The 83690-nt window shown below is 71.0% G+C and carries 71 protein-coding genes and 2 pseudogenes; 37 read left to right on the forward strand and 36 right to left on the reverse strand.

From position 1 onward, the window contains the following. A partial coding sequence (locus tag AB0I98_RS34155) for a cation-translocating P-type ATPase (protein WP_362948704.1) occupies nt 1-2642 on the forward strand: 2642 nt, incomplete at its 5' end. 341 nt (nt 2643-2983) lie between these two features. Further along, a pseudogene (locus AB0I98_RS34160) lies at nt 2984-3892 on the forward strand (PHB depolymerase family esterase); the annotation flags it as partial. Between the two features lie 89 nt (nt 3893-3981). Here AB0I98_RS34160 and AB0I98_RS34165 read toward each other — a convergent pair. After that, complete coding sequence (locus AB0I98_RS34165) at nt 3982-5061, reverse strand: NADH:flavin oxidoreductase/NADH oxidase (protein ID WP_362948706.1); 1080 nt, start codon at nt 5059-5061, stop codon at nt 3982-3984. A gap of 124 nt (nt 5062-5185) precedes the next feature. On the opposite strand from AB0I98_RS34165, the gene AB0I98_RS34170 reads away from it, so the two are divergent. Next, nucleotides 5186-5536, forward strand: a complete 351-nt coding sequence (locus AB0I98_RS34170) for a helix-turn-helix transcriptional regulator (protein WP_301977806.1) — start codon at nt 5186-5188, stop codon at nt 5534-5536. Here the strand turns inward: AB0I98_RS34170 and AB0I98_RS34175 are convergent. Then, on the reverse strand, nt 5459-6838 hold the full coding sequence (locus tag AB0I98_RS34175) for a nucleobase:cation symporter-2 family protein (protein ID WP_362948707.1): 1380 nt from the start codon (nt 6836-6838) through the stop codon (nt 5459-5461). The genes AB0I98_RS34170 and AB0I98_RS34175 overlap by 78 nt on opposite strands. A gap of 105 nt (nt 6839-6943) precedes the next feature. Beyond that, entirely contained in the window at nt 6944-8293 is a 1350-nt protein-coding gene (locus AB0I98_RS34180) for an FAD-dependent oxidoreductase (protein WP_362948708.1), read from the reverse strand. A gap of 201 nt (nt 8294-8494) precedes the next feature. On the opposite strand from AB0I98_RS34180, the gene AB0I98_RS34185 reads away from it, so the two are divergent. After that, nucleotides 8495-8965, forward strand: a complete 471-nt coding sequence (locus AB0I98_RS34185; protein ID WP_362948822.1) for a DUF6214 family protein — start codon at nt 8495-8497, stop codon at nt 8963-8965. A gap of 12 nt (nt 8966-8977) precedes the next feature. Here AB0I98_RS34185 and AB0I98_RS34190 read toward each other — a convergent pair whose 3' ends face one another. Next, the gene (locus tag AB0I98_RS34190) at nt 8978-9619 is read right to left on the reverse strand and encodes a DUF305 domain-containing protein (RefSeq protein WP_362948710.1); all 642 of its coding nucleotides are present in this window, start codon (nt 9617-9619) and stop codon (nt 8978-8980) included. A 95-nt stretch (nt 9620-9714) separates the two neighbouring features. On the opposite strand from AB0I98_RS34190, the gene AB0I98_RS34195 reads away from it, so the two are divergent. Further along, a complete protein-coding gene (locus AB0I98_RS34195) occupies nt 9715-11217 on the forward strand; it encodes a hypothetical protein (protein ID WP_362948711.1) in 1503 nt (500 codons plus the stop codon). Here AB0I98_RS34195 and AB0I98_RS34200 read toward each other — a convergent pair. From AB0I98_RS34200 to AB0I98_RS34225, 6 genes are all read right to left on the reverse strand, one after another. Then, complete coding sequence (locus AB0I98_RS34200; protein WP_362948713.1) at nt 11205-11918, reverse strand: helix-turn-helix domain-containing protein; 714 nt, start codon at nt 11916-11918, stop codon at nt 11205-11207. The two genes, AB0I98_RS34195 and AB0I98_RS34200, sit on opposite strands and share 13 nt — an antisense overlap. A gap of 145 nt (nt 11919-12063) precedes the next feature. Continuing rightward, nucleotides 12064-12753 (reverse strand): HAD-IA family hydrolase, encoded by a 690-nt coding sequence (locus tag AB0I98_RS34205; RefSeq protein ID WP_362948714.1) that lies wholly within the window; start codon nt 12751-12753, stop codon nt 12064-12066. Nucleotides 12754-12894: 141 nt separating this feature from the next. Further along, complete coding sequence (locus tag AB0I98_RS34210) at nt 12895-13566, reverse strand: phosphatase PAP2 family protein (protein WP_362948716.1); 672 nt, start codon at nt 13564-13566, stop codon at nt 12895-12897. Between the two features lie 118 nt (nt 13567-13684). Further along, nucleotides 13685-14620, reverse strand: a complete 936-nt coding sequence (locus AB0I98_RS34215; protein ID WP_362948718.1) for a M56 family metallopeptidase — start codon at nt 14618-14620, stop codon at nt 13685-13687. 86 nt (nt 14621-14706) lie between these two features. Continuing rightward, on the reverse strand, nt 14707-15237 hold the full coding sequence (locus AB0I98_RS34220) for a DUF5134 domain-containing protein (RefSeq protein WP_362948720.1): 531 nt from the start codon (nt 15235-15237) through the stop codon (nt 14707-14709). A gap of 166 nt (nt 15238-15403) precedes the next feature. Then, nucleotides 15404-16168: a VOC family protein gene (locus AB0I98_RS34225; RefSeq protein ID WP_362948722.1), complete on the reverse strand. Its 765-nt coding sequence runs from the start codon at nt 16166-16168 to the stop codon at nt 15404-15406. Between the two features lie 176 nt (nt 16169-16344). On the opposite strand from AB0I98_RS34225, the gene AB0I98_RS34230 reads away from it, so the two are divergent. Then, a complete protein-coding gene (locus AB0I98_RS34230; RefSeq protein ID WP_362948724.1) occupies nt 16345-17265 on the forward strand; it encodes an N-acetyltransferase in 921 nt (306 codons plus the stop codon). Between the two features lie 64 nt (nt 17266-17329). On the opposite strand, the gene AB0I98_RS34235 is transcribed toward AB0I98_RS34230, so the two are convergent. Further along, nucleotides 17330-17722: a VOC family protein gene (locus tag AB0I98_RS34235; RefSeq protein WP_362948726.1), complete on the reverse strand. Its 393-nt coding sequence runs from the start codon at nt 17720-17722 to the stop codon at nt 17330-17332. 71 nt (nt 17723-17793) lie between these two features. Here AB0I98_RS34235 and AB0I98_RS34240 point away from each other — a divergent pair, with 71 nt between their 5' ends. Continuing rightward, nucleotides 17794-18333 carry a GNAT family N-acetyltransferase gene (locus tag AB0I98_RS34240; RefSeq protein ID WP_362948727.1) on the forward strand — a complete coding sequence of 180 codons (540 nt, stop codon included), beginning with the start codon at nt 17794-17796 and terminating at the stop codon, nt 18331-18333. A gap of 3 nt (nt 18334-18336) precedes the next feature. On the opposite strand, the gene AB0I98_RS34245 is transcribed toward AB0I98_RS34240, so the two are convergent. After that, a complete protein-coding gene (locus AB0I98_RS34245; protein WP_362948728.1) occupies nt 18337-19020 on the reverse strand; it encodes a glycerophosphodiester phosphodiesterase family protein in 684 nt (227 codons plus the stop codon). Nucleotides 19021-19414: 394 nt separating this feature from the next. On the opposite strand from AB0I98_RS34245, the gene AB0I98_RS34250 reads away from it, so the two are divergent. The 3 genes from AB0I98_RS34250 to AB0I98_RS34260 are packed head-to-tail and all read left to right on the forward strand — an operon-like array spanning nt 19415 to nt 22664. Then, on the forward strand, nt 19415-20812 hold the full coding sequence (locus tag AB0I98_RS34250) for a DUF6421 family protein (protein WP_362948730.1): 1398 nt from the start codon (nt 19415-19417) through the stop codon (nt 20810-20812). A gap of 38 nt (nt 20813-20850) precedes the next feature. Then, nucleotides 20851-21597, forward strand: a complete 747-nt coding sequence (locus AB0I98_RS34255) for an SDR family oxidoreductase (RefSeq protein WP_362948824.1) — start codon at nt 20851-20853, stop codon at nt 21595-21597. After that, the gene (locus AB0I98_RS34260) at nt 21594-22664 is read left to right on the forward strand and encodes a low specificity L-threonine aldolase (RefSeq protein WP_362948732.1); all 1071 of its coding nucleotides are present in this window, start codon (nt 21594-21596) and stop codon (nt 22662-22664) included. The genes AB0I98_RS34255 and AB0I98_RS34260 overlap by 4 nt, the downstream gene beginning before the upstream one ends. Before the next feature lie 15 nt (nt 22665-22679). Here AB0I98_RS34260 and AB0I98_RS34265 read toward each other — a convergent pair whose 3' ends face one another. Continuing rightward, the gene (locus tag AB0I98_RS34265; RefSeq protein ID WP_362948734.1) at nt 22680-24065 is read right to left on the reverse strand and encodes a hypothetical protein; all 1386 of its coding nucleotides are present in this window, start codon (nt 24063-24065) and stop codon (nt 22680-22682) included. Nucleotides 24066-24252: 187 nt separating this feature from the next. On the opposite strand from AB0I98_RS34265, the gene AB0I98_RS34270 reads away from it, so the two are divergent. Both AB0I98_RS34270 and AB0I98_RS34275 read left to right on the forward strand, forming a co-directional pair. Further along, nucleotides 24253-24843, forward strand: coding sequence for a transglutaminase domain-containing protein (locus tag AB0I98_RS34270; protein ID WP_362948736.1), 591 nt, complete (start codon nt 24253-24255; stop codon nt 24841-24843). Between the two features lie 13 nt (nt 24844-24856). Next, a complete protein-coding gene (locus AB0I98_RS34275; protein WP_362948738.1) occupies nt 24857-25561 on the forward strand; it encodes a phenylalanine--tRNA ligase beta subunit-related protein in 705 nt (234 codons plus the stop codon). Between the two features lie 56 nt (nt 25562-25617). On the opposite strand, the gene AB0I98_RS34280 is transcribed toward AB0I98_RS34275, so the two are convergent. Next, on the reverse strand, nt 25618-26346 hold the full coding sequence (locus AB0I98_RS34280; protein WP_362948740.1) for a lysophospholipid acyltransferase family protein: 729 nt from the start codon (nt 26344-26346) through the stop codon (nt 25618-25620). Nucleotides 26347-26729: 383 nt separating this feature from the next. Between AB0I98_RS34280 and AB0I98_RS34285 the strand changes: the two genes are divergently transcribed. From AB0I98_RS34285 to AB0I98_RS34300, 4 genes are all read left to right on the forward strand, one after another. Further along, complete coding sequence (locus AB0I98_RS34285; RefSeq protein ID WP_362948742.1) at nt 26730-27062, forward strand: thioredoxin family protein; 333 nt, start codon at nt 26730-26732, stop codon at nt 27060-27062. 204 nt (nt 27063-27266) lie between these two features. Next, entirely contained in the window at nt 27267-27776 is a 510-nt protein-coding gene (locus AB0I98_RS34290) for a flavin reductase family protein (RefSeq protein ID WP_362948744.1), read from the forward strand. Between the two features lie 219 nt (nt 27777-27995). Continuing rightward, a complete protein-coding gene (locus tag AB0I98_RS34295; protein WP_362948746.1) occupies nt 27996-28781 on the forward strand; it encodes an electron transfer flavoprotein subunit beta/FixA family protein in 786 nt (261 codons plus the stop codon). Nucleotides 28782-28836: 55 nt separating this feature from the next. Beyond that, on the forward strand, nt 28837-29799 hold the full coding sequence (locus AB0I98_RS34300; RefSeq protein ID WP_362948748.1) for an electron transfer flavoprotein subunit alpha/FixB family protein: 963 nt from the start codon (nt 28837-28839) through the stop codon (nt 29797-29799). A 65-nt stretch (nt 29800-29864) separates the two neighbouring features. Here AB0I98_RS34300 and AB0I98_RS34305 read toward each other — a convergent pair whose 3' ends face one another. Next, nucleotides 29865-30776: an endonuclease/exonuclease/phosphatase family protein gene (locus AB0I98_RS34305; protein WP_362948750.1), complete on the reverse strand. Its 912-nt coding sequence runs from the start codon at nt 30774-30776 to the stop codon at nt 29865-29867. 194 nt (nt 30777-30970) lie between these two features. Between AB0I98_RS34305 and AB0I98_RS34310 the strand changes: the two genes are divergently transcribed. Both AB0I98_RS34310 and AB0I98_RS34315 read left to right on the forward strand, forming a co-directional pair. After that, nucleotides 30971-32275, forward strand: a complete 1305-nt coding sequence (locus AB0I98_RS34310) for an aldolase/citrate lyase family protein (RefSeq protein WP_362948752.1) — start codon at nt 30971-30973, stop codon at nt 32273-32275. Nucleotides 32276-32379: 104 nt separating this feature from the next. After that, nucleotides 32380-34266 (forward strand): serine/threonine-protein kinase, encoded by a 1887-nt coding sequence (locus tag AB0I98_RS34315; RefSeq protein ID WP_362948754.1) that lies wholly within the window; start codon nt 32380-32382, stop codon nt 34264-34266. Here AB0I98_RS34315 and AB0I98_RS34320 read toward each other — a convergent pair. Together AB0I98_RS34320 and AB0I98_RS34325 are read right to left on the reverse strand one after the other, a co-directional pair. Beyond that, nucleotides 34212-35006, reverse strand: a complete 795-nt coding sequence (locus AB0I98_RS34320; protein WP_362948756.1) for a hypothetical protein — start codon at nt 35004-35006, stop codon at nt 34212-34214. The genes AB0I98_RS34315 and AB0I98_RS34320 overlap by 55 nt on opposite strands. Nucleotides 35007-35013: 7 nt before the next feature. Further along, a complete protein-coding gene (locus tag AB0I98_RS34325) occupies nt 35014-36120 on the reverse strand; it encodes a LacI family DNA-binding transcriptional regulator (protein WP_362948758.1) in 1107 nt (368 codons plus the stop codon). A 168-nt stretch (nt 36121-36288) separates the two neighbouring features. On the opposite strand from AB0I98_RS34325, the gene AB0I98_RS34330 reads away from it, so the two are divergent. Then, nucleotides 36289-37242, forward strand: a complete 954-nt coding sequence (locus tag AB0I98_RS34330) for an ROK family protein (RefSeq protein ID WP_362948760.1) — start codon at nt 36289-36291, stop codon at nt 37240-37242. A gap of 108 nt (nt 37243-37350) precedes the next feature. Here the strand turns inward: AB0I98_RS34330 and AB0I98_RS34335 are convergent, their stop codons facing one another. Together AB0I98_RS34335 and AB0I98_RS34340 are read right to left on the reverse strand one after the other, a co-directional pair. Beyond that, nucleotides 37351-39372, reverse strand: a complete 2022-nt coding sequence (locus AB0I98_RS34335; RefSeq protein ID WP_362948762.1) for an NPCBM/NEW2 domain-containing protein — start codon at nt 39370-39372, stop codon at nt 37351-37353. Nucleotides 39373-39493: 121 nt separating this feature from the next. Next, complete coding sequence (locus AB0I98_RS34340) at nt 39494-39832, reverse strand: hypothetical protein (RefSeq protein WP_362948764.1); 339 nt, start codon at nt 39830-39832, stop codon at nt 39494-39496. Nucleotides 39833-40026: 194 nt separating this feature from the next. Between AB0I98_RS34340 and AB0I98_RS34345 the strand changes: the two genes are divergently transcribed. Together AB0I98_RS34345 and AB0I98_RS34350 are read left to right on the forward strand one after the other, a co-directional pair. Continuing rightward, nucleotides 40027-40305, forward strand: a complete 279-nt coding sequence (locus AB0I98_RS34345; protein ID WP_362948826.1) for a hypothetical protein — start codon at nt 40027-40029, stop codon at nt 40303-40305. A 144-nt stretch (nt 40306-40449) separates the two neighbouring features. Next, nucleotides 40450-41490, forward strand: a complete 1041-nt coding sequence (locus AB0I98_RS34350; protein ID WP_362948766.1) for an NUDIX domain-containing protein — start codon at nt 40450-40452, stop codon at nt 41488-41490. 12 nt (nt 41491-41502) lie between these two features. Here the strand turns inward: AB0I98_RS34350 and AB0I98_RS34355 are convergent, their stop codons facing one another. Next, nucleotides 41503-42540, reverse strand: coding sequence for a protein kinase family protein (locus AB0I98_RS34355; RefSeq protein WP_362948768.1), 1038 nt, complete (start codon nt 42538-42540; stop codon nt 41503-41505). A gap of 11 nt (nt 42541-42551) precedes the next feature. Further along, complete coding sequence (locus AB0I98_RS34360; RefSeq protein ID WP_362948770.1) at nt 42552-43907, reverse strand: dipeptidase; 1356 nt, start codon at nt 43905-43907, stop codon at nt 42552-42554. Between the two features lie 133 nt (nt 43908-44040). On the opposite strand from AB0I98_RS34360, the gene AB0I98_RS34365 reads away from it, so the two are divergent. After that, nucleotides 44041-45282 (forward strand): geranylgeranyl reductase family protein, encoded by a 1242-nt coding sequence (locus tag AB0I98_RS34365; RefSeq protein WP_362948772.1) that lies wholly within the window; start codon nt 44041-44043, stop codon nt 45280-45282. Here the strand turns inward: AB0I98_RS34365 and AB0I98_RS34370 are convergent. Beyond that, nucleotides 45272-45727 carry a nitroreductase family deazaflavin-dependent oxidoreductase gene (locus AB0I98_RS34370; RefSeq protein ID WP_362948774.1) on the reverse strand — a complete coding sequence of 152 codons (456 nt, stop codon included), beginning with the start codon at nt 45725-45727 and terminating at the stop codon, nt 45272-45274. The genes AB0I98_RS34365 and AB0I98_RS34370 overlap by 11 nt on opposite strands. A gap of 209 nt (nt 45728-45936) precedes the next feature. On the opposite strand from AB0I98_RS34370, the gene AB0I98_RS34375 reads away from it, so the two are divergent. Further along, complete coding sequence (locus AB0I98_RS34375; RefSeq protein WP_362948776.1) at nt 45937-46653, forward strand: TetR/AcrR family transcriptional regulator; 717 nt, start codon at nt 45937-45939, stop codon at nt 46651-46653. Nucleotides 46654-46761: 108 nt separating this feature from the next. Here the strand turns inward: AB0I98_RS34375 and AB0I98_RS34380 are convergent, their stop codons facing one another. Beyond that, on the reverse strand, nt 46762-47583 hold the full coding sequence (locus AB0I98_RS34380; RefSeq protein ID WP_362948778.1) for an AfsR/SARP family transcriptional regulator: 822 nt from the start codon (nt 47581-47583) through the stop codon (nt 46762-46764). Nucleotides 47584-47691: 108 nt separating this feature from the next. Between AB0I98_RS34380 and AB0I98_RS34385 the strand changes: the two genes are divergently transcribed. Genes AB0I98_RS34385 through AB0I98_RS34395 form a run of 3 tightly spaced genes read left to right on the forward strand, consistent with a single transcriptional unit; the run spans nt 47692 to nt 51790 of the window. Further along, nucleotides 47692-49845, forward strand: coding sequence for an MMPL family transporter (locus AB0I98_RS34385; RefSeq protein ID WP_362948780.1), 2154 nt, complete (start codon nt 47692-47694; stop codon nt 49843-49845). A gap of 53 nt (nt 49846-49898) precedes the next feature. Continuing rightward, nucleotides 49899-51128 (forward strand): sensor histidine kinase, encoded by a 1230-nt coding sequence (locus tag AB0I98_RS34390; protein WP_362948781.1) that lies wholly within the window; start codon nt 49899-49901, stop codon nt 51126-51128. After that, on the forward strand, nt 51125-51790 hold the full coding sequence (locus AB0I98_RS34395) for a response regulator transcription factor (RefSeq protein ID WP_362948783.1): 666 nt from the start codon (nt 51125-51127) through the stop codon (nt 51788-51790). Before AB0I98_RS34390 ends, AB0I98_RS34395 begins: the two co-directional genes overlap by 4 nt. On the opposite strand, the gene AB0I98_RS34400 is transcribed toward AB0I98_RS34395, so the two are convergent. Next, the gene (locus tag AB0I98_RS34400; RefSeq protein ID WP_362948784.1) at nt 51751-52035 is read right to left on the reverse strand and encodes a DUF6332 family protein; all 285 of its coding nucleotides are present in this window, start codon (nt 52033-52035) and stop codon (nt 51751-51753) included. The two genes, AB0I98_RS34395 and AB0I98_RS34400, sit on opposite strands and share 40 nt — an antisense overlap. Nucleotides 52036-52221: 186 nt before the next feature. After that, entirely contained in the window at nt 52222-53700 is a 1479-nt protein-coding gene (locus AB0I98_RS34405) for an MFS transporter (RefSeq protein WP_362948786.1), read from the reverse strand. Between the two features lie 87 nt (nt 53701-53787). Between AB0I98_RS34405 and AB0I98_RS34410 the strand changes: the two genes are divergently transcribed. Then, a complete protein-coding gene (locus AB0I98_RS34410; RefSeq protein ID WP_362948788.1) occupies nt 53788-54195 on the forward strand; it encodes a MarR family transcriptional regulator in 408 nt (135 codons plus the stop codon). A gap of 13 nt (nt 54196-54208) precedes the next feature. On the opposite strand, the gene AB0I98_RS34415 is transcribed toward AB0I98_RS34410, so the two are convergent. Next, nucleotides 54209-54952 (reverse strand): maleylpyruvate isomerase family mycothiol-dependent enzyme, encoded by a 744-nt coding sequence (locus AB0I98_RS34415; RefSeq protein ID WP_362948790.1) that lies wholly within the window; start codon nt 54950-54952, stop codon nt 54209-54211. Nucleotides 54953-55095: 143 nt separating this feature from the next. On the opposite strand from AB0I98_RS34415, the gene AB0I98_RS34420 reads away from it, so the two are divergent. Together AB0I98_RS34420 and AB0I98_RS34425 are read left to right on the forward strand one after the other, a co-directional pair. Continuing rightward, entirely contained in the window at nt 55096-55761 is a 666-nt protein-coding gene (locus AB0I98_RS34420; protein ID WP_362948792.1) for a class I SAM-dependent methyltransferase, read from the forward strand. An 83-nt stretch (nt 55762-55844) separates the two neighbouring features. Continuing rightward, a complete protein-coding gene (locus AB0I98_RS34425; RefSeq protein WP_362948827.1) occupies nt 55845-56321 on the forward strand; it encodes a GNAT family N-acetyltransferase in 477 nt (158 codons plus the stop codon). On the opposite strand, the gene AB0I98_RS34430 is transcribed toward AB0I98_RS34425, so the two are convergent. Together AB0I98_RS34430 and AB0I98_RS34435 are read right to left on the reverse strand one after the other, a co-directional pair. Beyond that, nucleotides 56227-57387, reverse strand: a complete 1161-nt coding sequence (locus tag AB0I98_RS34430; RefSeq protein WP_362948794.1) for an acyltransferase family protein — start codon at nt 57385-57387, stop codon at nt 56227-56229. The genes AB0I98_RS34425 and AB0I98_RS34430 overlap by 95 nt on opposite strands. Nucleotides 57388-57469: 82 nt before the next feature. Next, the gene (locus tag AB0I98_RS34435; protein ID WP_362948796.1) at nt 57470-58639 is read right to left on the reverse strand and encodes an MFS transporter; all 1170 of its coding nucleotides are present in this window, start codon (nt 58637-58639) and stop codon (nt 57470-57472) included. Between the two features lie 173 nt (nt 58640-58812). Here AB0I98_RS34435 and AB0I98_RS34440 point away from each other — a divergent pair. After that, nucleotides 58813-59142 (forward strand): annotated as a pseudogene (locus AB0I98_RS34440) (lytic polysaccharide monooxygenase auxiliary activity family 9 protein); the annotation flags it as partial. Between the two features lie 138 nt (nt 59143-59280). On the opposite strand, the gene AB0I98_RS34445 reads toward AB0I98_RS34440, so the two are convergent. The 5 genes from AB0I98_RS34445 to AB0I98_RS34465 all read right to left on the reverse strand — a co-directional run bounded on the left by AB0I98_RS34445 (nt 59281) and on the right by AB0I98_RS34465 (nt 67072). Continuing rightward, complete coding sequence (locus AB0I98_RS34445; protein ID WP_362948798.1) at nt 59281-61497, reverse strand: glycosyl hydrolase; 2217 nt, start codon at nt 61495-61497, stop codon at nt 59281-59283. Nucleotides 61498-61581: 84 nt separating this feature from the next. Further along, nucleotides 61582-62571 (reverse strand): oligopeptide/dipeptide ABC transporter ATP-binding protein, encoded by a 990-nt coding sequence (locus AB0I98_RS34450; RefSeq protein ID WP_362948800.1) that lies wholly within the window; start codon nt 62569-62571, stop codon nt 61582-61584. After that, a complete protein-coding gene (locus AB0I98_RS34455; RefSeq protein ID WP_362948802.1) occupies nt 62564-64579 on the reverse strand; it encodes a dipeptide/oligopeptide/nickel ABC transporter permease/ATP-binding protein in 2016 nt (671 codons plus the stop codon). The genes AB0I98_RS34450 and AB0I98_RS34455 overlap by 8 nt, the downstream gene beginning before the upstream one ends. Before the next feature lie 14 nt (nt 64580-64593). Continuing rightward, complete coding sequence (locus AB0I98_RS34460; protein WP_362948804.1) at nt 64594-65520, reverse strand: ABC transporter permease; 927 nt, start codon at nt 65518-65520, stop codon at nt 64594-64596. Between the two features lie 10 nt (nt 65521-65530). Continuing rightward, on the reverse strand, nt 65531-67072 hold the full coding sequence (locus AB0I98_RS34465; RefSeq protein WP_362948806.1) for an ABC transporter substrate-binding protein: 1542 nt from the start codon (nt 67070-67072) through the stop codon (nt 65531-65533). A gap of 176 nt (nt 67073-67248) precedes the next feature. On the opposite strand from AB0I98_RS34465, the gene AB0I98_RS34470 reads away from it, so the two are divergent. Beyond that, entirely contained in the window at nt 67249-70404 is a 3156-nt protein-coding gene (locus AB0I98_RS34470; protein WP_362948807.1) for an RICIN domain-containing protein, read from the forward strand. 143 nt (nt 70405-70547) lie between these two features. Continuing rightward, nucleotides 70548-71567 (forward strand): LacI family DNA-binding transcriptional regulator, encoded by a 1020-nt coding sequence (locus AB0I98_RS34475; protein WP_362948809.1) that lies wholly within the window; start codon nt 70548-70550, stop codon nt 71565-71567. On the opposite strand, the gene AB0I98_RS34480 is transcribed toward AB0I98_RS34475, so the two are convergent. Beyond that, nucleotides 71568-75491 carry a glycosyl hydrolase gene (locus AB0I98_RS34480; protein WP_362948810.1) on the reverse strand — a complete coding sequence of 1308 codons (3924 nt, stop codon included), beginning with the start codon at nt 75489-75491 and terminating at the stop codon, nt 71568-71570. A 206-nt stretch (nt 75492-75697) separates the two neighbouring features. Between AB0I98_RS34480 and AB0I98_RS34485 the strand changes: the two genes are divergently transcribed. The 4 genes from AB0I98_RS34485 to AB0I98_RS34500 all read left to right on the forward strand — a co-directional run bounded on the left by AB0I98_RS34485 (nt 75698) and on the right by AB0I98_RS34500 (nt 80710). Beyond that, a complete protein-coding gene (locus AB0I98_RS34485; protein WP_362948812.1) occupies nt 75698-76978 on the forward strand; it encodes an MFS transporter in 1281 nt (426 codons plus the stop codon). Nucleotides 76979-77019: 41 nt separating this feature from the next. Then, entirely contained in the window at nt 77020-78504 is a 1485-nt protein-coding gene (locus AB0I98_RS34490) for an L-fucose/L-arabinose isomerase family protein (protein ID WP_362948813.1), read from the forward strand. Nucleotides 78505-78650: 146 nt separating this feature from the next. After that, complete coding sequence (locus tag AB0I98_RS34495; protein ID WP_362948815.1) at nt 78651-79382, forward strand: ferritin-like domain-containing protein; 732 nt, start codon at nt 78651-78653, stop codon at nt 79380-79382. Between the two features lie 125 nt (nt 79383-79507). After that, nucleotides 79508-80710, forward strand: a complete 1203-nt coding sequence (locus tag AB0I98_RS34500) for a cysteine desulfurase-like protein (protein ID WP_362948817.1) — start codon at nt 79508-79510, stop codon at nt 80708-80710. Nucleotides 80711-80788: 78 nt separating this feature from the next. On the opposite strand, the gene AB0I98_RS34505 is transcribed toward AB0I98_RS34500, so the two are convergent. Beyond that, nucleotides 80789-81079 (reverse strand): hypothetical protein, encoded by a 291-nt coding sequence (locus tag AB0I98_RS34505; protein WP_210571407.1) that lies wholly within the window; start codon nt 81077-81079, stop codon nt 80789-80791. 354 nt (nt 81080-81433) lie between these two features. Here AB0I98_RS34505 and AB0I98_RS34510 point away from each other — a divergent pair, with 354 nt between their 5' ends. Further along, complete coding sequence (locus AB0I98_RS34510) at nt 81434-81685, forward strand: hypothetical protein (protein WP_362948819.1); 252 nt, start codon at nt 81434-81436, stop codon at nt 81683-81685. A gap of 212 nt (nt 81686-81897) precedes the next feature. Here the strand turns inward: AB0I98_RS34510 and AB0I98_RS34515 are convergent, their stop codons facing one another. Then, nucleotides 81898-83523, reverse strand: coding sequence for a DEAD/DEAH box helicase (locus tag AB0I98_RS34515; protein ID WP_362948821.1), 1626 nt, complete (start codon nt 83521-83523; stop codon nt 81898-81900). Between the last annotated feature and the right edge of the window lie 167 nt (nt 83524-83690).

The raw sequence follows: 83690 nt of genomic DNA on the forward strand, positions 1-83690 counted from the left end.
ACGCGCCCGTCGACGCGAGCGCGGCGCTGGCTCTGGTGACCGGGGCGCGAGATGCCGTAGGCGTCGCGGCCACCCGCGCGCCACGTCCCCGGGCGCGGGTGGCCTGGCATGAGCTGAAGGCGAAGGACGTACGGCAGCGGCTGGAGCACCGGCTGGAAGAGCCGCCGACTCCGGCGGCCGAGGCGGCCTTCAAGGTGCGGCAGGCGGTCAGAACCGTCGCCCGCAACCCGGTGTTCGCGCCGGCCAAGGGGGCGCTGCGGCTGGGCCGGGCCGTACGGGGCGAGCTGGACGACCCGCTCACCCCGGTGCTGGCCGTCGGCTCGGCCGCGTCGGCGATCCTCGGCTCGGTCGTGGACGCCCTGCTGGTCGTCGGCGCCCTCGACCTGAACGCCCTGGTCGGCGGCGTACAACGACTGCGGGCCGAACGGGCGCTGTCCGGGCTGCTCGCGGAACAGAAGCAGAAGGCACGCGTCGCACCCGACGAGACCTCGGACCACCCGCACACCGTCGACGCCGCACGCCTCAGGCCCGGCGACGTGATCGAGCTGCAGGCCGACGACGTCGTGCCGGCCGACGCCCGCCTGCTGTGGGAGGACGGCCTGGAGGTCGACGAGTCCGCGCTGACCGGCGAATCCCTGCCCGCGGAGAAACAGACCGCCCCGACCCCGCGCGCACCCGTCGCCGACCGCAGCTGCATGGTGTACGAGGGCACGACCGTGGTGGCCGGACAGGCCCGTGCCGTGGTGGTGGAGACCGGCGACCACACCGAGGCCGCCCGCGCGGTCCACCTCACCGCACGCAAGCCGCCGGCCGCCGGGGTACAGGCCCGCCTGCAGGAACTCACCCGCAAGGCACTGCCGTTGACGATGGCGGGCGGCGCAGCCGTGACCGGCCTCTCGCTCCTGCGCGGCACACCGATCCGCCGGGCGGTGAGCGGCGGGGTCGCGGTCGCGGTGGCCGCCGTACCCGAAGGGCTGCCGCTGGTGGCCACGGTCGCGCAACTGGCCGCCGCCCGCAGGCTCAGCAAGCGGGGCGTGCTGGTCCGCACCCCGCGCACGCTCGAAGCCCTCGGCCGGATGGACACCATCTGCTTCGACAAGACGGGCACCCTCACCGAGAACAAGCTGCGCCTCGTCCGCGTCACCGACCCCGACGGCACCGCCCGCAAGCCGGACGAGGCCGTCGACTCGGCCACCCTGCGCGTCGCGGTGCGCGCCTGCCCCGAGCCCGAGGAGGGCCCCGACCAGCCGGTGCACTCCACCGACGAGGCGGTCCTGGCCGCGGCCGGGCGCGACCCGGAATGGGAGCAGACCGAGGGCCGGCCGTTCGAGGCCGGGCGCGGATACGCCGGAGCCGTGGGCCACGCGGCCGACGGAATACGGGAGTTCGTGGTCAAGGGCGCCCCGGAGATCGTCCTGCCCGCCTGCCGCGACCTGCCGGAAGACGCCTCGCGTACGGCGCAGTCGCTGGCCCGCGACGGACTGCGGGTCCTCGCGGTCGCGCGACGGCGCCTGGGCGACGACGAGAAAGACACGGACGTCTGTGAAGAGCCCCTGTCCGACCTGGAGTTCACCGGTCTGCTCGCGCTCGCCGACGCGGCGCGCGAGACATCCACCGCCCTCGTCCACGGGCTGCGGGAGGCGGGCGTACGACCCGTCATGCTGACCGGCGATCATCCGCAGACGGCGCGGGCGATCGCCCTCGAGCTGGGCTGGCCCGACGACACGGCCGTCGTCACCGGCGACGAACTGGCCGCCGCGGACCGCTCCGAGCGCGCCCGGATGCTGCGGGACGTGGATGTCGTGGCCCGGGTCGCGCCCGAGCAGAAGCTCCAGGTCGTCGAGGCCCTGATGGACGCGGGCCGGGTGGTCGGCATGGTCGGCGACGGCGCCAACGACGCGGCCGCCATCCGCGCCGCCGACATCGGCGTCGGCATCAGCGCCCGCGGCTCGGCCGCCGCCCGCAACGCCGCCGACCTGGTGCTCACCCACGACGACCTCACGGTGCTCGTCGAGGCGGTCGTCGAGGGCCGCGCCCTGTGGCACAGCGTCGCCGACGCGATCGCCATCCTGATCGGCGGCAACGCGGGCGAGGTGGGTTTCGGGATCGTGGGCACGCTGCTCGCCGGCTCCGCCCCGCTGTCCACCCGTCAGATGCTGCTGGTGAACCTGTTCACGGACCTGTTCCCGGCGATGGCGGTGGCGGTGACACCGCAGAAGGAGGGGGAGACCGACGTCAGCGCGCCGCTGGGCAAGACCCTGCTCGGCACCCCGCTGATGCGGCAGATCCGTCACCGGGCGCTGACGACCTGCATGGGCGCGGTCGTGGCCTGGCTCATCGGCCGGTTCACGCCGGGGACGGCCCGCCGGACCACGACGATGGCCCTGTGCGCGGTCGTCGGCACCCAGCTCGCCCAGACCCTGGCCGACCGCAGCGGCTCCCCGCTGGTCCGCGTCACCTCCTTCGGCTCCGCCGCCGCCCTCGTCCTGCTGGTTCAGACACCGGGCGTGAGCAATGCCCTCGGCTGCACACCACTGGGCCCGGTCGCCTGGACCGGCGTCGTGGCGGCCATCGCACTGGCGGTGACCGGACAGCGGGTGATGCCGGAGCTGGAGCGGGCGGTGGTACGGCTGAGCCGGTAAGCCCATACGCATACGGATGCGTCCCTTCGGGTGGCTGCGGCAGGTCATGTACGTGAATGAAGTACTGGATGTAGAACGCTGAGCCGGGCATGCTGCCGACTTCGGCCCCAGTGAGGTGTCTGACGGTCAGTTCGCTGAACAGCACCCAGGAGATCGGCGGTTCCGCTCCACGCTTTGCGCACAACTCATTCGGACATCCCTGCCCAGCGGGGAACTGTCGACGTCGCCGCACGGGAGCGCTCGCTTCTCTGCCGATCCCGCTGTCGACAGTCGCACGAGCCGCCATCACGAAGGGATGAACCACTTTGCCTGCCACTACCAAGCGCAGACCACTTCGCACCATGCTCGCCGCACTCTGCGGAATGCTCGCGGCAGCGCTCATCGCCGCGCCCCCGGCCGACGCCCGCGTCGACGAGCCCACCGCGGCGCTCAACGAGGTCACCGGCTTCGGCGAGAACCCCAGCAACCTGCAGATGTACCTCTACGTACCGGACAACGTGGCCGACAAGCCGGCCGTCGTGGTGGCGCCGCACTGGTGCGGGGGCTCCGGCCCGGCGATGCACTCCACCACCGAGTACGCCTCGCTCGCCGACCAGTACGGGTACATCGTCGTCTACCCGTCGGTCACCCGTGACACCGGGTGCTTCGACGTCTCCTCACCCGAGGCCCTGCGCCGCGGCGGCGGCAGCGACCCGGTCGGCATCAAGTCCATGGTCGACTATGTGACCCGGATGTATGACGCCGATACCAGCCGGATCTTCGCCACCGGCATCTCCTCGGGCGGGATGATGACGAACGTCCTGCTGGCCGTCTACCCCGATGTGTTCAAGGCGGGCGCCTCCTTCGCCGGCGTGCCGTTCGGCTGCTTCGCCAACGCCGACGGCACCGGGTGGAACCATCCGTGCGCGGACGGCGACATCGACCGCACCCCGCAGGAGTGGGGCGACCTGGTGCGTGCCGCGTATCCCGGTTACAACGGGCCCCGGCCGCGGATGCAGGTGTGGCACGGCACCGAGGACGACGTGCTGTGCTACCCGAACTTCAAGGAGCAGATCGAGCAGTGGACGAACGTGCACGGTGTCAGTGCGACCCCGGCTGCCACGGACTCGCCCCAGTCCAGCTGGACCCGTACCCGCTACGGCGGTACCGGTGACCAGGCTCCCGTCGAAGGCATCAGCCTCCAGGGCGTCGGCCACCCCGACCTCTACGCCCCCGGTATGGCCGCTCGCGTGCTGACCTTCTTCGGCATCGCAAGCAGTTGACCGCCCCCCAGCCCGTACGACCGTGCTCACCAGCGCGGTCGTACGGGTTTAATACGTCGGCCTTGGCGGAGGGCCGGTCAGACCGAGCGGTGATACTGGTCCGGCACGTGGACCTCCCCGCCCAGCTCGCGCGCCGCATGCCGCGCCCAGGACGGGTTCCGCAGCAGCTCACGGCCGAGCAGCACCGCGTCGGCCTCGTCGTTGGCGAGGATCTTCTCGGCCTGTTCGGCCTCGGTGATCAGGCCGACGGCGGCGACGGACAGGCTCGTCCCCGCCTTGACGCGGGCGGCGAACGGCACCTGGTAGCCGGGGCCGGTCGGGATGTGGACGCCGGAGGCGTTGCCGCCGGTGGAGACGTCGAGCAGGTCGATGCCGTGGGCCCGGAGGTCGGCGGCGAAACGGACGGTGTCGTCAGCGGTCCAGCCGCCGTCCTCGAGCCAGTCGGTCGCCGAGATACGGAAGAACAGCGGCTTGTCGTCCGGCCACACTTCCCGTACGGCGTCGACGACCTCGAGGGCGAAACGGGTGCGGTTCTCGTACGAGCCGCCGTACGCGTCGGTGCGGTGGTTGGAGTGCGGCGAGAGGAACTCGTTGATCAGGTAGCCGTGGGCGCCGTGGATCTCGGCGACCTCGAAGCCGGCGGCGAGAGCACGGCGGGCTGCGTCCGCGAACTGGCCGATGACCTCGCCGATCTGAGTCACCGTCAACTCGTCCGGCACCGGGTGCCGCTCGTCGAACGCGACCGGGCTAGGTGCCACCGGCTGCCAGCCGTACGTGTCCGGTCCCACCGGTGCACCGCCCTTCCAGGGCTGGTCGGTCGACGCCTTGCGGCCGCCGTGCGCGAGCTGGATCCCGGGCACCGTGCCCTGTGAGACCAGGAAGCGAGTGATCCGGCGGAACGCCTCGACCTGCGTGTCGTTCCAGATGCCCAGGTCGTACGGGGAGATCCGGCCCTCGGCGCTGACGGCGGTCGCCTCGACCAGGATCAGGCCCGTGCCGCCCGCCGCGCGCGCCGCGTAGTGGGCGAAGTGCCAGTCGTTCGGGGCCCCGGTGTCCGGGCCCGCCGGTGCGGCCGAGTACTGGCACATCGGGGCCATCCAGACCCGGTTCGGGACGGTCACATCGCGCAGGCGGAAAGGCTGGAAGAGGGCGCTCATGGTGAGCTGCTCCAATCGTCACGGGGTCGATGGACGACTCGTACGATAGGCATCGTAGTACGGGAAGTGTCAAACTACGAGACCCCTCGTACAATGGAATTCCGTCCGACGAACTGGAGCCGCCGTGACCACCGCCGCCACCACCAGCCGCGATCTTCCGCACCCGGCGCGCGACGAGATCCGGCTGGAGGGCATCCTGCACGCACTCTCCGACCCCATGCGGTTGCAGATCGTGCGAGAGCTCGCCACCGACGGCGGCGAGCTCTCCTGTTCGCGCTTCGACCTGCCGGTCACCAAGTCCACGACCACGCACCACTTCCGGGTGCTGCGCGAGAGCGGAGTGATCCGGCAGATCTACCGGGGCACGGCCAAGATGAACGGCCTGCGCCGGGACGACCTAGACGGCCTCTTCCCGGGGCTTCTCGACACCCTTCTCGACGCCGCCGCCCGGCAGGCCGTCCGCCTCGGCGGCTGAACCGGCCTGTGCGGGAAGGTGGTTGAAGAGCAGGTTCAGCACGATCGCGGTGAGGCAGCCCGCGCTGATGCCGCTGTTCATCACCGTCTGGAACCAGTCCGGGAACTTCTCGTAGATCGTCGGCACGCCGACCGGCAGCACGCCCATGGCGACCGAAACGGCCACCACCGTCAGGTTGTTGTTGCCCTTGAAGTCGACCTGGGCGAGCGTCCGCAGCCCGCTCGCCGCGACCGTCCCGAACATCACCAGGCCCGCGCCGCCGAGCACCGGCGCCGGTATCGCCGCCACCACCGCGCCCAGCTTGGGCAGCAGCCCGAGCAGCACGAGCATGCCGCCCGCGGCCGCCACGACCCAGCGGCTGCGCACGCGCGTCATGCCGACGAGCCCGACGTTCTGCGCGTACGCCGTGTACGGGAAGGTGTTGAAGACGCCGCCGAGGACCGTGGAGAAGCCGTCCGCGCGCAGACCGTCCGAGAGGGAGCGCGGCTCGACCTTGCGGTCCGTCATCTCGCCCACCGCGATCAGGTCACCGGTCGTCTCGGTCATCGTCACCAGCGCCACCACCAGCATCGAGATGATCGCCGACGCCTCGAAGGTGGGTGCGCCGAAGTGGAACGGCGTGCTGATGCCGACCCAGTCGGCGTCCCCGACCCCGCCGAAGTCCGTGAAGCCGAACGGCACCGCGACCGCGAGGCCCACCACGATGCCGGCCAGCACCGCGATCCGGCTCAGGAACACCGGCGCGAACCGCTGCACGGCCAGCACCACCAGCAGGACGAAACCGGCCAGCGCGAGGTTCTTCGGCTCCCCGAAGTCCGCCGAACCGGCGCCGCCCGCGGCCCAGTTGCCCGCCACCGGCAGCAGTGAGATGCCGATGATCAGGATCACCGTGCCGGTGACCAGCGGCGGGAAGAACCGCAGCAGCTTTCCGAAGACCGGCGCGAGCAGCATGATCGCCAGGCCCGCGACGATCACGGCGCCGTAGATCGCGGGCAGTCCGCCGCCCGTCGTCCCGATCAGCACCATCGGGGGCACGGCCGCGAACGTACAGCCCTGCATGATCGGCAGCCGTACGCCGAAGCGCCAGAAGCCGATGCACTGGATGAGCGTGGCGATTCCGCATACCAGCAGGTCGGCGGTGATCAGATACGCCAGGTCCGCGGGCGACAGTTTCATGGCGCCGCCGACGATCAGGGGGACGGCCACGGCGCCGGCGTACATCGCGAGGACGTGCTGGAGGCCGAAGGCGGCGAGGTGGCGGGCGGGTGGGACTTCGTCCACGGGGTGTGCCGTTGTGGTCATGGGCGGGACCGTAGACTCCTTGAACAGTTTGTTGATTTCGGGGGCGTTGCTGCGTCGTTGCTTGGTGCGGGTGGTGGGTGGCTGGTCGCGCAGTTCCCCGCGCCCCTAGTCGGCGTTGCCGTGTGCTGCGTTCAGTAGTGACTGCCAGTCGGGGAGCTTTACCACGCCCCTGCCGAGTGACGCACCTAGCTCCGCCTCTGCCCGCTCGATCGCCTGCCAACCCGTCCATTCCACCGGCTCGATCCCCTCGGCTCGCAGTGCCGTCAGCGGGTCCTCAGGTAGATCCTTCTGTACGAGTACGTCGGCGTCCTCGATCAGTGATGTCACCGTCTCCTTGGCGTCCGGACGGTTGGTGCCGATGACGCCTGTGGGCCCGCGCTTGATCCAGCCCGCCACGTACTCGCCCGGCGCGACGAGGTCATCGCGGAGTACGCGGCCGGCGAGATGGGGCACTGTGCCGGTCGTCGTGTCGAAGGGGAGGCCCTCCAGGGGGACGCCGCGGTAGCCGACCGAACGCAGGACCAGCTGGGCCTCGATGTCCTCGTAGTGGCCGGTGCCGGTCACGCCGCCGTGGGCGTCGGGGTGCGTCCGCTCGAAGCGCACGGCGCCCACGCGGCCGGACTCGGGCTCGGCGAGGAGTTCGACGGGGCGCAGGAAGAAGCGCAGCCGGATGTGGTGGTGGGCGTCCTTCGGCGGGGTCTCCGCCCAGCCGCGCAGCACCTCCACGTTGCGGCGGTTCGCCGCGGGGAGCGCGGAGGGATCGGCGTAGGCCGGGTCCAGGGCCAACTCGGTTGGGACGACGTGCACTTGGGTGTCCGGGAGGGCGCCGAGTTCGCGGAGTTCCTTGGTGGTGAAGCGGGCCTGGGAGGGGCCGCGGCGGCCGACCATGCTGATCTCGGACACCCGGCTCGCCGCCAGTGCGGTGAGCGCCGCCTGCGGCATGTCGGTGGGGCTCAGCTCGGCCTGGCCGCGGGCCAGCATCCGGGTGACGTCCACGGCCACGTTGCCGACGCCGATGACCACCGCGGAGCGTGCGCCGAGCACGAAGCCGTCGGCGGTGGCGTCCGGGTGGGCGCTGTACCAGGAGACGAACTCGGTCGCCGACCAGCTGCCGGGCAGATCCTCACCGGGGATCCCCAGACGCCGGTCGGTCGCGGCGCCCACGCAGTACACGACCGCGTGGTACAGCTCGCGCAGCCTCGCCGCGGGCATCCCGCCGGGGCCCACCTCGACGCCGCCGAGGAACCGCACCCGCTCGTGTTCCAGGACCGCCCGGAGGTTGTTCTGCAGCGACTTGATCTTCTCGTGGTCGGGTGCCACCCCGTAGCGCACCAGGCCGTACGGGCACGGCAGCCGGTCCAGGACGTCCACGAGCACGTCGGAGTGGAGCTGGACGAGGCTCTGGGCGGTGTAGACCCCGCTCGGCCCGGAGCCGACGACGGCGACACGAAGCACGGCGGAACTCCTTACCCCGAAGGACCGTCGGAGATCGCTGACGCTTCCAGCATCGCACCGCGGATGCTCCGCTGACAGGGTGCTGACCGGAGGACGGGCGTGCGTGTCCTTTCGTATGGAATGTGATCATGCGGTTTCGTTGCGTGTGTGCTCGAAGCATCCTTTCTTGATCTTTCTGATCGTTGTCCGATGGACGGTGCGGTGTCCGTGTGGCCCGCGTGGGAAGTGCGGGAAGACGGAGCCGCTGGGGACGACGCCGGCGTGACGTCCTGGTGGGGCGTTCAGCTGGCGTTCCCGGACGGTGCGCAGGTCGACCTGATCGCCGTGGTGTCCGACGCCGGGGTCTGTATCGAGGACGTGCGGGCCCAGCCGGCGTTGTCCCTCGACGACCTGGCGGTGCTCGCCGAGTGGGTCGAGGGCCCGCTGTCCGAGGTGTGCGGGGTGGAGCCCGCCGGCCGGCCGGGGGCCTCGCGGCATGCCCGGCCCGCCTGGCCGCGCGGCATCGCGGGGCAGTGGCTGGTGGCCCGGGAATACCGCGCGGCACAGGAGAAGGGCGTCGATCCCGTCCTCGCGGTGATGGGCGCGACCGGGCACAGCCGGCGCCGGTCGCTCAGTCTGATCGCCCAGGCCCGCGACGCCGGATTCCTGACGGCGCGTCACGCTCGCCGCTGAGGCGCGTCCGGCTCACGGCAGGTCCCGCATCCGGTTGATCTCGCTGGTCTGCTGGGCGATCGTGTCGTCCGCCATCTCCTCGATCTGGATGTTGTTCCCCTGCGCCTTCACCTCCGTGGCCATGGTGACCGCCCCTTCGTGATGGGTGATCATGAGGGTGATGAAGAGCTGGTCGAACGCTTTCCCCTTGGCTTTGCGCAAGTTGCTGAGCTGACCCTCGGTCGCCATCCCGGGCATCGTGGCGTGGTCGTGTCCGCCGCCCGACTCTTTCTCGCCGTGCGTCTTCAGCCAGCCCCTCATGCCCTCGATCTCGGGCTTCTGCGCGGCCGCGATCCGCTCCGCCAGCTTCTTGATCTTCGTCGACTCGGCCCGGTCCGGGGCGAGTTCGGTCATCTCCAGGGCCTGGGAGTGGTGCTCGATCATCATGCGGGCGAACGACACGTCGGCGGCGTTGGGGGAGTCGTCGTCGGCGCGCTGCTCCGCGGCGTCCTCGGCGGACATCGTGTGGTTCGCCTCGCCGGGCTTGCCCGGCACGATCACCGAGGGCCCGCTCTCCGGAGCGGAGTCGGCGTCGGATCCGGAGTCGCAACTTCCCAGCGCCAGAACGGCGATGGCGGCCAGGACGGCCGTAAACGATCTATTGAAAAGCTTCATTACATGTCTGTGTCCCTCTGTTGGTATGAGCATGCACAAGACAATACTTCGACGTGCATGACCGTTCTCACGCGAACGGAACAAGGGAGGAAACAGTGATCCTGTTGAACGATCCCCGAACGCGGCACAGACGCCTGGGAGTCGGCGCTGTCGCCGTCGGGCTGCTGGCCGCGCTGCTCACCGGCGGTCCGGCGGCCGCGACCCCCGACCCGGGGGACGGCCCGGCGGCGCAGAAGGAGGTCTCCAAGAGCACCCAGGCCGAGGTGAGACGGTCCCTCGAGAGCGGCGAGATACCCGGCCAGGACGAGATCGTCCACTCCGCCAACATCCAGCACGTGACGAACATCCCCAAGGACGTGCTGCCGGGCACCAATTCGGACCTCGCCTTCCAGGGCAGGTACGCCTTCGCCGGCAACTACGACGGCTTCCGGATCTTCGACATCAGCAACCCGAAGGCCCCGAAGACGGTCTCCCAGGTGCTGTGTCCCGGCTCGCAGAACGACATCTCGGTCTCCGGCGACCTGCTCTTCCTGTCCACCGACTCCTCGCGCAGCGACAGCAGTTGCAGCAGCACCACGCAGCCCGCGACCGAGAAGTCCTCGTGGGAGGGCATGAAGGTCTTCGACATCAGCGACAAGGCCAACCCCAGGTACGTCGCCGCCGTGGAGACCGCCTGCGGCTCGCACACCCACACGCTGGTGCCCGAGCGCCGGAACGTCTACATCTACGTCTCCTCGTACTCGCCGAGCGCCACCTACCCCGACTGCCAGCCACCGCACGACGGCATCTCGGTCATCAAGGTCCCGCGCAAGGCCCCCGAGAAGGCCGCCATGGTGGGCTTCCCGGTCCTCTTCCCCGGTGAGGGACCCGACGGCGGCGGCAACCCGGGCGCTCCCACCAACCCCGGCGTCTCGAAGACCACCGGCTGCCACGACATCACCGTGCTGCCCTCGAAGGACCTGGCCGCCGGCGCCTGCATGGGCGACGGCATCCTGTTCTCCATCGCGGACCCGGAGCACCCGAAGGTCATCGACCGGGTCCAGGACAACGTCAACTTCGCGTTCTGGCACTCGGCGACCTTCAACCAGCGGGCCAACAAGGTCATCTTCACCGACGAGCTGGGCGGCGGCGGAGCGGCCACCTGCAACGAGGAGATCGGCCCGAACCGCGGTGCCGACGGCATCTACGACCTCGTCGGCAAGGGCGACAAGCGCAAGCTGGTCTTCCGCAGCTACTTCAAGATCGACCGTCACCAGGCGGACACCGAGGTCTGCGTGGCCCACAACGGCTCGCTGATCCCGGTCAAGGGCAGGGACATCATGGTCCAGGCCTGGTACCAGGGCGGCGTCTCCGTCTGGGACTTCACCAACTCCGCCAAGCCGAAGGAGATCGCCTACTTCGAGCGCGGCCCGCTGACCACGGACCGGGTCACGACGGCGGGTTCCTGGTCGGCGTACTACTACAACGGCTACATCTACTCGAACGACATCGCCAAGGGACTCGACGTCCTCAAGATCAACGACTGGCGTACCGACCCGGCGAAGTGGGTGCGGATGAGCGAGCTCAACGTACAGACCCAGCCGGACTACTTCGACTGACCGGACCGCTTCGACTGACCGGACTGCTTCGACTGATCCTCGGGCCGCTCGCCGGTCGCGAAGAACCGTGACAGATCCGTGTCACCCGTCCCGCCGGACGCCACCTCGGTGTCCGGCGGGACACCCAGCGCCCAGTCCAGCCGGTAGCGCTGGAACAGCTCGGCCCGCAGCACCGGCAGGGGCATCGGGGCACCCGGCACCAGCGCCGCATAGACCGCGCCCATCAGCAGGGCACGCAGCATCGGGTAGTCGGCGTCGACGTCCTGTGAGCCGTTGCGGGCGACGGTGTCCCGCAGCAGCTCGGCCAGCCGCCGCTGCTCCGGGCACGGCATGAATCCCTCGGCCTGCAGCAGCCCGGCCATGTGCTGGCGCATCAGCACGGGCCGGTCCCGGGCCAGGCCCAGGATCGCGTCGATCGCCCGCGCCATCCGCTCCCGGCCGTCCTCGGTACACGGCTCGCGCTCCAGCGCCTCCTCCAGCGTGCGGTTCATCAGCCGGTGCACCGCGGACTGCACGAGTTGGCGTTTGCCGGGGAAGTAGTACGACACCAGGCCGCGCGCCGAGCCCGCTCTGTCCGCGATGTCGCCCAGCGTCGTCGCCTCGAACCCGTGCTCACCGACCAGTTCGACCGCCGCCTGCAGAAGCCGCTCCCGGGAACGCCGCCGCAACTCTTCATTGACCGAGGCGCTGCGCGGGGACATGCTGTAACTCCTGCGTTGACTGGCTGGCAGCCAACTATACTCAGCGCGTCCGGACCTGCCCCTTTCCGCGGGCTGGTCCGGTGCTGCCGTCCTCCTCGGGCGACGCGGGGGATCGTCCGAGGAGGCGGCCCATTTCCGGGCCGGCTCAGCCCACCAGGTCCAGCACCGGCCGCAGGCCGTCGGGCCGCAGTGCCAGCGGCAGATGGTCCACGAAGTGCACCCCGCAGCCCAGCGTGGCCGCGCCGCCGTCCGCACGGCGGTTGTCACCGACCATGAGCGCGTCGCGCGGTTCGACGCCGAGCTTCGCGCAGGCGGTCGCGAACAGCCGCGGGTCCGGCTTCCTGATGCCGTGCTCGTACGACAGAACGTATACGTCGATGTACGGGTCGAGGCCGTGCTCGCGGAACACCGGGCGCAGATCCCAGCCGATGTTGCTCACCACGCCGACCGGGATTCCGCGCTCACGCAGGGTGTGCAGGACCTCCGCGGCATCGGGGTACGGCGACCACGCGGCGGGCAGCATATGGCGCTCGTACAGCGCGTCGTGCAACCCCGGGTCGGGCAGCGGCACCTGCCGGGAGAGCCCGGTGTACGCCGCCCGGTGCAGCTCCGAGCTCTGGTCCCGGACGTCCCACACCTCGGCGACCTCCGTGGGCAGCCGCTCCGGATCGGCGCCGCCGGGCAGCGCGCCCGCCGTCTCCAGCGCCTGCGCTGTCTCGGTCAACTCCGGCTCCGGCAGCTCGATCCCGGCCTCGGTGAGCGCGCCCCGCAGCCAGGACTCGGTGGACTCGACACGGAAGAGGGTCCCGGAGAAATCGAACAGCACGGCAGTCATGAGGTGATCCTACGAGAGCGCTGCGCTGGCTGTGCCGCGATGGGTCGTCGGTCGTCTGCGGCGCCGATGTGGCTGGTCGCGCAGTTCCCCGCGCCCCTTCGGGGGGCGCTGCCGCACCGCGGAGGACTTTGGCCGATCTGCTCAGACGATCCACCGCCGATGCGCCAGCGCCGCCAGTGCCACCAGTGTCGCGCCCAGGAGCCAGCCGCCGACGACGTCCGTGGTCCAGTGCACGCCGAGCCATACGCGGGTCAGGCCGACGCCGACCACGGAGATCACCGCCACCGCCACCGCCGTACGCCACAGGACGCGGCCGGTGCCGTGGTGGTGGAGGAGCCAGAGCAGGACGCCGCAGACGACCGCGGCGGTCATGGCGTGGCCGGACGGGAACGCCGCGTAGTGGGCCGAGTCGACGGGGTCGGGCCAGACCGGGCGGGCCCGGCCGACCGCCGCTTTGAGGGACTGCTGCACCAGGGTGCCCAGGGCCACGGTGGCCGCCAGCCACAGAGCCGTCCGCCAGGCCCGGTGTCTCCACAGCAGCCACACCACGACGGCCGCGCTCAGGATGCGCATCGTCCACGGGTCCCACACCCAGTCCGTGAGGATCCGGCACGCCTGGGTGACGTCGGGGTCGTCGACCGCCCAGCGGTGGGTGGTGCGGGAGATGTCGCCGTCGAGCGCGATCAGGGGGCCCCACTCCGCCGCGACGAGGATGAGGAGCAGCAGGGAGGACGCTGCCAGGGCGGCGGCGGAGCGCAGGGCGCCGCGATGGGCGGGCGGGCGGGGCGGGGAGTCGAGGGACGGGGTGTGCATGTTGTGATCCTCGCCGAACTACGGGGCGCGAGGCCAATTCCGGGCTCCGAGGAGGCCGGGGTCGCGGACGTGATTCCGGCCGCCTGGTCCTTCGTACCGGCCCTTGGCCGTACTGGTCCTAGCCCAGCGTCCGCAGCGCCGGTACGAACGCCACCAGCACCGGCACCACCGGCACCAGCGAGGCCGCCGCGGTGAGCCGTAGCCGCCGGGCCGCCGAGAGCCGGTCCGGGGGAGTGAGCAGCCGGTTCACCCGCTGCGGCACATGGGTGTGCGGGGTGGCCCCGTGGCCGAACACGCCCCGGTCCTCGTTGAGTTCCACCAGCGCCAGGGCGGTGGTCAGGCGGCCGAAGCGCCGGGAGGCCGTGTCGTCGGCGGCGAGTTCGACCAGCCGGTGCATCTCGTCACGGAACGCGGCGAACACCGGCACCTGCGGAAACCCGCCCGCCAGCGCGGCCGAGCAGTGCAGCAGCCAGTCGTGCCGCGCCTGCGCGTGCCCCTCCTCATGGGCCAGTACGGCGTCCAGCTGCCGGCCCTTCAGCCGGCGCAACGCGGCGGTGGTGACGACCAGTTGGGGCCGCGCACCCGGCAGCCACCAGGCGTCGGGCCGCTCGCCCTCGAGGACGACCAGGCGATGACGCTCGGGCCCCTCGCCGGGCAACCGCGGGGCGCGGATGAGGAGTTCGGCCTCCCGCTGACGTCGCCGTGCGCGTGCCCGCGCGACCTCGCGGACCAGCATCGCCGCGGTCCACACCCCGCCCAGCGCGAGCGCCACCGCGGTCGTGGCGGCCCAGGGGCCGGTGGGGCCGAAGGCGTAGGCCTCCACGACGGCGTGCGGCGCGGGCGCGAACACATGGCCCCGGACCGCCTGCCAGGCCGCCGCCGCGCTGAGCGTCATCGACAGCGCGCAGCACAGGAGCACGGCCGCCACCACGCACTGCCACACCCACAGGGCGACGACGGGTTCACGGTCCGGCCAGTCGGCCCGGGCGATCAGCCGAGGGGCGACCACGGCGGTCAGGGCGCCGAGCAGCAACAGTGCCGCGGGGACCATCATGGGAGCACCCTATGAGCGGCGGAACGCTCAGGGGTACGGCTTGTTACGCCGAAGTGACGCAGACCACGGCCGTATGCGGCCCGTACTCACACCGCCAGCAGCATCGCGACCATCCCGATCCCCATCGACAGCCGGCAGGCCCGCGCCAGCTCCGGCCGGTCGCCCCACCCCACGCTCCCGCCACCGGCGCCGACGGGCACCAGCCGGGCGCCGGACAGCAGCACGTACGCCATGAAGTACGCCAGCAGCGCCGCCGTGACGAGCGGGACGCCGGAATCGCCGTGCCGTCCCGGCGATGCGGCCATCGCCAACGCCATGTAGACCATGGCCGCGGCGCCGACCAGATGGTGCAGATGGTGGGCGTGTGTCCGGGCCGCCCACAACGCGTGCAGCGCGGCCACACCGAACACGGCCGCGTACACGGGCCAGGCCCACGAAGGCGGCGTGAACACCGCGGTCGGTACGGCCATCGCGGCCATGCCGAAACCCATCAGCGCCTCACCGCCCGCGGCACGGCGCTGCTCCTCGACGCTGCTGCGCATCCGCAGCAGACAGTAGGCCCCGGTCGCCGCGCACAGCGCGACCAGCAGCCAGCCGGACGAAGCCGGTCCGTGCACACGCACCTCCGCGGTCGACGGTCGCGGCCACTCGCTCAGGAGATGCCCGGGACAGGCGGGGCGCATACGAGCGCAAGGGTGTACACGGGGGGCATTCGGTGGAGCACGTGAAGGCGAGGGCGGACGCTGCCCCGGCGAGTGGTGGCAGCGTGCGCTGCCCGTCGCCTCAGCCCTCGTCCCCCGCGAGGTAGACCCCGAACACCGCCCCCTGCGGGTCCCGCAGCACCGCGATCCGCGGCCCGTGCGGTACGGACGTCGGCTCCATGAGGACCGTGCCGCCCGCTCCTGCCGCGGTGGCCGCGCTGGTGTCCACGTCGGCCACGGCGAAGTAGGGCAGCCAGTGGGTCGGCACCTCGGGCGGGAACTTGTCGTCCATCGTGGTCATGCCGCCGAAGTCGGCGCCGTCGATGCCCCACTGCGTGTAGTGCGCGGAGGAGTTGACGCTCCAGCCGAAGACCGTCGTGTAGAAGGACTCGGCGCGCTCCGGCGCCCGGGTCAGCAGCTCCACCCAGCCCAGCGCGCCGGGCGCGTTGAACAGCCCGGCGCCCGGGAACGCCCGTGCCTGCCACAGCTGGAAGGCGGCACCGGTCGGATCGAGAGCCACCGCGAACCGGCCCACATCGAACACGTCCATCGGACCGACCAGCACCGTCCCGCCGGCCTCCGCCACCCGCTGCGCCGCCTCGTCGGCGTCGGCCACCGCGAACGACACGTTCCACGCGACGGGCTGCCCCTCCTGGTACAGCGGGGTCAGCGCGGCGACCGGGGCGTCGCCGAGGTGGGCCATCGTGTAGCCGCCCGCGTCCTCGCGCGGATCCGTCACGGTACGCCAGCCGAACAACTCCTCGTAGAACCGCTTGGCCGCCGTCAGGTCATCGGTTCCGAGCTCGGTCCAGCAGGGTCCGCCGGGCACCGGCTTGTCGAGCTTCATGGCGATCCCTCCGTAGGGCAGACACGGCGATCTCCTCCAGCACGCTATGCCCCGCTCGGGCGCCCGGCCATCCGACGCGAATCCACTGGTGCCCGGCGCCGCCGCCGACGTACCCTCGGGCCCGTACCGCATCGCATGGCGGCCTCCAGCCCGACCCGTTCTCCCGGAGGTCCCGCATGCCCGCGCCCACCGTGCGCCCCTTCCACCGCGCCGACCGCGACCAGCTCACCGACCTGATCAACGCGCATGTCGCCGCCGTCGTCCCCGGTGTCTCCGTCTCGGTGAACACGGTGCTCAGCAGCCTGGAGCGACAGCCGGACGAGTTCATCACCGACCCGTGGGTGGCCGAGCGGGTGACGCTCGTCGCCGAGCAGCGTGACTACGTCGTGGCCGCCGCGCATCTGCTGCGGTACCGCGCCGACGCCGAAGTGGGCGAGTGCTACCGGGACATCGGTGAGATCGACTGGCTCGTCTGCCATCCGTCGGCCTCGTTCTGGCCGGACGCCGACGAGGCGGCCGATCTGCTGATGAGCGCGTGCCTCGCTCAACTGGCCCGCTGGGGTGTCCGTGCCTGTTACGCGAGCGGCGAGCTACCTGCCCCGGTCGTGTACGGCCTGCCCCGGAACTGGCCGCACATCCGAGCCGTTTACGAACGTGCCGGGTTCCGGCACACGGGGGACACGGAGGTCATCCTGATCGCGCGGGTGTCCGATCTGCCGGTGTCGGAGCCGTGGCCGGGCGTCAGGGTCGAGCGCACGCTGGGGGAGTGCGGTACGCGGCTCACGGCGTACGCCGATGGTGCTCCTCTGGGCTTCATCGAGGTCGACACGACGTTGGCTCGCCCTGAACGCCACGCCCGTGCCGGTGGCCTCGCCGACATCGGCAATCTGCACATTGAGCCGGCTCAGTACGGACGGGGCGTCGAGCGGCGGCTGCTTGCCCAGGGTGCGGATTGGCTGCGGTTGTGTGGTGCGGATCGGCTGCTTGCCTACGGGGCGGCTGCGGACGGCACGATGATCGGCCATCTGACTTCGGCGGGGTTTCGGGAACTGGCCCGGACCGATCGGGGGTGGGCGCTTCCTGGGGTGCCGCGCTAGGTCGTTGGGCGTCTGCGGGTTCGTTGTGGTTGATCGCGCAGTTCCCCGCGCCCCTTTGGGGCGCTCAAGTCCCCGGCCTGTAGCGGATCGGGTGGTCCGGCGGTACCTCTACCAGCACGATTCGCGTTCCGTCCGGATCCGCCACCCACATCTCGATCAGGCCCCACGGCTCCTTCACCGGCTCCCGGACGATGTCGACGCCCTTCGTCCGTAGCTCCTCGTACGCCGCGGTCGCGTCCTCGACCTGGAGCCACAGCCGCACGGCCGGGGACGGCGAAGTGTCCGAGCGGCTGGAGATTTCGAGGAAGCCGCCGCCCAGGAAATAGACCGTGCCGCGTTCCGGGCCCGTGCCGAACTCGCGGTAGACGGCCAGGCCCAGTTGCTCGCCGTAGAAGAGCCGGGACCGTTCGGGATCGGTGGGGCGCAGGAGGGTCCGGCTGCTCAGTACGTGCACCATGCACCCGGAGCCTAGTGGCTGCGTTACCCTCGTCGGTGCCCGAGCCGCGCCGCAGATCGGAGTCGCACTCCATGGAGACCGCAGCCAACGGACTGACGTTCCGAGACGCCGTCGACAGCGATGTGGACGCGCTGGTCGCACTGATCGAGTCGGCGTACCGCGGTGACTCCAGCAGGACCGGATGGACCACGGAGGCGGACATCCTCCAGGGGCAGCGGACCGACCCGGAGGGCGTGCGGGCCGTGATCAAGTCGCCCGACAGTCGGCTGTTGACGGTGGAGCGGGACGGGCGGGTCGTCGCCTGCTGCCAGCTCGAACATCGTGATGATCACGCCTACTTCGGGATGTTCGCGGTCAGCCCCGATCTCCAGGGCGACGGCCTCGGCAAGGTGATCATGGCCGAGGCGGAGCGCACGGTCCGCGAGGAGTGGGGCGCCACGGAGATGCACATGACCGTGATCTCCGTACGCAATGACCTGATCGCCTGGTACGAGCGGCGCGGCTACCGCCGTACGGGACGGATGAGTCCGTTCCCGTACGGCGACGAGCGGTTCGGCATTCCGCTCCGCGACGACCTGCAGTTCGAGCTGCTGGTCAAGGAGCTGGGCTGAGCGTCACGCGGTGAAGCGGCCGGTGCGTTTGATCTCCGGGTAGTCGGTGGTCGCGCCGTCCAGTTCCAGAGCCCGTACGAGCCGCAGCTGGTCCTGGGTGTTCACCACCCAGCCGATGATCCTGAGGTCCGCCTTCCGGGCGTGCTCCACGATCTCCAGGGTGAGCCGGCGGATGTTGAGGCAGACCGTCCGTGCACCGGCCTCGACGGCGCGGTCCACGATGTCGGTGCCGTAGCGGCTGGCGATGAGCGCGGTGCGGACGCCGGGCACCAGGCGGGCGATCTCGGCGATCGCCTCGTCGTGGAACGAGGACACCTCGACCCGGGCGAGCAGATCCCGCCTGTGCATGACCTCGGACAGTGCCCGCGCCGCCGCCTCGTCCTTGATCTCGGCCTGGAGCGGGCACTTCACCGCGTCCAGGACCTCCTCGAAGACCGGTACGCGCTCCCCGCGGCCCGCGTCCAGGGCGCGCAGCTCGGCGAGGGTCTTCTCGGCGATCGGGCCGGTTCCGTCGGTCGTGCGGTCCACGTCCGCGTCATGCATGACGACGAGGGCGCCGTCCTTGCTCAGGTGCAGATCGAGTTCGATGACGTCGAGGCCGGCGTGCTCGGCGGCGACGAAGGAACGGAGGGTGTTCTCGGGTTCGATACCCATGACTCCGCGGTGACCGATGGTAAGGAAGTTCAAGGTTCCAACTCGCTTCCGTCGACGGCGGCTCGGGCACACGGGAAACGACACGGACGTTTCGCGCGGCAGGGCCGCAGCCTAATGGCCCTTCCCTGTGATGTACCCGCGCGTTCACCGGGGATTGGCGTGGCGCGCAAGGCGGAGCTGCCCGTCGTCGCCGGGCGCGGTCACCCGGGCGTGGGCGAGTCCTGCGCGGATTGACCGCGGGTGGCTCCGACGCTCGGGCCATGTGTGCCCGCGCGCGGCCGAAGTAATCGCCGTCACGGCATCAGGCGGGAAAAAGTTCGGTGACAGTGGGGTGTGCGCAGGATAATTTCCCGAGGCTGTTCTTGCTGGAAGGAACCCCGTATGCATACGGTGTCCTTACGCGAGGTTCTCCCGTGGAGGATGGGACATGACGGAAATTCTTGTGCAGGTGGGTGCGGGGGACCAGGTTCCTCCGGTGGTCAGGGTGGTGGAGCACCCGGCATGGCCCGTGCTCAAGGATGCCGTGGAGCGGATCCGGCCATGGCAGTCCAAGGACGGATCGATCGACTTCGAGGCCGAGGGCGCCCCTGATCGCGCGGACGCCGAGCGCGTCGTGCGCCGGATCATCGACGCCGTCGCGGAGCTCTCCCCGCTGATCCCGCACGACCGCGCCTACCACGACGCCCTCGTCGAGGATCTGCGCCGCTGGGCCGACGGCGGGTTCGGGGTGCCGGACTTCCTCGACTCGCTGCTGGCGTTCCAGCCCGCCGCGCACCGCGCGGACGGCCTCCAGCATCTGGTCGTCTTCCCGATGTACACGCAGAACGGCAACCCCGACCGCAACCTCGAAGCGGTCGTCCTGCGCATGGTCTGGCCGGACTGGCTGGCCGAGCTGGAGCGCACCCGCTACGACAACCCGCTGTTCTGCGGCATCAAGTTCGAGGACTTCACGGCCGGTTACGACACCAACTCCGCCGTCCTCTTCCCCGAGACCATCGCCGTGCGCGAGGCGCCCGAGCGCTTCTCCTGGGGCGGCATCTTCTGTGACCGTGAGGCCGCCCGCTTCCGCCGCGTGACCGCGGCCGCCGTGGACGTCCTCGGCCTCGAGCTGCCCGAGGACATCGCCGCCATGGTCCACGACCAGAAGCGCTGCGAGGAAGCGTTCGTCCTGTGGGACATGGTCCACGACCGCACCCACAGCCATGGCGACCTGCCCTTCGACCCGTTCATGATCAAGCAGCGCCAGCCGTTCTGGATGTACGGCCTGGAAGAGCTGCGCTGCGACCTCACGGCCTTCAAGGAGGCCGTGAAGCTGGCCGCGGACGGTGTGCCGCAGGCCCGTGACGTGCAGTACGCGGTGCTGTTCGACCGCATGTTCCGCTTCCCGGTCACCGGCGAGCGCGTCCGCAACTACGACGGCCTCGGCGGCCAGCTCCTCTTCGCCTACCTGCACAAGCACGACGTCGTCCGCTGGACCGACAACAAGCTCTCCATCGACTGGGAGCGCGCACCCCAGGTCACCAACCAGCTGTGCGCCGACATCGAGCAGCTGTACCGGGACGGCATCGACCGCCCCAAGCTCGTCCACTGGTTCAAGGGGTACGAGCTGGTCTCCACCTACCTCGCTCCGCACCCCGGCTCCAAGTGGGCCAAGGGTCCCGACGCCCTCGACCTGACGCTGCCGCCGCGCAAACTCGTCGATGACGTGCTTCCGGACGAGTTTCCCCTGAGCATGTTCTATGAGGCGCTGTCCAAGAAGCTGAAGAACGTGATTGCCTCGACTCGGGGCATCACGGCGGACTCCGCCGAGCGGGTCGCCGCGTGAGCGACCGCACCAAGAACGTGGCTCAGGAGGCGAAGACCATGGGGAACGGGGCTCTCAGCGGTGCGGTGATCGCGGTGGCCGGTGCGGGTGGACCCGCCGGGCGGGCGGCGCTGCTCAGGCTGGCCGAGGCGGGTGCGACCGTCGTCGGCTCGGACAACGACCCGGAGCGGCTGGCCGAGGCCGTGGACGCGGCCAGTTACGCACACGGTGGTGCCACCGTCGTCGGTGACACGGTCGATCTGCTCGACCTCCAGTCCACCCACGACTGGGCGACCCGTATCGAGAAGGACTTCGGCCGGGTCGACGGCCTGGTCCACCTCGTCGGCGGCTGGCGCGGCAGCGAGACCTTCACCCGGACCAACCTCGACGACTGGGACTTCCTCGAGCTGCTGCTGATCCGCACGGTGCAGCACACCTCCCTCGCATTCCACGAGGCCCTGCAGCGCAGTGACCGCGGCCGGTACGTCCTGATCAGCGCGGCCGGCGCCAGCAAGCCCACCGCGGGGAACGCCGCCTACGCCGCCGCCAAGGCCGCCGCCGAGGCGTGGACGCTGGCCACCGCCGACTATTTCCGCAAGGCCGGGGGCGAGCAGGGCCCGAACGCGGCGGCTGCGATCCTGGTGGTGAAGGCACTGGTGCACGACGCGATGCGCGCCGAGCGACCCAACGCGAAGTTCGCGGGCTTCACGGACGTCAAGGACCTGGCCGAGGCCATCGTCGGAGTCTGGGAGAAGCCCGCCGCCGAAGTGAACGGAACCCGTCTGTGGCTGACCGAGAAGCCGTGAACCCTCCGAAGACCGACGCCCGCCGCCATCACGATCCGGAGCTCCGCGGTTTCGCCAGCGACAACTACGCCGGGGCCCACCCCGAGGTGCTCGCCGCCCTGGCCCTGGCCAACGGCGGGCACCAGGTCGCGTACGGCGAGGACGTCTACACCGAGAACCTCCAGCGGATCATCCGCAGCCACTTCGGCGCCACCGCGGAGGCTTTCCCCGTCTTCAACGGCACCGGCGCCAACGTCGTCGCGCTCCAGGCGGTCACCGACCGCTGGGGCGCGGTGATCTGCGCCGAGAGCGCGCACATCAACGTCGACGAGGGCGGCGCCCCCGAGCGCATGGGCGGCCTGAAGCTGCTCACCGTGCCCACACCCGACGGCAAGCTCACCCCCGAGCTGATCGACCGGCAGGCGTACGGCTGGGACGACGAGCACCGGGCCATGCCGCAGGTCGTCTCGATCGCCCAGAGCACCGAACTCGGCACCGTCTACACGCCGGACGAGATCCGCGCCATCTGCGAGCACGCCCATGCGCACGGCATGAAGGTCCACCTCGACGGCTCCCGCCTCGCCAACGCGGCGGCCTCGCTCAACATGCCCATGCGGACCTTCACCGACGCGGTCGGCGTCGATCTCCTCTCCCTGGGCGGGACCAAGAACGGCGCGCTGTTCGGCGAGGCGGTCGTCGTCATCAATCAGGACGCCGTCCGCCATATGAAGCACCTGCGCAAGCTGTCCATGCAGCTCGCCTCCAAGATGCGCTTCGTGTCGGTGCAGTTGGAGGCGCTGTTCGCCAGGGACCTGTGGCTGCGCAACGCCCGCCACTCCAATGAGATGGCCCAGCGGCTCGCGGAGGGCGTGCGCGCGGTGCACGGCGTCGAACTGCTCTACCCGGTGCAGTCCAACGCCGTGTTCGCGCACCTTCCGCACGACGTGAGCGAGCGCCTGCAGAAGCGGTTCCGCTTCTACTTCTGGGACGAGGCCGCGGGCGACGTCCGCTGGATGTGCGCCTTCGACACGACCGAGGAGGACGTGGACGCGTTCGTGGCGGCGCTCAAGGAGGAGATGGCCCGCTGAGGGCCGCGCCGTGCGTCAGTTGACGACGATGGCAGTCCTGTTGTTGCGCAGGTTCGGATCGAACCGGCGGATGTCGAGTTCTGTCTCCTCGATGACGGTGGCGACGGTGGTGCGTGCCCCGCGCACCACCTGGTCGATCCGCAACTGGACCTCGATGGTGTAGGACGCCTTGTCGTGCAGGTAGATCGGCGTCCAGCAGAAGTACGTCGTGGCGGACGGACCCTCCTCGGACGGCGGCAGCACATAGCAGTCCTCCGGCAGCCCGACGACCGTCGTGCCCTCCGGCGCCTGGAACCGCACCATGGTCACGGGCGCGCCCGCGCCCAGCGACGCCACCCACGCCGGTCCGCGGTTGTACACGGTCACTCCCGCGGTCACGGTCTCACCGACGGCGCCGGTCACCCGGCTGCCGATGAGTTTCAGGTCCGCGGTGTTCCGGGCGTCGAGAATCACGCTCCGTGCGTTGTCCGACAGATCGAGGTCGTCGTCCTCGGCCGCGGCCACCGGAAGAAGGTCCAGCTCGGCGCCGGTGCCCCGAGTCCATGTCCAGTCGCCGCGGATGTCTTGCAGCCTTTCGTCCGAATACGGCTCGACGGAGTGGTCGAACCGCTCATACAGCGCCTTCCGCCCGACGCCCAGCTCGGTCACCAGCGTGTGCTCCTGCCCCGGCGCCACCGGCTCGTCCAGCACGCACACCGCCGATGTGCCGGTCTCGTGCTGCCGGTACTCGCAGTTGGAGTGCCGCTCCTTGAACCGCAGGCCGTATGAGGCGTCGAGCCACAGCAGCGTCCGGTCCACGGCCCGGTTGCCGCTGTTGACGACCGTCGCCCGCACGCTGGTGTCCGTGCCCGGCCCGAGTCCCCGCTGGTCCTCGGCCTGGCTGAGTCCGAGATCCGGTCCGTCGCCGAGGGCGACCTGGGTCTGAGCGGTGTGCGACGTCAGCTCCCCCGCGGTGGCCGTGTACCGCACGGACCCCGATGCGCTGAGGTCCGCGTCCGGCAGCGCGCGGAGCCCGAGCCGGGCGGCGGTCACGCTCTTCGTCCCGGCCGGCATCTCCGGGAAGGCGCAACTCGCCTTGGCGGCCGACTCGGGCACGCAGTTGTCCGGCCACGACACCTGGGCGAAGGAGGCGATCTCGCTCGCGTCCACGGTGAGCTGCCCGGCCGGAACGCCGTTGTCGAGGTTGTCGTGGGCGATGTCCACAGTGAGCCGGCGCTCAGGTGCGCTGCCGCCCGCGTCCGGCCCCGGCAGCACTGTCTCGGACGGCACGCTGATCCACAGCTGGTCGGAAACGGCCTGTGCGGCCCCGGTCCCGGCCACTGCCAGGGCACATCCGGCGAGCGCCCCCGCGAGAAGGCGGAGCCTCACGCGTCGTGTCGGTTTGGTCTGCGTCTGCTTCATCTGTTCCCCCTCGTCGACGGTCTGCCGGTGGCCGAGACCGGCGGCACGGGGGATGGGTTGTGCCGGAGCGGCGGGTTGCGGCGGTCTTCGGCCGTTCTTCCACCGGCAGACCGAGCTGTCGCATAAATATGCGTTGTGTAGAAAATTCATTGACGACCAGGTGATCGCATTCCTATGCTCTGCAGACATGGAGCTCACTCAGGAAACCCCTGACCTGTCCGCCTATTTGGCTGCCGACGACATCATCGACCACAACCATCCGCGCGTACGGATGACGGCTGCCCACCTTGCCGGGAAGGCGCAGGACTCGTATGCCTATGCGCGGCTGGCGTTCGAGTTCGTGCGTGACACCATCCCGCACTCCCAGGACTCCGGCGATCCGCGGGTCACCTGGCGTGCTTCCGATGTCCTGGAGCAGGGGACCGGCATCTGCTACGCCAAGGCGCACGCCCTCGCGGCGCTGCTGCGGGCCGAGGACATCCCGACGGCGTTCTGCTATCAGCGGCTGGCGGACGACGGCGACGGGCACGTCGTGCACGGTCTGGTCGCCGTCCGGTTCAACGGAGCCTGGCATCGGCAGGACCCCAGGGGCAACAAGCGCGGCGTGGACGCCCAGTTCTCGCTCGACGGTGAACGGCTGGCGTTCGTGGCCGAACCCAAGTCCAATGAGGTGGACTATCCGGTGTTGTACGCTGAACCTCATCCGGTCGTGCTGAACGCGCTCAAGGCGGCGCGCGACCGGCCGCACCTGTGGCAGACGCTTCCCACCGCACTCTGAGGCAAGGCCGACCATGACTCTCACGCTGACCGTGTCCGACGAGGTGCGCGCCCTCGCACCCGGCTTCACGCACGTCGCCATCGAGGCGCACGGCCTCGTCAACGGGCCCAGCACCGACGCCAGTTCGGCGCTCCTCGACGACGCGGCCCGGCGGCTCGCCGTACGCCTGGACGGGCGCGCGCCGCACGAGGACCCGCACATGGCGGCCTGGCGGGCGGCCTACACGGCCTTCGGGTCGAAGCCCTCACGCACCCGCAACTCGGCGGAGGCGCTGGCCAAGCGGGCGTTGTCGGAGGCCGGGCTGCCCCGGATCAATGTGCTCGTCGACCTCTACAACGCCATCAGCGTCGCCCACCTGATCCCCGTGGGCGGCGAGGACCTCGACCACATCCAGGGCGGCATGCGTCTCGTCCGTGCCACCGGCGACGAGGACTTCGTGACCGTCGCCGCGGGCGAGGAGGTCGTCGAGCACCCCGACGCCGGCGAGATCGTGTGGTGCGACGAGGCCGGGGTGACCTGCCGCCGCTGGAACTGGCGCCAGGGGCCGCGCACCCGGCTCACCGAGGAGACCGTCTCGGCGATCTTCCTGCTGGAGAGCATGGCGCCGATGCCGGTCGCCGACGTCGAGCAGGCGGCTGCCGAACTCGCCGAACTGCTGGAGAAGTTCAGCCCCGGCGCGCACCTCGAGATCCGTCCCGCAGAACCGGCGCGGGACTGATCCGCCGCACTGGCCCGTCTCTGCCGGGACCCTGACGGTCGGTGTGACGCGCGGTGTCAGCGGGCCTCGGCCGCGCGGACCTCTTCCGGTGTGGGCGCCGTACCACCGAGGTGCGCCGGCATCCACCAGGTGTCCTGGGCGTCCTTGGGGCGCACGGGGTAGGCGCGCTGGGCCGCTTCGAGGAGCTCCTGTACGGCCTCGCGCAGCTGGCGCGTGATGGCGCCGGCGTACTTGTCGCGGGATGCCTCGATCGCCTCGCCGACCCGGATGGTGATCGGGGTGTGGCTCCGCTTGAAGTTCTTCGGGTGGCCCTTGGTCCACAGCCGCTGCGTGCCCCACACGGCCATCGGGATCAGCGGTACGCCCGCCTCCTGGGCCAGTCGCGCGGCGCCCGACTTGAAGGTCTTCAGCGTGAACGACTCCGAGATCGTGGCCTCCGGGAAGACCCCGACGATCTCGCCGGAGCGCAGCGAGTCGAGCGCGTGCTTGTATGCCGCCTCACCCTGCTTGCGGTCCACGGGGATGTGCTTCATCCCGCGCATCAGCGGCCCGGAGATCTTGTGCCGGAACACGGACTCCTTGGCCATGAAGCGGACGAGCCGCTTCTGCGGGAGCGCCGCCAGGCCGTCGAAGATGAAGTCCAGGTAGCTGATGTGGTTGCTCACCAGCACGGCGCCGCCCGAGCGCGGAATGTTCTCCGATCCCTTGCAGTCGATCTTCAGGTCCCACGCCTTGAACAAAGTGAGGGCGAGACCGACAACGGGACGGTAGACAAGCTCTGCCATGGACGGGGTGAACCCTTCCTTCTCTGCCAGGGAAAGGGCTCCCGGCGGGAAAGTTACGCAGCCGTAGGTTTACGGCATCTCGCAGATCGTGCCCCAAGAACGCACGGACAGCCAGTGTTGGTTCCTGGGAAGTGCGAGATCCTCGTCACGTCGACACCATGATCCACCTCGGGCTTTTACGTCACCTTTACTCCGCACGTACGGGAACCCTTCGTACGACCAGGCACATCTCGCAGCCCAGCAGTACCCGAATGCAGCAGTGAGAAACGGGGGACGTGCGCGGCAGGGGCGAAGGAATCTTTGGAGTCGTGTGCGTGCTGACGAGAAGATGAGGGGCCTGGTGGCGGCCCCTACGGAGTGCCGCGTCGGCGGCGAACGGGAGAGTGCGGGTGCGCGGGCGCGACGACGGACAGCGGCTGGGCGCGGCCGAGTTGGGCCAGGATCTCGGTGAGCGCGCCACCCTCGTGCAGTTCTCCAGCGCCTTCTGCGCACCCTGCCGGGCGACCCGGCGGGTCCTCGGTGAGGTGGCGGACATGGTGCCGGGCGTGGCCCACGTCGAGATCGACGCCGAGGCCCGGCTGGAGCTCGTACGCCGACTCGGCATCCTCAAGACCCCGACCGTGCTGGTTCTCGACGCCGACGGTCACGTGGTGCGGCGGGCAACCGGTCAACCGCGCAAGGCGGATGTGATCGCGGCGCTGGGGCAGGCGGTGTGAGTGCGTGAGCCATCTCCCAGGTGACGAGACGCACTTGACTGTGTGCACCATCTATCGTCAACCTGACCGTATGTCTTCGGAACTCCTTCTCTTCGGACGGGCGCACATCGACCTCGTCCGTACCGCGAGCGCGCGCTGTCCGGGTCGTTGAACACCCAGCACACCGACAGGACCGCTGCCGACTCCCCCCAGAAGGACCACTCCATGACGGCCACGCCCGATCTGGTCACCCCTCAGCTCGCCACGACCGACCTGTTCCGCTCCGTCTTCCGGCGGCACGCGGCGGGCGTCGCCGTGATCACCGCCTACGGTGACCGGGGACCGGTCGGCTTCACCGCCACCTCCCTCACCTCGGTCTCCGCCGAACCCCCGCTCGTCTCCTTCGGTATCGGCACCGGCGCCTCCAGCTGGCCCGCGATGGCCCGGGCCGACCATGTCGGGGTGCACATACTCGGCGAGCATCAGCGCGAGCTGGCCGCGACCTTCGCGCGCAGCGGTGCCGACCGCTTCGGCCCGTCCACCGGCTGGCGGGAGGGGCCGGAAGGTGTTCCCGTCCTCGATGACGTCCTCGCCTGGCTCGTATGCCGGGTCCACGCGCGCGTGCCCGCCGGGGATCACCGTGTGGTGCTCGCCGAGGTCGTGCACGGGGACCCCTCGGGACCCGGACGTCCGCTCGTGTACCACCAGGGGCGGTTCACCGCACTGCGTGACTGACCGGGCTGCGGACTCTTCTGCGGGAGCGTCGAGTTCCGGTTACGCTGCGTTGCAAAGGTCACAGTTCAAAGCGCTTGCTTAGCGGGCAGGAACTGGGTGTACTGACGAGTAATATTCCGGTCGGAGCGCGGGCCGCCCCGACCGGGATCGGCCGCTTGGGGCGCCTATGCTGCCTGCAAGTAGGCAGCAGAGAAATGTCGATGCAGTAGGAGAGCCGGCGTGAGCTTGAGGATCGTTGTCACTGTGAAGTACGTGCCCGACGCCACTGGCGACCGGCACTTCGCCGATGACCTGACCGTCGACCGGGACGACGTGGACGGTCTGCTCTCCGAGCTCGACGAGTACGCCGTCGAGCAGGCGCTGCAGATCGCCGAGGACGCCGACGACGCCGAGATCACCGTCCTGACCGTGGGCCCCGAGGACGCCAAGGACGCGCTCCGCAAGGCCCTTTCGATGGGCGCCGACAAGGCGATCCACGTCGAGGACGACGACCTGCACGGCACCGACGCCCTCGGCACCTCGCTGGTGCTGGCGAAGGCGATCGAGAAGGCCGGCTACGACCTGGTCATCTCCGGCATGGCATCCACCGACGGCACCATGGGCGTCGTACCGGCGCTGCTCGCCGAGCGTCTGGGCGTCCCGCAGGTCACGCTGCTGTCCGAGGTCTCCGTCGAGGACGGCACCGTGAAGGGGCGCCGGGACGGCGATGCCGCGTCCGAGACGCTGGAGGCCTCCCTCCCGGCCGTCGTGTCGGTCACCGACCAGTCGGGCGAGGCGCGTTACCCGTCCTTCAAGGGCATCATGGCGGCCAAGAAGAAGCCGGTGGAGTCCTGGGACCTGTCCGACCTGGAGCTGGAGGCCGAGGAGGTCGGCCTGGAGGGTTCCTACACGGTCGTCGACTCCGCGGCCGAGCGCCCGGCCCGTACGGCGGGCACGATCGTCAAGGACGAGGGCGAGGGCGGCAAGCAGCTCGCTGAGTTCCTCGCGGGCCAGAAGTTCATCTGAGCCCTGATTCGCTGACCGCCCCCTCACACTTCGCAAGCAGGAGAGAAGAAGTCCCATGGCTGAAGTTCTCGTCTACGTCGACCACGTGGACGGTGCCGTCCGCAAGCCCACCCTGGAGCTGCTGACGCTGGCCCGCCGCGTCGGCGAGCCCGTCGCCGTCGCCCTGGGCAACGGCGCCGCCGACACCGCCGCCACGCTCGCCGAGCACGGCGCCGTGAAGGTCCTCACCCACGAGGCCGCCGAGTACGCCGACTACCTGGTCGTCCCGAAGGTAGACGCCCTCCAGGCTGCCTGCGAGGCCGTCTCCCCGGCCGCCGTGCTGGTGTCGTCCTCCGCCGAGGGCAAGGAGATCGCCGCCCGCCTCGCGCTGCGCATCGGCTCCGGCATCATCACCGACGCCATCGACCTGGAGGCCGGCGACGAGGGCCCGGTGGCCACGCAGTCGGTGTTCGCCGCCTCCTTCACCACCAAGTCCCGTGTCTCCAAGGGCACCCCGGTCATCACGGTCAAGCCCAACAGCGCCGCCGTGGAGGCCGCCCCGGCCGCCGGCGCAGTCGAGGCGCTCGCCGTGACCTTCTCCGAGAAGGCCACCGGCACCAAGGTCACCGCCCGTACGCCGCGTGAGTCGACCGGCCGCCCGGAGCTGACCGAGGCCGCGATCGTCGTCTCCGGCGGCCGTGGCGTGAACGGCGCCGAGAACTTCGCCGTCATCGAGGCACTCGCCGACTCCCTCGGCGCGGCCGTCGGTGCCTCGCGTGCCGCCGTCGACGCCGGCTGGTACCCGCACACCAACCAGGTGGGCCAGACCGGTAAGTCGGTCTCGCCGCAGCTGTACATCGCCTCCGGCATCTCCGGCGCCATCCAGCACCGCGCCGGTATGCAGACCTCGAAGACGATCGTGGCGATCAACAAGGACGCCGAGGCCCCGATCTTCGACCTCGTCGACTACGGCATCGTCGGCGACCTCTTCGACGTCGTCCCGCAGCTCACCGAGGAGATCAAGACCCGCAAGGGCTGATCCGCCGGACGGCTACGGCTGAACGAGGCCCCCGCGACCGTGCCGACGGTCGCCGGGGCCTCGGCTCATCCCAGGGTCAGCGACGCCTGCACCGGCAGATGGTCGCTCGGGAACTGCCCGTCCACGGCGAAGGTGTTGATCGACGCCTTGTGCGCCGTGACCCCCGGCGTGGTCAGGATCCAGTCGATCCGGTCGCCGTTCGGCGTCAGCGGCCGGTATCCATGGAAGGTCGCGTACAGCGGGCCGCGCTCGGCGGCCGTGTCCCAGGTGTCGACGAGACCGGCGTCCAGCAGGGTGTCGTAGACGACGTTCTTGTGCGCGGCCACGTTGAAGTCGCCGGTCGCCACCAGGGGCAGGGAGCGGTCCAGGGTGGTGAGCCGCTGGGCGATGAGGACGGCGGAGCGCTCGCGCGCGTACTGGCTGGCGTGGTCGAAGTGTGTGTTGAGGACGTAGAACTCCCGTCCGCCGTCGTGCCGGTCGCGGAAGCGGACCCAGGTGACCATCCGGGCGAAGCCCGCGCCCCAGGTGTTCGAGCCGATCACGTCCGGGGTGTCGGAAAGCCAGAAGTGGTCGTACTCGGTGGGCGTGAGGCGTCGCCTGTCGTAGAAGACCGCCATGGACTCGTCCCGGCTGCCGTGCAGGCGGCCGGTGCCGATCCAGTCGTAGTGGCTGCCGAGATCGTTCCCGATGTCGAGCAGCTGGTGGAAGATGCCCTCCTGGGTGCCGATGACGTGCGGGGCCTCGCGGTGCAGCAGTTCGCGCATCACCGGTCTGCGGACGGCCCAGCTGTTGGGCTCGGTGGTGCTGGCGAAGCGGAGGTTGAAGGACATGACCTTCAGGCGACGGCCCGTGGACTGGGATTCGTCCGCCGAGGCGGACGGTCCGGACAGTGCTGTACTGGAGAGCGGAACGGCGACCGCCGCCGCTAACGCGGCCTTCAGACCCAGACGGCGCGTGACTCGGCTGTGCTGCGGCACGGGGGCTCCTTCGGTAGGGCTGCCGGACGAGTCGTGCATACGGAAGTGTTCTACCGTCACGTGAGATGGGCGTGAACATGCCGATAGCCCGGAGTGGACCGATACGGAAGTGGTGTTGACCGGCAGGAAGATCCCCGGATAACTTCGTTCTACGGATTGTTGATTCCGTAGAGCGGAAAATAGGAGGCTGTGGGATGGGTCAGGGCCAGCAGGAGCAGGTGGCGACGAGCCTCGCGGGCGCCGTCAGCGAGGAGATCAGCGCCTCTCTCGCGCCGGTCGACGCCGAACTGGAGCGCCGCTATCCCGGCGACCCCGGCACCCGCCAGCCCGTCCACACCGTCTACGTCCCCGGAGACGTCTTCGCCGCCGGCACCATCCGCTCCTGGGGCGACCAGGCCCTCACCGCCCTTGACGAACACGCCCCGGATGCCGCCTCCTTCGCCGCCGTCCTCGGTCTCGCGGACGACCTCGCCGAGCCCGTGTACGCGCGCGTGCGCGCCAAGCTGGAGCGCGAGCCCATCGAGGACCTGCGCGTCGACTTCGAGGACGGCTACGGCCCGCGCCCGGACGCCGAGGAGGACGAGGCGGCGGCCCGCGCGGCGCGACTGATCGCTGAGGCGTACGAGAACGGCACGGCGGCGCCGTACATGGGCATCCGCATGAAGTGCATGGAGGCGCCGGTTCGCGACCGGGGCATCCGCACCCTGGACATCTTCCTCACCGGACTCATGGAGGCGGGCGGGCTGCCCGGCGGGCTGGTCCTGACGCTGCCCAAGGTGACCTACGCCGAGCAGGTCACCGCCATGGTGCGGCTCCTCGAGGCCTTCGAGAAGGCGCGCGGTCTTGAGCCCGGCCGGATCGGCTTCGAGATCCAGATCGAGACCAGCCAGTCCATCCTCGCCGCCGACGGTACCGCCACCGTCGCCCGCATGATCCAGGCCGCCGAGGGCCGCGCCACCGGACTGCACTACGGCACCTTCGACTACAGCGCCTGCCTCGGCGTCTCCGCCGCCCACCAGGCCAGCGACCACCCGGCCGCCGACCACGCCAAGGCGATCATGCAGGTCGCGGCGGCCGGCACGGGCGTCCGCGTGTCGGACGGCTCCACCAACGTCCTCCCGGTCGGTACGACCGAGAAGGTCCACGACGCCTGGCGCCTGCACTACGGCCTCACCCGGCGCGCTCTGGCCCGCGCCTACTACCAGGGCTGGGACATGCACCCCGGGCACATCCCGACCCGGTACGCGGCCGTCTTCGCCTTCTACCGCGAGGGCTTCGAGCAGGCCGCGGCCCGGCTGACCCGGTACGCCAACCGGGCGGGCGGCGACGTCATGGACGAGCCCGCCACCGCCAAGGCCCTCAGCGGCTATCTGCTGCGCGGCCTGGACTGCGGCGCGCTCGACATCGCCGAGGTCGCCCGCGCGACCGGGCTGACCCGGGCCGACCTGGAGGGTTTCGCGGCGCCCAGGCGCGCCGATCTCACGGTCTCCGCCAAGTGACGAAGTAGCGGAGCTGTCACAGCCGAGGTCTCCCGGCCGCGTTGTCACTGGCGCCCCTTAGTCTGGACACCACGCATCAGACGTGTCACAGGAACGGGGCGGCGGTGTCTTCGGGGGAGTACGGACAGGCGGACGGGACCGGTCGGCTGCTGGCCGGGCGCTATCGTGCCGTGGCGCAGCTCGGGCGCGGCGGCATGGGCGTGGTCTGGAGAGCCGTCGACGAGGTGCTCGGCCGCGAGGTCGCCGTCAAGGAACTGCGCACGTACACCGACGCCGACGGACCCGAACTCGCCGATCTCCGGGTGCGGATGCAGCGCGAGGCCCGCGCCGCGGCCCGGATGCGCCATCCCGGAGTCGTGGCCGTGCACGACGTCGCCGAGGTCGACGGCCGCCCGCTGATCGTCATGGAGCTGGTGGACGGCCCGTCCCTGGACGACGTGCTGCGTGAACACGGCACCATCGACCCGCGCGAGGCGGCCGGGATCGGTGCCAAGGTGTTGGACGCGCTGGCCGCCGCCCATCGCGCCGGTGTCCTGCACCGCGACGTGAAGCCCGGCAACATCCTGCTGGAGCGCACCGGCCGGGTCGTCCTCACCGACTTCGGCATCGCCACCATGGAGGACCCGGGCGACGGCTCCGCCACCCACCTCACCCGCAGCGGCGAACTCGTCGGCTCCCTGGACTACTTGGCGCCCGAGCGGGCCCAGGGCGCCGACCCCGGCCCGGCCTCCGACGTCTGGGCCCTGGGCGCCACGCTCTACGCGGCCGTCGAGGGCGTCTCGCCCTTCCGCCGTACGTCGACCTACTCCACCCTCACCGCGATCGTCTCCGAACCGCTGCCGGAGCCGCGCCGGGCCGGGCCCCTGGGGCCCGTCCTCCAAGTCCTGCTGGACAAGCGGCCCGAGGGCCGTCCGGAGGCCGACGCGGCGCGGGAGCTGCTGCAGCGGGTGGCGGACGGCTCCGGGACGGACGTACCGACGACGATGCTGCGGGGGAGCGGGGCGCACCGGGAGGAGACACAGCGCAGCGTTCCGGCGGTACCGCCGGGGTTCGGGCCGCCGGAGTCCGGTGCGTCGGCGGCGCAGGGTGCGGACGCGCCGGGACGGTCCGGGCAGGAGGGACAGGCCGGTTCGGAGACGCCCGTCTTCGGTGCGCCGGTGCAGGCGGGTCAGGGCAGACCCGGCTTCGGCTCGCCGGAGCGGGCGGATTCGCCGACGCCCGGCTTCGGTTCGCCGGTGGGGGACGGCTCAGGCGTGCCCGGCTCCGGGTCTGCCTCGGCCGCCGCCCAGGCCTCGGCCGCCACCGGCCCCATCCCCCCGTCGCCCCCTTCCCGTCGCAAGGGCCGCGTCCTGCTGGCCGCCGCGGCAGTGACCGTCGTCCTCGCGGCCACCGCGGTCACCGTCACCCTGCTGAACAACACCGGCGACGCGGAAGCCGGTGCCGGGCCCACGTCCTCCGCCACCACATCCGCCGGTGCCACGTCCTCGGCGTCCGGCAGTCCCGGCGCCGACCGCTCCGCCTCCGCCAAGCCCACGGAGCAGGGCGACGAGAAGACGCGCACCCCGACGACGCCGCCCGAGAAGGGCGAGGGCGCGTCCGGCGGCCAGGCTTCCACGCCCACACCGAGCAAGTCCGCCGGCGGCGGCACCACGGAGGGCGGCGCCGGCGGCGGTGCGAACGGCGGGGGCGGCGCGACCACCCCGGCGCCGACGGCCGCCTGTGTGTCCATAGGCGGCGGCAAGTACAACTGCGAGGTCTGGCGCACCGCCACCTCGTACGTCGACGGCACCGAGGTGGGCGTCCTCAACAAGGGCACCAACTACTTCTACTGCCAGTCCAACCTGGGGCGCCGGGAGACCTACGGCGAGTGGACCAACGTCTGGTGGGCCAAGACGGACGACGACAGCGGCAACACGAACGTCTACATCAGCGACGTCTACGTCAAGGGCGGCAACAACGACGAGCCGGTCCCCGGACTCCCGGTCTGCTGAACCGGCAGATACCGCTCCAGCCCCGAGGAAGTCACCAGCTTCTCCTCGCCGAGCAGCCGCGTCCCCGCAGCACACACCCGCCCGTCGGCACGCGCGCGTGTGCAGAAGTCCTCGGGCGTGACGCCGAACAGCTCCCTCAACCGCGCCGAACCGGTGAGGAGTTCGGTGAGCAGGGCTCGCTGCCCAGGGTGGGTGCGCGGCGCGCTGGTGCCGTTGTGCAGGACGCCGCGGCGATTGACGTAGATGTAGGCGCCGGGCAGCGCGGTGCCGTCGGCCAACTCCACCAGCACCTCCGGCGCGGGCAGCCAGGCGCGGCCGTAGTTGCCGTCCGGCAGCGGCACGCCCTCGCTCGCGTCGACCACCGCGAGCTGCTCGGCATCCAGCCAGGTGATGAACAACTCCCGCACCCGCCCCGGCGCTTCGAACGGCGACGCGGACACGTACCCCATGCGGCTCACATGCGCGGAGACGCCGATCTCGACGCCCGTGACGCGGGCCTTCACCATCGGCACGGGGGCAGCGATCCCGGACTCGGCCATCTTGTACCGCAGTTGGGCCGGGCATGCGTTGGAGCCGACCGCGAGGACGGGGACGCGGTCCTGGTACACCAGACGGTCGAGCGGCAGCAGCCGGTCACCGTCCAGGAGGCCGGACTCGCGCGGCCACACACCGGGGTAGAGCAGCGGATGATCGCGCGGAGCCTCGGCCAGGCCCAGCGATTCCAGGGTGTGGTCTGCCACGGGCGCCTCAGTCCGTCGGCGGCAGTTCGCCCGAGCCGCGGGTGATCAGCCGGGTCGGGAGCTCGATGCGCTCCGGGACGACCAGCGAGCCGTCCAGCTGGCGGAAGAGACGCTCGGCCGCGGTACGTCCGAGGGTGGCGGCGTCCTGCGCGACGACCGTGACGCCCGGCTGCAGCAGATCGGCGAGCTCGATGTCGTCGAACCCGACCAGGGCGACCCGGCGCGACTGCTCGGCGAGCACCCGGACCACGGTGACCGTCACCCGGTTGTTGCCCGCGAAGATCGCGGTGACGGGAGAGGGGCCGGAGAGCATCTCCTCGGCCGCGCGGCGCACCCGCTCGGGGTCGGTCACCCCCAGCGACATCCACGAATCCTCGACCGGTATCCCCGCGTCCTCCATGGCCGCCCGGTAGCCGCGCAGCCGCTCGGCGGCCGTGTGGATGCGGGGCATGTCGCCGATGAAGCCGATCCGGCGGTGCCCGTGGCCGATGAGGTGGGCCACACCGTCGCGGGCGCCGCCGTAGCTGTCCGACAGCACCACATCGGCGTCGATCTTCCCGGCCGGACGGTCCACGAACACGGTGGCCACGCCCGCCCGCAGCTCGGGCTCCAGATAGCGGTGGTCGTCACCGGCCGGGATGACCAGCAGCCCGTCCACCCGCCGTGCGCACAGCGCCAGCACCAACTCCTGCTCACGGTCCGGGTCCTCCGCGCTGGAGCCGTTGATGAGCAGGGCACCGTGCGCGCGGGCCACCTCCTCGACCGCGCGGCTGAGCGGACCGTAGAACGGGTCCGCGAGGTCCTCCAGGACCAGGCCGATGCTCGCCGTGCGGCCCTTGCGCAGCACCCGCGCGCTGTCGTTGCGGCGGAAGCCCAGCGCGTCGATGGCCTCCTGGACGCGGCGCTCCGTCTCCGGGGTGACCCCCGGCTCCGCATTGACCACGCGCGAGACGGTCTTCAGTCCGACTCCCGCACGCGCCGCCACGTCCTTCATGGTCGGACGATTGCCGTAGCGGTTCCCGGAGATGCGGTCTGCGAGGCGATCTGCACGGCGGCTGGTCTCGGGCACAGTGCGGTGTCCTGTCCTGTCGTCCACGGGGATGCGTCGGGCCATGGGTATGTATGAGGATGTGGCGTCGAGCATAGAGCCTGGACAACGTTGTCAGATGCGGGAGAGACTGTCCACCGCAATCTCCGGCCTACGTCCCCACCGTGAGACCGGCCCGCCTTTTTCCCGTGGTTGACGGGGAGAACCGATCCTTGACCGGGAGATCAGACACAGATGCACACCGACTTCGTGGCTGCGCTCGACATCGGCGGCACCAAGATCGCCGGAGCGCTGGTGGACGGCCACGGCAGCATCCTGGTGCGTGCCCAGCGCGCGACTCCGGCACAGGAGGACGGCGACACCGTGATGGATGCCGTCGAGGAGGTGCTCGGCGAACTGACCGCGTCCGAGTTGTGGGGACGGGCCACCGCGCTCGGCATCGGCAGCGCGGGCCCGGTGGACGCCTCCGCGGGCACGGTGAGCCCGGTGAACGTGCCCGGCTGGCGCGACTACCCGCTCGTACGACGGGTGCGGGCCGCCGCCGGAGGGCTGCCCGTCGAGCTGATCGGCGACGGGGTGGCGATCACCGCGGCCGAGCACTGGCAGGGCGCCGCCCGCGGCCATGACAACGCGCTGTGCATGGTCGTCTCGACGGGCGTCGGCGGCGGCCTGGTCCTGGGCGGCCAGTTGCATCCCGGGCCGACCGGCAACGCGGGCCACATCGGGCACATCAGCGTGGATCTCGACGGCGACGACTGCCCGTGCGGTTCGCGCGGCTGCGTGGAGCGCATCGCGAGCGGCCCGAACATCGCGCGGCGCGCGCTCGAGGGCGGCTGGCGTCCGGGCCCCGACGGTGACACCTCCGCCGCCGCGGTGGCCGCCGCCGCCCGTGAGGGCGTCCCCGTCGCCGTGGCCTCCTTCGAACGCGCCGCCCAGGCCCTGGCCGCCGGTATCGCGGCCACCGCGACGCTCGTCGAGATCGACATCGCCGTCATCGGCGGCGGCGTCGGCAAGGCGGGCGATGTGCTCTTCACGCCGCTGCGCAAGGCGTTGAGCGACTACGCGACGCTCTCGTTCGTGCAGCGCCTGACCGTGGTGCCGGCGCAGATGGGGACCGACGCCGGACTGGTGGGCGCTGCCGCCGCCGCGCTCGCCAAGCGGCCGGACGCGGCGGCCGCGGGGGTGTGAGGCGGGGCCTCGGCAGGAACGTTCACTCGGCGGCCGGGCCCGGGGGAGGGGCTCGGCCGCCGAGGTGTCTCGCAGGCGGGCGGCGTGGGTGCGTACCCGCCGCCGGGCTCAGCAGCTCAGCTGTGCGTCCGCCCAGTCCGCGTGGTCGGAGTCGATGCCGTCGCCGCCGTCGGTGACGACGAGGCGGATCAGCTGGGCGCCCGTCACATCGGCGGTGAGCGGCTGGGCGGGCATCGCGTTGGTGAGGACGCCGGTCGAGGCGGCCTTGGTACCGTCCGCCCATATCTCGAAGGCGACCGTCCCGTTCGCGCCCTTCTCGTCGTCGACACCGACGTCCGCGGTCACCGTCTCGCACGCACCGCCGGCGTAGTACTCGACGGCACTCTCGGCGTGCACACCGAGCCCCTTCGCGTACGCGACCCCGCCGATGGTGATCGGGTTGCCGTCGCCCGCGTCGCTCTCCCCGTTGCTGGTGTTGCGCTCGACCGGCCCCCATCCGTTGGCGGCCGACAACCACGAGAGGTCACCCAGTCCGGACGTCCCCGAGGGCGGCGGCACCACCACGGACACGGCGATCGGCACCGCGCTGTCGACGCGGACACCGGCCGGGGAGCGGTAACTCGCCTTGAGCGTCAGGTCGTACGACCCGGAGGGCGTCCCTGAGGGGGCGGTGACGGACCACTTGGTGCGCAGCGAACGGCCGGTCGCCAGGGAGGCGGTGGTCGTCGGTGACGTGGCCCTGACGGTCCAGCCCTCGGGACCGGTCAGCGCGACGGAGACACGCTTGGCCGACGTGCGTCCCAGGTCGGTGACGGTGGACGTGAGTGCGGCCGGCTCACCGGCCTCGACCAACGCGCTGCCGTCCAGGCCGAGTTCGACGGCGGGCGGGTACTTGGCCCAGCGCGGGTCGGGCGCGACCCGGACGAGAACCGTGCCGTGCGCCGGGACGGTGGCCGAGATGGTGCCCGCCGTGTTGTAGCTCTTGTGCTGCCACAGGTCGCGCAGGGTGTAGGCGTCGGCCTCGGGCAGGCCGACGGCCGCCGCGGTCGTCGAGACGCGCTGGGCCCTGCCGGTCTCGTTGAAGAGCGCCACCGCGCGGCTGCCGTCCCGCATCTCCTTGGCGACGACCCACCGTCCGCCCTCCGACGAGACGACCGCGCCTTGCTTGCCCAGCGGGTCCTGGTCGACCGCGATGACCTCCTTGTTGCCGAGGATCTCGAAGGTCGCGTCGGAGGCCTCGCGCAGGTCGGAGCCGATCAGCAGGGGCGCGGCCATGATCGACCAGAGCGAGAAGTGCGAGCGGTACTCGGTGTCCGTCATCCCGCCGTTGCCGACCTCCAGCATGTCGGGGTCGTTCCAGTTCCCTGGACCGGCGTACTGCGCGAGCGGCAGGTTCTGCTTCAGGATCGACAGCATCGACCCCCAGGTGTCGCTGATGTCGCCGGTCGTACGCCACAGATGTCCGACGTCCGACGCCCACTCCCAGGGCTTGTTCTGGCCCCATTCGCAGATGCTGTAGACGATGGGCCGCCCGGTGGCCTTGAGGGCGTCGCGCATGGTCGTGTAGCGCAGTTTCGCGTCCACACCCTGGTTGTTGCAGTTGTCGTACTTCAGGTAGTCGACACCCCAGTCCGCGAACTGCTGGGCGTCGCTGTACTCGTGGCCCAGCGCGCCGGGGAAGCCGATGTTGCTGCAGGTCTTGGTGCCCGCGCTCGTGTAGATGCCGAACTTGAGCCCCTTGGAGTGCACATAGTCCGCGACGGCCTTGATGCCGTTGGGGAAGCGGACCGGGTCCGGTACGAGCTTGCCGTTCGCGTCGCGCTCCGGCAGGGCCCAGCAGTCGTCGAGGTTGACGTACTCGTATCCGGCGTCCTTGAGGCCCTTCTCGACGAAGATGTCCGCGATCCCCTTGACCATGGCTTCGTTGAACTCGGCGCGGCAGTGCGTGGAGTTCCAGTTGTTGAAGCCCATCGGCGGAGTGAGGGCGAGGCCGTCGGCCAGGGCGGGAGCTGCACTCTGGGCGTCCTCGGCGGCGTTGACGGGTGCGGCGAGACCCGCCGTGCACAGGAGTCCTGCCGTGAGTGCTCCGACCACTCTTCTGCGGGTTGTGCGGGTGTGAAGGTGACGCATCGTTACGTTCCTCCGAACCAGCGAAAGGTGGGATGACGACATGCACGCGTCATCAGTGCGTTCACGGTAGAACGTGTCGGACTCTGTTGGAAGATGCGCGTTCGATGGTGTGGGTCTGTGCTCAGCTACTCGAGAAGCGGCGTGCGAGGTCGCGCAGCGAGGCCGCCGCGTCGGCCACCTGATCCGGCGGGATCGTGGAGCCCGCCATGGCTCCCAGGCGCTCCATCTCCTCGGCGAGGCGCAGGTGTTCACGAGCGGCGTGTTCACGGCAAGGCAGGCAGGTGACGCTCTCCGGGCGCGCGGAGGTCATCGCATACGGCACCCGCAGGCCGCATCCGGCGGTGACGGTGCTCGGGAGATCGCCGGCGAGAGCGAACGTGGACGCCAGGATGTTGCGCGTGGCGGCACTGTTGCGCAGCACCTTCGCTTCGACGTGGATGTGCCGGTCCTGCTCGCTCATCCGCCCTCCTTGTCGTGGTCGCCGTTGTCGTGGCGTCACGGCAGAGCATGCCAGTCGGGCATGGATGCCATCCGTTCCGGTTCCCTCGGGAAGGGGTGCGTGACCCCGGCCCGGTCCGCGCAGTTGAGCGGGGCATGAAGAAGCGCAGCATGCTCGCCATCGCCTCCCTTGCCACCGGTTTCGTCGTCGCGGCTGTGTCGCCGTCCCATGCCCACGGCGACGATCCCGCCGCGCCCAGCGGTCCGGCTGCTCCCGACCGTCCGGCTGCTCCCGGCGACTCGGCCGTTATCCACGGTCCGGCCGTCCTGCACGGTCCGGCTGTTCTCGGCGGCACCCCGGCCGTGGTCCACAGCCCGGCTGTAGTCGATGTCGACGAGACCATGGGCACCGTCGACCCGTTCCTCGCCAGGGAGTTCCGCATGGCGCTGGACGACACCCCGCACGGGCAGAAGGGCAAGGGCAAGATCGGCTGACGAGGCCGACGGCCGGAGCGCGACGCCGGTGTCCCCGCTGCCGGGGCTACCGGCGTCCTGCGTTGGCGCACCCTCAACGGGAGCTGGTTTTGGTGGCAGGGTGGAGCGGGCAAGCCACAGGGGGCCAACAGAAGAGGGGGAACCGTGATCGTTTGGATCAACGGTGCGTTCGGTGCGGGGAAGACCACCACCGCACGGGAACTGATCGACCTGATCCCGAACAGCACGCTCTTCGACCCCGAGGTCATCGGCGGAGCACTCGCTCACCTGCTCCCGCCCAAACACCTCGCCGAGGTCGGTGACTACCAGGATCTGCCGATCTGGCGGCGGCTGGTGATCGACACGGCGGCCGCGATGCTCGCCGAACTCGGCGGCACGCTGGTGGTCCCGATGACCCTGCTGCGCCAGGACTACCGCGACGAGATCTTCGGCGGACTCGCCGCACGCCGGATCAGTGTCCGGCATGTGCTCCTCGCTCCGGCGGAAACGATCCTGCGCGAACGAATAGCCGGGCGGGAGGTCCCGCCCGAACTGCCCGACGGCGAGATGCGCATACGGCAGTGGTCGTACGACCACATAGAGCCGTACCGCGCCGCCCTCGCGTCCTGGCTCACCGCAGACGCCCACCCCGTCGACACCGGGGCCCTCACGCCGTACGAGACCGCGGTCCGTATCGCCGACGCGGTCGGCAGGGGGAGCGTTCCGGTATGTGACATAGTACAAACCCCGGAACCCACCGCCGAGACCATCGCCGCCGGCGTCCTCCTCTTCGACGAACACGACCGGGTACTGCTCGTCGACCCCACCTACAAGGCCGGCTGGGAGTTCCCCGGCGGTGTCGTCGAACCCGGTGAGGCGCCCGCGCGCGCGGGCATGCGCGAGGTCGCCGAGGAGACCGGGATACGGCTCGACGACGTACCCCGCCTCCTCGTCGTGGACTGGGAACCTCCCGCCCCGCCCGGCTACGGCGGCCTCCGCCTCCTCTACGACGGCGGCCGCCTCGACTCCACCGAGGCCCACCGCCTCCTCCTGCCCGGCCCCGAACTACGCGACTGGCGCTTCGTCACCGAAGCGGAGGCCGCCGACCTGCTCCCACCCGTCCGCTACGAGCGCCTCCGGTGGGCGCTGCGGGCACGGGAACGCGGAGCGGCGCTGTATCTGGAGGCCGGGATTCCGACGCCGTGACTTGCGTCGTCGTCACGTGCCTGTGGCGAGGGCAGTGCGGAGCGCTTCGTACGGATACGGCGTCTCCCGGCTCTCGGACCGGAGCCGTCCGACGAAGTCCGCCATCACCGCTGCCGTCCGAGCATGCCGGGCCACCACGCCCGCCGCGACAGGCGGCAGCCCGACCGGCGGCGCACCCTCGGCACACGCACGCATGAAGGCATCGCGCTCCTCGCTGCGGCAGCCCCGCAGGGCGGTGACGAGCCAGTTCGCGAGGTACCCGGTGGCGTACGCGCGGTCGTAGTCACGGTGCCGGTCGTAGAAGTCCCTCTCCTCCGGGGAGAGTCGGAAGCGGGAGGAGAGGGCGAGGCCGTAGTCGGCGAGGTAGAGGCGGTGGCCGTCCGTGAGGATGTTGCCGAAGTGGATGTCCAGGTGCAGCAGTTCGTGGTCCCGGAGGAAGGCGACGACGGCCTCCAGCTCGCTCTCCACGAAGGCGCAGGCCGTGTCGTCCGTGGCCAGTTGCTCGGTGAGCCACTCGTGCAGGGTGTACGGCACGTACTCCAGGAACAGCGTCAGGCTCGCGGAAGCGGACGCCAGCGCCTCGATCCGCGCCCGCACCTGCTCGGCGCCTCCCCAGAAGGCGACGGCCAGCTCCACGTCGGCCAGTTCCTTCGGGAGCGGCTGGACCGCATCGGGCAGCACCCGCCAGTGGTGCAGGAGTGGGAACCCCGCGAACCGGCCTGCGAGCACCCAGTTCGTCGTCATGGCATGCGCGGCGAGTTCCCGCCATGCCCCGCCTCCCGGGCCGCCGATGTTGTACTGGCAGAACGTCGGCAGCCCGAAGAGGTTCGCGGTGGAGTGGACGTTGGCCGGGCGCAGCTCCAGGTCCGTGACCGGTACCCGCTTGACGAAGACGCGTCGCCCGCCGACCTCTGTGACCGCGCCGCGTCCGCCGATGCCGGTGGTGACGGATGTGGCCGACGCCACCAGCTCGGCGAGTTCGTGGTCGCTGAGGAGAGCGAGGGAGGTTGCGATGTCGGCGTGGGCGGCGCGGCGCTCGTTGGGGGACATCGCCCGGTGGCTCAGCTGCCCGCGTAATTGCGGAGGAACAGTGCCTCCGCCACCGACAGCCGTTCCAGCTCCTGCGGGGAGACGCTCTCGTTCACTGCGTGGATCTGGGCCTCTGGCTCGCTGAGGCCGATGAGCAGGATCTCGGCGTTCGGGTAGAGGGCGGCGAGGGTGTTGCACAGGGGGATGGAGCCGCCCTGGCCGGCGTACTGCATGTTCTGGCCGGGGTAGGCCACCGCCATCGCGTCCGCCATCGCCTGGTACGCCGGGCTGCTGGTGTCGGCGCGGAAAGCCTGGCCCTGGCCGACCTGCTCGGAATGCACGCGGGCGCCCCACGGCGTGTGGGCCTCCAGGTGAGCCTGGAGCAGCTTGGTGGCGTCGGCGGCGTCCACGCCCGGCGGCACCCGCAGGCTGATCAGCGCGCGGGCGCTCGCCTGCACGGACGGGGTGGCGCCGACGACCGGAGGGCAGTCGATGCCGAGGACGGTGACGGCCGGGCGTGCCCAGAGGCGGTCGGCGACCGTGCCGGAGCCGATCAGCTCTACGCCGTCCAGCACCTTGGCGTCCGTGCGGAACTGCTCCTCGTCGTAACTCAGCCCGTCCCACGACGACTCGTCGGTGAGCCCGTCGACCGTCGTGGAACCGTCCTCCGCGCGCAGCGAGTCCAGTACGCGGATCAGCGCGCCCAGCGCGTCGGGCGCGGCGCCGCCGAACTGGCCGGAGTGCAGGTTGCCTTCGAGCGTGTCGATGCGGACGCGGACGAGGGTCATGCCGCGCAGGGTGGAGGTGACCGTCGGCAGGCCGACGCGGAAGTTGCCCGCGTCGCCGATGACGACGGTGTCGGCCTTAAGGAGCTCCGGGTGCTCCTCGGCGTACCGCTCCAGGCCGCCCGTACCCATCTCCTCCGAACCCTCGGCGATCACCTTGACGTGAACGGGTATGCCGCCGTTCGCCTTGAGCGCGCGCAGCGCGAGCAGGTGCATGATCACGCCGCCCTTGCAGTCGGCGGCACCGCGCCCGTACCAGCGGCCGTCGCGCTCGGTCAGTTCGAAGGGCGGCGTGGTCCACGCGGCTTCGTCGAGCGGAGGCTGCACGTCGTAGTGGGCGTAGAGCAGGACCGTCTTCGCGCCTTCGGGGCCGGGCAGGTAGCCGTACACGGACTGCGTGCCGTCGGGGGTGTCGAGCAGGGCCACGTCCTGGAAGCCCTCGGCGCGCAGCGCGTCGGCGACCCAGTTCGCGGCGCCCTCGCTCTCGCTCTTCGGGAACTGGTCGAAGTCCGCCACCGACTTGAACGCCACCAGTTCGGTGAGCTCCGCCCGCGCCCTGGGCATCAGCGAGGCGACGGTCTCGGCGACCGGATTCGACGACATGGGCACGCTCCTTGTGGGTGCGACGTTGTGACAGGTAAGTGCTGTGATCCTCCCACAGCGGCCTCCGGCGACGGCCGCCGTAGGATGCGGGAGACAGGTGCGGCAGCGGCTTGATCGGGAGCAGTAGACCATCGTGAGCAGCGAGAACTCTTCGGCGGACGACGTGCGCCAGGTGTGGGACGTCGTCGTGGTGGGCGCGGGACCCGCAGGGGCCTCGGCCGCGTACGCGGCGGCGGTCGCGGGACGCCGCGTCCTGTTGCTGGAGAAGGCCGAACTGCCACGCTACAAGACATGCGGCGGCGGCATCATCGGTCCCTCGCGCGACTCCCTGCCGCCCGGCTTCGAGCTGCCGCTGCGGGACCGCGTGCACGCGGTCACGTTCTCCAGCAACGGCCGCTTCACGCGTACACGCCGCTCCAAGCAGATGCTGTTCGGCCTGATCAACCGCTCCGAGTTCGACCAGCAGCTCGTTGAGCACGCGCAGAAGGCGGGCGCCGAGCTGCGTACGGGCGTCACGGTGGCGCGGGTCGAGCAGCACGGGTCGGCGGTGCCGGACCGGCGCACGGTCGCTGTCGTCCTCCAGGGCGGCGAGACACTGCTCGCGCGGGCGGTCGTGGGGGCCGACGGCAGCGCCAGCCGCATAGGGGCACACGTCGGCGTGAAGCTCGGCCAGGTCGACCTGGGCCTGGAGGCGGAGATCCCGGTGCCGGAGACCGTCGCCGAGGACTGGACGGGGCGGGTGCTCATCGACTGGGGGCCCCTGCCCGGCAGTTACGGGTGGGTGTTCCCCAAGGGGGACACGCTGACCGTCGGTGTCATCTCCGCGCGGGGTGAGGGCGCGGCGACGAAGCGGTACCTGGAGGACTTCGTCGGGCGGCTCGGGCTCGCCGGGTTCGAACCCAGCATCTCCTCCGGCCACTTGACGCGCTGCCGCGCCGACGACTCGCCGCTGTCGCGCGGGCGGGTGCTGGTGTGCGGGGACGCGGCGGGGCTGCTGGAGCCGTGGACGCGCGAGGGCATCTCGTTCGCGCTGCGGTCGGGGCGGCTCGCGGGGGAGTGGGCCGTGCGGATCGCCGAGGCGAATGACGCGGTGGACACCCGGCGCCAGGCCCTGAACTACGCCTTCGCCATCAAGGCGGGGCTGGGCGTCGAGATGGCGGTCGGCAAGCGGCTGCTGACCGTGTTCGAGCGGCGCCCCGGTCTCTTCCATGCGGCGCTGACCGGCTTCCGGCCCGCCTGGAAGGCGTTCACGGACATCACGCGCGGTGCGACCTCGCTGGGCGAGATCGTCCGTTCGCATCCGATGGCCCAGCGCGCCCTGACCGCGCTGGACCGCCGGCCCGTCGGCGGCGAGGCCGGCGAGGTCAGCTCTTGACCGTGACCCGGAACACCGGATGGTCGGGGGCGATGCGCCGCAGCTCCTCGTCGGACGAGTCCGGGCCGACGCCCTTGAAGAACACACCGACCTCGGCCTTCCAGCGCTTGAGGTAGGCGCGCAGCAGCGGGGGCTTGTCGTCGTCGGCGACCTCGGTCGCGGTGAACGTCTCCACGTTCTTCCCGAGCCGCAGCTCACCGCCGCCCGCGGCCCGCATGTTGTGCGTCCACTGGACGTGGCCGCGGGGTGCGACGAGGTACTGCGTGCCGTCGACCGTGAGCAGGTTGACCGGTGTCGTGCGCCACTCGCCGCTCTTGCGGCCACGGACGGCGAGGACCCGGGAGCCCCAGACGCTGAGCCCGCGGCGCGTCATCCAGGCCACGGAGCGGTTGAAGACGTTGACGGTGAACCAGCCGGGCTTCTGGACGTGGGTGGACGTGGACATCTGGGCCCCCAGGAATGTGGTGGGAGAGCGGCGCTCGCTTGGGTGAGCGCCGATCGTGTTTGTGAGCACTGCTCTCGCTTCTCTCGAAGTCTGCCCGAGATCGGTGATCCAAAGCAAGAGCACTGCTCTCTTTTGTGTGTGCTGCTCTTTTTTGCGTTCCCCGCTCTTGTTTGTGTGCAGTGCTCCGAAAACATGGAACACTCCTTCGTATGAGGACCGCACAAGGAGCCCGCGCCCGAGCCAGGATCGAGGTCACCGCCGCCATCAAGGACGAGGCGCGCAGACAACTCGCGGCCGAAGGCGCCGCCAAGCTCTCGCTGCGCGCCGTGGCCCGCGAACTCGGCATGGCCTCCTCCGCGCTCTACCGCTACTTCCCGAGCCGCGACGACCTGCTCACCGCCCTCATCATCGACGCCTACAACTCCCTGGGCCAGAGCGCGGAGGCGGCGCACGAGAAGGTCGCGGACACCGGGCCCGCACAGCGCTGGGTCACGGTGTGCGAGGCGGTACGTACGTGGGCGCTGGGGCATCCGCACGAGTACGCGCTGATCTACGGTTCGCCGGTCCCCGGCTACACCGCGCCCGACGACACCGTCCCCGCCGCCTCCCGGGTCGGCCACCTCTTCATCGGCATCCTCCGCGACGCCTACCAGGGCCTCGGCCTCGCCAAGCCGCCGCTGCCCGCCGAACTGCGCGCCGAGGCCGAACGGATGACGGCCGACCTCGCGCCCGACCTGCCACCCGAGAACGTCAACGTGCTCGTCGCGGCCTGGGCGCAGCTGTACGGGCTGGTCGGGTTCGAGCTGTTCGGCCAGTTCAACCGGGTCGTGGAGGACCGCGAGACGTTCTTCCGGCATGCGGTGGGTCAACTCGCCCATGGGGTGGGCCTGGTGTATCCGCGGAGCGCTCCGCGGGAAGTGCGGTGAGAGGTCGCCGGTCGTCTGCGGGTCCGTTGTGGTTGGTCGCGCAGTTCCCCGCGCCCCTTTGCGGCGCTGTCGATCCGTAGCCGACTTAGCCGAGGCCACTTAGAGGGGCTACGGCACCGACACCACCGGCACCGGCAGCAACTCCGGGTCCTGGCGCAGGATCCGCTCGTGCAGTGATCGCAGCGCGGGCCCCGGATCCGCGCCCATCGCCTCGGCGAGGCGATGCCGTGCGGCCTCGTAGGCGGTGAGCGCGTCCGTCGGTCGGCCGGTGCGGCACAGCGCGAGCATCAGCAGCTCGGCGAGGCGCTCGCGCAACGGGTGCGCCGCCACGAGGCGGACGAGTTCGTGGACGTACTCGAAGGACTGGCCGAGTTCGATCGCTCCGGCGAGCCGGGCTTCGAGGACGGTGAGCCGTTTCTCGGCCCAGCGCAGTCGCTCCGCCGCGAGGTAGGGCGCCTGCAGGCCCTCGGCGAAGTCGCCGCGCCACAGCTCCTCGGCGCGCCGGGCCAGTTCACCGGCCCGCCGCAGGTCGCCCGCGTCCCGTGCCGCCAGTGCCTGGTCCACGAGGCGGCGCCGTTCGCGCAGGTCGTCGGCCTCGGCTCCGGTGAGCAGGTATCCGGTGCCGGTCCACGACAGCTCCGGCCCGTCCCCGAGCGCGCGGCGCAGCCCGGAGACGTACTTCTGTACGAGGTTGCGCACATGCACCGGCGGCGCTCCGCCCCACACGGCCTCGACCAGGCCGTCGTACGACAAGGGGCGCCCCTCCTGGAGCAACAGGACGGCGAGCACCGCGCGCTGCTTCGGTGGGCCGAGCGGGATCTCCACGCCGTCGCGCAACGCGCGCAGTGGGCCGAGGAGTTCGCAGCGCAGGGCGGGTGAAGCCGCTGTCGTCGCCATGTGCGGGCCGCGCTCAGTCCCCGTTGTCCCCATGCGTCGAGCGTAACGCGCACCCCGTCTTCCAGTGGATCTTCCAGCGGGCCTTCCAGCGACACGGCCGACGGTGTGTGGGCACACCAGCCTCCTCAGAAAGGCGACTTCATGCTCACTCGGCTCGGCCGACTCGCCGTGCGGTACAGCCGTGCCGTGCTGATCGGCGCGGCTCTTGTCCTCCTCGGCCTCGGTGCGTACGGCGCGGGCGCCCAGGACGACCTCGACCTCTCGGGATGGAGTGCCCCCGGCACCGAGTCCGTGCGCGCGGGAGACCGGCTGCGCGACGACTTCGGCACCGGCAACCCCAATCTCGCCCTGCTCGTCACGGCCCGCGACGGCGACGTTGACAGCGCACGCACCGAACGGGCGGCCCGTGAACTGACCGCCGAGGTAGAGCAGTTGCCGCTCGTCACGGACGTCACCGCCTACTGGGACGCCCGCAGCCCCGCCCTGCGCGGCGAGGACGGACGCCGTGCCCTGATCCTGGCCCACCTCGAAGGCACCCCCACCGAGATCCGTAAGGAACTCGGCACACTGTCACCCCAGTTGACCCGCACCACACCCGAACTCGACGTCCGCGCCGGCGGCCAGGAGGAGATCTCCCGGCAGGTCAGTGAGCAGGCCCGCACCGACTTCCTGCGCGCGGAGGCCTTCGCGCTGCCCGCCGTACTCCTTCTGCTGATCCTCGTCTACCGGCGCACCACGGCCGCCCTGCTGACCGTCGGAGTCGGTCTGTTCGCCGTCCTCGGCACCCTCGCCGGGCTGCGTCTGCTCGCCTGCTTCACCGAGGTGTCGACGTTCGCCGCGAACCTGGCACTCGTACTCGGCCTCGGACTCGGCGTCGACTACAGCCTGTTCGTGATCAACCGCTACCGCGAGGAGCGCGCGGCGGGCCGCGATCAGCACGCGGCCGTGGTCAGGGCGACCGTCGTGGCCGGGCGGACCGTCGTGTTCAGCGGTGTCACGGTCGCGGTGTCGCTGTGTGCGCTGCTGGTGTTCCCGTTCTTCTTCCTGCGGTCGTTCGCGTACGCCGGTGTCCTCGTCGTGCTCATCGCGGTGGCCGGAGCGGTGCTTCTCCTGCCCGCCGCGCTCGGCCGCTGGGGCCACCGCGTGGAGCGTGCCGCCGCACCCGCCTCCGGTTTCTGGCACCGCAGTGCCCTCGCCGCCATGCGCCGCCCGCTCCTCGCCGGCGCCGGCGTCCTCACGATCCTGCTCGTCGCCGCATCACCCCTGCTCGGCCTGCGCTTCGGCCTCCCCGACGAGCGCACGCTCCCCGAGGGCACGTCCTCGCGCACGGCCTCCGAGATCGTGCACCGCGAGTTCGCCGCCGAACCCACGGACACCGTCCAGGTCGTCCTCGGCGAACCGGCCGACACGCGCGCGTACGCCGCCGAACTCTCCCGTCTCCCGGGCGTGTTCCAGGTCGACGCACCCGAGGGGACCTACCGCGAAGGGGCGCGCATCGCACCCCCCGGCCAGGACCGGCTGAGGGCACCCGACGGAAGCGTGCGCCTGGCCGTCGTACCCACCCAGCAGGCCATGTACGGCGACGTCCCCGCCTTCGTCGAACGCGTCAGGGACACCCCGGCACCCGCTCCCGCCCTGGTCGGCGGCTACCCGGGCGAGATGACCGACTTCCGCTCCACGCTGCTCGACCGGCTCCCGCTCGCGATCGGGATCGTGCTGGTGGCGACGTACGTGATCCTCTTCCTGATGACCGGGAGCGTGCTGCTGCCCGCGAAGGCGACCGTGCTGAATCTGCTCAGCCTGTCGGTGATGTTCGGCTGTCTGGTGTGGGTCTTCCAGGACGGGCATCTGTCCGGGCTGCTCGGCTTCACCCCGACGGGCTCGATCGAGCCGAGCATCCCGGTGCTGATGTTCTGCGTGGCGTACGGGCTGTCCATGGACTACGAGGTGTTCCTGCTCGCACGCATCAAGGAGGAACACGAGCGCACCGGCGACACCGAGCAGGCCGTCGGCGAGGGCATCCGGCGCAGCGCGCCGCTGATCACCGCCGCGGCCGGGATCCTGGCGCTGTCGTTCCTGTCGTACGCCACCGGAGGAGTCGTCTTCCTCAAGGAACTCGGCATCGGGACGGCCCTGACGATCCTCGTCGACGCCACCCTCATCCGGGTCGTGCTGCTGCCGGTGACGATGCGGCTGGCGGGGCGGGCGAACTGGTGGGCGCCGAGGCGGCTGCGCCGGCTGCGGGTGCGGGAGGAGAAGGGGGAGGAGGACGTACTTCGCGGGGAGTACGTGTGATCACCTCGTCCGGCTGACGTCGCAGGTGGTGCGCGGCGTCTAGCGTTGCGGACATGGACAGGCTTCGGGTACGCGGTGGAGGCCCGCCGCCGTGGTGGCGGTACGGGCCGCCGTGGGCGCATCGCTGGGACGACGAGGAGCGGGGCGCCCGGTGGCCCTGGCGCTCCACCGCGGCGCTCACCGTGTTCGTGCTGGTCGGCTCGGGCTTCGCGGCTGAGGCGCAGGTCGGCGAACGCGCGGCGCTGGACCCCTTCGCGCGGGCGCTGCTGGCCGTGGCCTGTGTCGTGCTGCTGTGGCGGAAGCGGTATCCGGTCGCCGTGGTCTTCGGCACGGCGACGGCCGCGATGGTCTACTTCGGCGCCGGGTACCCGTACGGACCGATCTTCCTCGCCGTGGCCCTGGCCTGCTTCAGCGCCATCGTCACGGGGCACCGGCGGGCGGCCTGGGCGGCCGTGGGGATGCTCTGGATCGGGCATGTGCTGATCGCGCACTGGCTGTATCGCTGGCTGCCGCCGTCCGGGGACGGGCCTCAACCGTGGGGGACGGAAGGCGTGGTCGCCGCCTGGGTGGTCGCCATCGTGGCCCTGGCCGAGCTGGTCAAGGTCCGGCGGGAGCAGTGGGCCCGGGAGCGGGCCGAGCGTGCCCAGGCGGCCAAGCGGCGTGCCGACGAGGAGCGGCTGCGGATCGCGCGCGAGCTGCACGACGTCCTCGCGCACAGCATCTCGGTCATCAACGTCCAGGCGGGCGTCGGTCTCGCGCTCCTCGACTCCGACCCCGAGCAGGCACGCGCGGCACTCAGCACGATCAAGGCCGCCAGCAAGGAGGCGCTCGGCGAGGTTCGCCAGGTCCTCGACACGCTCCGCACGCCGGGTGACGCGCCGCGCGCCCCGGCACCCGGCCTCGACCGGCTGCCCGAACTGGTGGAGCAGGCGGCGAGCGCGGGCCTCTCCGTCCAGGTCGAGGGCGAGTCCCCGCCGCTGCCGCCCGGCGCGGACCTCGCGGCGTTCCGCATCGTCCAGGAGGCCCTCACCAATGTCGTACGGCACTCGGGCTCGCGGCACGCGCGCGTGCACCTCGATCACGAGGGCGGGGCGCTACGGTTGCGGATCGACGACGACGGGCCCGCGACCGGCGCCGACGCGGGCGGCAGCGGCAACGGACTGGCCGGAATGCGGGAGCGGGCCGCGGCCCTCGGTGGCACGATCGAGGCGGGACCGCGCGACGACGGCGGATTCCGCGTGCTGGCGGTACTGCCGCTCAATGCCAAGGAGGACGACCGGTGATCCGCGTACTGCTCGCCGACGACCAGTCGCTGGTCCGCGCAGGCTTCAAGGCGCTGCTCGACGCCCAGCCGGACATCGAGGTCGCCGGGGAGGCCGCCGACGGTGAGGAGGCGCTGCGCATGGTGCGCGAACTGCGCCCCGACGTCGTCCTCATGGACATCCGTATGCCCAAGCTCGACGGACTGGCCGCGACCCGCCGGATCACCGACGAGGGCGAGCTGAAGGACGTGAAGGTCGTCATGCTCACCACCTTCGAGCTCGACGAGTACGTCTTCGAAGCGATCCGTTCCGGCGCCTCCGGCTTCCTGGTCAAGGACACCGAGCCGGAGGAACTGCTGCGCGCCGTACGGGCGGTGGTCGGGGGCGACGCGCTGCTCTCGCCGGGCGTGACGCGCCGCCTGATCGCCGAGTTCGCCGCCCGCTCCAAGGAGCCCGCGGCCGCCGACGTCCTCGGTGAACTCACCGAGCGGGAACGGGAGGTGATGGCGCTGGTCGGCATCGGCCTGTCCAACGACGAGATCGCCCGCCGCCTGGTCGTCAGCCCGCTCACCGCGAAGACCCACGTCAGCCGCACGATGGTGAAGCTGGGCGCCCGGGACCGGGCCCAACTCGTCGTGCTGGCCTACGAGTCGGGGCTGGTGCGGCCGGGCTGGCTGGGCTGAGGCGGCCGCCGGAAGCGGAGCAGCACGCTGACGACACGGGCGGCGAACAGCAACGGTGTAAGCACGAGCCCGGTACGCAGCAGCAACGTCTCCAGGGCGCCGGGCAGTTCGAAGAACAACGCCGGACCGGCGACGGTCCCGAAGACGACGGCCGCCGCGAACGCCGCACTGAACAGGGCGTATCCGATCTCAACGGTGATCGCGTCCCGCTCCGCCTGACTACGCCGTCCCCCGTATTCGCTCATCCGTGCAGTGTCACAGGCGTACGCCCGGCGGAGCAAGCAGGCTCCGCCGGGCGCAGGTTGGTGAAGTTCCCCGCGCCCCAAAGGGGCGCGGGGCTGTGACATCATGCGGCTCCGCCGCGTGGGCGCGACCAGCCACCATGGCGCCGCAGACGACCGACGCCCATCGCGGCACAGCCAGCGGCGCGCCTAGTCGCGTACGGACACGCGCTCCGCCTCCCGCGGGGCGGACTTGGCCACCACGACGGACTGCCGCGGACCACGGGCGGGCCGCAGCCCGGTGAGCGTGATCAGCAACCCGGCGACGGCGATGCCCGTCACGACGACCAGGCCGGGCCGGTAGCTGTCGAGGACGGCCTGCGGGGTGGCGTTCTCGGGAGCGCCCGCGGTCACCACTGCCGTCACGACGGCGAGGAAGATCGCGCCGCCCACCTGGACCGAGGTGTTGAGCAGACCGGAGACCATGCCCTGCTCGTGGTCGTCGACCCCGTTCGTGGCCTGGATGTTGAGCGACGGGAAGACCAGCGCACAGGCCGCGCCGATGAGCAGCATCGACGGCAGGATCACGGCGGCGTACACGGGGTCGAGGTCGACCTGGAGGAACAGGGCGTATCCGATGACCATCAGCCCGAAGCCCACCGGGAGGAGCCGCTGGGTGCCGAACCGGTCGACGATCGAGCCCATCTTCGTCGCGGACAGCGCCACCAGCGCGCCCGCGGGCAGGAAGGCGAGCGCGGTGTGCAGCGCCGACCAGCCGAGCAGCGACTGCATGTACAGGGTGACCAGGAACTGGAAGCTGACGTACGACCCGAAGAAGAGCATCGCGCCGAGCTGGGCGCGGATCTGGATGCCGGAGCGCAGTACGCCGAGCCGGACGAGCGGGCCCGGCGAGCGCCGCTCGACCAGGACGAACACGGTGAGGAGCACGGCGACGGCGAGGAAGGACAGCAGCGTGCGGGCCGACGTCCAGCCGACCTCCGGGGCCTGCACGACGGTGAAGACGAGCAGCAGCATCGACGCGGTGCCGAGGATGGCGCCGGGAATGTCGTAGCCGTTGTGGTCCTTCTCGCGGGCGCTGCGCGGCAGCAGCTTCAGGCCCGCGATCAGGGCGATCAGGGCGATGGGTGCGGGCAGCAGCATGGTCAGGCGCCAGCTGGCCTCGGTGAGCAGACCGGACAGCACCAGGCCCATGGAGAAGCCGGTGGCCGCGCAGGTGGTGTAGATGGACAGGGCCCGGTTGCGCAGCGGGCCTTCGGGGAAGGTCGTGGTGATGATCGACAGGCCGGCGGGCGCCGTGAACGCCGCGCTCAGGCCCTTGATGAAGCGGCTGGCGATCAGCAGCGGGCCCGAGTCGACGAGCCCGCCGAGCAGCGAGGCGAGCGCGAAGACACCCAGGGCGACCAGGAAGACCTGGCGCCGGCCCAGCAGGTCGGCGGTGCGTCCGCCGAGCAGCAGCAGGCCGCCGTATCCCAGGATGTAGCCGCTGACGATCCACTGCAGCGTCGAGGTGGACAGACCGAGATCGGCGCCTATGGACGGCAGGGCGACGCCGACCATCGACACGTCCAGCGCGTCCAGGAACATCGCGGCGCAGAGCACCAGCAGGGTGCCCCACAGCCGGGGCGTCCAGCGTCCGTCGGACGTGGGGGTGGTGAGCGGAGAGGTCATGCCGACGACACTACATGCGCATGCATCGAATGCAAGCGCATTTAATTCTGATGCAACAATGCCGCTTCTCTGCTACGGTGCCGCGCTATGGCGGCGAAGAAGCCCGAACAGGCGCTCGTGGAACAGTGGCGCGACATGCTCGCACTCCATGCGCGCACCCAGTGCGAACTCGACCGCGCTCTCCACCAACACGGCCTGTGCGCAAGCGACTTCGAGGTACTCGACGTCCTGGCCGAGGCGCGCGCGGTGGACGGCGGCACCTGTTCCTACCGCGTCCAGGAGATCTCCGAGCGCGTCCATCTCACCCAGAGCGCACTGTCCCGGCTGGTCGCCCGGCTCGAGAAGGACGGCCTCGTCGAGCGCGGCATGTGCCCGGAGGACCGGCGGGGCGTCAAGGTGGCCCTCACCCCGAAGGGGCGCTCGCTGCACGGCGAGGTGCTGCCGGTGCAGCGCGAGGTACTGACGCGCATGCTCGCCGGTCACGGCGCCACGTGACGGCGGCTCAGCTTCATGTGACCGCGGACTTCTCCCGCCACAGCGCGGCGAGCGAGGCATCGCCATTGACGGCGGGGAACGGCAGCCGGTTCCAAAGCGACAGATAGAGCCGGGCCGCCGGACCACTGATCTCGCAGTCGGCGGCGCTCGCGTCCGAGGCAGCGTCGCGTGTGGCCGCGGGCGGCTCCGGAGACAGTCGTACGGTCCACAGCGCACCGTCGATGTCCGTCGCCCGCACCCGCAGCACCCGGGGCTCATCGGTCCGCACCCTGCTCTTGGGGCGGGCGTGGAAGCCGAGCAGCAACTCGTCGATGCCGTCCACCGCGAAGCCGGGCGCGATCTCCGACGGCGTACCACCGCGGGCCGCCTCAGCGTCGAAACGGTGCACGGTGGTCTCGTGCGCCTGCCTGCGCGCCCAGAACGCCAGGGGCGATGGCGAGGGCAGGAAATGCCAGCACTGCACGTCCGGAGCCGCGTTGGAGAGGGTGCTGACGAGATGCCGGTGCCCGTCCCGGAACCAGATCACGAGCTCGGCACCGTCGAGGTCGGGCAGGCCGCCGTCGGGGCGATAGGAGGGGTACCCCTCGTTGACGAACCCTGCCGCCCAGCGGTGCACCATCCCTGTGTGCCGCAGCAGATCCCGCACCTGCCAGTCCGGGCACGTCGGCACCTTCACGTCGGTGCCGGCCTCCTCGGCGGCCGTGGCCAGCGACTGGCCCTCCCGGTCCAGGATCCGTATGAACTCGGCTGTCTCCATGCGCCGAGTGTGCCGTATGGAGTGCGGTCGAAGGGAAGAGCGCAGAGGCTGGAGATCGGGCCGCCGGGTTCCCCGGTGACCCGGCGCGTGGACCTTAGGCTGCCCTCGGCCCCGTCGGGGCTTCGCGGAACGGAGGAGTACCGATGGGCGAGCGGGAGCAGGACGAGGCACTGGCTCGGGAGCAGCGGCGGCACTGGCAGCGCACGTACTCCGGCCATCCGGGCATGTACGGCGACGAGCCGTCCGCCCCCGCGGTGTACGCCGCCGAGCTCTTCCGGCGGGCGGGCGCGCACGAGGTGCTGGAGCTGGGCGCGGGGCACGGACGGGACGCCCTGTACTTCGCCCGCGAGGGCTTCGCCGTGCACGCCACGGATTTCAGCGCCGAGGGCCTGGAACAACTCCGCGCCCGGGTGGCCGGATCCGGCCTGTCCGTGACGACGACGGTCCACGACGTGCGCGAGGCGCTGCCGCTGCCCGACGCCTCCGAGGACGGGGTGTTCGCCCACATGCTGCTGTGCATGGCCCTGTCCACCGAGGAGATCCACGCCCTCGTCACCGAGGTACGCCGCGTGCTGCGCCCCGGCGGCGCCTTCGTCTACACCGTCCGCCACATCGGCGACGCCCACTACGGCGTCGGCGTCTCCCACGGCGACGACATCTTCGAGCACGGCGGCTTCGCGGTGCACTTCTTCGACCGCACGCTGGTGGAGGAACTGGCGGAGGGCTGGGAAGGCGTCGACGTGTACGCCTTCGAGGAGGGCGAACTGCCGCGCCGGCTGTGGCGGGTGACGCAGCGACTGCCGGGGTGAGGGTTTCCGCTTGAGATACTCCGGCCATGGACACAAGTGCGCAGGTGGACGCGGTACAGCAGGATGGGACGGCGGGTCGTCCCATGGAATGGGCCCTGCGTCCCGCTGAGCCGGCGGATGTCGAGGCGATCGCCGAGCTGCGGGCGACGGTGATGCGCCCGGACCTGGAGCGGCTGGGACGGTTCGACGAGTATCGCGTCCGGCAGCGGCTGCGGGATTCCTTCTCCCCGCAGCACACGTCGGTCATCGTGGCCGAGGGAGCCTTCGCGGGCTGCGTCACCGTGCGCCCGGCCGAGGACGGGCAGTGGCTGGAGCACTTCTATCTCGCTCCGAGCCTCCAGGGCCGGGGCCTCGGGTCGGCCGTCCTGCGCACACTGCTGCGGCGGATCGACGCCGACCACATGCCCGTCCGCCTGAACGTCCTGCGGGGCAGCGCCGCCCGACGGCTGTACGAGCGCCACGGGTTCACCGTAGAAGCTCAGGACCCGATCGATCTCTACCTGGTGCGACGGCCGGGTGGGGGCGCCCTCGGAACGCGTCCTGCCGGAACGCCCAGCTGATCCTGGGTTCCACGGCGAAGCGGAAGATCTGCCGTACGGGCGGGGTGCACAGCACGGTGACGACACCGGCCGCCACCACGGTGACGGCGATGGCGCCCAGCGGCCCATGGACCCAGGCGGGGTCGTACCAGCCCCAGAACTTGGCGCCCTGAGCCACGAACCCGTGCAGCAGATAGCCGTACAGGGTGCCCGCGCCCAGCACGGTGAACCACATGCGCCGCCCCGGCACCCAGGCGAGGAAACAGGCGACCAGGAGCATCGAGCAGCCGAAGGTGACCAGCGTCATCACGGGCCCGTACCAGGCCGGTGCGCCGAGTTCCTGGGCGCTGTCACGGTGGTAGAACCAGGCACTGCTCATCCGGGGTACCGCCCAGTACGCCGCGACGAACGCGCACAGGAACACCGGCACGGCCGCAATCCGCACCTCACGCCGCCGGACCAGCCGGAAGTGCTCGGGTTTCAGGAACAGGCCCAGCACGAAGTACGGCAGGAACTGCAAGGTGCGCTGCAGATCGAGGTCGTTGCCGATGCTCGGCCCCATGGTCGCCAGCATCGCGACGGCGAGCGCGACCGGCAGGGGCCGGCGCACCGACCGCCACAGCGGCGTGGTCAGCCGCCAGATGACCAACGCCACCAGGAACCACGTCAGATACAGGGGATCCAGCAAGGTCACGGGACGGTCCGGCACCTGGTCGGTCCACCTGGTGAAGAGGGTGTACGCCGTCTCGAACACGACGTACGGGACGACCAGACCGGTCACCAGCCGTTTGAGCTGCTCCGGGCGCGCGTCGAAACCACGCGAGAAATAGCCGGAGATGACGATGAACGCCGGCATGTGGAAGGCGTACACGAGCGTGTAGAGCCCCATGACGGTCCGGCTTCCGTCACGCAGCGGCTCCCAGGCGTGCCCCATCGCCACCAGCACGATCGCCAGATACTTGGCGTTGTCGAAGAACGCGTCGCGCTGCTTGGTCCCTTCGCGCGCCGGGGCCTCGTCGCGGTCGCGCGCGGTGTCCGTGGCGCTTGCTCTTACGGGAGTGACTGCTGTGACGAAGCGGCGTGACATCTCGTGCGCCTCACCGATTCGTCACGACGCAAACCTCTCGATACGAGGAGCAGCGCCGACTCCCTCGCCGAGCACCCGCGCCTCAGCCGGCCGCCGCACGCCGTGTCACGACGGCGATGAGCGCGGCCGCCGCCGCCAGTGCCGCCACGCTGGTGAGGGCCGTGGGAAGGGAGAACCAGTCCGCCATGAACCCGATGGCGGGCGGGCCCAGAAGCATGCCGCCGTAGCCGAACGTGGACGCGATGGCGACCCCGTCGGGGCCGGCCAGCGCGCCCGCGCGCTCGATGGCGACGGGGAAGAGATTGGCCAGACCGAGTCCGGCGATCACGAAACCGAGGAGGGCCGCCCAGAGGGTGGGAGCGAGGGCGCCGAGCAGCATGCCGGCGGCGGCGGTCGCGCCGCCGTACACCAACGTGCGGGTCTGGCCGAGGCGTTCGAGCAGCTGGGTGCCGGTGAGCCGCCCGATGGTCATGGCGAGCGCGAAGCAGGAATAGCCGACCGCCGCGACACCCGCCGTGGCGTCCAGATCCTGCTCCAGGTGCAGCGCGCTCCAGTCGGCCAGAGCGCCCTCGCCGTAGGCCGTACACAGCGCGATGAGGCCGAAGGTGATCACGAGGGGGCGGGTACGGGATCCCGGCCGGCGTGGCGCGGACTCCCCTCGCGGTGCGCTCTCGGGCGATTTCGGGGGCTGGATGCGCAACAGTGTGCGGCCCGCGAGCACGGTGACGAGCAGCCCGATCAGCGTGAGGCCGAGCAGGTGCTGCGTCGGAGTCAGCGCACCGGCGACGAGCGCACCGAGCCCGGCGCCGATCATGCCGCCGAGGCTGAACGCCGCGTGGAAGCTGGGCATGACGGGGCGTCGCAGGGCTCGCACCAAGTCGACCGCGGCGCTGTTGAATGCCACGTTGATCCCGCCGTACGCCGCACCGAAGACCAGCAGGACGGCCCCGAGTGCCAGGACGGAGTGGGTGAGCGGAGGCAGGGCGACGCTGAGGGAGAGCAGGATGCCGCAGATCACGGTCATCGGATGGCTGCCGAAGCGACGGCACAGGCGGCCGGTGACCATCATCGTTACGACCGCGCCGGCGGAGACGCCGAGGAGGGCGAGGCCGAGTGCGCTGCTGGAGGCGTTGGTCTGCTCCTTGATGGCCGGGATGCGCACGACCCAGCCGGCGAAGACGAAGCCGTCGAGGGCGAAGAAGACGGTGAGGGCGATACGGAGTCGGGTGAGGTCGCTTCGGTTGCCCGGCACGGCGTTGTGCGTTCGGGCTTTGTTTATTAGCGGCACAAAGTCAGGCTAGGGCGTGGGTGGGGTCACGGCAAGGCTGCCGATCGCCGGTCGGTCTGGGTGGGAAGCGAGGGGTGGGGAGAGCGGCATGGGAAGAGTGGCGCAATCGGACGTTGCGCCCCCGTTTCGCGAGGAGCAAGTTGGACGCGATGGGAGCGCTCGGCCGTTGGAAGACGACGGACATCGGCAGCAGCGACTTCACCGTGCGCCTGTACGACCAGGCCAGCCATGGTGCGGACTACTTCCTCGTCTACGTCACCCGCCAGGGCTTCGATCCGACCACCCAGCCGCTGACCTGGGGCGACCTCCAACTGGTCACTCGAACCGGCCGCTATGCCCCCAGCCAGAACTACTCGATCGACGTGAGCATGCCGGGACTCACCGGTCGCCACGTCGTCTACACGATCTGGCAGGCGTCGCACATGGACCAGACGTACTCCCTGTGCAGCGACGTGAACTTCACCTGAATCGTGCTTCACGGGTCCCGGATCATCCTCCGGTCCGGGACCCGTGGCGGTTGTGTGAGGCGGGCGGCCGCATGCCCGAGTCGCGCTGATCAGTGTGTGGATCGGCCGAGGACGCGGGCGAGTTCGATCCGGTCGATGTCAGAGCGTGGTCAGCTCGTAGAACCCCCTCCCGAACGTCGCCGCCACCAGCCGGTGGTGCCCCGCGTCGTACTCGATGTCGTCCACCGGCACCTGCGGCATGCCGCGGCCCAGACGCAGCCAGCGTCCGCCGCCCGTCACGGACGTGAACACGCCCTGATCGGTGGCGATATGGAGGACACCGCCACGGGCCACGACCAGGTCGTTGACGGGGGCCGCCGGGAGGTTGCCCGACAGGTCGCGCCAGTGCCGGCCGCCGTCGGCGCTGCCGTACACGTGGGGGAGCGGGTCGCCGGAGCGGTAGCCGGAGTGGGTGGTCCACACCCGGTCGGGGTTCTTCGGATCGACGACCACCCGGGTGACCCAGGGGCGCCCCTCGGCCAGCTTCGTCCAGGTGGCGCCCAGGTCCCTGGTGACCCAGACGCGGCCGTCGTCCGTGCCCACGTAGACCGTGCGGCCGTCGGACGCGGGGGCGATGGAGGTGATGGTGCCGTAGTTGGGGTAGAGCGGGTCGGAGCCCGGGCCGCCGCTCAGGTCGGGGCTGACGGTCTGCCAGGTCTCGCCGCCGTCCGTGGAGCGGTTGAGGACCTCGGAGCCGTAGTAGAGGACCTTCGGGTCACGCGGATCGAAAGCCATCGGCGTGAACCAGTTGCGGCGCTGGAACGTCGTCCGGTCGGCGAAGTACGTAAGGGTGTCGCCGCCGTCGGTGGAGCGGAAGCAGTTGCCGTACTGGTAGCAGGCGAAGACGTTGTTCACGTCGGCCGGGTTGATCAGGTTCTCCTCGCCGTCCCCGCCGAGGTACTCGTTGAACTTCTCCCCGCCCCAGGAGCGCAGCGAGCCGTTGTCCTGCGCGCCGCCCGAGATCCGGGTGACGTCCTGCGGGGTGATCGCCGCGCTGTAGAGCTGGGTGTACGGCTGGTGGCGGGACTTGACCCAGCCGCCGTCGCCGCGCGCGTCGGAGCGATAGACGCCGCCGTCGTTGCCGAGGTAGACGCGGCCGGGGCGGCGCGGGTCCCACACCATGGCGTGGTGGTCGACGTGCATGCTCGTGTCGTCGGCGCTCCAGGTGGCGCCGCCGTCCTTGGTGGTCAGCAGGGCGACCCCGGCCACGTGCACGTGCTCGGCGTCCCGGGGGTCGATCCACACCTTCCCGAACCACCAGCCGAAGCTGGACTGCGAGTTGGTGAGGTCGTCATTGGCGGGTGTGCGGGTCCAGTTGTCGCCGCCGTCGGCGGAGGCGTAGAAGCCCTCGAAGTGGCCGTCGGCCTTGTTGACGATCGCGTAGAGCCGGTCGCCCGCGACGCCCAGGCCGATGCGTCCGACGTCGGGGCCCACGGCGGGCAGTCCGCCGCCCAGCCGCTCCCACGTCTCGCCGCCGTCCGTGCTGCGGAAGACGCCGGAGCCGACACCGCCGTATGTGCGCAGATCGGGGCGGCGGCGCTTGTCCCACAGCACGGCGTACAGGCGGTCGCCGTCCGCCACGATCTCAGTGGCGCCGGTGAACTCGTTGGCACCGGCGAGGATCCGCTCCCAGGTCGCGCCGCCGTCCTCCGAGCGGTACACGCCCCGGTCGCCGCCGCCGTTGTAGAGCGAGCCGGCCGCGGCCACGTAGATGCGGCGCGGGTTGGCCGGGTCGACGGTGATGGCGCTGATCGCCCCGGAGTCGCGCAGGCCGAGCGGCGTCCAGCTCCGGCCACCGTCCCGGCTCCGGTACAGGCCCGTCCCCTCGTACGTGACGCTGCCGCCGCCCGGGTTGGGCTCGCCAGTGCCCACGTACAGGGTGCCGTCCGGGGCGGCCGTGACCGCGCCCATGGCCTGCGTCCAACTGTCGGGCCACACGGAGTGGAACGTGGCCCCGGCGTCCGTGCTGCGCCACAGACCGCCGCTCGCGGCCGCCGCGTACAGGGTGTCGGCGCGCTTGGGGTCGAGTGCGAGGGAGACGACCCGGCCGCCGATGTTCGTGGGTCCGGCGTTCTTCCAGCGGCCGCCGACGACCGGCAGCTTCCGGGCCTGCGCCGCGGCCAGGTCGTGTGCGTGGCGGGGGATCGACTCGCCGGACACGGTCTTCTGGGCGTAGCGGTACTCGGCGGGCGCGGACGGCCCGCGCACCGGCCGGTACACGTCGGAGGGGCCGGGCGGGGCCGCGCTCGCGGGTGCGGTGAGTAGCGAGGCGCCGGTGACCGCGGTGAGTACCAGCGCAAGCAGACCTCTGCCCATGAAAACCCTTCCGTCACATTGGCCACATCAAACGTGAACGACGGTACGAGAAGGGCGAGTTGAGCAGAAGAGCGCGTCCGGCACTCATCCCACGGCCGCGGGCGCCTCCTCCAGCGGGAAGTGGCAGGCCGCGCTGTGCAGTGGGGCTCCCGGCAGTGCGGCGGGCGCGGCCTCGGCACAGACGTCCTGCGCGCGCCAACACCGGGTCCGGAACCGGCACCCGGACGGCGGGTTCGCCGGTGAGGGGATCTCGCCGGTGAGCAGGATGCGCTGCCGCCCGCGCCCACCGCCGGCCACCGGCGAGGGCGCCGCCGACAGGAGCGCCGCCGTGTAGGGATGGCGCGGCCGGTCGAAGACCTCCTCGACCGGACCCGACTCGACGATCCGGCCGAGATACATCACGGCGACCCGGTCGGCGAGATGGCGCACCACGGACAGGTCGTGCGAGATGAACACGTACGACAGTCCCAGCTCGTCCCGCAGATCGCACAGCAGGTTGAGCACCTGCGCCTGCACCGACAGGTCCAGCGCGGAGACCGGTTCGTCGCACACGATGACGTCGGGTTCCAGGGCCAGGGCGCGGGCGATCCCGATCCGCTGCCGCTGCCCGCCGGAGAACTCCTGCGGATAGCGGTGCGCGTCGGACGCCCTCAGTCCCACCAGCTCCAGCAGCTCGCCCACGCGGGCCGAACGTTTCCCGGCGGGCACGAGGCCGTGGTGGGTGCGCCAGGGCTCGCTGATCAGATCCGCCGCGGACATCCGGGGGTTGAGCGAGCCGAACGGGTCCTGGAAGACCATCTGCACCTTCCGGCGCCAGGCGAGCAGCTCCGCACCCGACAGCGCGAACGGGTCGACGCCGTCGTACCGTACGGTGCCCGCGTCGGGGCGCTCCAGGAGCAGCAGGATCCTGGCCAGCGTGGTCTTGCCGCAGCCGGACTCGCCGACCAGGCCGAGCGTCTGCCCGCGACCGAGGGTCAGGTCCACGCCGTCGAGTGCGCGCAGCCTGGTGCCGCGCCTCACCGGGAAGCTCTTCACAAGGCCGGTGGCCTCCAGCAGGGTGCCATGCTCAGGCATCGGCGAGCTCCTTCCCGAAGTGGCAGGCGGCGGTCCGGCCGGTCGCCGTGGCGGTCAGCTGTGGCCGGTGGGTGGCACAGCGGTCGCGGGCCATGGGACAGCGGGTGCGGAAGGCGCAGCCGGTGGGCACGGACCGCGGGTCCGGCGGGCTGCCGGGAATGGAGCTGAGCCGGGCGCCCCGGTGCTGTTCGGCCGGTACCGACTCCAACAGGCCGCGCGTGTAGGGGTGGTGGGGCTGAGCGAACACCTCGGCCACCGGCCCGGTCTCCACGACCGTGCCCGCATACATCACGGCGACGCGGTCCGCGTGCTCGGCGGCGAGTCCGAGGTCGTGCGTGATGAGGACGAGCGCCGTGTGCTGCTCGCTGCGCAACTCCCGCAGCAGGTCCATGATCTGGGCCTGCACGGTCACGTCCAGGGCCGTCGTCGGCTCGTCGGCGAGCAGGACCCGCGGGCGCAGCGCGACCGCTGTCGCGATCAGCAGGCGCTGGCGCATGCCTCCGGAGAACTGGTGCGGATAGGCGTCGGCGCGTGCACGTGCCTCCGGGATGCCGACGCGCTCCATCAGCTCCACCGCTCTGGCCCGCGCCGCTCGCCGGGACATGCCCTCGTGGATCCGGAACGGCTCCGCGAGCTGCGTGCCGACCGTCATGACGGGGTTGAGCGAACTGAGCGCGTCCTGGAACACCATGGCCAGACCGGGCCCGGCCAGCCGCCGCCTGGCCCGCGCGTCCAGCGTCAGCAGATCCTCGCCGCTCAGCCGCACCTGCCCGCCCACCACCTCGGCGACCGGATCGAGCAGCCCCGCGACGGCATGCGCGGTCATGCTCTTGCCGCACCCCGACTCGCCCAGCAGAGCCAGTGTCTCGCCGGAGCGGACGGAGAAACCGACGCCGCGGACGACGGGGACGGGGCCGGTGGGGGTGTGGATGTCGACCGACAGGTCTGTGACGGAGAGGGTGGCGGCCGGCGCCGGCTGTTCGACGTGAGCGGCCGGCGCCGGCTGTTCGGCGTGAGCGTCCGGCGCCGACTGCTCAACGGCCGGGCCGTGGCCCCGGGTCCCGCCGGTGCCCACGGTGGTGCGGGCGCCCGCACCCTTCTCCGCCGTAGGGCGACCGCGCCGCAGCCCCTGCCGCCACCGCTGCCCCGGATCCGTCGTCAGCCGTGCCCAGGAGGCGAGCACCGTCGCCGACACGGTCGTGAGGACGATGGCGAGCCCCGGGAAGAGCGCGATCCACCACGCGCTCTGCAACTCCTGCCGCCCCTGCGCCACCATCAGCCCCCAGCTCACATCCGGTGGCTGGATGCCGATGCCCAGGAAGCTCAGCGAGGACTCGGCCAGCATCACGAAGCAGAAGTCGAGCGCGGCCACGGTGAGCAGCGTGGGCAGCACCGAGGGGGCTACATGGCGCCGGATGGTCGCCCAGCCGCTGGTGCCGAAGGTGCGGGCCGCGTCGATGAAGAGCCGGCTGCGCAGCTCGGCGGACTCGGCGCGCGCGGTGCGCAGATAGACCGGGATCCGGGCGACGGCCAGGACCAGCACGATGTTCGCGGTGCTCGGCGAGAACACGTACAGCACGACCACGGCCAGCAGCAGTGACGGGAAGCTGAGGATCACGTCGGCGATCCGCAGCGACACGTTCTCGCGCCATCCTCCGTGATAGCCCGCCCACATGCCCCACACCGACCCGATGAGCAGGGAGCACAGCACGGCGGGCACGGCCACGGACAGCGTCGTCCCGGCCGCCGCGAGCAGCCGGGCGGCGACCGGCCGGCCCAGGGAGTCGCTGCCGAGGACGAACGCCCAGCCGTGGTCGAGGCTGAACGGCGGCCGCCCGGGCGCGCGCAGGTTCTGCCGGGTCGCCAGGTCGCCGGCGAGGAGCGGACCCAGTACGGCGCACAGCGCGACCACCACCAGCACCAGCGCCGCCGCGAACGCGAACCGGTCCCGCAGCAGCGGTGAGAGCCAGTTCCGCCGTGCCGCTGCCCCATCTGCTTTTCGAAGCATGTCCCGTCCTCGACTCATGCCGCCGCCGGCTGCCGTACCCGTGGATCGAGCAGCGCGTGGCAGAGGTCCACCAGGATGTTGAGCGCGAAGATCACCAGTGCCGTGAGCAGCACCGCGGCCTGCAGCACCGCGAAGTCCCGCTGCAGCACCGAGTCGATCATGAGTTTGCCGATGCCGGGCCAGCCGAAGACGGTCTCGACGACGACGGCCCCGTTGACCAGCCCCACAGCGAGGTCGCCCGCGACGGTGAGCGCGGGAGCCGCCGCGTTGCGCAGGGCGTGCCCGAACACCACCCGTGCCTCGGAGGCGCCTTTGCTGCGCGCCACCTTCACGTACGGCGCGGAGAGCGCGGTGACCATGGCGCCCCGCACCACCTGGACCAGCACCCCGAACGGGCGGATGAACAGCGTGGCCACCGGCAGCACCCAGGCCGCCGCACCGCTCGTACCGGACGTGGGCAGCCAGCCGAGCGTCACCGCGAAGACCAGCACCCCCATGATGGCGAACCAGAAGTCGGGCACGCTCGCGGCGGTCGAGGAGAGAAGGCTCGCCACCCGGTCCATGGCCGAGTTGGGCCGGTAGGCCGCCAGGCTGCCGATCGCCACGGCGCCCACGATGGAGAGCAACATCGTCCAGCCCGCCAGCTGGATCGTCGCGGGGAAGGCCCGCAGAACCGCCTCGCTCGCCGGCTGGGCGGTGCGCAGCGACTCGCCGAAGTCGAGCCGCGCGACCTGGGCGAGGTAGTCGCCGAACTGGGTGATCAGTGGCTCGTCGAAGCCGTTGCGGGCGGCGAACTCCGCGCGCATCTCGGGTGTCGCGCTGAGCGGCAGGTACAGGTTGGCGGGGTCTCCGGTGAGGCGGGCGAGGAAGAACACGCCGAGGACGACGACCAGCAGCGGTATGACGCTGGAGACCGCACGGCGGCGCAGCAGGATCAGCACATCCGCTCCCTCAGTCCGCGCGGCGCATGTCGGCGAGCCGCATCTCGTCATTGGTGGACGGGTCCGGCCGGTAGCGGACCTTCGAGGAGAGTGCCAGGATCCCGGTCATGTTGGCGATGACGGCATCCCGTACGACCTCGTCGTTCTGGTACGTGAACGCATCCGCGAACGCCGTCTGCCGCGCCGAGCCCGAGGCGAGCTCCGCCCGCTCGATCATTGCGTCGAACGCGGGGGTGCCGTAGCTGCTCTGGGCGCCCTTGCTGCCGTAGATCTGCTCCATCGTGAACGCGGCGTCCCCGGCCTGGTTGCCGTGCTGCGCCTGGAGCAGGGTGGGGCCGGTGTCGCCCGCCGGGAAGGGGCGCAGCAGGTACTCCAGCCAGGCGTTGACGTCGAGCATCTTGATCTCTGCCTTCAGCCCGGCCTTGAGCAGGCCGTCCTGCACCACCTCCATCGCCTCGGCGGCCTTGGGGTAGATGCCGTTGCGGCCGATGATGGTGATGGTCCTGCCGGTCGGGACGCCGTCGGCGCGGGCCTCGGCCACGAGTTGCTGCGCGCGTTCCGGGTCGTAAGGCCACGGCCGGACGCGGGGGTTGTGGCCGGTGACGCCCTTGGCGACGAGCTGGCCGGTCGGCCGGCCGGCGAAGACCGCCGTGGTCAACCCCTCGCGATCCACGACATAGTTGATGGCTCGTCGGACCCGGATGTCGTCCAGGGGCGGTTTGGCGGCGTCCATCCGCAGGTACGACACCTCGTTGGTGGCGAACTCCACCGCCCGGTCGCCCGCCCCGTCCTCGGGCGCGAGGCCGATCGCGACATCCGCCTCGTCATTGGTCACCATCGCGGCGCGCACGCTGCCCTCCGCCCGCCAGACATAGGTGGCCGCGTTGAACTCCGGTGCCCTTCCCCAGTACTCGGAGAAGCGCTTCAGACGCAGGAAGTGCCCCTCGCTCCACTCGTCGATCCGGTACGGCCCCGTGCCGACCGGCTCGCGCACCCGGGAGTTGGGCGCCGTGCTCGTCGGCACGATCTCCACGAAGGACAGGCGCAGCGGCAGGATCGGGTCCGGCTCGGCTGTGGTGACCTTGAGCGTGGTGTCGTCGACCGGTACGGCGGTCAGCTCGCTGTCCGCGAAGATGTAGCCGTCGACGTTGCAGTCGATGCGGGAGTCCGTGGCGCGCTTGACCGAGAAGGCGGCCGCGTCGGCCGTGAGCGGCGAACCGTCGTGGAATCTGACCCCCGGCCGGAGCGTGAAGGTCCACGAAGTGGCCGACGTGCGGCTCCACTTGGTGGCCAGCGCCGGCTGAAGCCGACCGGTGGACGCCTCGCGCTCGGTGAGCGCCTCCGTGATGTTGGCTCGCGTCACCCGGCCCGTCGCGGTGAGTGAGGCGTCGCAGGGTTCGAGGGTCGGGGGTTCCTCGGGAAGGACGATGCGCAGGGTGTCGGGACCGCCTCCGATGGGGTCGGCGCCGGCCACCGAGCATCCGGAGACGGTGAGCAGAACGGCCAGGGACGTGACGATCGGACGGGTGCGGACTGAGCCTGGACCGGCCACTGAGCCTCCGTCTGTCCATAACAGCAAACGTAGTTTAGATATATGGACGCTCATTGATGTTGCACGCGTCAAGAGGTGTGAAGCTGCCGTATCTCTTGACGTGTTGGATGCCGTCCTAAAACATTCGAGAAGCTCGATTGGTTCTGTGCGGTTCTGTTCGCTCCCGAAGGGAATCCATGTCCAGCAGACATCGCCTCGTCCGGGCACTCACGGTCACCGTTCCCCTGGCCCTCGGCGCGGGACTCATGGCCGGACCCCCGGCTGCCGCCGCCGACGCGGTCACGGTGCGCATCGACCCGTCGTACCAGCAGCAGGAGTTCGAAGGGTGGGGCACGAGCCTGGTGTGGTTCGCCAACGCCACCGGCGGCTACCCGGCCCCCATCCGCGAGCAGCTCGTCGACATGCTGTTCGGCGAGGACGGTCTCCGCCTCAACATCGCGCGCTACAACATCGGCGGCGGCAACGCCCCCGACGTCCGCAAGGACTACATGAAGACCGGCGCGACGATGGAGGGCTTCTGGAAGGCCCCCGCGGGCACCACCAGGGAAGACATGGACTGGTGGAACCCCGGCAACCCCGACCACTGGAACTGGGCGGCCGACACGAACCAGCGCTGGTGGGTGGACCAGATCAAGGACAAGGTGACCCGCTGGGAGGCGTTCAGCAACTCGCCGCCGTGGTTCCAGACGGTCAGCGGATACGTCTCGGGCGGCTTCGACGCGAGCACGGACCAGATCCGCGCGGACCGCGTCGACGAGTTCGCCACCTATCTGACCCGGGTGACGGACCACCTGGAGAAGAAGCACCGCATCAGGTTCGACACCATCGCCCCGCTCAACGAGCCCAACACCAACTACTGGGGCACCCAGTTGGGCCCCGACGGCCGGCCCACCGGCGGCCGTCAGGAAGGCGCGCACGCCGGGCCCGAGCTCCAGCAGAAGGTCGTCCAGGCCCTGAGCCGGGCCCTGGCCGACGCCAAGACGCGCGCGACCATCTCCGCGATGGACGAGACGAACCCGAGCATCTTCGTCCAGAACTGGAATGCCTACGACAGCGCCTCGCGCGCCGCCGTCGACCAGCTCAACGTGCACACCTACGGCACCGGCATGCGCACCAGCGCCCGGGACAGTGCCAAGGCCGCGGACAAGAAGTTCTGGATGAGCGAGGTCGAGGGCACCTGGGGCACCGGCACCGACTTCACCGGCATGGAGCCGGGCCTCGGCATCGCCACCCGGATCGTCGACGACATGCGGGAACTGGAGCCTTCCGCCTGGGTGTTGTGGCAGCCCGTCGAGGACTCGATCCCGCAGGCGCAGGCGGGGAAGAACTGGGGCAGCATCCACATCCCGTTCAACTGCAAGTCCACGGACACGCCGGAGACCTGCCCGATCCGCACCAACACCAAGTTCCACACGATCCGCAACTTCACCCACCACATCCGGCCCGGCGACCACTTCGTGAAGGTCGACGACCGGTCGAGCGTCGCCGCGGTCCGCGGGTCCGGGCGCGGAGCTACCGTGGTGCACGTCAACAACGGCACGACCGCGCGCGCCGTGACCCTGGACCTCTCCCGCTTCCGGCACATCGCGCCCGGCGCCAAGGTGACGCCCGTGGTCACCAGCGCCGACGGGGCGCTCGTCCGGGGTACCGCGGTGAAGGTGACTGACGACTCGGCCACGCTGACCGTGCCGGCAAAGTCGGTGACGTCGTTCCTCATCGACGGTGTCGCCGGCACCGACAAGGACGCCGCGCTCGTCCAGCCCGGCCACACCTACCGGCTCCAGGGCGCGCACAGCGGCAAGTCCCTGGCCTCGTCCGACGACGGCAACGGCGTCGTCATCCGCACGAGCGACCCGAACGCCGAGTCCCAGCTGTGGTCGGTGCGCAAGCTGACCCGCGGTGACGGCAACCGTGAGCGCTACGCCCTGGTCAACGCGGCGACGGGCAAGCGCCTTGCTGTGCGCGACAACGAGGCCGTCTTGGAGGACACCGGCGGCTCAGGGCCACAAGCGCAGTGGATCATGTCGACGACCGGCGACGGCACCTGGACCTTCGTCAACGCCGCCACCGGCCGCCTGATCGATGTCGCCGGGCAGTCCACCGCAGACGGCGCCCGCGTGTCGGCGTACCTGCCCACGTCCAACGCCAACCAGCGGTGGACCGTGATCGACGAGACCGCGCTCCGCACCGAGCCCGCGAAGGCGTTCACCGTCCCCGGCCGCGCACCCGAACTTCCCGAAACCGTCACGCCCGTCTACCGGGACGGCGCCCGTGGTGCCCTCCCCGTGGAGTGGCAGGTCCCGTCCGACTCGCGGTGGCGCACGCCCGGCACGGTCCGAGTGAAGGGCGAGGCGACCGACGTACGCGGGCGCACCATCCCGGCCGAAGCGGTCGTCACCGTCGACACGATCGCCGCCACCCTTCCCGCCCGCTCCAAGACCTACACCGGCGGACGGCCCGACCTGCCCGCCACGGTCGTCGGCGTCGGCAGGCACGGCGGCGCCCCCGACCTCCCCGTCTCCTGGGACCCGGCACCCGAGGGCGCCTTCGACGGCGCCGGAGTGACGACCCTGCGCGGCACCGCCCGCCTCCCCGACGGCACCACCGTCCCGGCGACCGCACGTGTCCAGGTCACGGAACCCCGCCAGACGAACGCCGCGCGCGACGAGAACGTGACCGTCGGCGCCACGTTCACCGAGAGCGGCTACTCCGCCGACCGCTTGCGCAACGGGGACCTCACCGAGAAGGCCTGGTCGAACTGGAAACCGGGCACGAAGAACCCGTCCGACACCGTCACCTTCACGTTGCCGGAGGCCCGCGACGTGACCCGCGTCGTCACCCACTTCCACCGGGACGGCGGCAACGTCAGCTTCGCGCAATCCCTGAAGCTGCAGGCGCGGCAGGCCGACGGCACCTGGGCCGACGCCAGCGACTCCGTCGAGGTCGGCACCGAGGGCACACCCGTCGTCGACGTCCCGGTGAAGGCCGGCGGACCGGTGAACGCGGTGCGCGTGGTCATGACGGCACCCCCGGGCGGTTACATCACCCTCGGCGAGATCGAGGTGTACGCCAAGGCGCCCGGCGCCTCCTCGGACGCCGGGGCCGCGTCGATCGAGGTGGCCGGAGTCCCTGTCACCGGCTTCGACCCCGACCGGACCGACTATCGCGTGACGGCCGAACGCCCGGACCGGGCCCAGGTCACGGCCACCGCACGCGACCCGTATGCGACGGTGACGGTCCGCAAGGAGGCGAGGACGGCGTACGTCGCCACCCTGACCAGCGAAGACGGGTCACAGACCCGGGAGTACAAGGTCACGCTGACCCGCGGCTGACCCAGGCAGGGGGCCGGGCGCACCGGCCCCCTCCACCGGGAACGAACCCGTGCGGAAAATCGTTTTATGCGCAGCCGCGCTATACTTGCTTGGCCCATGAGGACCACTGTCGTGCCTGGTCGCACGGCTCTCATAGCGAGGGGGTGGACGCCATTTCGGCACGCCCCGCCCGCATTCAGGAGGTCGCCGCCGCGGCAGGCGTCTCGGTGTCCACGGTGTCGAACGTGCTCAACCGGCCCGAGCGGGTCAACGCGCAGACCGCCGAACGCGTCCGCAGCGCGATCGCGGCGCTCGACTACGTCCCCCACCCCGGCGCCTCCGGCCTGCGCACCGGGCACTCGTCCTCGATCGGGCTGGTCCTGCCCGACGTGGCCAACTCCTTCTACGCGCGCATCGCACGGGGCGCCGCCGACGCGGCGTACGACCACGGCTATGCGCTCGTGCTCTGTCACAGCGGGGACGCGCCGGAGCGCGAACAGGGCTACTTCACCATGCTCGTCGAGCAGCGTGCCGTCGGTGTCGTGGTCGTTCCCCTCAGCGCCGATCCGGGACGGCTGACCCGGCTGCGTGATCGTGGCATCCCGCTGGTCCTGGCCGACCGCGCGATGCCGGAACGGGAAGGCTGTTCCGCCTCGGTCGACGACATCGCCGGCGGACGCATCGCTGTGCAGCACCTGCTGGAGCGTGGGGCGCGGGACATCCTCGTCGTCAACGGAGAGCGCGGGATCCGCCAGTGCGCCGACCGCTACCAGGGCGCCCGGCAGGCGGTGCGCAGCCGGCGGGAGGCGCGCTGTGACCAGGTCGTCGCCCAGGAGATGACGGTGGCGTACGGCATGAAGATCGCGGACCAACTTGCCGAACTGCCCGACGGGGTCTTCTGCACCAACGACTTCCTCGCCGCGGGTCTGTGCCGCGGACTGACCGACCGGGGCGTGCGCATCCCCGAGGACGTACAGGTGGTCGGCTACGGCGACCTCGACATCGCGAGCTTCGGGGCGACGACCCTCACGACCGTCCGGCAGCCGGTCGAGGAGCTCGGGCGGGCGGCCGTCGAGATGCTGCTCGACGAGATCGAGGCCCGCGCCGAACACGTCCACGAAACCCGGGTGTTCGCGCCCGGCCTCGTCGTACGGGACTCGACGCTGCCGCCGGCCGACCTCTGATCACGAGTGCGCAGTGCGCAGCGTCACTGGTCCCAGCAGACCCGACGGGAGCTGGGACGGGAAGGCCCAGGCGGTCGGGGTCGCCCCGGCGAGATACGGCGCCAGGGTGTTGTACACGGTCACCTCGATCCGCACGGTGCGCCCCGCGGCGCCGGGCAACGGGAAGCAGTACGGCGCGCAGAACGCCTCGCCGACCACCTCCCCGTCCAGCGCGACCTCGACGCTGCCCCGCACCCGTCCCAGATCCAGCACCGGGTCCGGCCCAGGCGGCACATCGAGCACCCGCGCATAGGCCACGCCCCCGCTCCAACTGCCCAGTCCCCCCGCGCTCCAGTCCCCGAGAGCCAGCGGCGCCGGCACCGTACGCACCCGTGCGGGCCCGCGCCACGCGGCGCCCGCGCGCAGGAGTGCCGTGGGCGCGGTGACGACCTCCAGCTCCGTGGGTTCCCCCAACGGCCGCTCCAGCGTGAGCACTTGGCCGTCGAGGGGGCGTTCCGCGCCCTTGCCGACCCGCACCCGCGCGGGTATCTCCAGCGGCAGATCGATCGAGACCGTGCCCGCGGGCACGGTGGACCGGAAGCGTTGCGCTGACGCATGCACGTCGTCGGTGGACCGTACGTGGAGCATGCGGCCGCCGAGCACCGGCGGGCCGCTGAGCCACTCGGTGTCCGGCAAGGGGTGCGACCGTACGGCGGCGTGGCAGTGCTGCAACTCGCCGCGTCTTACGGTGTCTTCGACGGTACGTCCGTGCCAGGCGCCCGACTCCGCCTCCCAGCCGGCGCCACTGACCAGTGCCGTCGACTGCGCCACCAGGTCGACGAACACCGCCTCCCGGTCGCCGTCGGTCACCACGTCGAGCACGTGCTCGCCCGCCCCGAGAGCCACCTCATGGCGGAAGAACATCGGCACCGCGCCCCAGTCCGCCTCGTAGTACTCCACCTTCTCCTGCCGCGCCACGACAGCGCCGTCGAGCAGCACGGTGACCGCCGCCGCGGCACCCACGACGAGCACCGCCCGCACTCCGTCGCCGGGCAGGCGCAATCGTGCGCGGTACGTCACCGGGCCGCCGTCCGGTCCCACTCCGTCGGGCAGACGCATGAACCGCGGCCGCGCCGCGAATCCGTCCGGCTCGGACAGGCAGAGGTAACTCCCCAGCGGTGTATCGGCGGCGGCCCCGATCGTCGACGGCCGACCCTGGGCGTCGGACAGTTCGTACTCGAGCACATGCCGAGCGCGGGCCACCGTCACCTGCGCGGAGGCCACATACCCGCATCCCGTGTCCAGCAACTCGCCGTCCCACCACACGCGTTTGACCGCTTCCGCGGCGACGTGCAGGTCGGCAGGTCCCCGGTGACCGGTCTCCACGATCGCCCGGACCCGGGCGACTGTTCGGCCGCCGGGCACGGGGACGCGTACGAACTCCTCGTTCACCAGACTCTTGGTGCCGAGCAGCCCGCCCGGCTCCGGGATCCCACGGCTCGACGAGTACACCGCCACATCCCACCCCGGCGAGAGGGGCAACTCCCCGTCCAGAACCCGCTCGACGGACTCGGCGTCGAGCGGCTCGGGGGCGTCGGCGGCGGGAACCGGCGGCAGGACGCGGACCCGGTTGCCGTACGTGGCACGCGTCCGCCGCCACACAGCGTCCGGCGCCTCGGACTCGGTCCACGCCATGTCCCAGATCTGCGGCTCGGCCACGGACGACCCCGGGGGCAGCGCCAGATCGCCCCACCGGTTGTCCAGAGTGGGGATCAGGCGGCCCTGCCAGCCGGTCGAGACATCGATGATCGCCTCGTCCGGCCCCGGAGGTACGGCCGCGCGGCTCGTCGGTGCGCCTTCGTGCCATACGACGAGCACGGCGGGGGCGCCGTCCAGGCGTACCTCGATGGTCGACACTCCGTCCTCGGCGACGGTGACGCGTGCCGGGCTCCGGGTGCCGTTCGCCGGGTTCCAGACCTCGGCCTCGGCGACCGGGGCGCGCACGGTGACGGACGAGGTGCGGGCGTAGCGGGAGGGGTCGGTGGTGTGGTTCCGGGCGCCCCGTTCACGTACGCAGGCGTCGGGGAAAGCCCCCGTCACCAGGGCGACCGCCGTGTTCCCCTGCCTCCTGACCAGCAGCGGCACTTCGCCGGTGGCGTGTCCGGCCGAGTCGGCCACCGCCGCCGCGCCCGCTTCGGCGTCGCGTACCCGCTCCAGCCGTGGATGCGACACCAGCGCCGCTACGGCGGAGTCGTCACCGGCCAGTCCGGCGGCCGTCGCCGGAGCCCGCCCCACGACCACGACCCGTCCGCCGGCATCGAGCAGTTCGGTCAGCCGACGCGCCGTCTCCTCCTCCAGGACGCTCGCCGAAGGCAGCAGCACCGCGCTGTACGCGAGGTCCCTGATCCGCAGGGCGCCATCGGCGGCCTTGGCGCGCTGGAGGGAGTCGTCGTCGATGACGTCGAACGAGACCCGGCGCAGATCCAGTGCGCCGGCGCGGGGGCGCCGCCAGTCGTTCGTACCGCACAGGTCGAGGTAGTGCCGCTGTGTCTCGTCGGCGTCGGTGTGCGGGGCGCCGAGCCGGCCGTCGCCGAAGTGGTGGACGGGTGCGTCCAGGGGGAGGATGGACTGCATGGTGGCGGTGGGGTGCAGGACCGCCACGTCGGCCTCGTAGCTTCCCCAGGACATGATCGAGCAGATCCGGGCGACGGCTCTGGAAAAGGCCGGGTACTGCTTCCAGTACGGCTGTCGCCAGTCGGTGGCGGGCGGTGCCCACTCGAACCAGCCGCCCGCGGTGCCGAAGTAACTGGCATGCGGGTTGTAGAGGTTGGCGCCGCTGCGCAGGAACGGCAGCAGCCAGTCGTAGGTGTCCTCCAGGGTGCCGCCCCAGCCGGAGGAGTGGAACGCCTCGATCCAGACGCGCTCGTGGCCGTAGAGGTGCGCCATCGAGGAGTGGACCTTGGCGTCGCCGTGGTGGTCGCTGCCCGCGGCGCTGTACCAGCGGTGGGTACGGAAGTAGTCCGTGTAGAGCTGCGTCGACTGGGCCGGGTAGCCCGCGCGGGCCGGGTTGCTCTGGTCGCAGCCCAGGAGCAGGCCGCGCTCGCGGTGCCAGTCGGCGAGCGGGCGGAACAGGGCCTCTTCGGTGAGTTCCGCGCGGACCGCATAGTAGTCGGCGCGGATCTTCGCCGCCTCGTCCGTGGTACGGGTGCCGAACAGGGCCGGCAGGTGGTCGAGCAGGTCGTAGCCGCGCCGCACGCGGAACTCCTCCTGGAAGCGGCGGCTCCATGAGTTGGTGCCCGGCAGTTCGTCCTGGAAGCTGCCCGCGATGACGTTGCCCAGGTACTCCGGCACACGGCGGTCGTACTCGTGATGGACGGCGTCCATCAATGCGCCCACGGCGTGCGGGTCCAGGTAGTCGAACGCCGTGGGCACCGCGGTGACCAGCTGTACCTGGGTGCCGTCCGCGACGCCGACCGGATCAGGCAGGCGCCGGCCGTCGGCGTCGTAAGCGCCCACCAGGGTCTCGCCATCCCGGAGGGCCACCGTGCCCCGGTGCACGGTCGCCGTGCGGGTGCGCAGGGCCAGGCCCGCGGCCTCGGGGTGCCGTCGGGTGACGCCGCCCTGGACGTTGGCGCCGGAGAACCCGATCTGGTCGTAGAACCACAGGCGCATGCCGAGTCGGGCGGCGATCTCGCAGGCGTCGGTGAAGCGGGCCCACCACTCCTCGCCGAACCACGCCGGTTCGTCGGCGCGGGCGCCGAAACTCGGGCCCGTCGGCGCCAGGTTGATCACCACGAGGTTGTGGACGCCGCCGTCCGCGAACGTCCGCATCTGCCATTCCAGGCGGTCACGGGTGACCTCGGCGCCCGACCACCACCACAAGGGGGTGGGGCCGAAGTCGCGGGGCGGGTCCTCGAAGAGCTGCTGAAGTTCTGGGGAGAGCACGGATGCGGTCCTTCCCCTAAAACGTTTTTAGGTGGCCAACACGGTAGGGGACAGGGAAGGTTCGCGCCATGGTCCTGGGAGCGCCGGACGCGGTCGGCGACATGCCACGGATATCTGCGCGGCATCTTGTTGGAACGTTTTTTGCGCCCTATATTCTCTGCGATCCGGCCCGGAACCGCGATGTCACGAGACGACGGAGTCGCATCATGGCCGAAGAACCCGTCCCCAAGCACCTGTGGAAGGCCGCGGCCCTGTCGGGCATGGCCTCCTACCTCGATGCCGGACTGATCGTCAGCATCTCCGTGAACCTGGCCATCTACCGCGACAGTTACGACATGGGCGTGTGGATGGCCGGCGCGATCAGTGCGATCGTCACCATCTGCATCGCCGTCGGATCCCTGGTCGGCGGACGGCTCGCCGATCTGTTCGGGCGTCGCCGTGTCTACAACTGGGACATCTTCTGCTTCGCGGTGGGCGCGCTCGTCATCACGCTGGCGCCCGACGACATCGTCCTCCTGATCGGTGTGCTCATCGCGGGACTCGCGGCGGGCGCCGACCTGCCGACGTCCCTGGCCGTGGTCTCGGACGCCGCCCCCGCCCGGGCCCGCGGACGTCTCGTGGCCTTCACCCAGGTCATGTGGATGCTGGGCATCACCGTCGCCATCTTCCTCGGCTTCGTCCTGTCCACCACCGGCATGACCGGAGCCCGGATCATCACCGGCCAACTGGCCCTCGCCGCACTGGTCACCTGGCACCTCCGCTCCCGGCTGAAGCTGTCGCCCGAGCAGGTCGCGGAGGAGGATCGGGCCGCCGCACAGCAGACGGAGGACGCCGCCGGCCCGAGCGGCATGGCGTTGAAGAACGTGTGGACGCGGGCCGCCCTGCTGCCGATGGCCGCGACCTTCGTCTTCTACGTCACCTGGGGGCTCGGGGCCAACACCTTCGGCCAGTTCGGCACATATCTGCTGGTCACCGTCAGCGACGCCTCACAGAGCCTGGCCACCGGGATCAACCTGGCCTTCATCCCGATCGGGGTACTGCTGACCATCGCCTTCGTCCGCGTCGCCGACAGCCCCTGGCGCGACCGGCTGTTCTACGTGGCCGCCGCCGTGCAGGTGCTCGCCTTCGTGATCGCGTCCCTGACCGCCGGTGCCCTGGTCGGCATGCTCGTTTTCTTCGTCCTCTACCAGCTCTCCAACCCCTTCGCAGGCGAGGCCAATTACAAGGTCTGGTCGCAGCTCACCCTGCCCGCGGACACCCGCGGCACCACCCAGGGCCTCACCTACGCCCTGTCGCGCGGGGTGTTCGCGGTCGCCGCGTTCTTCACCCCCGCCCTGGTCGACTACAGCCCGGCCGTCCTGCTCTGGTCCATCACCGCCTGCATGGCGCTGGCCGCTTTCGCTGGCGCCTACATCGTCCGTGTCCTCGTCCCGCGTTCGCCCAGCGCCGCCCGCAGCCGGAAAGACCTGCGGATCGCCAGCGCCTGAGCCGAGGCCCACCCCGTCGGCGTCACAAAGGAGCACCAGCCATGGCTACGACCGCCCCCACGACGGCAACGACCACGGGCCGCACCGCCGAACGGGCCGCCCGGCTGCGCGAGTTGCTTCCCCCGGTGACCCGGCGCCGCACCCGGATCGGACTCGTGGCCGGCGGACTCGGCACCTACTGGCCGCAGTTCCCCGGACTCCTCCCGCAACTGCAGGAGTCGGCGCGTTACGTGGCCGACCGCTTCCGGGGGATGGACGCGGAGGTGACCGACGTCGGGTTCATCTCCGACGCCCAGGAAGGCGCGGCGGCGGCCGAGAAGCTGCGCCGGGCGGACTGCGACCTGATCGTGCTGTTCCTGACGACGTATCTGACCTCGTCGATGGTGCTGCCGATCGCCCAGCGCTCGCACGCCCCCGTCCTGGTCATCGACCTCCAGCCGACCGAGCGGATGGACCACGCGTCCTTCGACACCGGCGCCTGGCTGGCCTACTGCGGACAGTGCCCGGTGCCCGAGGTCGGCAACGTCTTCCGCCGCGCCGGCATCCCCTTCCGGTCGGTCTCGGGCTGGCTGCGCCAGGAGAGCGCCTGGCGGCGCATCGAGCAGTGGATCAGGGCCGCGCACGTCCGCGCGGCCCTACGGCACGCCCGGCACGGCCTCATGGGGCACATCTATCCGGGGATGCTCGATGTGTCGACCGACCCCACGCTGCTGTCCACGACGTTCGGCTCGCACACGGAAGTGCTGGAGTTCGACGATCTGCGGCACCGGGTGGAGCAGGTGACCGAGGAGGAGACCCGCGAACGCATGGCGCTCGCACGGCAGGTCTTCACCCTCGACGACAGCGTGGTGGACGAGGACTTCGCCTGGGGAGCGACCGTGTCGGTCGCCCTCGACCGGCTCGTGGACGACTTCGGCCTCGACACCCTCGCCTACTACCATCGCGGCCTCGGCGGGGAACTCCACGAGCGGCTCGGCGCCGGCATGATCCTCGGTGCCTCCTTGCTGACCGCCCGGGGCGTGCCCGCGGCCGGCGAGTACGAACTGCGCACCAGCGTCGCCCAGTTCGCCGCCCAGAGCGTGGGCTCCGGCGGCTCGTTCACCGAGATCCAGGCGCTGAACTTCGAGGACGGCGTGGTGGAGATGGGCCACGACGGCCCCGGCCACCTCGCCGTCAGCGCCCGCGACCCGCTGCTGCGCGGGCTGGGCGTCTACCACGGCAAACGCGGCTGGGGCGTGAGCGTGGAATTCGACGTCCAGCCCGGCCCCGTCACCCTCCTCGGCCTCGGCCAGGACGCCGACGGCAGCCTGTCCTTCGTCACCTCCGAGGGCACCGTCGTCCCGGGACCGCTCCTGGAGATCGGCAACACCACCAGCCGGGTCGACTTCGGCCGGGACCCCGGCGAGTGGGTCGACGCATGGAGCGCCACGGGCGTCGGCCATCACTGGTCCCTGTCGGTCGGCCACCACGCGGCGGACTTCAGGGCCGCGGCGAGTCTGCTGGGGATCGATCACCGAGGGGTGTGATCGGGGGCAGGTGCGTACGTCCACGGCACCGGCCCGGATCGTATGTGGCCATCGCCGTCCGGCCTCCGCAGGGAACGGTTCGGTGCCCGTCAGGCGTCGTCCCTCTCCAGGGCACGGTGGCCGTGTCCGGGGAGAGGAGTGACCGGGTGCATACGGATGGATTCGCCAAGTGGACGCAGCGGTTCGAGGACGAGCGGGAGCGCCGGGCCGCCGAGGGGGACCCGGACTGGGGGCAAGGGGCGACGCTGCATCCGGCCCTTTCGGCGAGCGTTCAGCGCTTCCAGGTCGGCGAGGACGGTGACGGCGCCAACCTCGTCGCCAAAGCGGACCAGGCCGGGGACGCCGACTACGCGCGGGCGGTGCGGCTCGTCGTCGCCGAGGAACAGAACCACGCCCGCCTGCTCGCCCGGCTGCTGGCCGCGGGTGACGTACCGACGCTGACCGGCCACTGGAGCGACACCGTCTTCGTACGGTTGCGGCGACTCATGGGCCTGCGCCTGGAACTGCTGGTGCTGATGATCGCGGAAGTGGTGGCGCTGCGCTATTACCGTGCCCTGCGCGACGGCACCGATGACCCGCTCACCTCGGAGGTGGCGGGACGGATCCTCGCCGACGAGGAGCGCCACGTCCCCTTCCACTGCGAGCGACTGCACACCTCCCTGGCCGAACTGCCGCGCCCGATACGCCGCCCGGTGATGGCCCTGTGGCGGCTGCTCCTCCTTGCGGTCTGCCTCGTCGTCGCCGTCGACCACGGACCGGCACTGCGCCGACTCGGCATCGGCCGCCTTCGTTTCGCGGCCGACGTCATGGCATCGGCCGACGCCGTGGTCTCCGCGGTGCTGGCACCCCGCCCGGACGCGTGGTCGAGCGCACGGTGACACTCAGGCGTTTCCTCAGGGAGCGGCGGTTCGCGCTGCCGGCGTCGTGAACTACCGTCGTCCTCGCCTCGACGAGGTCCTGGTCGGCCGAACCCCGCCGTGCCCGAGCATCGACAGGAGCTTCCGTGACGTACGACGTAGCCGCTCTCCGTGCGCAGTTCCCCGCTCTGAGCGCCGGGATCGCGCACTTCGACGGTCCCGGCGGCACGCAGACGCCCCGGCCGGTCATCCAGGCCATCGCCGACGCGCTGGCGCAGCCGCTGTCGAACCGGGGCCGGATCACGCCGGGGGAGCGCAATGCCGAGACCATCGTCACCGAGAGCCGCCGGGCCCTGGCGGACCTGCTGGGCGCGGAACCGGCCGGGATCGTCTTCGGCCGCAGCGCCACCCAGCTCACCTACGACGTCTCCCGCATCCTCGCCAAGACCTGGTCGCCCGGCGACGAGGTGATCGTCACCCGGCTCGACCACGACGCCAACATCCGCCCCTGGATCCAGGCCGCCGAGCAGGCCGGCGCCACCGTCCGGTGGGCCGACTTCAACCTCGCCACCGGTGAGCTGGGCGTCGAGGACATCCGCGCCGTGCTCTCCGAGCGGACCCGGCTCGTCGCGGTCACCGCCGCCTCCAACCTGATCGGCACGCGGCCCCCGATCGCCGCGATATCCCGTGCGGTGCACCAGACCGGGGCGCTCCTCCACGTCGACGGCGTGCACTACACCGCCCACGCCCTGGTCGACGTCGAGCAACTCGGTGCCGACTTCTACGTCTGCTCCCCGTACAAGTTCCTCGGCCCGCACCACGGCGTCCTCGCCGCCCGGCCCGAGCTGCTGAAGAGCCTGCACCCGGACAAGCTGCTGCCCTCGACGGACGCCGTCCCGGAACGTTTCGAACTCGGCACACTGCCCTATGAGTTCCTCGCGGGCACCCGCGCCGCGGTCGACTTCCTCGCCAGCCTCGACACCGGCGCCACCGGTCCTCGCCGCGAGCGGCTGGCGTCCGCGTTCGCGGCGCTGGAAGAGCACGAGAACGTCCTGCGCGCGCGGATCGACAAGGGACTGTCCGCCCTGGAGCAGGTCACGGTGCACTCCCGCGCCGCCGACCGCACCCCCACGCTGCTGCTCACCTTCGAGGGCCACAGCACTGCCGACGCGTACGACTTCCTGGCGCAACGCGGTGTGCAGGCGCCAGCCGGCTCCTTCTACGCCCTCGAAGCGTCCCGCCGACTCGGCCTCGGAGACACCGGCGGCCTCCGCGTCGGCCTGGCGCCCTACAACAACACCGAGGACGTCGACCGGCTCCTGGAAGGCCTGTCGGACTTCCTGACATAAGAGATCCCGGCACCGGGCCTGAGGCCCGGTGCCGGGATCTGTTCTCTGCTCTCGGCCGCCTGCGCGACCGTACGGTGCTTAGAAGGCGCTGTTGCTGCAGCCCATCTCCGAACCCAGGTGGGTGCCCTGGCTGCCCGAGGTGCCCTCGCCGTTGAGGCCCTGGCCCAGCAGACCGTTGAGGATCCCGACCTGGCCGAGGATGTCGAGGTTCAGGTCGTGCGACTTGCATTCGGTGCTCTGCAGGACGCTGTAGTTCCCGCCGCCCTTGCCGTGACCGTCGCCGCCGTTGGCGCTGGCGGTGCCCGCGCCCAGGAGCCCGACGCTGCTGAGAGCGGCGACCAGGACGGCAGCCTTGTGAAGCTTGTGCATGTCATCTCCGGTGAGTGAGGTGAGTACGATCCGTGAAAGATCGACTTCGTACTGTGACCGAAGATTAGAAGGAAAAGTGATAGAAGAGCCGGTATGGCACGCCGAGTTTCGCGATCTTGCGGCGAAAGCACTCTGACGCCGTAACGCGTGAGCGCCTTCGGCTGCGATTTCCTGACAGGTTGTCAGCTCGCGCGAGGGCGTCGAAATCCGGCCCTGGGGCGGCACTTGGGGTTCGTCGTGATCCGACACGGCGCGCGGAGCTGTCGGAGATCCAATATGGCTACGGGTTGTGTGCTTATGATCACATTACGTAATCAAGCGAGGGCAACTGCCCCCGTAAGAAAGGGTCTAACTATGCGCAAGATTCAGCGTGTTGCGGTCGTGGCGGTAGCGGTCGCGGGGCTGTCCGCCCTCGGTGCCGGCGTCAGCTTCGCAGGCGGCCACGACAAGGAGAAGGACGCCACGGACATCACCGCGGTCGCTGTCTCGCAGTCCAACGCCGTCGCCTCGTGGGACGCGCCGAACGGCAAGCACGGCGACAAGGGTGGGCACTCCACGCCGGAGCAGTCCACCGACCAGTTCGCCCTTCCCTACATCGCCCGCTAGACAGGCGGGGCGGGCGGCTTCGTACACCGTCGCGTAGCGGCCCCACAAGTCGCAACAACCCGTCAGCTCGGCCTCGACGGCCGTCGCAGCCCGGACGCGCAACAGCAGCCCCACCAGGGCGCGCGCCCGGGCTGCAGCTGTGCTCGGGGCCTGCTCACCCGATGGTGCTCGGCGACGGTCGCACAGCGCCGGCGAACGCCGGCGCCAGGTGATCAACGGGGTGAGTGTTGCCTGCTGCTCCGGGGTGCGGAGGCGCGGCGGGCGCCGGAGGCTCCGGTCGCGGTGGTGCTGGTGGTGCTGGTGGTAGTGCCCGTCGGTGTCGACCGGCGGCCCGATCGGCGGGGAGTCTTGGCGGAGGCGGCACCGGTCGAGGCGGTGTCCGTGGCTCGGCGGTCCGGGGTCCGGCCGGCCGTGCCGGGGGCAGCGCCTTTCGCCGCTCCGGCCGCGCCGTTGCCGTCTCTGCGGCGGCGGTTGGAGCGCTTGCCGGGCTCGGTGCCGGGCTTGCGGTTCGGGCGGGAGGCCGTCGGCGTCTCCGGCTGGGGGACCGGGAGGGTGACGGCGATGCCGGAAGGCTCTCGGGCGCCGGTGATGGTGGACAGGTGGGGGTCGCTCGACGTTATGCGGGCGGTACGGGCGCGGATGCCCGCGTCGGACAGGAGGCGGGTGACGTCGCGCTTCTGGTCGGGCAGGACCAGGGTGACCACGCTGCCGGAGCCGCCGGCGCGGGCCGTGCGGCCGCCGCGGTGGAGGTAGTCCTTGTGGTCGGTGGGGGGATCGACGTTCACGACGAGGTCGAGGTCGTCGATGTGGATGCCGCGGGCCGCGACGTTCGTCGCGACCAGCGCGGTGACCTGGCCGTTCTTGAACTGATCAAGGGTGCGGTTGCGTTGCGGCTGGGACCGGCCGCCGTGCAGGGCCGCGGCGCGGACACCGACGGCGAGGAGCCGCTTGGCGAGCCGGTCGGCGGATCGCTTGGTGTCGAGGAAGAGGATGACCCGGCCGTCACGGGCGGCGATGCGCGTGGTGACCGCCTTCTTGTCGGTCTCGTCCAGGAGGTGGAGCACGTGGTGCTCCATCGTGGTCACCGCTCCCGCGGACGGATCCACGGAGTGCACCACGGGATCGGTCAGGAACCGCTGCACCAAGCGGTCGATGTTGCGGTCCAGGGTGGCCGAGAAGAGCAGGCGCTGCCCGTCGGGCCGTACCTGCTGGATCAGCTTGGTGATCTGCGGCAGGAAGCCCATGTCGGTCATCTGGTCGGCTTCGTCGAGCACCGTGATGCCGACGCTGCCGAGCACGCAGTCCCCGCGTTCCACCAGGTCGTTGAGGCGGCCGGGGGTCGCCACGAGGACCTCGGCGCCGCGCCGGAGCGTACCGGCCTGCTTGGTGATCGACAGCCCGCCGACCACGGTGGCCAGCCGGAGATTCACGGCGGTCGCGTACGGCGTCAGCGCCTCCGTCACCTGCTGGGCGAGTTCACGGGTCGGCACCAGCACGAGGGCGAGAGGTGCCTTGGGCTCCGCGCGCTGCCCGGCCGTACGGGCCAGGAGCGCGAGCCCGAACGCGAGGGTCTTGCCGGAGCCGGTGCGTCCACGGCCCAGCAGATCACGGCCGGCGAGCGAGTTGGGCAGGGTGGCGGCCTGAATGGGGAAGGGGGTGGTCACCCCTTGCGCGATAAGGGTCTTCAGCAGCCCCGCGGGCATGTCCAGACCGGCGAAGTCCTCGACGGCGGGAAGTGCGGGTGTGGTGTTTTCCGGCAGCCGGAATTCCCTGGGCGACGCCGCGGGCTGTGGGGGTGACGACGAGCGCCGGTTCGGCTTATTGGGCCTGCGGGACATTGCGGTTGCCTGCCTTCCTGGAAAACACACTGGAAACAGCACTCACCGGGGTGCGCCGCCGTGCGGTGGGGTGCCCGCGTCGTTAAAGGGGGGGGCATGAGGAGGGGGTGGTTTTTTCAGGGAGGGGGGCCGGGTGTGGCGGGGTGTGGTGGAAAGTGTTACGCTTG

Source organism: Streptomyces sp. NPDC050211 (genome assembly GCF_040656035.1).
GTDB lineage: Bacteria > Actinomycetota > Actinomycetes > Streptomycetales > Streptomycetaceae > Streptomyces.

What these genes read in the sequence shown, in the direction of transcription:
- AB0I98_RS34270 (WP_362948736.1), top strand. Translation starts at nt 24,253, where the DNA reads ATGGAGCTCACTCAGGAAACCCCTGACCTGTCCGCCTATTTGGCTGCC.
- AB0I98_RS34190 (WP_362948710.1), bottom strand. Translation starts at nt 9,619, where the DNA reads ATGAAGCTTTTCAATAGATCGTTTACGGCCGTCCTGGCCGCCATCGCC.
- AB0I98_RS34230 (WP_362948724.1), top strand. Translation starts at nt 16,345, where the DNA reads ATGCCCGCGCCCACCGTGCGCCCCTTCCACCGCGCCGACCGCGACCAG.
- AB0I98_RS34225 (WP_362948722.1), bottom strand. Translation starts at nt 16,168, where the DNA reads ATGAAGCTCGACAAGCCGGTGCCCGGCGGACCCTGCTGGACCGAGCTC.
- AB0I98_RS34505 (WP_210571407.1), bottom strand. Translation starts at nt 81,079, where the DNA reads ATGCACAAGCTTCACAAGGCTGCCGTCCTGGTCGCCGCTCTCAGCAGC.
- AB0I98_RS34355 (WP_362948768.1), bottom strand. Translation starts at nt 42,540, where the DNA reads ATGTCCCCCAACGAGCGCCGCGCCGCCCACGCCGACATCGCAACCTCC.
- AB0I98_RS34290 (WP_362948744.1), top strand. Translation starts at nt 27,267, where the DNA reads ATGACGGCCACGCCCGATCTGGTCACCCCTCAGCTCGCCACGACCGAC.
- AB0I98_RS34455 (WP_362948802.1), bottom strand. Translation starts at nt 64,579, where the DNA reads ATGCTTCGAAAAGCAGATGGGGCAGCGGCACGGCGGAACTGGCTCTCA.
- AB0I98_RS34415 (WP_362948790.1), bottom strand. Translation starts at nt 54,952, where the DNA reads ATGGAGACAGCCGAGTTCATACGGATCCTGGACCGGGAGGGCCAGTCG.
- AB0I98_RS34340 (WP_362948764.1), bottom strand. Translation starts at nt 39,832, where the DNA reads ATGAGCGAGCAGGACCGGCACATCCACGTCGAAGCGAAGGTGCTGCGC.
- AB0I98_RS34420 (WP_362948792.1), top strand. Translation starts at nt 55,096, where the DNA reads ATGGGCGAGCGGGAGCAGGACGAGGCACTGGCTCGGGAGCAGCGGCGG.
- AB0I98_RS34450 (WP_362948800.1), bottom strand. Translation starts at nt 62,571, where the DNA reads ATGCCTGAGCATGGCACCCTGCTGGAGGCCACCGGCCTTGTGAAGAGC.
- AB0I98_RS34240 (WP_362948727.1), top strand. Translation starts at nt 17,794, where the DNA reads ATGGAGACCGCAGCCAACGGACTGACGTTCCGAGACGCCGTCGACAGC.
- AB0I98_RS34430 (WP_362948794.1), bottom strand. Translation starts at nt 57,387, where the DNA reads ATGTCACGCCGCTTCGTCACAGCAGTCACTCCCGTAAGAGCAAGCGCC.
- AB0I98_RS34280 (WP_362948740.1), bottom strand. Translation starts at nt 26,346, where the DNA reads ATGGCAGAGCTTGTCTACCGTCCCGTTGTCGGTCTCGCCCTCACTTTG.
- AB0I98_RS34510 (WP_362948819.1), top strand. Translation starts at nt 81,434, where the DNA reads ATGCGCAAGATTCAGCGTGTTGCGGTCGTGGCGGTAGCGGTCGCGGGG.
- AB0I98_RS34330 (WP_362948760.1), top strand. Translation starts at nt 36,289, where the DNA reads ATGCACACCGACTTCGTGGCTGCGCTCGACATCGGCGGCACCAAGATC.
- AB0I98_RS34390 (WP_362948781.1), top strand. Translation starts at nt 49,899, where the DNA reads ATGGACAGGCTTCGGGTACGCGGTGGAGGCCCGCCGCCGTGGTGGCGG.
- AB0I98_RS34165 (WP_362948706.1), bottom strand. Translation starts at nt 5,061, where the DNA reads ATGAGCGCCCTCTTCCAGCCTTTCCGCCTGCGCGATGTGACCGTCCCG.
- AB0I98_RS34205 (WP_362948714.1), bottom strand. Translation starts at nt 12,753, where the DNA reads ATGACTGCCGTGCTGTTCGATTTCTCCGGGACCCTCTTCCGTGTCGAG.
- AB0I98_RS34515 (WP_362948821.1), bottom strand. Translation starts at nt 83,523, where the DNA reads ATGTCCCGCAGGCCCAATAAGCCGAACCGGCGCTCGTCGTCACCCCCA.
- AB0I98_RS34265 (WP_362948734.1), bottom strand. Translation starts at nt 24,065, where the DNA reads ATGAAGCAGACGCAGACCAAACCGACACGACGCGTGAGGCTCCGCCTT.
- AB0I98_RS34370 (WP_362948774.1), bottom strand. Translation starts at nt 45,727, where the DNA reads ATGTCCACGTCCACCCACGTCCAGAAGCCCGGCTGGTTCACCGTCAAC.
- AB0I98_RS34200 (WP_362948713.1), bottom strand. Translation starts at nt 11,918, where the DNA reads ATGTCCCCGCGCAGCGCCTCGGTCAATGAAGAGTTGCGGCGGCGTTCC.
- AB0I98_RS34360 (WP_362948770.1), bottom strand. Translation starts at nt 43,907, where the DNA reads ATGTCGTCGAATCCGGTCGCCGAGACCGTCGCCTCGCTGATGCCCAGG.
- AB0I98_RS34235 (WP_362948726.1), bottom strand. Translation starts at nt 17,722, where the DNA reads ATGGTGCACGTACTGAGCAGCCGGACCCTCCTGCGCCCCACCGATCCC.
- AB0I98_RS34215 (WP_362948718.1), bottom strand. Translation starts at nt 14,620, where the DNA reads ATGATGGTCCCCGCGGCACTGTTGCTGCTCGGCGCCCTGACCGCCGTG.
- AB0I98_RS34175 (WP_362948707.1), bottom strand. Translation starts at nt 6,838, where the DNA reads ATGACCACAACGGCACACCCCGTGGACGAAGTCCCACCCGCCCGCCAC.
- AB0I98_RS34335 (WP_362948762.1), bottom strand. Translation starts at nt 39,372, where the DNA reads ATGCGTCACCTTCACACCCGCACAACCCGCAGAAGAGTGGTCGGAGCA.
- AB0I98_RS34425 (WP_362948827.1), top strand. Translation starts at nt 55,845, where the DNA reads ATGGAATGGGCCCTGCGTCCCGCTGAGCCGGCGGATGTCGAGGCGATC.
- AB0I98_RS34400 (WP_362948784.1), bottom strand. Translation starts at nt 52,035, where the DNA reads ATGAGCGAATACGGGGGACGGCGTAGTCAGGCGGAGCGGGACGCGATC.
- AB0I98_RS34310 (WP_362948752.1), top strand. Translation starts at nt 30,971, where the DNA reads ATGGGTCAGGGCCAGCAGGAGCAGGTGGCGACGAGCCTCGCGGGCGCC.
- AB0I98_RS34445 (WP_362948798.1), bottom strand. Translation starts at nt 61,497, where the DNA reads ATGGGCAGAGGTCTGCTTGCGCTGGTACTCACCGCGGTCACCGGCGCC.
- AB0I98_RS34375 (WP_362948776.1), top strand. Translation starts at nt 45,937, where the DNA reads ATGAGGACCGCACAAGGAGCCCGCGCCCGAGCCAGGATCGAGGTCACC.
- AB0I98_RS34325 (WP_362948758.1), bottom strand. Translation starts at nt 36,120, where the DNA reads ATGGCCCGACGCATCCCCGTGGACGACAGGACAGGACACCGCACTGTG.
- AB0I98_RS34255 (WP_362948824.1), top strand. Translation starts at nt 20,851, where the DNA reads ATGGGGAACGGGGCTCTCAGCGGTGCGGTGATCGCGGTGGCCGGTGCG.
- AB0I98_RS34470 (WP_362948807.1), top strand. Translation starts at nt 67,249, where the DNA reads ATGTCCAGCAGACATCGCCTCGTCCGGGCACTCACGGTCACCGTTCCC.
- AB0I98_RS34410 (WP_362948788.1), top strand. Translation starts at nt 53,788, where the DNA reads ATGGCGGCGAAGAAGCCCGAACAGGCGCTCGTGGAACAGTGGCGCGAC.
- AB0I98_RS34405 (WP_362948786.1), bottom strand. Translation starts at nt 53,700, where the DNA reads ATGACCTCTCCGCTCACCACCCCCACGTCCGACGGACGCTGGACGCCC.
- AB0I98_RS34250 (WP_362948730.1), top strand. Translation starts at nt 19,415, where the DNA reads ATGACGGAAATTCTTGTGCAGGTGGGTGCGGGGGACCAGGTTCCTCCG.
- AB0I98_RS34275 (WP_362948738.1), top strand. Translation starts at nt 24,857, where the DNA reads ATGACTCTCACGCTGACCGTGTCCGACGAGGTGCGCGCCCTCGCACCC.
- AB0I98_RS34485 (WP_362948812.1), top strand. Translation starts at nt 75,698, where the DNA reads ATGGCCGAAGAACCCGTCCCCAAGCACCTGTGGAAGGCCGCGGCCCTG.
- AB0I98_RS34490 (WP_362948813.1), top strand. Translation starts at nt 77,020, where the DNA reads ATGGCTACGACCGCCCCCACGACGGCAACGACCACGGGCCGCACCGCC.
- AB0I98_RS34210 (WP_362948716.1), bottom strand. Translation starts at nt 13,566, where the DNA reads ATGCACACCCCGTCCCTCGACTCCCCGCCCCGCCCGCCCGCCCATCGC.
- AB0I98_RS34385 (WP_362948780.1), top strand. Translation starts at nt 47,692, where the DNA reads ATGCTCACTCGGCTCGGCCGACTCGCCGTGCGGTACAGCCGTGCCGTG.
- AB0I98_RS34300 (WP_362948748.1), top strand. Translation starts at nt 28,837, where the DNA reads ATGGCTGAAGTTCTCGTCTACGTCGACCACGTGGACGGTGCCGTCCGC.
- AB0I98_RS34380 (WP_362948778.1), bottom strand. Translation starts at nt 47,583, where the DNA reads ATGGGGACAACGGGGACTGAGCGCGGCCCGCACATGGCGACGACAGCG.